The following is a 112,774-nucleotide window of genomic DNA, read 5'->3' on the forward strand; positions in this document are numbered from 1 at the left end:
GTCCGAGTGGGTGGAGCCGTAGCCGTTCAGCCACGCCTTCCAGGAGCCGCTGTGGGCCGCCTGCGAGGCGCTGCTGTCCACCACGCCGCTCGACGCGGTCCACGGCGTGGCCGTGCCCGACTCGAAGCCCTCGTTGCCCAGCAGCTGGGCCGGGGTGCAGCCGCCGCCACCGGTGGAGACGGTCCAGGTGAAGCTGGTCGTACCGGTCTTGCCGGCCGAGTCCTTCGCCGTGACGGTCACGTTGTAGGTGCCCGCGGTGGAGGCGGTGCCGGTGATCGCGCCGGTGGAGGCGTTGATCGACAGGCCGGTGGGCAGGCCGGTGGCCGAGTAGGTCAGCGGGGCGGTGCCACCGGTGGCCTTGATCGCCAGGTTGACCGCGCCGCCGACGGCGGTGGACTGGTTGCCCGGGTTGGTGACGGTGACGCCGCCCGGGTTGGGCGCCGTGCCGACGTTGACGCCCGCCCAGGCGGTGCCGACCGCGGCCAGCTCGGCGCTGCCGGCCCCGTACAGGTCGGTGGCCGCCTTCTCCGTCGCGGTGCGCGCCGCGGCGTAGTTGGTGCTGGAGGTCATGTAGGTGGTCAGCGCGCGGTACCAGACGGCCGCCGCCTTGTCCCGGCCGATGCCGGTGACCGCGATGTTGCCCTGGGTCGGCGAGTCGTAGTTGACGCCGTTGATGGTCTTCGCGCCGCTGCCCTCGGACAGCAGGTAGAAGAAGTGGTTGGCGACACCGGACGAGTAGTGGACGTCCTTGTTGCCGACGGTGGAGGACCAGTAGTCGGCCGAGGCACCGTCCTTGGACGGCTTGTCCATGTAGCGCAGCGGGGTGCCGTCCCCGTTGATGTTGATCAACTCACCGATCAGGTAGTCGGGGTTGTCGGTCGGGATGTTGGCGTAGAACTCGACCATCGTGCCGAAGATGTCCGAGGTGGCCTCGTTGAGGCCGCCGGACTCGCCGGAGTAGGTCAGGTTGGCGGTGGCCGCGGTGACGCCGTGGCTCATCTCGTGGCCCGCGACGTCCAGCTCGGTCAGCGGCGCGGTGTTGTTGCTGCCGTCGCCGTACGTCATGCAGAAGCAGGAGTCGTCCCAGAACGCGTTCACGTAGTTGTTGCCGTAGTGGACGCGGCTGTAGGCGCCGACACCGTCGTTGCGGATGCCGTTGCGGCCGAAGGTGTTCTTGTAGTAGTCCCAGGTGGCCGCGACGCCGTAGTGGGCGTCGACCGCGGCGGACTCGCCGTTGTTGACGGTGCCGTCGCCCCAGGTGTCGGTGGACTTGCTGTACAGCGTGCCGGTGCCCGAGGTCCCGTGGTTCAGGTTGGTGGTGTACATCCCACCGCGGGTGCCGTCCTTCAGCTGGTACGACGAACCCGACTGGGTGGTGCCGATGGTGACGTTGCCGACGAAGACGCCCTTGCCGGAGCCGGTCTCGATGCCGTCCCACTGCTGGATGACCTGGCCGCTGGTGGCGTCGGTGACGACGTGCATCTTGCTCGGGGTGCCGTCGGACTTGGTCGAGGAGACGACGGTCTCCCAGGCCAGCCGGGGGCTGTTGTCCGCGGCCCAGACCACCAGGCGCGGCGCGGTGTCGACCGCGGTGCCCTGCTCGGCGGCGAGCGCGGCGGTCTGCGCGGCCGGGGCGGCCAGCTTCGGCGTGGTGCTGACACCGCTCAGCGGGGCGGTGCTGGCCCGGTCAACGCTCTTGGTCGCACCGGTGGGCGCCTGGTGCACCACCAGGTCCCCACCCAGGACGGGCAGTCCGTTGAGGGTGCGCTCGTACCGCAGGTGGCGGGTGCCGTCCGCGTCCTGGAAGACGTCCTTGGTGACCAGCTTCTCCTCACCGCTCAGCCCGAGGCTCTGGGCGAGGCTGGTGGTCTGCTGGTTCGCGGCGGAGATCAGCTGGGCGCGGTTCGCCTGCTGGGCCGCGACGGCGGCCGGCGCGTCCGGCGTGGCCGCCTGGGCGATCACCGGTATGCCGGTGACCAGCAGCGCGGTGGAGGCGGCCATGACAACCGCCGCCTTCCGTGCGTGAGCGTAACGGGACATGCGGACTCCTTTTCCGACCGGCGCTGGGTCGCGCACGGTGGAGAGAAACCTGAGCCGCGGGGTCGCGGCGCAGTGGGGGCCCCCGCCGGGTGCGACGGGAGTGCGGATGCGGTGCTCACAACTCGTTGCAGGGTCGGACGCGCTGCACCTGAACTGGAACAGCTGCACCGGGGGGTGGGGTCCCCTCGTCTACAGCCGGGGGAATCGTGGCAGCAAACGAGCCGTTAATGACAGATGCATGCCACGGATTGGCCGATTCATTACCGAAACCGTATGGAGGGCGCTCCGTCAGTTGTGTTACCCCACGACGAACTCGTGAACACGGTTTTCATGGCCCCGGACAAAGTTCGATCACCACCGGCAGTCGGTGACCAGCACTCAGGGCCGGTTCCGGCCCCGGCGGGTGGCCGACAGCGCCCGGCAGACCCGGCACGTCACAGTTCCGGCCGTGCCATCAACGGTTTCCGGCCATCGTGCGTCCGGAACGCAACCGTGCCCCCGCCGACCGCGAACGGGCCCCGCACCACCTGAACAGTGGTACGGGGCCCGGGAGTTGTCGGGGTGTACGAATCAGTGTCGGACGGGTCGGCGCCGGAACGAACCGGTGCCGACCGGTCGGCGACGGCGGGTCAGCGCTGGACGAACACCGCCACGGTGCGGCCCGGCACGGTGAAGGTACCGGTCGCGGCGTCGAAGCCGGACCGCTGCACCACCCGGTCCGCCCCGCCCGCCTGGACGGGGTGCAGCGCCTGGCCGGTGCCCTTCAGCGCCGGCACGGTCTGCGCCTGCGCCGTGGGCGTCGCGTTGAAGACCACCGTGACGCCCTTCTCCGCCCCCGGCAGCCCGGTGCCGTCCAGGTGCAGGGTGATCACCCCGGGCGTCTCGCCGGCGGTGCCGGAGAGCGGGTAGGAGAGCCGCTGCTGGACGGCGGCCAGGCTCGGCAGCGAGAACAGCGGCGAGGACTGCTTGATCCGCAGGAACTCCTGGTACTGCGCCGAGGCCGACCGGATGTCGGCCGCGCCGACGGTCAGCTCCGGGTTCGCCAGCAGGGACCGGGCGGCCGGCCACTGCTCCTGGTTGTCCTTCGCCATCGGCAGGCCGCGGCCCCAGCCGTTGCCCTGGGCCGGGTCCCAGTGGATCGCGTTGAACCAGTCCCCCGAGTCGTAGGAGTTGGAGTCGAGCGACTTGGAGCGCAGCAGGTCGCTGCCGGCCTGGGCGAAGCCCGCGCCCTGGGTGAGCGCGGTCAGCGAGAGCCCGAGCGCCTGCATCCGGGCCCGGTCGGCGGGCGCGGTTCCGGTCGGCAGCTTGTACGCGAGCGCGTCGAAGAGGTCGGTGTTGTCGTGGGCGTCCACGTACTCCACCGCCTCGCCGGGCTTGGCCGCGTACCCGGTCGGGGCGCCGTTGTAGTCGACCTGGGCGCCGGTGACGGGCTTTCCGGAGCTGTCGGTGAAGGAGTAGCCGGCCAGGTTGCCGGTCAGCCCGACCTTCAGCTGGTCCATCTGGTGCAGCAGCCGGGCCTTCTGCTCCTCCGGGGTGCCGTTCGCGGCCGAGCCGTTCGGGTCGGTGTACAGGCCCGAGGCGAAGCCCTGCTGCGGGGCGGAGTTCAGCATGAAGTTGCCGCCGCGGGCGGCGTCCCGGATCCGGTCGTCGAAGGTGGCGATGCCGGTGCCGGCCATGTTCTGCTGGGTGGCCTGCTCGAACCGGGCGTTGTTCGCGACGGCGCCGAAGTTCCAGCCCTCGCCGTAGAGGAACACGTTCTTCCCGTCCACGCCGTCCGAGTCCGGCGTCATCTTCCGCAGCGCGGCCTGCACGTCCAGCATGGTGGACTTCGGGTCCAGGCCCATCAGGTCGAAGCGGAAGCCGTCCACCTTGTACTCGCGGGCCCACAGCGTCACCGAGTCGACCACCAGCCGGTTCATCATGGCGTGCTCGGGCGCGGTGTCGGCGCAGCAGCTGTCCGCCGTCACCTTGCCGTCGGCGTCCAGCCGCTGGTAGTAGCCGGGAACCACCTTGTCCAGCACCGAGTGCTCGGCCTGGCCACTGGCGGCGGTGTGGTTGTAGACCACGTCGAGCACCACCCGCAGCCCGGCCGCGTGCATCGCCTGCACCATCTGCCGGAACTGCACCGTGCGGGCGACCCCGTTCGGGTCGGTGGCGTACGAGCCCTCCGGCACGTTGTAGTGCAGCGGGTCGTAGCCCCAGTTGTACGCGTCGTCGGCGGCCACGGCCGCCACGCACTCCTGCTGCTTCGGGCCGTCCGCCGGAAGGGACTCGAGGTCGCAGGCCGGCAGCTTCTGGTCGGCCCGGTTCTCCCGGACGGTGGCGATGTCGAAGGTCGGCAGCAGGTGGACCGTGGTCACCCCGGCCTTGGCCAGGTCCCGCAGGTGCCGCATGCCGGCCGAGTCCGACTCGGTGAACGCCAGGTAGGTGCCGCGCTCGGCGGCCGGGACGGTGGGGTCCTCCACCGAGAAGTCCCGGACGTGCAGTTCCTGGATCTGCTGCTGCGCCGGCGGGACGGCCTGCGGGCGGGCATGGTCGTCCCAGCCCGCGGGCTTGAGCGCCTTGGCGTCGAGGTCGGCGACCAGGCTGCGCCGGGAGTCGGTGGACAGCGCCACCGAGTACGGGTCGGTGACGGTGTTGACCACCAGCTGCTGGGTGGACGGCGCCCAGACCTTCACCTGGTACAGGTAGTACCTGCCGTCCAACTCGCCCTTGTCGCGGACGACTTCCCAGACGCCGGTCTCGTCGTCGAGCTTCAGCGGCAGCGTCCTCGGGGTGCCCCCGGTGGCGCTGTCGAAGACCTGGACGGAGACCTCCTGCGCGGTCGGCGCCCAGAGCGACAGCGCCACCTTGCCGTTGTAGTAGGCCGGGCCGAAGTCGACCTTGCCGGTCCGCGTGGCGTACAGGTCGTCCAGCACGCCCGGGGTCTGCACCCCGGTGCCGGCCAGGACGGCGCCGCTGGGCAGGTGTTCGGTGAACAGCAGCTGGCCGCGGAGCGCGGCCGGGACGCGGGCGGCGTCCCTGGGGTCCACGGTGAAGGCCCGGTAGCCCGCCAGGTGCGGGTACTCGGCCTTCTGCGCGTCGGTCAGCCCGCCCTTGGCCGGGGTGAGCCGCAGCCACTTGCCGGGCTTGGTCAGCGCGCCCTTGTCGGCCCGGATGCCGCCCTCGGGGTCGTAGACCAGCTGGGCGCTGGTGCCGCCGGCCAGGGCCTCGTCGCCCGCGCCGTAGTTCGCCGGGACGACGACCGTCCTCGCGTCGATCCACTGGGCCTTGGCGCCGGCGAGGTCGATCTGCGAGGAGGCGGCCGGGTTCTGCGGCAGCAGGTAGCCCTCGCGGCCGCCGAGCACCCAGACCTCCCTGCCGTTGACGGCGAGGTCCAGCGACTGGTCGGCGGGCAGGTCCTTGTCGTTGCCCTTGTGCAGGATGTAGCTGAGGCTGGTCGCCCCGGGGGCGAGCGGCACCTCGAAGACGGCGCCGAAGGCGTCGCGGCGGGCCGGGGTCAGCGGCTTGCCCCAGTCGGTCGGGGTGGCGGCGCCGGTCCAGTCGTGCAGGCCCCAGCCGTCGTAGTCGCCGTCGGCCCGGTTGTAGTGGATGACGGCGGTGTTCGCCGGCTGGCCAGGACCGGTCGACCCAGCCGGCGGCCCCGGGTCGGCGGTGCGCACCGCCGGGTCGCCCTGCCGGAGCCACACCTCGCCGGTGCTGCCGACGTCGAGGTGCCGGTCGGCGTCGACGTCCTTGACGCCGTCCTTCTCCACGATGAAGCCGACGTCCGAGGCGCCGGGCTTGAGCTTCACGTACGCGAAGGCGCCGTACGCGTCCCGCCCGGTGAAGGCGTGTCCGGCCGGCCACGGGGTGGCCTCGCCGTCGGCGAGGTCGCCCCAGGCGTAGAGGTTCCAGCCGTCGTAGTCGCCGTCCGGCCGGTTGTAGTGGACGACGGCGTACGGGCGGGAGCCGGCGGTGGGCGCGGGCTTGGGCGCGGGGGTGCCGGTGGTGAAGCTCGCGGTGGCGGAGCGCAGGTGGCCGCTGGAGTCCCGGACGACGGCCTTGTAGCGGACCACCGTGCCGGGGGCGACGGCGGCCAGGTCCTGGGTGACCTTGTACCCGCCGTTGTCGGCGGTGCCCAGGGTCTGCCAGGGCCCGTTGCCGATCTGGGCGGCGAAGCTCACCCGGTTGAAGCCGCCGTCCGTGGTGGCGCCGACCGTGACGAGCCCGGTCGAGCCGTCCGCGGGCGGCTGCACCGAGAGCTGCGGCGCGGCGGCCACCGGCGCGAGCCGGCCGCCTGCCTTGAGGACGAGCGAGGACAGCGCGGGCACGGTGACCGTCACCTTGCGGTCGGCGCCGCTGGTGACGCGGGCGCCCGCCGCCGGGTAGACCGGGTCGAAGCCCATCCCCGCCGAGAAGGTGTCCAGGGTGACGGTCTTCGCCTCGGCGGCGTTGTTGACCGCGACCAGGTACTCGACCTGCTGCCCGGCGTCGATCCGGGAGAAGGCGTACACGCCGGCGCCGTCGGCGGCGTACCGCTCGATCTGGGCGCCGTCGGCCAGGGCCGGGTTGTCGCGGCGCAGCTTGGCCAGTCCGGCGATGCCCTGGTAGAGCTCGCCGCCCTGCCCGTACCGGTCGGCCGGGCCGGAGGGGCCGCCGAGCACCCGGTCGCCGTTGTAGGAGGCCGTCTTCGAGGCGAACAGGTCCTGCCGGGCGTCCTTGTCGCCGCCCGCGCCGGTGAAGCCCTGCTCGTCGCCGTAGTAGACGACGGGCTGGCCGCGGGTGAGGAACTGCAGCTCGTTGCCGAGCCGGTCCTTCCTGAGCAGGGTGGCGTCGTCGGCGCCCGGGTTGTCGGCGAGCAGGAAGGAGCCGAAGCGGCCCATGTCGTGGTTGCCGAGGAAGGTGGGCAGCTCGTACGCGTCGGTGTCGGCGCTGGTGTAGCGGTAGTCCTGGGCGTAGACGTCGGCGAGGCCGCGCGCCGAGCCGCCCTGCGAGACGTAGGAGCGGGCCGCGCCCTGGAACGGGAAGTCCAGGGTGGCCTGGAGCCTGCCCTTGGTGACGTACGGCGAGGTGACCGCCGGGTCGCCGGAGTAGACCTCGCCGAACATGAAGAACTTCTTGTTGCCCTGCTTGGCGGCGAAGTCCTTGAGCGCGGGGGCCCACTGCTGCCAGAACGCCATGTTGACGTGCTTGACGGTGTCGATCCGGAAGCCGTCCACGCCGGCGTCCTTGACCCACTGCTGGTAGACCTTCTCGAAGCCCTTCGCCACCTTGGGGTTCTGGGTGTCGAGGTCGTCCAGGCCGCTGAAGTCGCCCTCGGTGGCGGACTCGCCGACGAAGGTCGAGTCGCCCCGGTTGTGGTAGAGCGCCGGGTCGTTGAGCCAGGACGGGGTCTTGGCCGTGGCGTCGGCCGGGGTGCGGAAGACCGGGGTGTAGGGGAAGGAGTCCTTGGTGGTCCGCGGCCAGGGGGCGCCCGCGTCGGCGACGGCGGTCTCGTCCACCGGGTTCCCGTCCGCGTCGAGCGTCGGGTAGGCGCCGGCGGAGCGGTAGCCGTACTGCTTCTCGGCGTAGTCGATGACGTCGGCGGTGTGGTTGGTGATGACGTCGAAGAAGACCTTGATGCCGCGGGCGTGCGCCTTGGCTATCAGCTCCTTGAGCTGCTCGTTGGTGCCGAAGTGCGGGTCGACCTGGGTGAAGTCGGTGATCCAGTAGCCGTGGTAGCCGGCCGAGGCGTCGGCCCCGCTGCCCTGCACCGGCTTGTTCTTGAAGATCGGGGCCAGCCAGATCGCGGTGGTGCCGAGGTCCTGGACGTAGTCGAGCCGCTGGATCAGCCCGGCCAGGTCGCCGCCGTGGTAGAAGCCCTTGTCCGCGGGGTCGAAGCCGTTCTCCAGCCGCCCCCCGGTGATGCCTCCGGTGTCGTTGGCGGTGTCGCCGTTGGCGAAGCGGTCGGGCAGGACGAAGTAGAACTGCTCCCGGGTGAGGTCGTGCCGCCCGGCGGTGGCCGCGAGCGCGGCGTCCGAGGGCGGGGCCGGCGGGGCGGCGGCGAGGGCCGCGGGGGCGCCGCCGAGGGTGGCGGCGGTCAGGGCCGCGGCCAGCAGGACGGCCGTGCGGCCCGGGGGTCTGCGGCGGCCAGGGGTTCGTTCGGCAGTGCTCCGTCGGGGGCGGAGCGGGGCATCGGCCACTGAGGGCTCCCTTAGGGGGAAGGGGCGATCGATTTCCCAGGAAGCTAGCGGCCTGCAATATGTTTCAGCAAGATGCAGAAATCGTTTCGTCGCCGGAAGTTCCAGCTGGAGGACCGTCTCCGACCACCCCGATTACTCCCCTGGAGCGACGCGCGTGACAATGGGACGTATGTCCGTCCCACCGGTATGCACCCAACCCCCGAGCACCCCCTACCCCGGTGGGCGCCGGCCCCTACCCCTCAAGGGGGACAGCCGGTGAAGAATCCACTTCCAGAGGATGAGCAGACGGCTACGAGCGGTCTGGCAGACTTGCCGTCCATGGGGGAACCGACCGAGATCCAGCGAGGCGACGCCCGGCGCGCCGACGCGGCCAGCGGTGGCGGTTCCGAAGCAGCGAAGGCCGTCCCCGGCCGCCTGCCCGATGGAGCCACCCGTGCCGCCCAGTCCCGTACCGCCGCCCTGCGCAGCCGCGTCAGCGCCCAGCGCCGCTCACCGGCCAGGCCGCGGATCTGGTTCGAGCTGGCGCTGATCGGGATCAGCTACTGGGTCTACTCGATCGTGCGCAACGCGGTTCCCGAACAGGAAGCGATAGCCCAGAAGCACGCGAGCTGGATCTGGGACCTGGAGAACCACCTCGGCATCGCCGTCGAGCGCTCGATCAACCACGCCGTGGACAGCGTCGGGTGGCTCATCACGGGGATGAACTACTACTACGCGACCCTGCACTTCGTGATCACGATAGGCGTGCTGGTCTGGCTCTACCGCAGCCACCCCGGGCGCTACGTCGCGGCCCGCACAGTGCTGTTCGTGACCACCGGGATCGCCCTGGTCGGCTTCTACTTCTTCCCGCTGGCCCCGCCCCGGCTGATGACCGACGGCGGCTTCATCGACACCGTGAAGGTCCACGGCACCTGGGGCTCGATGGCCTCCGGGCCCGCCGCGCACGTCTCCAACCAGTACGCGGCCATGCCCTCGATGCACATCGGCTGGTCGATGTGGTGCGGCCTGGCGATCTTCTTCCTGGCCCGCCGCACCTGGGTCAGGGTGCTCGGCCTGATGTACCCGGCCGCCACCCTGGTGGTGATCGTCTCCACCGCCAACCACTTCTGGATGGACGCCGTCGGCGGCGAGCTCTGCCTGATGGTGGGCTTCCTCACCGCCCGCTGGATGTACCACGAGTGGGTCTACCGGCTGCCGAAGGTGCCCGCCCGGGAGACGCCGGCCGACCGGCCGATCACCGTCCCGGAGCAGTGGAGCGAGCCCGCGGTCAGCAGCGCGCGCCGCTAGCGCCCGTCTTCGAAGGGGCCCCGACCGGGGCCCCTTTCGCGTACCCGGGGCGGGCCGTCCCCGTGCGCGGCCCCGGTCAGTCGGCGCCGTAGAACAGCCGGTCCACCACCGCCCGGGCCCGCCGGGTGGTCCGCCGGTAGTCGTCCAGCAGCTCGCCGCTGTGCCCGGAGCCGTACCCGAGGTAGCGGGCCACCCCGGCCAGCTCCCGGGCCTCCCCCGGGAAGCTGTCCCCGGGCCGCCCGCGCACCAGCATCACCGCCGCCCGCACCCGGGAGGCCAGCACCCAGGCCGTGTCCAGCACCTCGGCGTCCTCCGGCTCGACCAGCCCGGCCTCCGCGGCCGCGGCCAGCGCCGCCCTGGTCCGGGTGGTGCGCAGGGCCGGCAGCTCGTACCCGTGCCGGAGCTGCAGCAGCTGCACCGTCCACTCGACGTCCGCCAGCCCGCCCCGGCCGATCTTGGTGTGGGTGGTCGGGTCGGCCCCGCGCGGCAGCCGCTCGGCCTCGATCCGCGCCTTGATCCGGCGGATCTCCACCAGGTCCCGCTCCGGCACCCCGCCGCCGGGGTAGCGCAGCGGGTCGATCAGCTGCCGGAACCGCGCGCCCAGCTCCTCGTCCCCGGCCACCGGTTCGGCCCGCAGCAGCGCCTGGCTCTCCCAGGCGTGCGACCAGCGCCGGTAGTACGCCGCGTACGAGGCCAGGGTGCGCACCAGCGGGCCGCTGCGGCCCTCCGGCCGCAGGTCGGCGTCGACCAGCAGCGGCGGCTCGGTGGACGGCGCGCCCAGCTGGGCGCGCAGCTCGTGGCAGACCGCCTGGGCGGCCCGGGCGGCCGCCTCCTCCAGCGAGCCGAGCAGCGGCTCGTGGACGAAGAGCACGTCCGCGTCCGAGCCGTAGCCCAGTTCGTGGCCACCGAAGCGGCCCATCGCGATCACCGCGATCCGGGTCGGCAGGTCCCCGTGCTCGGCCTCCCAGCCGGCCACGCAGGCGCGCAGCGCGCCGCCCAGGGTGGCGGCGTTGAGCGCGGTGAGCGCCTCCCCGGCGGTGTCCAGCGCCTCGGCCGGGTCCTCCCCGAGCCGCCCGAGCACGTCCGCGGCGGCGGTGCGGAACAGCTCGCGGCGGCGCACCGAGCGGGCGGCGGCCACCGCGGCGTGGGTGGACCCGGCCCGGCCGACGGCGGCCAGTATCTCCGACTGCAGCGCCGCCCGGCCGCGTGGTTCCAGGCCGTGCGGGTCGCCCAGCATGGCCACCGCCTCGGGGGCGCGCAGCAGCAGGTCGGGGGCGAGCCGACCGGCCGACAGCACCCGGGCCAGCTGTTCGGCGGCGGCGCTCTCGTCGCGCAGCAGCCGCAGGTACCAGGGGGTGCGGCCGAGCGCGTCGGAGACCTGGCGGAAATTGAGCAGCCCGGCGTCCGGGTCCGCGGACTCGGCGAACCAGCCGAGCAGCACCGGCAGCAGGGTGCGCTGGATCGCCGCCTTGCGGCTCACCCCGGAGGCGAGCGCGCTGAGGTGCCGCAGCGCGGCGGCCGGGTCCGCGTAGCCCAGCGCCTCCAGCCGGGCCCGGGCCGCCTCCGGGCTGAGCCCGGTGGCGCCCGGCGGCAGTTCGGCGACGGCATCGAGCAGCGGCCGGTAGAACAGCTTCTCGTGCAGCCGCCGGACCTCCATCGCGTGCCGCTTCCACTCGCGCTGCAGCGCGGCCACCGGGTCGGCGCGGGTGTCGTCGTTGATCAGCGCCGCCAGTGAGCGGGCCAGCCGGCGCAGGTCCTCGGCCCCGGTGGGCATCAGGTGGGTGCGGCGCAGCCGGTACAGCTGGATGCGGTGCTCCAGCGAGCGCAGGAAGCGGTACGCGGCGTCCAGCGAGGCGGCGTCCGCCCGGCCGACGTAGCCGCCCCGGGAGAGCGCGGCCAGCGCCTCCAGGGTGTTGCCGCTGCGCAGCGCCGGGTCGGTGCGGCCGTGCACCAGCTGGAGCAGCTGGACGGAGAACTCGACGTCGCGCAGCCCGCCCGGGCCGAGCTTGAGCTGGCGGTCCAGCTCGGTGGCCGGGATGGAGTCGATCACCCGGCGGCGCATCTGCTGCACGTCGGCGACGAAGTTCTCCCGGGCGGCGGCCTGCCAGACCATCGGGGCGAGCGCCGCCACGTACGCGGCGCCGAGCTCCGCGTCCCCGGCGACCGGGCGGGCCTTGAGCAGCGCCTGGAACTCCCAGGTCTTGGCCCAGCGCTGGTAGTAGGCGAGGTGGCTGGCCAGGGTGCGCACCAGCGGGCCGTTGCGGCCCTCGGGGCGCAGGTTGGCGTCCACCGGCCAGATGGTGCCCTCGCCGGTGGTGTCCGCGCACAGCCGGGTGAGGGCGGCGGCCAGCCGGGTGGCGGCCTTGAGCGCCTCGTGCTCGTCCACGCCCTCGCGCGGCTCGGCGACGAAGACCACGTCCACGTCCGAGACGTAGTTGAGCTCGCGGCCGCCGCACTTGCCCATGCCGATCACGGCGAGCCGGCAGGCCGCGGCCGCCTCCGGGTCCTGCTCGGCGGCGAGGTCCAGGGCGGTCTGGAGGGTGGCGCCGGCCAGGTCGGCGAGTTCGGCGGCGGTCTGCGCGAGGTCGGTGGTGCCGGTGAGGTCGCGGGCGGCGATGGCGAGCAGGCAGCGGCGGTAGGCGACGCGCAGCGCGTTCGCGGGGCCGAGGGTGTCGTCCCGGACGCCCTCGGCGAGGGAGCGGCGGAAGTCCTCCGGGCCGGGGTGCATGTCGCGCAGTTCGAAGGTGACCAGCACGTGCCAGTCGTGCGGGTGCCGGGCCAGGTGGTCGCCGAGCGCGGTGGAGACGCCGAGCACGCCGAGCAGCCGGTCGCGCAGCGGCTTGGAGGTGGTGAGGGTGTCGCGCAGGGTGTGCCGGTCGGCCGCGTCGGCGGCCTCCAGCAGCCGGGACAGGCCGAGCAGCGCGAGGTCGGGGTCGGCGGTGGCGCCGAGCGCGTCCAGCAGCACGGGGTCGTCGGCCAGGCCCTCCAGCCCGGGGCCCTCCAACAGCCGCACCGCCCGCGCCGGGTCGGTGAACCCGCGCCGGACCAGCCGGTTCTCCGGCCGGCTGACCCGGCTCCCGGCCCGCTGCTCCTCCACCGCCATCGGCCCCTCCATCCGTCCGCCCAGGGGCCCGTCCGGGCCTGGCAGGTCCGTCCGGGCCCTAGCAGGTTACGCGCCCCGGCACCCGGTCGCCGGACGCGACCGCCCGCCGCCGTCGGCGTGACCTCGGCCCCGCCGTGCTCGTTCACCCGGGCGCCGCCCCCGTCCCCCCGCCCCCGGAGCGCCGATGCCCACGACCGGCCCCAGCCGCCTGCCCTCGCTCACCGGGCTGCGCTTCTGGGCCGCCCTGCTGGTGGTGCTCTACCACCTCTCCCGCAAGGTGGGCGAGCTGCCGCTGCTCAGCCCGCTCGCCTGGTACGGCCGTTCGGGCGTGACGTTCTTCTTCGTGCTCTCCGGTTTCGTGCTGGCCTGGACGTACGGGGCCTCGCCCGCCCGGCCGTGGGTCTTCGCCCGCCGCCGGTTCGCCCGGATCTGGCCGTTGCACGTGCTGACCACCGCGCTGTCCCTGGGCGCGGACGCGGCGATCGGCGCGGTGCTGCCGGTGGCGGCGGCGCTCTGGTCGCTGGCGCTGGTGCACCCGTGGACGCTGCCCACCCTGTACGGCGGCAACCCGGCCTCCTGGTCGCTGGGCGCCGAGGCCTGGTTCTACCTGCTGTTCCCGCCGCTGCTGCGCCTGCTGGCCCCGCGCCGGCGCGCCTGGCTGCCGCTCGCGGCCCTGTGCGCCGTGCTCGGCCCGGTGCTGTGGGCGGCCGGTGCCGTGCTGCCCGCCGACCCGACGGTGCGCGGCTGGCTGCTGGACTACCTGCCGCCGGCCCGGACCCCGCAGTTCGTCCTGGGCGTGGTCACCGGCCTGGCCGTGCGGCACGGCGTGCTCCCCCGGGTGCGCCTCCTGCGGCCGGGGCTCCTCCCGGCGGCCGCCGCCGTGCTGCTCTTCCACGTCCTGCTGGTCCCCTGGCACGCCGCCGTCCCGGACTCCTCCTGGTACGGCCCGTACAGCGCCTCCCAGTTGCTGTCCGCACCGCTGTTCGCCGCCCTGCTGGCGGCCGCCGCCCGGCGGGACGCCTGCGGGGCCCCGCCCCGGCTGCTGGCGGGCCGGACGGCCGTACGGCTCGGCGAGTGGTCGTACGCCTGGTACCTGGTGCACGAGATCGGCGTCCGCTGCTGGCTGGCCGTCCAGGACCGCCCGGCGCCGGGGGCCGCGACGCTCGGCGTCTGGCTGCTGCTGGCGGGCGGCTCGCTGGTGGCCGCGGGGGCCCTGTACCGCTGGGTGGAACGCCCCTGCGAGCGGCTGCTGCGCGGCGCCCCGCGGGGCCGGGACGCGGCGGCGCCGCTGCCGCCCCGCGCGGTGCGGGTGGTGCGGCAGCGGCGCCGTGGCCGGACGGTGGATCAGCCCTCGGCGGATCAGCCCTCGGTGGAGCCGTCCAGGTTGACGTAGGCGTAGAAGACGCCCAGGTCGTAGCCGTCCTTGTCGGTGTCGAACAGCACCTTGATGTCGGTGTCGCCGTTGCGCAGGAACGGCGAGATGTCCCAACGGTTGGAGTCGTAGCCGAAGTTGTTGCGGTTGTACGGGGTGCGGATGAACTGGTCGGCCGGGGTCAGCTCCTCGATGGTGGAGTTGAACGCGTCGTTGGAGGCGTGGTTGAGGTCCGAGAAGAGCGCCTGCGGGCCGTTGGTGGACTTGATGGCGAGGGTGTCGCCGGTCCACTTGAGGTCGCCGTCGTAGACCACGAAGCCGAGCTTGCCCGCGACCGGGCCGGCGGCGGGGGTCTGCAGCCCGGTGAGGTCGAACTCGCGCGGCGGGCTGTCCGGCAGCTCGACCCGGAAGCCGTCCCACAGGTGGATGTGCCGGTACGGCTTGCAGTCGTTCTCGTACGCGACCACGATCGTCCAGCCGCCCCAGCTGTGCGGCTTCACCACCGAGTCCATGTTGGCGACGGTGTAGGTGCCGTTGCCGGCCTGCCGGACCAGGTCGGTGATGTCGGCGGAGGCCTGGTAGCTGCTCTCCACGTCGGTGGTGATGTAGCCGATCGAGGGCTGGTCGTTGGCGATGTTGCGGTACTGGCCCTCGCCCGGGACCTTCAGGTACACCTCGTCGATCTGGTTCTCCGGCAGCACGACGTCGTCGATGCCGCGGGTGCCGCCCCAGTACAGCCGGGCGTACTTGACCCGGGAGCCGTCGATCAGGCCCAGGTCGGCGGAGCTGGCGGAGTAGATCCCGTCGCCGAGCGGGCCGACCGAGCCCGGGTCGATGTTGATGTACTTCATCTCGTACTTGTTGTTGATCGGCCGGGAGCCGAGGCCCTTGCGGGCGTCCTCGCAGGGCGGCTGCTCCGGGTCGAGCGGCGCCTTCGTCTCGTCGCAGGTCATCAGCGAGTTGCTGATCCGGGTGATGGAGCCGTGGAAGTCGCCCTCGAAGCGGGTGGTGAACGGCAGCTGGTTCTCGGCGATCGTGGTGGCCCGCTGCTGCGGGCGGTGCGGCTGCGGCGACTGCAGCGCCTGGAACGACTGGAGCGGGTTCTTCGACTGCAGCGACTGCAGCAGCTCCAGCGGGTTCTTCGGGTGCAGCGGAAGCTGCGGGAGCTGCGAGCTCTGCGGGCTCTGCGAGTTCTGCGGGCTCTGCGAGCTCTGTGGGCTCTGCGGGGCCTGCGAGTTCTGCGAGCTCTGCGGGTACTGCGCACCCGCGTTCGCACCGGTGCCCGTACCCGAACCGCGGGCGTCGGCGACGGTCGGGACGGCCAGCAGCTGGCCCGCGACGGCGGCCACGGCGGCACCCACGACGCAGGTCCGGCGGACGAGCAGTCGGGTGGCGGCGGCGCGACTGACGGAGGAGGTCATGTGATCCTCTTTCAGGATGAAACGGACATTCAGACCCCATCGGACCATGACACCCGGTCATACAAGCTTCACATTCCGCCACCGCGACCGGCGATCCGTCGCAGATCCACTCCATAGGACGGCCCGCCGTCGTCCCTTCGGACGACAGCGGGCCGGAAACGGTTTGAGCGGCCGTCAGCCGCTCACAGCACCTGGAGGTTCTTCCGCAGCTCGAACGGGGTGACCTCGGAGCGGTACTCCTCCCACTCCTTGTGCTTGTTCCTGAGGAAGAAGTCGAAGACGTGCTCGCCGAGGGTCTCGGCGACGAGCTCGCTGCGCTGCATCAGGTCGATGGCCTCGCCGAGGTTCTGCGGCATCGGCTGGATGCCGAGGGCGCGGCGCTCGGAGTCGGTCAGCGCCCACACGTCGTCGTCGGCGCCGGGCGGGAGCTCGTAGCCCTCCTCGATGCCCTTCAGGCCGGCCGCGAGGGTGACGGCGTAGGCGAGGTACGGGTTGCAGCCGGTGTCCAGGGAGCGGACCTCGATCCGGGTGGAGCCCTGCTTGCCCGGCTTGTACATCGGCACCCGGATCAGCGCCGAGCGGTTGTTGTGGCCCCAGCAGATGTACGAGGGCGCCTCGCCGCCGGCCCCGGCGGTGCGCTGGGAGCCGCCCCAGATCCGCTTGTAGGAGTTCACCCACTGGTTGGTGACGGCGGCCGTCTCGGCGGCGTGCTTCAGCAGCCCGGCGATGAAGGACCGGCCGACCTTGGAGAGCTGGTACTCGGCGCCGGACTCGTGGAAGGCGTTGCGGTCGCCCTCGAACAGCGAGACGTGGGTGTGCATGCCGCTGCCGGGGTGCTCGGAGAACGGCTTGGGCATGAAGCTCGCGTGCACGCCCTGCTCCAGCGCGACCTCCTTCATGACCAGCCGGAAGGTCATGATGTTGTCGGCGGTGGAGAGCGCGTCGGCGTAGCGCAGGTCGATCTCCTGCTGGCCGGGGGCGCCCTCGTGGTGCGAGAACTCGACCGAGATGCCCATCGACTCCAGCATGGTGATCGCCTGGCGGCGGAAGTCGTGGCCCACCCCGCGCGGGGTGTGGTCGAAGTAGCCGGACTGGTCGGCGGGGATCGGCGGGGTGCCGTCGCCGGGCAGGTTCTTCAGCAGGAAGAACTCGATCTCCGGGTGTGTGTAGAAGGTGAAGCCCTGCTCGGAGGCCTTCTCCAGGGTGCGCTTGAGCACGAACCGGGGGTCGGCGAAGGAGGGCGAGCCGTCCGGCATCAGGATGTCGCAGAACATCCGGGCGGTGCCCGGGGTCTCCGAGCGCCACGGCAGGATCTGGAAGGTGGTCGGATCCGGCTTGGCGATCATGTCGGACTCGTACACCCGGGCGAACCCCTCGATCGCCGAGCCGTCGAACCCGATGCCCTCCTCGAAGGCCTGCTCCAGCTCGGCCGGCGCCACCGCGACCGACTTCAGGAAGCCGAGCACGTCGGTGAACCACAGCCGGACGAACCGGATGTCACGCTCTTCGAGCGTCCGAAGCACGAACTGCTGCTGCTTGCCCATGGGGACAGTCTCACCTCTGCTCTTTACGCTCGTGTTACGCCCCGGAGGCCGTGGAAAGACCTCGTAAAGCGGTTGCCCCCATCATGGCCGATCCCCGCCCGGCCCGGCAGTGCCGACCCCCGCCGCCGACCCCTGCCCAGGACATTGCGTCAGTTAGACGATTACACTCGGGGCATGCCCAATCTCCGTCTCGCCCTGTGCCAGACCGACCCCTGGGTCGGTGACCTCGCCCGCAACGGCGACGAGGTGGTGCGCCTGACCAAGCAGGCCGCGGAGGCCGGCGCGCAGCTGGTCGCCTTCCCCGAGATGGCCCTCACCGGGTACCCGGTGGAGGACCTCGCCCTGCGCCACTCCTTCGTCGAGGCCTCCCGCGCCGCGCTGGTCGCCCTGGCCGCCCGGCTGGCGGCGGAGGGGCTGGGCGGGGTCCCGGTGGTGGTCGGCTACCTCGGGCGCTCCGAGCACGCCTCGCCGCGCTTCAACCGCCCGGCCGGCTCCCCGCAGAACTGCGCCGCCGTGCTGCACCGGGGCGAGGTGGTGACCCGCTTCGCCAAGCACCACCTGCCCAACTACGGCGTGTTCGACGAGTTCCGCTGGTTCGTCCCGGGCGACCAGCTGCCGGTGCTGCGGCTGCACGGGGTGGACGTCGCGCTGGCGATCTGCGAGGACATCTGGCAGGACGGCGGCCGGGTCACCGCCGCCCGCGAGGCCGGCGCCGGGCTGCTGCTGGTGGTCAACGGCTCCCCGTACGAGCGGAACAAGGACGACCAGCGGCTGGAGCTGGTGCGGCGCCGGGCCGCCGAGGCGGGCTGCGCCCTGGCGTACGTCAACATGGTCGGCGGCCAAGACGAGCTGGTCTTCGACGGCGACTCGATCGTGGTCGGCGCGGACGGTGAAGTCCTGGCCCGCGCCCCGCAGTTCGAGGAGCACCTGCTGGTGCTGGACCTCGACCTGCCGGCCGCCGCCGGCGACGACACCGACGGCCTGCTGCTCAGCGACGGGCTGCACCTGGTCCGTACCGAGCTGGGCGGCGGGCCGCAGGCCGCACCCCCCGAACCGCTCACCGCCGGGGTGGCGCCGCGGCTGTCCGACGAGGCCGAGATCTGGGCCGCGCTGGTCTCCGGCACCCGGGCGTACGTGGCCAAGAACGGCTTCGGCTCCGTGCTGATCGGCCTGTCCGGCGGCATCGACTCGGCGCTGGTGGCCGCGATCGCGGTGGACGCCGTCGGCGCGCCGAACGTGCACTGCGTCTCGATGCCCAGCCGCTACTCCTCCCAGCACTCCCGGGACGACGCGGCCGAACTGGCCCGCCGGACCGGGCTGCGCTTCCGGACCGTCTCCATCGCCCCGATGTTCGACGCCTACCTGGGCGCCGTCGAGCTGACCGGCCTGGCCGAGGAGAACCTCCAGTCCCGGCTGCGCGGCACCCTGCTGATGGCGATCTCCAACCAGGAGGGGCACCTGGTGCTCGCGCCCGGCAACAAGAGCGAGCTGGCGGTCGGCTACTCGACCCTGTACGGCGACTCGGTGGGCGCCTACGGGCCCGTCAAGGACGTCTACAAGTCGCTGGTCTTCCGGCTGGCGCGCTGGCGCAACGAGGAGGCCGGGCGGCGCGGCGAGGTGCCGCCGATCCCGGAGCACACCATCACCAAGCCGCCGTCCGCCGAGCTGCGGCCGGACCAGGTGGACACCGACTCGCTGCCCGACTACGACCTGCTGGACAGCCTGCTGACCCGCTACATCGAGGGCGACGAGGGCCGGGACGCGATCGTGGCGGCCGGCTTCGACCCGGCCCTGGTGGACCGGGTGGTCCGGCTGGTCGACACCGCCGAGTACAAGCGGCGCCAGTACCCGCCGGGCCCGAAGATCTCGGCCAAGAACTTCGGCCGGGACCGCCGGCTGCCGATCACCAACCGCTGGCGCCGCGGCTGATCCTCATGCGGCCGGTCCCCACGCCGCCGGCCCTCAGGAGGAGTACCGGTAGGTGGCGGCCACCGGGAGGTGGTCGCTGCCGTCCCGGGGCAGGGTGCGGGAGTCCACCGGCTTCAGCCCGCCCTTGCTCATGATCTGGTCGATCCGGGCCATCGGGAAGGCGGCCGGCCAGCTGAAGCCGAAGCCGTCCCCGGCGGCGCCCTGGGCCGAGCGCATCTGCGAGGTGACCGGCGCCAGGCTGCGGTCGTTCATGGTGCCGTTGAGGTCGCCGAGCAGCAGGACCTTCTTCAGCGGCTCGGCCTGGATCGCGTCGCCGAGCGCCTGCGCGCTGACGTCCCGCTGGTTGACGGTGAAGCCGCCCTCGGCCTTCAGCCGCACCGAGGGCAGGTGCGCGACGTACACCGCGACCGGGCCCTGCGGGGTGGTGACCTCGGCCCGGAAGGCCCTGGTCCAGCCGATCTTCAGGTCCACCGGGGTGACGTCGCCGATCGGGTACTTCGACCAGAGCCCGACGGTGCCCTCCACCGTGTGGTGCGGGTAGGCGGCGGCGAGCCCGGTCTCGTACGAGCGCAGCTGCTTGCCGGCCAGCTCCTGCAGGGCGACGATCTGGGCGCCGGAGTCCACCAGGGTGCGGACGGTGCCCGGCACGTCGGTGTTGGCGGCGGCGACGTTGTGGCTGACCACCGTCCAGTCGCCCTTGCCGCCGCTCTTGTCGCTCAGCAGGCCGCCGAACAGGTTGGCCCAGAGCACGACGGGCAGCAGCAGGGCGATCAGCGCGGTGGCGGAGCGGCGCAGCAGCGCGGGCACCAGCAGCACCGGGACGGCCAGGCCCAGCCAGGGCAGGAAGGTCTCCAGCAGGCTGCCGAGGTTGCCGGCGCTGTTGGGGACCTCGGCGTGCAGGGCGATCAGCGCGGCGGTGAGCACGGCCAGCACGGCGACCACCAGGCCGCGCCGCCAGGTGGTGCTGCCGCGGGCGTCCCGGCCCCAGTGGCGCAGGCCGAGGAAGCCGCCCCGACGCGACGCGGGGGCCGGGCCGTCGGCGCCGCCCCCTGGGGCCGCGATCCGTTCGGTCCTGTCCGCCTGCGCCATGAAGTGGCTCCCGTTCGCTCGTGCCGCCGCCGTTCCGGTACCCGGACCGTCGAAGGTGCGGGCACGACCGGACCGGTGCCGGTTTGATCGGATACCCGGCTCAGCCTATGCCGGGACAGACGTCGGGCCCGCTGAGCGGGTTCCGGCGTGGCCCGGTTTGGTGAGCGAGGCCACGTCCGGTCCGGCGGGCGCGGCCCCGTCCGGTCCGGCGGGCGCGGCCGCGTCCGGGGCGCCGTCCGGCCGGGTCAGCGGGGTGCGAGGCCTTCGAGCATGGAGTCGACCAGCTTGCGGGCCAGGTCCGGGTCCTCCAGGTCGGAGTCGTCCCACAGGATGCTGCGGTAGAGGATCGGCCCCATCAGCAGGTCGTTGAGCAGTTCCAGGTCGAGGTCGTCGCGGATCACGCCCTCGGCGACGGCCCGGCGGATCAGGCCGAGCCCGACCTCCCGGCGGGGCTTGATCACCCGGTCCCGGTAGGCGGTGTACAGCTCGGGCAGGGTCTGCATCTGGCCGAGGGCGGCCTTGAGCACCCAGCGGGTGCGCTTGGCCAGGCCGCGCCGGCGGACGTGGTCCACCAGGGCGATCAGGTCGGCCCGGGCGCCGGCGCCGGTGGGCTCCGGCAGCGGCTCCTCCAGTCGGCTGACCACGTCGACCAGCAGGGCCTCCTTGTTGGGCCAGCGCCGGTAGATGGTGGCCTTGCCGACGCCGGCGGCGGCGGCGATGCCCTCGATGGTGAGCTCGGACAGCGCGGTGCCGCCGGCCATCAGGTCCTCGACGGCCCCGAAGATGGCCTGCTCGGCGGCCTCGCTGCGGGGCCGGCCACGGCGTACCTCCGCGCAGTGCTGCCCGGTGCCGGCGGTCGGCGTGTCCGTCTTCATCCCCGCTGTCTCTCCCTCGTCCTCCCCGGTCGCCCTGGCGCCGTGGGGTGTCCTCCGGTGGGCCCTCGGCAGGGGGCCTGCCGGGACCGAGGCCCCGCCACCCGGGCGTACCCGGGTGACAGGGCCATTGTCACTCAGTCGCGGTACGGCCGGCCGCCGGTCAGGCGTCCGCGGCCGCGGACTCCCGCTCCTGGCCGCGCTGCTCGGGGGCCGGCCCGGCCGGTCCCGCGGGGGCGGCCGAGCGGCCCGGCAGCAGGAACCAGGCGACGACGGCGCCGATCACCGAGACGCCCACCGAGAGCGAGGCGACCACGTGCATGGCGTGGATGAAGGAGTCGTTCGCCGGGGCGACCAGCGCCTCGCCGCCGGGGATGCGGCCGGCGATGGCCAGGGTGGCCTCCAGCGACTCGCCGGCCTTGTCGCGCAGCCCCTCGGGCAGGTGGGTCAGGGTGTCGGCCATCCCGTCGCGGTAGACGGTGGAGAGCACCGCGCCGAGCACGGCGACGCCGAGCGAGCCGCCGACCTGGCGGAAGGTGTTGTTGACGGCCGAGCCGGCGCCGGCCTTCTCGCGGGGCAGCGAGGCCATGATCGCGACGGTGACCGGCGGCATGACGTGCGCCATGCCGGCGCCCATCACCAGGCCGAGCAGGACCAGCACCCAGATCGGGGTGGTGGCGGTCAGCACGACGTAGCCGACGAAGCCGAGCGCGACCAGCAGCATGCCGCCGGCGGCGGTGGCGGCGACGCCGAGGCGGTCGACCACCAGCCGGGCCCGCGGCGCGAACACCAGCTGGGCGGCGGCCAGCGGCAGCATCAGCACGCCGGCCTGGAGGGCGCTGTAGCCGCGCACGCTCTGGATGTAGAAGACGCCGAAGAAGGAGACGCCCATCAGCGCGAAGAAGATCACGCCGACGACCACCACGGAGGCGCTGAACACCCGGTTGCGGAACCAGGTGACGTCCAGCGCGGGGAACGCGGTGCGGCGCTCGTACCAGACGAAGGCGACCAGCGCGACGACGCCGACCAGGGTCGGCACCCAGGCCCCGGCCGCGGTGAAGTCGGCCAGCTCGCCGCCCTTGATGATGCCGTAGATCAGCGCGACCAGGCCGATGATCGACAGCAGTACGCCGATCGGGTCCATCCGGCCCGGGTTGGGGTCCTTGGACTCGGGGACCAGGATCACCATCGCTATCACCGCGACGACCACGATCGGGACGTTGACCAGGAAGACCGAGCCCCACCAGAAGTGCTCGATCAGCAGGCCGCCGGTGATCGGGCCGATGGCGATGGCCAGGCCGACCGCGCCGGCCCAGATCCCGATCGCCTTGGGCTGCTCGGAGCGCTCGAAGACGTTCATGATGATCGCCAGCGTGGCGGGCATCGCGAGCGCGCCGCCGACGCCCATCAGGGCGCGGTAGCCGATGAGTTCACCGGGCGAGGCGGCCAGCGCGGACAGCAGCGAGGCGATCCCGAAGACCACCATGCCGGCCAGCAGCGCGCGCTTGCGGCCGAACCGGTCGCCGAGCAGGCCGGAGGTGAACAGCAGCCCGGCGAAGACCAGGGTGTAGGAGTTGATCGACCATTCCAGGTCGCTCTGGGTGGCCCCGAGGCCGACCGGCGCGGGGGTCGCGATGGTCTTCATCGCGACGTTGAGGATCGAGTTGTCGAGCACGACGACGAGCAGGGCGAGCAGCAGGGTGCCGAGGATCGCCCAGCGCCGACGGTGGATGGCTTCCGGCACGCGGGGTGGCGCGGCTGCGGTGGTCATGGGTGTTCCCGTCCGTGGTGGTGTGGCACTGGCGGGCAATTCCGAGCCGAATGCGTCTCGTAACCCCCCGCACCAGACTAGCGGCCGATACGATACGAGACGAACCCGTTTCGTAAAGAGCAGGCAAATTCGGGGGCCTCCCGCGCACCCCGGCGCGGGGCGCCCGCGCACCCGGTGCGGCGCGGATCGCACCCGGTGTGGCGTGGATCGCACCGGGACGAACGCACCCCTCTTTGCGCCGGAGCCGGGGCGTGCAAGCATGGAGGTGATCCGGGGACGCCGTACGGCGCCACGAGACGACAACCCTTCAGGAGTCCGTTCGATGAACGCTTCTACGCCTTCGCCTGCCCAGAACCAGGCGTCGACCACCACCCTCTACGGCGGGGTCACCAACCGCCGGGTCACCGTCCGCGACCTCGCCACCGCCAAGCAGCGCGGCGAGAAGTGGTCGATGCTGACCGCCTACGACGCCCTCACCGCGGGCGTGTTCGACGAGGCCGGCATCCCGGTGCTGCTGGTCGGCGACTCGGCGGGCAACTGCCACCTCGGCTACGAGACCACCGTCCCGGTGACCATGGATCAGATGGTGATGCTCTCCGCCGCCGTCGTCCGCGGCACCAAGCGGTCCATGATCGTCGCCGACCTGCCGTTCGGCTCCTACCAGGAGTCCCCCGCCCAGGCCATGCACAACGCGGCCCGGCTGATGAAGGAGGCCGGGGTCGGCGCGGTCAAGCTGGAGGGCGGGGAGCGCAGCGCCCGCTCGATCGAGCTGCTGGTCGAGGCCGGCGTCCCGGTGATGGCCCACATCGGCCTCACCCCGCAGTCCGTGCACGCCCTCGGCGGCTACCCGGTCCAGGGCCGCGGCGACGAGGCGGCCCACCAGCTGCTCCGCGACGCCAAGGCCGTCCAGCAGTCCGGCGCCTTCGCGGTCGTGCTGGAGGCCGTCCCGGCCGAGCTGGCCGCCCAGGTCACCGAGCAGCTGGCGATCCCGACCGTCGGCATCGGCGGCGGCCCGGACACCGACGCCCAGGTGCTGGTCTGGACCGACATGGCCGGCATGACGGCCGGCCGGGTGCCCAAGTTCGTCAAGCAGTACGCCGACCTGCGCACCGTCCTCGGCGACGCCGCCCGCGCCTACGCCCAGGACGTCCGCACCGGCGCCTTCCCCGCGGCCGAGCACAGCTTCACGTAAGGCCCGACGCCGGCGGCCCCGCTCCCCCCGCCGGGAGCGGGGCCGCCGCCGTTCCCGGCCCCGCGGCGGCCGCTGACAGCGGCGTGACAGCGAACCGACAGCGCACCGCACCGGCCGACAGGGAGCTGACAGCCGGGGCGGACAGCCTGGGGGCATGACACGAATCGCGACAGCCCCGAACGACCGGGGAACCACTTCCGGGAACGCCGTGGAGGTGCGGGGCATCGTCAAGCACTACGGCGAGACGAAGGCCCTCGACGGGGTCGACCTGACCGTCCGGGAGGGCACCGTGCTCGCCCTGCTCGGCCCCAACGGCGCGGGCAAGACCACCCTGGTGCGCGTCCTCTCCACCCTGATCAAGCCGGACGCCGGCACCGCGTACGTCGGCGGCTACGACGTGCTGCGCCAGCCCAAGCAGCTGCGCCGCACGATCGGCCTCACCGGCCAGTACGCCTCCGTGGACGAGCTGCTCTCCGGGTACGAGAACCTCTACCTCATCGGCCGGCTGCTCGACCTCCCGCGCCGGGAGGCCAGGGCCCGGGCCGCCGAGCTGCTGGAGCGCTTCTCGCTCACCGAGGCCGCCAAGCGGACCGCCAAGACCTACTCCGGCGGCATGCGCCGCCGCCTCGACCTGGCCGCCAGCATGATGGGCCGCCCCCGGGTGCTCTACCTGGACGAGCCCACCACCGGCCTGGACCCGCGCACCCGCAACGAGGTCTGGGACGAGGTGCAGCGGATGGTCGCCGAGGGCAGCACCGTGCTGCTGACCACCCAGTACATGGAGGAGGCGGAGCAGCTCGCGAACGAGCTGACCGTCATCGACCGCGGCCGGGTGATCGCCAACGGCGCCGTCTCCGAGCTCAAGGCCAAGGTCGGCGGCCAGACCCTCCAGGTCCGCCCGGCCCACCCGGCCGAGCTGCCCGAGATGGCCCGCTGCCTGCACGAGAGCGGCGTCCTCAACGCCACCGTCTCCACCGACACCGGGCTGCTCGCGGTGCCGATCACCGGCGAGGAGCAGCTGACCGCGGTGATCGGCGTACTCGGCACCCGCGGCTTCGCCATCGCCGGCATCGACACCAAGGTGCCCAGCCTGGACGAGGTCTTCCTCGCCATCACCGGCAAGCCCGCGTCCGCCGCCGTGCCCGCCCCCAGCCTCGCCAAGGAGCCCGTCGCATGACCACCGCCACGCTCACCCCCTCCCGGGCCCGGGACACCCGGCCCCCGGCGGAGGACTCCCGGATCGGCCTGACCGGCACCCTGCGCCACGTCGGCGCGCTGACCCGGCGCAACCTGATGCGGATCAAGGCCGACCCGGAGTCGATGTTCGACGCCGTGCTGATGCCCGTCATCTTCACCGTGCTGTTCGTCTACGTCTTCGGCGGCGCGATGGCCGGCGACCAGGACACCTACAAGCAGTACCTGATCCCCGGCCTGCTCGGGCAGACCGGCCTCACCCTCGCGATGGCCGTCGGCACCGGCCTCAACAGCGACTTCCAGAGCGGCGTGATGGACCGCTTCCGCACCCTGCCGATCGGCCGGGCCTCCGTCCTGCTGTCCAAGATCGTCGCCGAGACCCTCCGCGGGCTGCTCTCCTTCGCGATCCTGATCGGCTTCGCGATGTGCATCGGCTTCGAGGTGAAGACCGGACCGCTGGAGGTGCTGGCCACGATCGGCCTGGCCCTGCTGTTCGGCATGTCGATCGTCTGGATCTCGATGCTGCTGGGCATGGCCCTGCGCAGCGCCCAGGCCGTCCAGGGCGTGGCCATGCTGGTCCTGATGCCGATGCAGTTCGGCAGCTCGATCTTCGCCCGGACCGACACCATGCCGGGCTGGCTGCAGTCCTTCACCAAGGTCAACCCGCTCTCGGCGCTGGCCGACGCCTCCCGCTCCCTGCTCAACGGCACGGGTCCGGTGGCCCACCCGGTGATGATCGTGCTGATCTGGTCGGCCGCCGTGACCGCCGTCTTCGCCCCGCTGGCGGTCGCCCGGTTCCGCAAGCGGACCTGACCCCCATGACCACCGTCGGCTCCCCCGGCCCTCGCCGGGGAAGGCCGCCGGGCAGGACGGCCGGCCGCCCCGGACAGGCGCCGGCCGCCGTACGGGCCCGTGCGGCCGGTGACCAGGGGACGGGCACCGGCCGTACGGGATCCGACCGCCCGGGCCCGACCGCGCCGTGGCTAGCCGAGCAGCCCCTCCAGCAGCTCGAAGACCTGCTCCTGGGTCATCCCGACCCCGCCGGCCCGGGCCTCCTCGTACCCCGCGTCCCCCAGCGACTCCCGCAGGGCCGCCTCCGAACGCGCCCGCTCGACCCGGTCCAGGTAGCCGCCCTTCGGGCCGTTCAGCCCGCCGTGGGCGCCGGCCAGCACGGCCGCCGCCCGGGCCCGCCCGAGGTCCCCGTCGCGCTGGGCGAAGCTGCCCAGCACCGCCGTCACCGCGGGCACCACCATGACCGTCATGTGCTCGGCGAAGCCGCTCGCGGCCGTCACCGCCCGCAGCTGCCGCCAGCCGGCGCGCAGCAGGTCGAGCCCCGCCTCCGGGTCCCCGGCCCGGGCGGTGATCCAGCCGCGGGCGCTCATCAGCATCCCGGTCACCAGGCTCGGCGCGAAGCCGCCGACCCGGACTATGTCCAGCTCGTCCAGCTCGGCCAGCGCCTGCGCGAACTCGCCGCGGTGGGCGTGGATGCCGCAGAGCGTCAGGTGGCCGAACATCAGCGCCCCGGTGGTGGCCTGGTTGAGGCCCGGGGTGTCGATGGAGGCCAGCGCCTCGCGGACGACCCGCTCGCCGTGCTCCATGTCCTGCTCCAGCAGGGCGGTGCCCAGGTTCACCCGCAGGATCGGCACCTCCTGCGGCGCCCCCAGCTCCTCGATCAGCTCGATCGCCCGCGCGTACGCCTCGGCGGCGGCCGCGGCCTCGCCCCGGTTGGCCAGCGACTCGCCGTGCGCGGACAGCGCCTGGGAGATCCCCCAGAGGTCGCCCGACTGCTCGTACAGCTCCAGCGAGCGGGCGCCGTCCTCGATGCTCTGCTCGGCGCCGCTCGGCCAGTCGTTCATCATCCTGGCCCGGACCTGCAGGATGAACGCCAGGTCGCTCGGCCCGCCGTACTGCTCGCAGCCCTGGACGGCGTCGTCCATCAGGTCCTTCATCATGTCCAGGCGGCCGGCCAGGAAGGCGCCGAACACCCGCATCAGCGCCGGGAAGCGGTAGGACTGCGGCAGGTCCGGGGTGTAGGCGTCCATCAGCCGCTGGGCGACCTCGATCGCCTCCGGGTCCCCGAGGACGTCCAGGTTGCCCTCGAACAGCCCGATCAGCCGGAACATCGCGAGCAGCCGGCGGGCCTCCTCGACCACCGCCGTCGGCAGCGGCAGGTCGTACGCCAGCACGCCGCGCTCCAGCGGCACCGCCTGCGGGGCGTCCGGGCCGAACGGGTCCGGGCCGAGCGCGGCGATCGCGGTGTACCAGGTGCGCGCCTCCATGCTGTAGCCGCGCAGCGACCAGTACCAGCTCATGCCGATGGCGAGGAGCAGCGCCTGCTCCTCGTCCCGCAGGTCGATCGCGCGGCGCAGCGCCGTCCGGATGTTGTCCTGCTCGCGCTCCAGCACCGTCAGCCAGTGCAGCTGCCGGGGGCCGTGGATCTCCGCGTCGGCGGCGGCGAGCAGGGTGCGGAAGTGCGCCAGGTGGCGGGCCTCGGTGGCGGCGCGCTCGGCGGCGGACCCGGCGAGGCGCTCGGTCGCGTACTCGTGGATGGTCTCCAGCATCCGGTAGCGCGGCAGGCTGGCCCCGTCCAGGTCGGCCACCAGCAGGGACTTGTCGACCAGCGACAGCAGCAGGTCGGCGACCTCGCCGGGGGCCACCTCGACGCCGTCGGCGCAGACCGCCTCGGCGTCCTCCAGCTGCCAGCCGCCCGCGAACACCGAGAGCCGGCGCAGCACCGCCCGCTCCCGCTTGCCCAGCAGGTCCCAGCTCCAGTCGACCACCGCGCGCAGCGTCTGCTGGCGCGGCAGCAGGGTGCGGCTGCCCGCGGTGAGCAGCGCGAACCGGCCGTCCAGCCGGTCGGCTATCTGGCGCGCCGTCATCACCCGCAGCCGGGCCGCGGCCAGTTCGATGGCCAGCGGCAGCCCGTCCAGCCGGCGGCAGATCTCGGCGCAGGCCTCCGGGTCGCCCTGCGGGTCGAAGCCGGGACGGGCGGCGGCCGCGCGCTCGACGAACAGCCGCAGCGCGACCGGGTCGGGCAGCGGCTCGACCGGCAGCACCGTCTCCCCGGGCACGCCCAGCGGCTCGCGGCTGGTGGCGAGCACCGTCAGCCCGGGGCACTCGGCGAGCAGGACGTCGGCGAGGTCGGCGGCGGCCTGGATCAGGTGCTCGCAGTTGTCCAGGACGAGCAGCATCCGGCGGTGGCCGCAGTGCTCGACCAGCCGGCGCACCGGGTCCTCGGCCCGCTTCTCGATCACCTCGGCGACCATGCTGGTGCTGTGCAGCACGATCTCGCGCAGGCCGAGCGCGGAGACCACGGCGGCGGGCACCGCGTCCGGGCTCTCCAGCGGGGCGAGTTCGGCCACCCAGACGCCGCCCGGCCAGCCCCCGGCGGCCTGTTCGGCGCGCCCGGCCTCGGTCGAGAGGCTGGTCTTGCCGGAGCCGCCGGGGCCGGTCAGCGTCACCAGCCGACGGTCCGTCAGCATCCCGCGCAGCGCGGCGAGATCGTCCTCGCGGCCGACGAAGCTGGTCAGCCGGCCGCGCAGGTTGCCGACGGCGCGCGGGAGTTGGGGGGCGGCGGCGGGTACGGACGCGGGCGCGGGCGCGGCGTGGACCGGCTCCGGCGCCTCCGGGGCGAGCAACTCGGCGTACAGGGACTGGAGTCCGCGGCCCGGGTCGGCGCCGAGCTCCTCGGCCAGGGCCCGCCTGGTCCGCTCGTAGTGGCGCAGCGCCTCGGCCGTCCGTCCGCTCTCGTGCAGCGCCCGGATCATCAGCAGCTGCAACGACTCGTCCAGCGGCTGCCGTTCGCACAGCTCGGCCAGCTCGGCGACCAGGTCGGCGGCGCGGCCGAGGCCGAGGTCGGCGGTGATCCGGTGGCGGCGGGCCTCCTCGCGCTGGGCCTCCAGCCGGACGGCCGGGCCGGTGCGGTCCGGCAGGTCGGCCAGCGCGGGGCCGCGCCACAGCGCCAGGGCGGCGCCCAGCCGCTCGGCGGCGAGCGCGTGGTCCCCGGTGTCCAGGGCGCGGCGGCCCTCGCCGGTCAGCCGCTGGAAGTCGGCGAGGTCGGTGGCCGGACCGGTCAGCCAGTACCCGGCCGGGCCGGAGCCGACCTCGTCCCGGCCGATGGTGCGGCGCAGCCGGCCGACCAGGGTCTGGAGCGCGGCGGAGGAGTCCTGGGGCGGCTCGGCCTCCCACACCTCGTCCACCAGCAGGTCGGCCGGCACCGGCCGGCCCTGCCGGAGGGCCAGGGCCGCGAGCAGGGCCCGTAGCCGGGCGCCGCCGATCGGTACCGGGGTGCCGTCGTCGTGGTGGGCCGTCGTGGTTCCGAGGATGCCGTAGTGCACCGGACCATTCTGGTCGATCGGCGGGGGAAGGGCCGCACAATTGTGCAGGGCCCGGCGCCCCGGCGGAACCGACCCCGGGCCCTCGGACGTTCACCGGAGGCGGCTTGTCCGGCCACCGGCCCGCCCGGCATGATCGGTCCCTGCCGGTCCTTCCCGTTCCCTCTGCCCACGGAGCACCCACACCATGACCTTCGCCGCCACGCCGCGCTCCCGCAGCGAGGACCGCCGGATCAGCCCGGTGTTCTGGGTGCTCCTGGCCGTCCTCGGCACCTCCGGCTGGGCGGTGTACCAGGGCTACGGCAACGCCTCGTTCGGGGTGTTCCTGTTCGTGGTCGCGGGCTGGATGGTCTCGCTCTGCCTGCACGAGTACGCCCACGCGCGCACCGCGCTGCACGGCGGCGACATCTCCGTCGGCGCCAAGGGCTACCTCACGCTCAACCCGCTGAAGTACGCCAACGTGCTGCTCAGCTTCGTGCTGCCGATCGTCTTCGTGATCCTCGGCGGCATCGGCCTGCCCGGCGGCTCGGTCTGGATCGAGCGGCACCGCATCCAGGGCCGGCTCAAGCACAGCCTGATCTCGGCGGCCGGCCCGCTGGTCAACCTGCTCATCGCGGCGGCGCTGCTGGTCCCGATCGGCGCGGGCTGGCTGGACGACCCGACCGTGCACGCGTTCTGGGAGGGCCACGAGCTGATCATCTCGCCGTTCTCCGGCGCGCTGGGCTTCCTCGGCTTCCTCCAGCTGAGCGCGGCGGTGCTGAACCTGCTGCCGGTGCCCGGACTGGACGGCTACGGCATCGTCGAGCCCTGGCTGTCGTACCAGACCCGGCGCGCGATCGAGCCGTTCGCGCCGTACGGGATGCTCGCGGTGTTCGCGCTGCTGTGGCAGCCCCAGGTGAACGAGTTCTTCTTCGGGATCGTCCACGGCCTGATGAACCTGTTCGGCGTGGACCAGGACTACGCGACGCTCGGCCGGTACCTGTTCAGCTTCTGGAAGAACTAGCCCTGCTCGGCGGCCGGCGCTACTCGGCGGCGGCCGCGGTCGCGGCGGCGATCCTGGCCCGGCGGCGGTCCATCCACAGCACGTTGCTGGCCACGCCGGCCAGCGGCAGCCAGATCAGGCCCAGCCAGAAGCCCTGGACCAGCGAGACCACCAGGGCCACGAGCGCGAGGACGACGGCGGCCAGGGCGAAGCGGGACGTGCGAGGCATGGCGGAGGGCTCCTAGAACGGGTGCGGGCGGCCGGGTCACGGCCGCCACCCATTGTCGCCGACCTCACCTCCGGACCGGGTCCAGGGGTGAGGTCGACACGCCTCTGCCCGGATCCGCTCAGACGTCGGTGATCCGCAGGCCCGCGTGGGCCTTGTACCGGCGGTTGACCGAGATCAGGTTGGCGACCAGCGCCTCGACCTGGTGGGCGTTGCGCAGCCGGCCCGCGAAGATGCCGCGCATCCCGGGGATGCGGGCGGCCAGGCCCCGGACGACGTCGGTGGCCTCCCGGTCGTCGCCGAGCACCATGACGTCGGTGTCGATGCTCTCCACCGACTCGTCCTGCAGCAGCACCGCCGAGAGGTGGTGGAACGCGGCGGTGACCCGGGAGTCCGGCAGCAGCGCGGCGGCCTGCTCGGCGGCGCTGCCCTCCTCCGGCTTCAGCGCGTACGCGCCCTGCTTGTCGAAGCCCAGCGGGTTGACGCAGTCGACGACGATCTTGCCCGCGAGCTCCTCGCGCAGCGCGGTCAGGGTGGCGGCGTGGCCGTCCCACGGGACCGCGATGATCACCACGTCGCTCTCCCGGGCGACGGTGGCGTTGTCGGCGCCGCGCACGCCGAGGCCCAGCGCGGCCGCCGAGGCCTCGGCCCGGGCGGCGTCGCGGGAGCCGATGATCACCTGCTGGCCGGCCTTGGCCAGCCGCAGGGCGAGTCCTCGCCCCTGGTCGCCGGTGCCACCGAGGACACCGACCACCAGCTGGGAGACGTCCGGGACCTCGTGGGCCGGGTTTGTCGCTGAATCGAGGGAAGTCATGGGCCGATCCTGCCAAATCCCCGGCCCGGCGGGACATCCTGGCCCGCATGGACGCGGTGAGAGTTTCGGCACTCCGGGAACGGCTGACGGGAACGGGCTGGCTGGAGGAGGTCGGCGGCTTCGCCGGCGCGCTGCGCCGCTCCGTGGAACGGCGCAGCGCGAGCGGGCTGCTGCTGGTCGGCACCGAGGCGTACGAACCCTGGCACCTGGCCGCCCACCTGGACGACGAGGCCGCCTGGTCGGACGTCCCCCGGCTGGCGCCCACCCTGCTGCGGCACAGCCCGCCGGCCGACGCCCCGGCCCACCTGACCCACGACCTGCGGCGGCTCACCGAGGCCGGGCGCGGTGACACCGTGCTGGTGGTGGTCCCCCGGGCGGCCGGCGCCGCGCTGCTGGAGCGGGTGCACGACGCCCGGCGGCGCGGCGCGACCGTGCTCGCGCTGGACGGGGGCTCCGCTGACGCCGACGGGTCGGACGGACCGGACGGGCTCACCGCACCCGACGGGACCGGTACGTCCGGCGGGCCCGGTGCGTCCGGCGGCCGCGGCGAACCCCACGGCCTCGACGAACTCCGCCGGCTCGCGCACGAGCGGCTGACCGTCGGCACCGCCGCCGAGGGGCCGTTCGACCTCGCCCAGCACCTGGTCAGCGTCGCCGCCGGGCAGCGGACCGGCCGCCGCTCCGTCCGGGACCGGCTCGCCGACCTCGCCGGGCGGCTGGCCTCGGGGCCCGCGATCACCCGCTGGTGACCCCGTTCACCACCCGGCCGAAAAGTTCACGCCCCGGTCGAAAACCCTTTGCGGAAGCGGTGGCCGCCGCCCGAGGATGACGGTTCGTGAACGTCGACGAACCCCCGCATCCCCCCGTGCCCGGGCGCGCCCGGAGGCTGCTGCGCTCGCTGACACCCGACCTGTCGCCCTGGCGCGCCTCGCGCGACTTCCGCTACCTGTGGACCTCCGGCTGCGTCACCAGTTTCGGCGGCTTCCTGACCCTCGTCGCCGTGCCGATGCAGATCAAGGAACTCACCGGGTCCTCCTTCGCGGTCGGCCTGATCGGCGCCGTCGAACTGGTGCCGCTGATCGTCTTCGGCCTGTGGGGCGGCGCCCTCGCCGACGCCCTGGACCGCCGGAAGCTGGTGCTGCGGGCGGAGGTCGCGCTCGGCCTGCTGGCCGGGCTGCTGCTGGTCAACGCCCTGCTGCCGCACCCGCTGCTCTGGCCGATCTACCTGGTCGCCGCGCTGGTCGCGGCCGCCGACGGCATCCAGCGCCCGGCGCTGGACTCGCTCCTCCCCCGGCTCGTCCCGCACCAGCACCTGACCGCCGCGTTCGCCCTCAGGTCGCTGTACCACAACGCCGCTTCGGTGGCCGGCCCCGCGCTGGCCGGTGTCGTGGTGGCCTTCGCCGGGGTGCAGACCGCGTACGCGCTGGACGTCCTCTCCTTCGCCCTCTCGCTGCTGCTGCTCGTCCGGATCAAGGCGGTGCCGCCGCCCACCGGCGCCGAACGGCCGTCCGTCCGGGCGGTGCTCACCGGGGTCCGCTACGCGTGGAGCCGCAAGGACCTGCTCGGCACCTACGCGATCGACGTCTGCGCCATGCTGTTCGCCTACCCGGTGGCCGTCTTCCCGTTCCTGGCCTCGGAGTTGGGGGCGGACTGGGCGCTCGGCCCGATGTACGCGGCCTCCGCCCTCGGCGCCCTGCTGGTCGGCGCGACCAGCGGCTGGACCTCCCGCGTCCACCGGCACGGGCGGCTGCTGGTGGTCGCCGCCGTCGGCTGGGGCGCGGCGATGGCGCTCGCCGGGCTCACCGCGCACATCGGGCTGGTGCTGCTCGGCCTGGCGCTGGCCGGCGGCGCCGACGAGATCAGCGGGCTCGCCCGCTCGACCATGTGGAACCAGTCCATCCCCGACGAGCTGCGCGGCCGGATGGCCGGCGTGGAACTGCTCAGCTACTCCGTCGGCCCGCAGCTCGGCCAGGTCCGGGCCGGCACCATGGCCGGGCTGGTCGGCGTGCGCGCCGCCGTCTGGGCGGGCGGTGCCGCCTGCGTCGTCGCCGTGCTCGCGGTCGCCGCCGCCCTCCCGAAGCTGCTCGCCTACGACGACCGCACCGACCCGAACGCCGCGGCCGTGCGGGCCGAACACGAACGCGCCGCACGGGAGGCCGCGCCGACCGCCTGACCGGGGTCGGGATCGGGGTCCCGCCGTGGTTACTCGGCCTCGTCCTTGGGCCGGTCGCTCCAGCGCGGGTCGTTCCGCCACTCGCGGTTGCGCTCGTCCGCGATCCGCAGGGCCTGAGCGGCCTCCTCGGGGCTGCCGTACGGGCCCAGGCGGTCCTTCGCCGGGCACTCCGGGCCCTCTTCGACCTTGTTGTGCTTGATGCAGTAGAACCACTCGCCGGGTTTGCCGGTCGGCTTGCGGTTGAATCCGAGGGGCATGGCGCTCTCCCGTTCAGAAGGCCAGAAGGATGGGTCGGTACCGATCATTCCCCGCCCCGGGCCCGGCCGCACACCACCCGGGGTCGGCCGCACACCACCTGGGGCCACGGAGCCCGACGACTAGACTCGCGGCATGGCTCTCGTACCCGGCATCCAGTCCCCCACCCGCAAGGTCCCGGCGCACATCGCGCGCCCCGAGTACGTCGGCAAGCCCGCGCCGACGCCGTACACCGGGCCCGAGGTGCAGACCGCCGAGACGATCGAGAAGATGCGGATCGCGAGCGGGATCGCCGCCCGGGCGATGGCGGAGGCGGCCAAGCTGATCGCCCCCGGCGTCACCACCGACGCGCTGGACGCCGTCGCCCACGCCTACATGTGCGACCACGGCGCCTACCCGTCCGACCTCGGCTACCGGGGCTTCCCCAAGTCCGTCTGCACCTCGATCAACGAGGTGATCTGCCACGGCATCCCGGACTCGACCGTGCTCCAGGACGGCGACATCGTCAACATCGACGCCACCGCCTACATCCACGGGGTGCACGGCGACCTCAACGCCACCTACCTGGTCGGCGACGTGGACGAGGAGTCCCGGCTGCTGGTCGAGCGCACCCGGGAATCCCTCGACCGGGCGATCAAGGCGGTCAAGCCGGGTCGTCAGATCAACGTCATCGGGCGGGTCATCGAGTCCTACGCCAAGCGCTTCGGCTACGGCGTGGTGCGGGACTTCACCGGACACGGCATCAACACGTCGTTCCACTCCGGCCTGATCATCCCGCACTACGACAGCGAGCGGGCCACCGAGGTGATCAAGCCGGGTATGACCTTCACCATCGAGCCGATGCTGACCCTGGGCACCTACGACTACGAGATCTGGCCGGACGGCTGGACGGTCGTCACCAAGGACCGCAAGCGCACCGCCCAGTTCGAGCACACCCTGGTGGTCACGCCGACCGGCGCGGAGGTCCTCACCCTGCCGTGACCGGCGTCGCCCGGTGGGCGCCCTAGCCGATCAGCCACTGCTCCTCGGCGACGGCGCCCACCTCGGTGCAGGCGTCGGTGAGCACGTCCAGGACGCGCAGCGGGTCCGGCAGCGGCTGCTCGGGCCCGCGCAGCCACCGCACGTGGGAGCCGTCCGGCAGCGCGGCCGGCGGCAGCAGGGTGTACGAGCCGCGGCAGTGCCAGCGCAGGCCGGGGTGCTCGGACATGGTGTCCGGGGTGGAGTCGAGCGCGCTCGGCCACCACTCGTCCTCGTCCTGCGGGGTGCCGCGGGTGGCGGTGAAGAAGAGGTAGCGGTCCTCGCCGACGGCGGCGACGGGGCCCTCGACGCCCAGCGCCGTCAGCCGCTCCAGCGCCAGCCGTCCGGCCTCCGCCGGGACGTCCAGCACGTCGTGCACCCGGCCGGTGGCGGTGATGAAGTTCGCCTCCGGATCGCGGGAGAGCCAGCGGGAGAGCTGCTCCGGGTCGGTGGTGGCCTGGGTCTGCCAGGCGAAGGAGACCGGGTGCTGCGCCGGGGCCGGACAGGCCACCCGGTCACAGGAGCACCGGTAGCCGGCCGGGTGGGCGGCGGGCGCGAGCGGGAATCCGGCGCGGACCGCGCCGAGCAGCTGATCGAGGTCGGCGGCCGGCCCGTCCGGGCCCCCCGCCCGCTGACGATCACGCTTCTGCCACCAGGTCGTCCACCTGCTGCCGGCTTCCATCGGGCCCCTTCCGCGCAACTGCCGTGCCTGGTGCGACACAGCGTTCGACGTACCACTCCGACGCAACGCACGGCGCCCCCGTCTGCTTCCCGGGGTGCTCGGCCCTGACGTCGGCGCCCTGCCGGCCGCGGCCCGGGGTCACCGGACGGCCGACGCCCGGGTCACGGTACGCAGTCGCGGCAGCACGCTGTCCGCGCCAAATCGGCCGGAGGGCGCGCGGATTCGCGCCTCGCCCGGCCCGTACGGGCCCGCTGACCCGGGTGGACCCCGAGGGCGTAACAGGAAGGATAAGGGTGCGGAGGGCCTCCGGATGACCGGGGGCGGTGCCTCTCCGGTCACACTCCCGGCGACGGCCGCGGGTGCGGCCCACGGGTGCGCCCCGGGCTCGTCCGCGGAGGTGAGACCCTGGAGGGATGAAGAGCGCGGACACCGCATTCGTCGGCGGCCCCCTGGACGGGAAGATCCTCCCCATCCCGCTGGGGCCGATGCTCGGCGTGCCCAAGAAGTACAAGGTCCCGGTCCCCGCGCACGGCGGGACTCCCGCGCGCACACTGGTGTACGTCCGGAGCAAGCAGGTTCGGGGCCTGAGCTGGTTCTGGCGCTACGAGTACGACGAGGCGGCCTCCGGCTGACGGCCGCCCCCTCCCTCCGCGGTCCCCCCGGAGGTCGGCCGCAGTCTCCCCCGGAGGTCGGCATGGCGAGGACGGTACGGCACCCGCGGGACCACTCCCGGGCGGTCCGGCACCACAACCGGGAGGTCGCCGGCGTCACCGGGGTGCTGCTCCTGGCGGTGTGCCTCTACAGCGTGGTCATCGAGCCGAACGCCTGGCTCTGGTTCGGCTGGGCGGTGCTGCTGCTGGTGTGCGTGGCCCTGTTCACGGTCCGGCCGTGAGGCCCTCCCCCCGGCCGCCCGGACCGCTCGGGCCGACCAGGCCGCCCGGACGGCTCGGGCAGCAGCACCGCCCGTCCCGCTCCCCCCGGTCGGTCAGTCATCCTCGGCGAGGATGAGGTACAGCTTCTTGCGGGCCTCGGTCAGCACCGTCAGGCCCTTGGCGCGCTGCGCCTCGGTGCCCGTGGCCATGACCTGGCGGATCGCCTGGTCGACGGCGGCGAGCGCCTGGCCGACCTCCTGGACGGCCTCCCAGTCGACCTCCCGGCCGGCCTCCGCCCACGGCTCGGCCGGCCCGGCGTCGGCCTCGGCCCGGCCCGCCTCGGTGAGCGAGACCAGCCGCTTGCCGCCGACCTCCTCCGCGGTGATCAGGCCCTCCTCCTCCAGCAGCTGGAGGTTGGGGTAGATCGACCCCGGGCTGGGCCGCCAGGCCCCGCCGGTCCGCTCGGCGATCTCGGCGATCATCTCGTAGCCGTGCATCGGCCGCTCCTTGAGCAGCGCCAGCAGCGAGGCCCGGACGTCACCGCGCCGGGCCCGCCCGCCGCGCCGCCCGTGCGGGCCACCGCGCCGGCCGCCGTGCCCGCCGAAGCCGTGCCCGTACGGGCCGCCCATCGGCCGGCCGGGACCGCCGCCACCGAACGGCGGGCCGAACCCGCCGAACGCCTCCCGGCCCTCGAAGCCCTCCCCGGGCATCCCCCGGAACTCCGGCCCCGGGCCCGGCCCGCGGCGCCGACCGCCGCCGCCGAGGCCACCGGGGCCGCCACCGTCACCGCCGCGCGGGCCCTCCCAGCGGAATCGCCTTCCTTGACGTTCTGAGCGCATCGCGCCCACCTCCTCGAATCTCTGAGGTTCAACGAGGCAGTCGAGTCACTGTCTCGATAGTTCGACGATATATCGGTGACTGTCGCTCGTCAACGGATTCCGACACGCCCACGGAGCACCGCGCAGCCCCCGCCCAGCCGCTACGGTGGCGGGCATGGCCGCAGAACGAGACCTCGCGACGCTGCTGCGCGGCATGAGCCCGCAGCTCAACCCCGGGCGGTACGTCTACTGCACGCTCCCCGCCCGGGTGCCCGCCGGCATGCGGCCGGTGGTGACCGTCGCCGAACCCGAGGGGGTCACGATGGTGATCGCCCAGGAGGAGGCGGACGCGCTCGGGCTGCGCTACGAGTACGTGGCGGCCTGGATCACCCTGCGGATCCACTCGGCGCTGGAGGCCGTCGGACTGACCGCCGCCGTGTCCGGCCGGCTCGCCGAGGAGGGCATCAGCTGCAACGTGGTGGCCGGCTTCCACCACGACCACCTGTTCGTCGCCGCCGCCGACGCCGACCGCGCCGTCCGCGCCCTGGAGGACCTCGCCGCCGGCTCCGCCTGAGCCCCCGCCCGCCCCCTCCGGGTGGCCGCCGCCGACCGGGCCTTCGACACTGGGAGACGAGCCGCCCCGCCGGGGTAGGCCCCACCGGAAGGAGACGGCCGCCATGGCCATCTGCGTCACCTGCGGCAACGACTACTGGCTGGCCTTCGAGATCAGGACGGTCACCGGCGACACCTACACCTTCGACAGCTTCGAGTGCGCGATGGAGAAACTCGCCCCGCGCTGCGAGCAGTGCGACGTCCGCATCGTCGGCCACGGCGTCGAAGTCGCCGGCATGTTCTTCTGCTGCGCCAACTGCGCCCGCGTCAACGGCGGCCTCGGCGACCAGATCCGCGACGCGGTCGGCGCCCGCCCCGCCTGACCGGCGGGCGGGAAAGGGGGCGGAAGAGTCGGCCTGTACGCCGGGTTCTGTCTCCCGGGTTGCTTGCGCGGCCCGGGGAGGCGGCCATCCATCTAGGGCTGCCGTTGCCGACAGCCTCGTGCGGTCCACCCGCGGACTCGGGCGAGCAGCCTTCAATCGTCCGCGCACGGCGCCCGAGGGCGCCGATCTTGACCTTGCTCCAGGTGGGGTTTACCTAGCCGGCCGGGTCACCCCGGTCGCTGGTGGTCTCTTACACCACCGTTTCACCCTTACCCACCACGAAAAGCGGTGGGCGGTCTGTTTTCTGTGGCACTGTCCCGCGGGTCACCCCGGGTGGGCGTTACCCACCACCCTGCTCTGTGGAGCCCGGACGTTCCTCGGCGGGTCTGGGACCCGTCGCGACCGCCCGGCCGGCTCTTCCGCCGTAGTGGTCATCGTAGCCGCTCGGGCGGCGCCTCCCGTACACCGGACCGGACGGCCGGCGCCTCGGCGCCGAGGCGGGCGGCCACCCGGGCCGCCGTCGCGCTCGCCCGGGCGGTGGTGGTGGCCAGGCCGAGGGCGAGGACGGCGCCGCCGAGGCCGACCAGGATCCACCAGCCGGCGTGGCTGGCCGGGGCGAAACCGGTCGCGACCGGTCCGACCACGGCCGCGGTGACGACCGTACCGATCACCGCCACGCCCAGCGACTGGCCGACCTGACGGCTGGTCGAGGCGACCGCCGCCGCCACGCCCGCCTGGGCGCGCGGCATCCCCGCGACGGCGGCGTTGGTGATCGGCGCGTTCACCATGCCGAAGCCGAAGCCGAACAGCGCGTACGCGACCAGCAGCAGGGCCGGCGGGGAGTCGGCGGCGAGCCGGGTGAGCAGCAGCCCGCTCGCGGCGAGGCCGATCCCGGCCGCGACCAGCGGCAGGCGCGGGCCCCGGCCGGCGACGATCCGTCCGGACAGCGGCGCGCAGACCAGCATCATCCCGGCCATCGGCAGCGTCCACAGGCCGGCCTCGACCGGGCTGTAGTGCCGGACGTCCTGGAGGTAGAGGGTGCTGAGGAAGAGGAAGCCGCCGAGCGCGGCGAACGCGCAGACCGCGGTGACGGCGGCGCCGGTGAACGGCACGCTGGCGAAGAACCGGGGGTCCACCAGCGGCTCGGCCACCCGCCGCTCCCAGAGCGGGAAGGCGACCAGCGCGGCCAGCGCGGTCGCGGCCAGGGTGAGGATCAGCGGGGAGGTCCAGCCGTTGGCCGGGCCCTCGATGATCGCGGCGGTGCCGCAGCCGAGCAGCACGATCATCAGCAGCTGCCCCACCGGGTCCAGCCGGCGCGGCCGGGGGGCGCGGGACTCCGGGACGTAGCGGGCGGTCAGCGCGATGGCGGCGAGCGCCACCGGGACGTTGATCAGGAAGATCGACGGCCAGCCCGCGCCGTCCACCAGGAAGCCGCCGAGCAGCGGGCCGAGCGCCATCGAGATGCCGACCACGCCGCCCCAGACGCCGATCGCCCGGGCCCGCTCCTTCGGGTCGGTGAAGGTGTTGGTGATGATCGACATCGCCACCGGGTTGAGCATCGAGCCGCCCACCGCCTGGAGCGCCCGGAACGCCACCAGCCAGGCCAGGCTCGGCGCCTGGCTGCACAGCAGCGAGCCGAGCGCGAAGCAGACCAGGCCGGTCTGGAACACCCGGCGGCGACCGAAGCGGTCGGCCACCGAGCCGAACAGCATCAGCAGCGAGGCCAGCACCAGGGTGTAGGCGTCGATGATCCACTGCAGCCCGGACGCCGGGGCGTCCAGGTCCCGCTGGATCACCGGCAGGGCGATGTTCACCACGGTGTTGTCGAGGCCGACGATGAACAGGCTCAGGCAGCAGATCGCCAGGACGAGCAGACGGCGGCGGCGCCCGAGCGCGGGCCCGGGGGCGGGCGCGGCTGCGGCGGCGCGGGGCTGGGGGGCGGGCACGGGACCGATCCTCCCACCGCGGGGCGGGCCGGGGCGGGTGGGCGGCGCGTCCGGGTGGCGGGTGGCGTAATCCAGGTGGCACGGGGACGCGGCCCGCTAGACCGCCGTGAAGCGGACGGTCCGGGTGGCCGGGTCGGCCGTCGTCAGCCGGACGTCGATCACCCGGCCGAGCGGCAGCCCGTCCGCGGCCGTGTCGCAGCGGGCCCGGACGGCCGGGTCGCGCAGCTGGACGGTGCCGGAGCCGGGCCGCCGCTCGTCCACGTCGATGACCACCGCGGCGAAGTCCTCGCCCTCCCGGCCCGCGAGCAGCTCCGCCTCCACCAGGTCCACGCAGGCCCGTTCGACCTCCGCGGCGCGGCGGTCCCCGCCCGCCATCAGCGCCGGGACGGCCGGCAGCGCCTCGCGCACCCACTCCGGTACGTCCTCGCCCGCCGCCACCGCCGCGCACACCTCCTGGGCGAAGCGGTCGCCGAGGCGGCGCAGCGGCGCGGTGCAGTGCGCGTACGGGGCGGCGAGCGCGGCGTGCTCCGGCTCGGCGGGGGCGGGCAGGCCGCGGGACTCGTCGAAGGCGTGGTAGCCGGCGCCGCGCAGCAGGCCCGTACAGGCGTTGAGGAAGGCGGCGTTGAGCGGGACGTCCGGGTCGAGGGAGCGGATCAGTTCGGGGTACGGGACGGCCTGCGGCCAGTCCACGTCCAGGGCGGCGGCGATCCGGCGCAGCCGCTCGTACCCGGTGGCGGGCGCGGCGGGCAGGGTGCGCAGCAGGCCGACGCCGGCGTCGAGCATCAGGTCGGCCGCGGCCATGCCGGTGAGCAGGGAGATCTGGGCGTTCCAGCCGTCGGCGGGGCCGGGGGCGCGGTAGCCGAGGACGTAGCCGTGCAGGGTCTCCTCGACCTCCTGTTCGGGCACCGGCAGGCTGATCCCGCCGCGGGCGCGCTCCTGCTCCTCGCGCAGCCGCCCGACTGTCGCGAACAGGGCGAGCTGCTCGTCGGCGCCGCCGAGGTCCACCGCGCGCTCGACGGCGGCGTAGTCCAGCCGGCGATGCGAGCGGACCAGGGCGCGGCGCAGGTCGGCGAGGACGACGGCGCCGTCGGCGTCCAGGTCCAGCTGCCAGAGCAGGGCCGGGCGGGGCTCGCCGGGCAGCAGGCTGGCGGCGTCCTCGGAGATCCGGGTGGGGTGCAGCGGGACGCGGTGGTCGGGGAAGTAGAGGGTCTCGACCCGGCGGCGGGCCTCGGTGTCGATCGCGCCGCCGGGGTGGACGAACGCGGCGACGTCGGCGATCGCGTAGTGCACCCGGTAGCCGCCGCCGGGCCGGTGGGCGAGGTGCACGGCCTGGTCGAGGTCGCGGGAGCCGGGCGGGTCGACCGTGAACAGCGGCAGGTCGGTGGCGTCGTACTCCGGCAGCCGGGGGCGCTCGGCCGCCTCCTCCGCCTCGGCGAGCACGGCCCGCGGCCACTCGGTGTGGACCTCCAGGCGGGTGCGGAGCTCGGTCAGCTCGGTGTTGATCCGGGCGGAGTCGGCGGCCTTGACGCGCAGTTTTCGGCGAGGCATGCACGCCAGGGTAGAGCGGGGCCGGGCGGTTCCGGGCCAGGCTCTGCCCGGGGGCGGCGTAAGCACTCGTACGGTGGGGGCAAGTGGCCGTGCACGAAGGGGGTTTGGGCGATGGGTGCGGTGAAGGTGGCCGGGGGTGTGGTGGCTGCGGTGCTGGGGGCGACGGGGGCGCTGCACGCGGTGTGGGCGGTGACGCCGTGGCCGCTGGGGTCGGCGGAGGAGTTCGCGGACGTCGTGGTGGGGCAGGGTGAGGGGGTGCCGCCGGTGGGCGCGTGCCTGGCGGTGGCAGGGGCGCTGGGGGCGGGGGCGTACCTGGTGGGGGCGGAGGCCGGGGTACTGCCGCAGGTAGGGCCGCGGCGGCTGCGACGGGCCGGGGTGCGGGTGGTGGCGGGGGTGCTGCTGGCGCGCGGGGTGGCCGGGCCGGTGGTGTTCGGCCGGGTGAGTGAGCGTTCGGAGCGGTTCCGGCGGCTGAACGTGCGGTACTACTCGCCGCTCTGTGTGGCGCTGGGGGCCGGGGCGGCCGCAGTAGGGTTGCGGGGTTCGTCCGCCACAGATTGTTGAGGAGTCCGCTGTGCTGGTGCTGTTGCCGCCCTCGGAGGGCAAGGCCGGGTCCGGGGACGGCGGGCCGGTGGCGCTGGAGCGGCTGTCGCTGCCGGGGCTGACGGCGGCGCGCGGCGCGGTGCTGGACGCGCTGGTGGGCCTGTGCCGGGGTGACGAGGACGCCGCCTCCGAGGTGCTCGGCCTCTCCCCCGGTCTGCGCGGCGAGGTCGCCAAGAACGCCGGGCTGCCGACGGCGGGTGCCCGCCCGGCGGGCGAGGTGTACACCGGGGTGCTGTTCGACAACCTCGGCCTGGCCACCCTGGACGCCGCCGCGTACGACCGGGCCGAGCGCTCGCTGCTGGTCTTCTCCGGTCTCTGGGGCGCCGTGCGGATCTCCGACCGGATTCCGTCCTACCGCTGCTCGATGGGCGTCAAGCTCCCGCAGCTGGGGGCGCTCGGGGCGTACTGGCGGAGCGCGATGGCCCCCGTGCTCCCCGAGGTCGCGGACGGGCTGGTGCTGGACCTGCGCAGTTCCGCGTACGCGGCGGCCTGGAAGCCGGCCGGCGAGGTGGCCGCCAGGACCGCGACCGTCCGGGTGCTCCAGGAGCGGAACGGCAAGCGCAGCGTGGTCAGCCACTTCAACAAGGCGACCAAGGGGCGGATCGTCCGGGACCTGCTGGCGGCCGGGGCGGAGCCGAAGACGCCCGGCGAGCTGATGGACGCGCTGCTGGAGCTGGGCCACCACGTCGAGCTGGCGGCGGAGGGCACAGCGCGCAAGCCGTGGCAGCTGGACGTGGTGGTCACCGAGGTGCACTGAGCACCCCGGTGACGACGGGCCCTAGCGCAGGTGCGAGGTGTCGTTGAGCAGCCGCACCGAGGCGTTGCCGTCCGCGTAGTACTGGACGGCGCAGATCGAGGCGGCGGACAGCTCCATCCGGTACATCGAGTCCGGCGGGGCGCCGAGCGCCAGCCGGACCAGGGTCTTGATCGGGCTGACGTGCGAGACCACCAGCACGGTCTTCCCCGCGTACCGGGCGAGGATCTTGTCCCGGGCGACGCCGGCCCGGTGGGTGAGCGTGGTGAAGCTCTCGCCGCTGCCGGTCGGCCTGGCCTTGGCGGAGCCGAGCCAGGCGGTCAGGTCGTCGGGGTAGCGCTCCCGCACCTCGGCGAAGGTCAGGCCCTCCCAGGCACCGAAGTCGACCTCGCGCAGCCCGTCCTCGTACCGGACCTCCAGGCCGAGCCGGGCGGCGGCGGTCTCGGCGGTCTGCCGGGTGCGGAGCATCGGGGAGGCGACGACCGCCTGGACGCTGCCGCGCGCGGCCAGTGCCTCGGCGGCCCGCTCGGCCTGCCAGCGGCCCTTGTCGGAGAGCTCCGGGTCGCTGCCGCCGCTGCCGGAGAAACGCTTCTCCGGGGTGAGCGGGGTCTCTCCGTGGCGCAGCAGGACGAAGGTGGTGGGGGTGCCGAGGTCGGCGGGGGCGGCCCAGCCGGCCTTGGGGGCGGCGGTCTCCAGCGGCGGCTCGTCGACGGCCGCGACCGCGGCCTTGGGCTTCGGCTCCCACTGGCGGCCGTCGCGGCCCGCGTCCATCGCCTCGTTGGCCAGCCGGTCGGCGTCCTTGTTCCGCTCGCGCGGGATCCAGGTGTACGTGACCCGGGCGCGCGGGAGGACGGTGCGCGCCTCGGCGGCGAGCGGCTGCATGTCGGGGTGCTTGATCTTCCAGCGCCCGGACATCTGCTCGACGACCAGCTTGGAGTCCATCCGGACGTCCACCGAGGCGTCCGGGTCCAGGTCGCGGGCCGCCCTGAGCCCGGCGATCAGGCCCTTGTACTCGGCCACGTTGTTGGTGGCGTGGCCGATGAACTCGGCGGCTTCGGCGATGATCTGCCCGGTGTCCCCGTCACGGACCACCGCGCCGTAGCCGGCCGGCCCCGGGTTGCCCCGGGACCCGCCGTCGGCCTCGACGATGAAGCGCGCCGCCACCGGATCAGACGCCCGAGTCGGAGGTGCGGACCAGGATCCGCGAGCAGTTCTCGCAGCGGACGACCTTGTCGGCCGGCTCGGCCTTGATGGCGTTCAGCTCGGTGATCGAGAACTCGGTGCGGCAGCCCTCGCAGCGGCGCTGGTAGAGGCGGGCCGCGCCGACGCCGCCCTGGGTCTCGCGCAGCTTGGTGTAGACCTTCAGCAGGTCGGCCGGGATGACGGCGGCGACGGTCTCGCGGTCGCGCTTGACCTTCTCGGCCTCCCCGTCGATCTCGGCGAAGGCGGCGTCGCGGCGGCCCTCGGCCTCGGTGAGGACGACGGTGGAGTGCTCCAGGCGGGCGGACAGCTCCTCGACCCGGCTCTTGGCGCTCTCCTGGCGCTCCATGATCTCCAGCACGACGTCCTCCAGGTCGCCCTGGCGCTTGGCGAGCGAGCCGATCTCGTGCTGGAGGTTCTCCAGGTCCTTCGGCGAGGTGATCGCGCCGGAGTCCAGGCGCTGCTGGTTGCGGGCGGCACGGGAGCGGACCTGCTCGACGTCCTGCTCGGCCTTGGTCAGCTCGCGGGCGGTGTCGCCCTTCTGGGCCTCGGCGGCGACGACGAGGTCCTTGAGCGCGGTGTGGTCGGCGGTGACCTTCTCGATCTCGGCGTGCTCGGGCAGGCTCCGGCGCCGGTGGGCCAGCTGGTCGAGCTTCGAGTCGATGGCCTGGAGGTCGAGCAGGCGGTTCTGGTCGGCGGGCGCGGCGTTCAAGCGGAGAGCTCCTGTGAATCGGGTCAGGCGGTGAAGGACATGGGGGCGTGCGCGGTCCACGGGTCGGTGACCCGGTGGGAGACCTTGGTCTCCACGGCCCAGCCGCGCTTGTCGGCGGCGGCCAGCAGGGCCCGCTCGGCCAGGGTGAGCCAGGGCCACTCGGTGGCCCAGTGGGCGGCGTCGAGCAGCGCGACGGGCGACGCCTCCGCGGCCTCGGAGGCCGGGTGGTGACGCAGGTCGGCGGTCAGGTAGGCGTCCACGCCGGCCGACCGGACGTCGGCGAGGAAGCTGTCGCCCGAGCCGCCGCACACCGCGACCCGGCTGACCAGCCGGTCCGGGTCGCCGGAGACGCGGACGCCGGCGGCGGTGGCGGGCAGGCCCGCCGCCACCTGCGCGGCGAAGGCGGAGAGGGTCAGCGGGGGCTCCAGCAGGCCGATCCGGCCGGTGCCGCGGCGGCCCAGCGGGTCGGTCGGGTCCGGCACCAGCGGGCCGGTCACCCGCAGGCCCACCGCCTCGGCGAGCGCGTCCGAGACGCCGGGGTCGGCGTGGTCGGCGTTGGTGTGGGCGACGTGCAGGGCGATGCCGTTGGTGATCAGCGTGTGCACCACCCGGCCCTTGAAGGTGGTCGCGGCGACGCTGGTGGTGCCGCGCAGGTAGAGGGGGTGGTGGGTGACCACGAGGTCGGCGCCCCACTCCACGGCCTCGTCGACGACCGCCTGGACGGGGTCGACGGCGAAGAGCACGCGGTTGACCTCGGTCTGAGGGTCTCCGCAGACCAGGCCGACGGCGTCCCAGGACTCCGCCCACTGCGGGGGGTAGACCTCTTCGAGCGCGGTGATGACGTCGGACAGTTTCGGCACCTGTCGAGACTACCGTGCGCGCGGGGGCGGTCGGGCCTCGGCCGTACGGCCGGGCGCCGGGGGAACGGTCTCGGCCGGGTCGCGTCGCGCCTGCGGCGCCGGGTCGTCGCCGGTCCGTCCTCGGTCCGTCGCCGGTACGTCGTCGGTCCGTCCTCGACGCGTCGCGGCCGCGTCGGCCGGTGCCTCGTGGCCGTTCGGGCCGGTGCCTCGTGGCCGTTCGGACAGGGGAGCTGGGGGCGTACGGGTGCACGTCAATCTGCGACGAGAGGCGCCCGACGGGCCCCGCGCGCTCCGTACGCGGCCGCGCGCCGGTCGTCCGTTACTCACAGCAGGGTTCCCGTACGGGTTCGAAACCAGGCCTTTGCACCCTTACGAGTGAAGTGACCGGCTCTGCGTTGAGGCTTCGGTTGGCTCGAAAGTAACTTCACTTCTGCGAACGGGAGTTGCCCCGGCGGCAGCCACGACCAGGAGTCGGGCGGTGCCGTGCCGGGCCGGACGGGATCCGGGTGAGCACTCCCGTACCGGGGCGGTACCGCCGCCCCTTCCGGAAGAACCGATCAGGCCGGGCCGTCCCCCGGGTGCCGCGAGCAGTGGGCACCGGGGCGGCGGCCGCGACGAAGGGATGTGGTGGCGAATGGGGGCGGGCACATCGCTGCGTACGGCCGGGGACAGGGGATCGGTGGACCGTGGACCGGGTGCGGCCGGTTCGTGGCCGGAGGCGGAGCGGGCGGCACCGGCCGGTGCCGGAGGCCGGGGAGGCGGCGGTGACCGGGAGGTCACCGTCGGCGGCTTCCGGCACACGGCCCGGCCCGCCGGGCGAGGGCCGGTGCCGCCCGCCGTCGGTCCGATCGGGCAGGAGGACCCCGCCGTCCTGGTGCAGGAACGAATCGCCGGGCCTCCGTCGTGCCGCGGCCGGGTCGCTGCCCGGCCGGGGCAGGCCGGCGGCCCGGCCCGCCCCGGCGCCGGGGACCCGTCCGGCAACGCGGGCCCGTCCGGCACCACAGGCCCCTCCGACCCGGCGGGCCCGTCCAGCACCACCGGGGTGAGCGGAGCATGAACGTGGCCACCCGAACCATGACCCAGACGCTGCGCCGGCTGAGCTTCACCTTCGCCGCCGACGGCAGCCACGCCGCCTGCCTCGCCTCCTCCGCCGACAGCGGCTGGTACGTGGAGAGTTGGCGGCTGCCGCAGGACGGCGGACCGGCCGTGCCGACCGCGCTGCCGCTGCCCGGCAACCGCGCGGAGAGCCTGCGCTCACAGCTGGTCGCACTGCCGGACGGCTCGGTGCTGACCTGCCGGCACGACGGCGAGCGGCACGACCTGGTCCGCCTCTCGTACGGCGGGAACGGCGCCCTGGAACAGCAGTTGGGCTCGTTGCGGATGACCGGCCTGCGGGTGCTGCCGCTCCCCGCCCAGGCCGGCGCCGACCCGCGGACGCCGGTGGCGGTCGCGCTCGGCAGCGACACCCGCCCGGCGACCACCGCCTGGCTGGTGCGCACCGACGGCAGCGAGCCCGAACAGGTCGCCGAGATCCCGGGGTTGCACGGCGGCGGCACCTGGCTGGACCGTACCGGCACGCTGCTCGCGCTGGACCGGGTGAACGCGGGCCTGGTCCGCAGCGTGGTGCTCGACCTGCGCGCCGGCCGCACCTCCCCCCTGCTGGAGATCGGCCCGCGGAGCAACGACCGCCTGGTGCTGTTCGACCCGGACAGCCGTTTCGCGATGGTGCGCAGCGACGCGCCCGGCACCGACCGGCTCGGCTGGGGCGTCCTCGGCGCCGGGGAGCCGCTGCGCTTCCCCGAGCGCCTGCACGTCGCGGGCATGTTCCTGCGGCCGGTCGCCCTGCGGGTCGCGGCGGACGGCCCCCGGGTCGCGGTGCAGATCGACCACGGCGCGGGCTCGGCGCTCGCGCTGTGGCGGCCCTCGGCCGGGCGGCTGGACCCGCTGCCGGTCCCGCCCGGGCGGCTCGGCGCGGTCGGCCACTGGGGCGAGGCGGGGCTGCGCGTGCCGTACTCCTCGCCCGACCACCCGACGGCGCTGGCCACCCTCGACGTCGACACGCTGCTGACGCACGGACCGCTCCCGCCCGTCTCCGGCCCGACGCCGCTCCCGCTCCAACTCGCGCCGCTGGCCTCGGGGTTGCCGGGCCCGTGGCGGGACACCATCCTGCCCTGGCAGCCCGGCGGGGTGCGCCCGGTGCGGACCGAGCCGCCCGGCTGGCGGCTCGACGGCAGCACCCCGCCCGGGGACGGCGGCCGCTGGCATCCCGCGCAGAGCCTCGAACTCGCGGGCCCGGCAGGCCCGTTGGAGGCCGTGGTGTACGGCGGGGACGCCTGGCTGAGCAGCCCGCACCTGGTGCTGGCGCTGCACGGCGGCCCGGCGGACGCCTGGCGGCTGGAGTTCGACCCGACACTGCAGCGGATGGCCGCCGAGGGCCTGGCGGTGGTCGCGCCGAACCAGCGCGGCTCCACCGGCTACGGCGTGGCGCACGCGCTGGCCATCCGGGGCGCCTGGGGCGGTCCCGACCTGGACGACGTCCTGTACCTGCTGGACGGCATCGCGGGCCAGCGTGCCGCCCTCGGCCTGGAGCCGCCGGCCCTCTTCGGGGTCAGCTACGGCGCCTTCCTGGCGCTGCTGGCGGCCTCGCACGCGCCGGCCGAGCAGGTCGCCCGCTGCGCGGTGGTCGCGCCGTTCCTGTCCGGCGCCCGGCTGCTGGCCGAAGCGGCGCCCCCCGTACGGGCGTTGACCACCCGGCTGGGCGGCGGCGAGCAGGTCGCCGACGCCCGCGGACCGCGCGACGTGCTGCAACTGGCGCACCGGCTGAGCGCGCCGCTGCTGGTGGTGCACGGCAACCGGGACGAGGTCGTACCGGTGAGCCAGTCCCGCTCGCTGCGGCACGAGTTGCTGCGGATCGGCCGGGTCGAGGGCGAGGACTTCCGGTACGTCGAGGCGGCCGGCTCCGGGCACGAGGTGCTCGCCGACGAGGGCGCCGCCGTCCTGCACGAGCTGCTGGCCACGTTCCTGCGGACCGGCCGCCCGGGCTGACCCGCCGCCCGGTGCCGTCCCGGACACCAAGCTCGGGCACCGAGCCCAGGCGCCAGGCCCAGACGCCAGCCCCGGGCGGCCTCGACGCCGCGCTAGGCGATCCGAGTGAACTCTCCGCAGGTGGGCGCCACTTGTCGGCCTTGGTACGGACCTGCCCGTCCCCCGCCCCGGCCGTACTGCCGGACCGGGCGGCCCGCCGTCCGGACGCCGACGCCGAGGAGCGGGTCGAACGGGCCTCCGCCGCACACACGGGGACACTGATGATCGCCGATGATCGTTGCGCGCCGCATCAGTTCCGCACCGCGGGCGGACCCGGCTGCCGCCGCCGGACGGCGGGCGCGGGCCGCCGACCCGGCGCGGCGGTCTCTGGGCGCCGTCCCCGCGCCACCGCGAGCCGGTCGGCCGCCGGCCCGCTTCCGGGCCCGGGACCAGCGCGGGACTCGCGTCATGATCTCGATAGGATCTCGTCCGTCCCGGCCGTTATGGTGACCGGGGCACGGGCCGCGATCACCGGCTACGGGCGCGCACCGGGCGCCCGATCGGGGACCAGACCGTGCGCCACCGGCGCCGGCCGGGCGCCGATGACCTGCACCCTCCGCACGGAAAAGACGATTCTCATGTCCGACACCCTCACCGACACCACCGGACCCGCGGTTACCGGGACCGACGCCGACGAGAAGACGGCCAAGGACACCGCGTCGCACGGCCGCCACCGCGGTGGCTCCGCCGCCGACGACAGCCCGGAGTCCGACCCGCACGGCCGCCACCGCGCGGCCGGGGCGCTGGGCTGACCGCACCACCACCAGGGCACCGCGTACGAGGGCCCGCCGGGAGGGCACGGACTCCCCCGGCGGGCCCTCGGCTTTCCCGATGCCCCCGCCCGAAGTCTCCGTGCGAAGCCTCCGCCCGAAGTCTCCGTGCGAAGCCCCGAGCAGCGACCCGGCCGCGGCCCGCCCTCAGCCCAGCGTCACGACCGTCCGCAACGCCTCGCCGCTCCGCATCTGCGCGATCGCCTCGTTGACGTCCGCGAGCCCCACCCGGTGGGTGACCATGCCGTCGAGGTCGATCCGCCCGGCCCGCCAGAGGTCCACGACCAGCCCGATGGTGCGCGCCACCGTCGCCCCGCCGTAGAGCGAGGGCAGCAGGCGCTTCTCGTTGAAGAACAGCTCGCCCATGGTGAACTGCGCGAGGTCGTCCTGCGCGCCCGCGCCGATGACGACCACCGCGCCGCCGCGCCGGGCGGCCTCGTAGCCGGCCCGGACGGTGGCCGCGCGGCCGACCGCCTCGAAGACGTAGTCGAAGCCGCCGCCGGGCAGCTTCTTGGCCGCCGCCTTCAGCTCCTCGGGCGCGATCGCCTCGGTGGCGCCGAACGCCAGGGCGCGCTCGCGGCGCGAGGCCACCGGGTCGACGACGGTGATCCGGCCGGCGCCGCAGACCCGGGCGCCCTGCACGGTGGCCACGCCGACCCCGCCCGCGCCGATCACCGCGACGGAGGCGCCGGGCTCGACCCGGGCGGTGTTCACCGCGGCGCCGATGCCCGTGGTCACGCCGCAGCCGATCAGCGCGGCGGCCTCGTACGGGAGGTCGTCGGGCACCTTGATGACGGCGTTCGCCGCGACCACGACCTCCTCGGCGAAGGCCCCGGTGCCGTAGAAGCCGGAGGCGCTCAGCCCGCCCTCGGCGATCCGGAAGCCGGGGGCGCCGAGGCCGCGCAGGCTGGCGATGCAGAGGTGGCCGCGGTCCCGGCGGCAGTGGTCGCAGCGGCCGCAGGGGGCCATCCAGCAGAGCACCACGCGGTCGCCGGCGGCGAGGCCGGTGACGCCCTCGCCGACCTCCAGCACGTCCCCGGCGCCCTCGTGCCCGGGGACGAACGGCGCGGGCTGCGGCAGGACGCCGCTCATCGCGGAGAGGTCCGAGTGGCAGAGGCTGGCGGCGCGCATCCGGACCCGTACGGTGCCCGGCCCGAAGCCCACGGCCGTCACGTCCTCGCGGACGTCGAGGGTCTCCTGGCCGGTCTTGTGCAGGACGGCTGCGCGCATGGGTGCTGCTCCCGGGGTGCCTGGTGTTCCTCGGATCGGCGGTCGGGCCGATTCTGGCACGGGCGGCGCGACGCGACTAGAACGCGTTCCACAACAACCGGCCGGCGGAACTGTACGAATTCACTGTCCTTCCACCACCGCGACACGCCATGATCACCACCGTGTCGACACCCCTTCCGACGTCCTCACCGACGTCCCCGCCTGCGCCCTCGCAGGCCTCCCCCGAGCAGCCCGCCCACGGCGCGTCCTGCCCCCGCTGCGCCGCCGCGCTGACCGCCGACCCGCGCTTCACCGCCTGGTGCCCGGCCTGCGACTGGAACCTGTCCCCCGGTCAGGACGGCGCTCCCGCGCCCACCCGGCGCGAGCGGGCGGCGGCCGACCGCACCGACCGGCTGTTCGAGGAGCAGGCCGCCGGCGGCGACTCCCCGACCGCCCGCCGCGACTGGCTGCTGGCCTCCGCCGCCGCCGGCCTGGTCCACCTGGTCACCGTCGGCCTGCTCTGCCTGGCGGTCTGGCTGCTCGTCACCGGGAGCACGGTGCAGCGCTGCGCGGGCGTGGTGGCGCTGGTGGTCGCGGTCGCGCTGCGGCCCCGGCTCGGCCGGGTGCCGCGCGACCAGAACGTCCTCGACCGCGCCTCGGCCCCGGCCCTGTACGGGCTGGCGGACCGGGTGGCCGCCGAGCTGGGTGCCGCGCCGGTGGCCGTCATCCGGGTCACCGACGAGTTCAACGCCTCCTACGGGCTGGTCGGGCTGCGCCGCCGTCCCGTCCTCGAACTGGGCCTGCCGTTCTGGGAGGTGCTGGACGACCGGCAGCGGATCGCCCTGCTCGGCCACGAGTTCGGCCACCACGTCAACGGCGACCACCGCCGCTCGCTCTGGCTGCACAGCGCGGTCTCGGCGCTCGCGGCCTGGTACGGCATGGTCCGGCCCGACCGGCCGGGCCGCGCGCACGGCGACGAGCTCTCGCTGCTGATCCGGATCGGCGCGCTGGTCGGCGCGGTCGTCCTGCGGGCCGTCGCCTGGCTGCTGCTCCAGGGCCTCTACCTGTTCGACCGGCTCACCTCCCGCGCCGGGCAGCAGGCCGAGTACCGCGCGGACGCCCTCGCCGTCCGGGTCGGCGGCAGCGAGGCGGCCGGCGGGATGCTCGCGACGCTCCTGCTGTTCGGCCCGGTGTGCACCGCCGTGGGCCGGATCCGCGCCGAGGAGCGCCGGCACCCCCGGACGGTCCGCCGCGGCCGGGGCCGGGGCCCGGAGCGGCCCGAACAGTCCGAGCGGCCGAAGCCGCCCGCCCCGGAACTGCTCTGGGAGCGGCTGCGCGAGCACCTCGGCTCCGTCCCCGCCACCGAGCACGAGCGCCTGCTGCGGCTCAGCGCCCGTGACCACGCCGCCGTGGACTCCACCCACCCTCCGACCCATCTGCGGATCGCCCTGGTCGAGCGCGCCGAGGCCCGGCCGGCGGCCGTCACCGCCACCCCCGCCGAGGTCGGGGCGATCGCCGCCGAGCTGGCCCCGCACCGCGCCCGGATCGCCGCCGACCTGCTCGCGGGCTGACCGCCGCCCGAGCGACGCACGGCACCAGTCGGCACCGGTCGGCGCCGGCCGCCCCGGCGGCGCCGCTACCGCTACCGTCGAGTAGGGTCCGTGCACGTCCGCCTGCGTCCCGACCCCCCCGAGGAGCACCGCATGTCCGACCTGCTGCTGAGCGCCGAGCCGGCGTCCGAGGTGCTGGCGGCGTTCGAGGAGGCCACCGGGTTCATGCCGGTGGACGAGGGGCTCGCGCTGTACGCGGCGGCGGTGGAGGCGGCCCGGACCACCGGGCTGCCGGTGCTGGAGATCGGCACCTACTGCGGCCGCTCGGCGATCCTGCTCGCGGCGGCGGCCCGGGAGGCGGGGACGGTCGCGCTGACCGTCGACCACCACCGCGGCTCGGAGGAGCAGCAGCCCGGCTGGGAGTACCACGACCCGACCCTGGTCGACCCCGAGGTCGGGCTGATGGACACCCTGCCGCGGTTCCGCCGTGCCCTGCACGCCGCCGGGCTGGAGGAGCACGTGGTGGCGCTGGTCGGCCGCTCGCCGCGGATCGCCGCGCTGTGGGGGCGCCCGCTGGGCCTGGTGTTCATCGACGGCGGGCACACTGACGAGCACGCGACCGGCGACTACGAGGGCTGGGTGCCGCACCTGGCGCCGGAGGGCCTGCTGGTGGTGCACGACGTGTTCCCCGACCCGGCGGACGGCGGCCAGGCCCCGTACCGGGTGTACCTGCGGGCGCTGGCCGAGGGCTTCGAGGAGGTCTCGGTGACCGGCTCCCTGCGCGTCCTGCGCCGCGCCGCGCGGTAGGACATCTGTTCGCTCCCGGGGTCCCGCGCCGATGCTCTAACGTCGTGCCGGGGCTGCCGGGCAGGGGTTCGAACGGTACGGTGGCCGCGCAGCACCAGGCAGAGCATCGGCGGACGGTGGGGGCCAGCAGCGACATGACGGACCAGCAGAACAGCGCTCCGGCGGTCTGGGACCCGACCGCGCGCGGCGGCGCCGGCGGCTGGGTGCGCGGCCCGCAGCGCCCGGCCGACGCGCAGCCCGTCCCCGAGGCGCCCGCCACCCCCCAGCCTCCCGCGGCCCCGCAGCCCACAGCCCCGCAGTCCGCCGCCCAGCCCGGCCCGATGGCCCCGCCGCCCTCGCCCGGCGCCGTCGGCGACCAGGGCCCGCCGCTGGGCGCCCGCCCGTACCTGGCCGCCTCGCCCGGCTACGACCCGCCGACCGCCCGGCTGTTCCCCGCCGCCCCGCCGCCCCCGGCCGCCCCGCCGGCGTCCGCGCCGTTCCCCTCCCACCCGGGTCCGCCGTCCCACGCCCCGCAGCAGGAGACGCGGCAGACCCCCGGCTACGACTACCTCCTACAGCCGCCCGCCGCCCCGCCGCAGTCCCCGTACGGCGCGCAGCCCCCGTACGGCAGCCCGCTCCCCTACGGCGCCCAGCCCGACTACCCGACCGGGACCGCCCACGGGGACGACGAGGACCGGCCGACCAACCGCAGGGCCCCGCTGCTGATCGGCTTCGCGCTGCTCCTGGTGCTGGCGGTCGGCGGCGGCCTGCTGTTCGCCCTGCGGGGCGGCGGCGACAAGGACGGCCAGGCCGCGCCCGCCCCGGCCTCGGCCCCGGCGACCGGCGCGGAGAACCCGCCGCCCGCGACCGCGCCCACGGGTGCGGACGGTGCGCCGAGCGCCGCCGCGAGCGCGTCCGGCTCGCCCGCCGGTACGCCGTCGCCGAGCTCGACCGCTCCCGGTCCGGGCGCCAAGGCGCAGGCCCAGGCACTGGACGGCCTGCTCAGCGAGGGCGAGAGCGCCAAGGCCCCGATCGGCAGCGCCGTCGCCAAGGTGACCAGCTGCCCGCCGAAGGCCGACATCGAGAGCGCCGCGCAGGACTTCGACAACGGCGCGAGCCAGCGGACCGCCCTGCTGGCCAAGCTCTCCCAACTGAGCGTCACGGACGTGCCGGGCGGCGCGGACGCGGTGAACTCCCTGAAGTCCGCCTGGCAGTTGTCCGCCGACATAGACAAGGCGTACGCGAGCTGGGCGCGCGCCGTCGCCGCCCAGGGCTGCACCGGCCGGGCCCCGGCCACCGCCGACAAGAAGCACGCGGACGAGCTCAACCCGCAGGCCACGCAGGCGAAGACGGACTTCATGACGAAGTGGAACGCGATCGCGAAGAGCTACGGCCTGACTCCGCGCACCCAGGACAGGATCTGACCGACCAGTGACCGGCACCGCCCCCCGACCGCCCCGCCGCTCCGCCCTGCTGCGCGCCACCACCGCCGCGGCCGTGGCCGTTCCGCTCTGCACGGCGGGCTGGTTCGGCTGGCGGGCCCTCGACCACTCCGGCCCGGCGGGCGCCACGGCGGCCCCGGCCGCGTCGGCCCCCGCCGCCTCGTCCCCGGCTGCCGACCCGGCTTCGGCGCCGCCCGCCCCGACGGCCACGGACCAGCCGGGCGCCGCCGACCCCGGCGCCCCGGCCGACGGCACCGCCGCGCCCCTCACCCCGCCGGTCGCACCGCCGCCGTCCACCACCCCGACGGCCGAGGCCCCGCCCGCGCCCGCCGACGCCGCGGTCCTGACCGGCCGCACCGTCCTGCTCGACCCCGGCCACAACCCCGGGAACTCCGCCCACACCGCCGAGATCAACCGCCAGGTGGACATCGGCAACGCCCGCAAGGAGTGCGACACCACCGGCACCGAGACCAACGCCGGCTACACCGAGGCCGAGTACACCCTGGACATCTCCCGCCGGGCCCGCGCCCTGCTGGCCGCCCGGGGCGCCACGGTGGTCCTGGTGCAGGACGGCGACCGGCCCTGGGGCCCGTGCGTCGACGAGCGGGCCCGCGCGGGCGCCGACGCCCACGCCGACGTCGCGGTCTCGGTGCACGGGGACGGCGGCCCGGCGAGCGGCAGCGGGTTCCACGTGATCATGCCCGCCCGGGTGGTGGCGGGGAAGGCGGACAACGCGGCGATCGTCGCCCCCTCGCGCTGGCTCGGCCTCCTGCTGCGCGACCGGTTCCACGCCGCGACCGGCGAGCCGTACGCGGACTACATCGCCAAGGACGGCCTGGACACCCGCTCCGACCTGGGCGGCCTCAACCTCTCGACGGTCCCCAAGGTGTTCATCGAGTGCGGTAACATGCGCAACTCGACGGACGCGAAGCGGATGACGGACCCTCAGTGGCGCCAGCAGGCGGCCCGGGGGATCGCCGACGCGCTGACCGCTTTCCTGACGACCCAAGAGAAGACCGAAGAGCGGTAAGGGAGTTGGGCCGCGACCGGCGGAGGACGACGCTCCGCCCGGACCGCACGGTTTGCAACGACTTCACCCCATTCCCGGTCCCGCCGTGCACCGGCAGGACGGTTGGGCCTAGGCTTCTGGTCCGTTCGGGAGTTTCGGCCGGTCGGCCCGACCGCGCGAACCACCGTCCACGACACGTCAACGAGGGGAACGTTAGTGAATCTGCGCGCTCTCACCAGGGGAGACGCCGCCGTCGCAGGCGCGGCCGTCCTGCTCTTCATCGCCTCCTTCCTGCCTTACTGGACCGTGGACTGCGGCAACAGCCGGTACTGCCCGCCGTCGCAGAACGCGTGGAGCACGGACCTGTTCCCCATCCTGCCGTCGATCTACCTCCTCGGCATCGCCGCCGCGGTGCTGATCCTGGTGCAGCGCTTCCAGGGCGCGGCCGCAGCCAACCGCCAGGTGCTCGGCCTGCGGCTGGACCAGTGGGGCATCGCCCTCTCCGTCGCGGCGCTGTGGACCTCGGTCTGGGCGCTCGGCGGCGGCACCTCCAGCTCCGTCGTCAGCCACGGCTTCGGCGCCTGGCTCGGCTTCATCGCGCTGCTCGCGCTGGCCGGCGCGGCCGCCGCGGGCCCCCTGGTGCCCGCACTGAAGGCCCCGCTGGCCGCCGACCGCCCGGCGGCCGTCCCCGGCCAGTACGGCTACCCGGGCCAGCCCGGTCAGCCGGGTGCCCCCGTCCAGCCCGGCCAGTACGGCTACCCGGCCCAGGGCCACGACCCGGCGTTCGGCGGCCAGGGCGGCTACGGCTACCCGGGTGCCGGCCAGCCGCAGCCCGGCCAGCCGGTCCAGGCCGCCCAGCCGCACGACGCCGGCGCCCCCGCCCCGCAGCCGGTCCCGGCCGCGCAGCAGGCGCCCGCCCCGGCGGCGGACTTCCAGCCGTTCTGGTTCGCCGTCCCGGCCCCGCGCCAGCTGGCCCCGAAGGACAACCCGGCCGGCGCCCCGGTCGGCGAGGTCGTGCCGGGCACCTGGTACCTGGCCGTCGAGCAGCGCGGCGCCGCGCTGGTCGCGCAGCTGCCGGACGGCAGCCAGGGCGTGCTGGCCGACACCACGGGCATCCAGCGCGGCTGATACAGCACGGCTGACGCCCGCGGACGCACACCGCGAAGGGGCGGGACCGGTTCTCCGGTCCCGCCCCTTCCGCGTGTACGCGCCGTCTCCGCGCCGTGTACGCGCCCTGTGCGCCCGTCCCCCGCGCCCCGTTCCGCGCGCAGTGCGCCGGGCTCAGCAGCAGTCCGCGACCACCAGCCCGGCCGGCAGCTGCTCCCCGCCGAAGACCGCGACCGTCGCCGGGTCCCCGCCGAGCGCGGCGACCGCGAGCAGCAGCGCCCCGGCCGTCCAGGTGGTGCGCTCCTCCGGCCAGATCGCGTCGTCCTCGAAGACGTACCCGGTCCAGTACGAGCCGTCCTCGTGCCGCAGGTGCTTCTGGATCCAGCGCAGGATGTCCACCGCGCGGTCGGACTGGCCGATGGCCCAGAGTGCGAGCGCCAGCTCGGCGCTCTCGCCGCCGGTCACCCACGGGCGGTCGCTGACGCAGCGCACGCCGAGGCCGGGGACGACGAAGCGCTCCCAGTCCCGCTCGATCCGGGCCACCGCCGCCTCGCCGCGCAGGCCGGTGCCGAGCACCGGGTAGTACCAGTCCATCGAGTAGCGGCCCTTGTCCAGGAACCGCTCGGGGTGGTGGGAGACGGCGTGCCCCAGCCGGCCGGCCGCGAGCTCCCAGTCGGGCTGCGGCTCCTCCAGGTACTCGGCGACGGCCAGGCCGCAGCGCAGCGCGTGCAGGATGCTGGACGAGCCGGTGAGCAGCGCCTCGTCGGTGGCGGTGCCGTCCCCGTCGACCCGCCAGGCGATCGGGCCGCCGGGCAGCCGCAGCCCGACGATGAAGTCCAGGGCGCGCCGGACGACCGGCCAGATCCACTCCAGGAAGGCGTCGTCGCCGGTGCTGAGGTGGTGGTGCCAGACCCCGACCGCGATGTACGCGCAGAAGTTGCTCTCCTTGGCCCGGTCGGTGACCGCGCCGTCGGTGTACGCGGCGTACCAGGAGCCGTCCGGGTTCTGGGCGGCGGCGAGCCAGCGGTAGGCGGCCTCGGCGGCGGCGTGCTCGCCGGCCGTGTCGAGGGCCATCGCCGCCTCGGTGTGGTCCCAGGGGTCGAGGTGGTGGCCGGCGAACCAGGGTATGGCGCCGTCGGGGCGCTGCTCGGCCAGGATGCTGCGCACGGTGTCGGCGGCCTGCTCGGCGTCGAGCACCCCGTCGAGCAGCAGCACCTCGGGGACGGCGGCCGTCACGCCGTCCCGCCCGGCGCGCGGTTGGGCTTGGAGGCGTACGCGACGAAGCTCTTGCCGATCACCGGGTTGAGGGCCCGCTCGGCGGCCCTGGTGAGGCTGCTGATCACCGGGGTGCCGACGATGTCCCAGACCAGCAGCTGGTGGTAGGCCTTGACCGGCAGCGCCTTGTCGTTGTCGACGCCGACCGCGCACTTGATCCACCAGTACGGCGAGTGCAGCGCGTGCGCGTGGTGGGTGCCGTACGGCTCCAGGCCGGCGTCCTTGAGCTTCTCGAGCAGCTCGTCGCCCCGGTAGATCCGGATGTGGCCGCCCTCGTTGGCGTGGTACTCGTCGGACAGCGCCCAGCAGATCTTCTCCGGGAGCCAGCGGGGCACGGTGACGGCGAGCAGGCCGCCCGGCTTGAGGACCCGGAACATCTCGTTGAGCACGCCCTTGTCGTCCGGGATGTGCTCCATCACCTCGGAGATGATGATCTTGTCGAAGTACTCGTCCTCGAACGGCAGCGCCAGCGCGTTGCCCTCCATCGCGACCGCCGACGCGCCCTCGGGGGCCTCACCGGCCTGCTCCATCGCCGCGAACCACTTCCTGACCTCGGCGATCTCCTCGGTGTTCTGGTCGAGGGCGATCACGTTGGCGCCACGGCGGTAGCACTCGAACGCGTGCCGGCCCCCGCCGCAGCCCAGGTCGAGCACCCGGTCGCCGGGGGCGAGCGGGAAGCGCGAGAAATCGACGGTCAGCACTGCAGGACTCCCATTCCTATTGCTACCAAGCGTTCTTGACGCTTCGTCACGCCACTCCCGGCACGTCACGCTTCGTCGGGCAGGCTCGCCCTGCCGCCACCGCTCCGCCTCCGCCGACCGGCCGTCACCGACCTGCCGCGGGCGGGCGGCTAGGCCACGTACCGCCAGCCCGGCCCCGAGCGGGCCCGGGCGCCGACGCCGGTGGCGAGCGCCGCGCGGTAGGCCTCGGCGGTCAGCTCGGCGGCCCGCTCCCAGGTGAACCGGGCCAGCACCCGCTCCCGCCCGGCCGCGCCGAGCCCGGCCCGCAGCTCCGGGTCGTCCAGCAGCCGGCCGAGCGCGGCGGCCAGCGCGTCCGCCTCCCCCGGCGGCACCGCCAGGCAGGACTCCCCGTCCGGCCCGGCCACCTCGGGGATCGCCCCGCCGGTGGTCGCGACCAGCGGGGTGCCGGTGGCCATCGCCTCGGCGGCGGGCAGCGAGAAGCCCTCGTAGAGCGAGGGGACGCAGGCCACCTCGGCCGAGCGGTAGAGGTCGACCAGCTCCTGGTCGGTCAGCCCGCTGCGGAACTCGATGTGCCCGGCCAGCCCGAAGCGGCGCACCGCCTCGGCCACCGGCCCGTCCTCCTTCTGCGGCTTGCCGACCACCACCAGGTGGGCGTCCCGCTCGGTGCGGACCTTGGCGAGCGCCTCGACCAGGAAGACCAGGCCCTTCAGCGGGACGTCCGCGCTGGAGGTGGTGACGATCCGGCCGGGGACGCGCTCGATCTCCGCCGAGGGCGACCAGAGCCGGGTGTCGGCGCCGATCGGCACCACCGAGATCGCGCCGGGCGCGACGCCCAGGTGCTCGGCGATCTCGCGCTGCGAGGTGCCGGAGACGGTGATCACGTGGTCCAGCCGGGCGGCGACCCGGCGCTGCATCCGGGTGAAGGCGTACCAGCGGCGCAGCGAGAGCCGCTTGCCGCGGGTGGTGGCGGCGTCCAGTTCCAGCTGCCGGTCCACGGTGATCGGGTGGTGGATCGTGGTGACCAGCGGGAAGCCGTGCCGGGCCAGGCCGAGCAGGCCGTAGCCGAGGGTCTGGTTGTCGTGCACCACGTCGTAGCGGCCCTTGTGGGCGGCGAGGTAGCGGCGGGCGCGCAGCGAGAAGGTGAGCGGCTCGGGGAAGCCGCCGGTGCGCATGGTGGCGAACTCCAGCACGTCCACCGGGCCGCGGAACTCGTCGCGGGCCGGGGTGCGGAAGGGGTCGTCGGCGCGGTAGAGGTCCAGGCTGGGCAGCTCGACCAGGCGCACCGAGCCGGGGCCGTCGACCTCGTCGAGCACCGGGAAGGGCTGGGCGCCGATCACGTCCACGTGGTGGCCGAGCCTGGCCAGCTCCCGGGAGAGGTGCCGTACGTACACGCCCTGACCGCCGCAGAAGGGGTCCCCTCGGTACGACAGCAGGGCAATCCGCAGCGGCTGCGCGGTCATCCTGGGCCCTCTTCTCTAGCTGCTTACGGTGCTGCCGGTCGTGCTTCCGGTCGCTAAAGTAGATCAGGTTTCAGTGGCTGGGGAACTCGTCGTCGACCACGTGAACAATGAGAGACCTCGAAGATACCGGCCCGTAGCTTTCCCTCAGGAGCCAGGGCTGGTGATTCCCGCCACGCCGGATCCTGCCGACCATGTGGAGCACGCCGCCACTCTCGCCCGCCCGGGAGCACCCTTGCCGCCACCCCCTCCTTCCACCTCTCCGCAGCTCTCGCCCCCGGGCGAGCCGCCGCTGACCGCGCGCCAGGCCGAACGGCGCCGGCGCATCCTGCGGGCCGCCACCGCGCTGGCGGTGCGGGGCGGGTACGAGGCGGTGCAGATGCGGGAGGTCGCGGAGGGCGCCCAGGTCGCCCTCGGCACGCTCTACCGGTACTTCCCGTCCAAGGTCCACCTGCTGGTGGCGGTGATGCTGGAGCAGCTCCAGGGCCTCCAGGAGCACATCCGGCGGCACCCGCCGACCGACCGCGAACCGGCGCCGCGGGTCGCCGACGCCCTCACCCGGGCCTTCCACGCGCTGCAGCGCGAGCCGCTGCTGGCCGAGGCGATGGTCCGGGCGCTGTCCTTCGCGGACCGCTCGGTGGGGGCCGAGGTGGACCAGGTCAGCACGGCCACCGGGCAGCTCATCCTGGACGCGATCGGCCAGTCCGGACCGCCCACCGAGAGCCAGCGCGCGGCGGTGCGGGTGATCGAGCACACCTGGCACTCGGCGCTGGTCGCCTGGCTCTCCGGGCGCGCCTCGATCGCCGAGGTCCGGGCCGACCTGCACACCGCGGCCCGGCTGCTCGCCCTGCCGTGAGCGCTCCCTCTTCCTCCGCCGACTGGAACCTGTTCCTGCCCGCTGCGGGGCGCCCGTGGCGCTCCGGCGGCTAGAGTCGACAGTCGGCACAACTCCATCCCGCTCCTCCCCCGGGGAAAGCCGGTGCGAATCCGGCGCTGACCCCGCAGCCGTGAGACCGGCGCCGCCATCGGCCGCCCGGACGAGTCGGAGCACCCGGGGAGGGGCGAGCGGCCAGTCCGGACGCACGCGCCCGGCACCGTCGAGGACTACGGAACGGCCCCGCCCGGGCCACCACCGCTCACCGAAAGGCACACCCGCACCATGCTGACCGCCGCCCGCCTGGGCGCCGCCGCCCTGTCCGCCGCGCTGCTCACCGGCCTCGCCGCAGGACCGGCCCTCGCCGACAGCCCCGCGCCGACCCCCGCCGCCGTCCCCGACGGGCTGTACGGCAAGAGCGACCCGACGTACGACGGCGTCTGGCGGCAGTCGCTGGCGCTCACCGCGCTGACGGCGGCCAAGGTCACCCCGGCCGACTCGGCCGTCGGCTGGCTCACCGGGCAGCAGTGCGAGGACGGCGGCTGGCCCTCCTACCGGGCCGCCGGCGCGGCCTGCGACCCCAAGACCGAGGACAGCAACGCCACCGCCGTCGCCGTCCAGGCCCTGGTCGCCCTCGGCGGGCACCAGGAGGCCGTCGACAAGGGCGTCGGCTGGCTCAAGGCCAACCAGAACGCCGACGGCAGCTGGGCGTACAACCCGGGCAGCCCCGGCGACGCCGACTCCACCGGCCTCGCCGTCAACGCGCTGTTCGCCGCCAAGACCGACCCGGCGGGCGTCGCCAAGGCCGGCAGGTCCGCCTTCGACGGGCTCGCCCTCTTCCAGCTCGGCTGCACCGCCCCCGCCGACCAGCGCGGCGCCTTCGCCTACCAGACCGACCCGGCCGGCGGCGCCCTCACCCCGAACGCCCTCGCCAGCGCCCAGGCCGCGCTCGCCGCGAGCGGCGGCCACCTGCCGGTCGCCGGCACGGTGCACGCCGACGCCGCGCCCAAGGCCCTGGCCTGCGCCGACGCCCCGACCGCCCCGGCCGCACAGGGCTCCTCGGCCTCCTCGGCCCCGGTTTCGCACGCGGAGTCCGGCGAGGCCGTCGGCGCCTACCTCACCGCCCAGCTCGCGGCCGGCGGCGACCACCTCACCCTCACCACCCCGGGCGCCGCCCCCACCCCCGACTACACCGCCACCGCCTGGGCCGCCCTCGCCCTCAGCCAGAGCGGCCACCCCCAGCAGGCCGCCGGCGCCGTCGACTGGCTCGGCAAGGAGGGCGCCACCTGGACCAAGGGCGGCACCGACGCCGGCGCCACCGCCACCCTCCTGCTGGTCGCCCAGGCCGCCCACCGCGACACCGCCGCCCTGACCGGCCAGCTCACCGCCCTCGGCCCGGCGCCCAAGGCCACCGACGCCTCCGCCACGGCGACGGCGACCGCCCCGGCGAAGAAGAAGGACGGCGGCATCGGCCAGTACTGGCTGATCGGCGTCGGCCTGCTCATCGGCGTCGGCGGCGGCCTCCTCCTCAGCCTCCAGCGCAAGCGCAACACCCACCTCTGATGCGTCCCGCCTCCCACGCCGCTCCCGGCGGGCCGGGCCCCGGCCTGCCGGGTGACGGCGCCCGCGCCCGCGCCCGCCGCCGCACCGCGCCCGCCGCGCTGCTCCTCCCCCTCCTCGGGGCGGTGCTGCTGCTCGCCTCCGCCGCTCCGGCGCAGGCCGCCGGGTACCGGTACTGGTCGTTCTGGCGCGGCGCCGAGGGCGGCAGCTGGACGTACCAGCAGCAGGGGCCCTCCGTCGCGGTGCCGCCGGACGGGGCCGTGGACGGGTGGCGGTTCGCGCTGAGCCCGGACGGCGGGCAGGACGCCGCGAAGCCCCGGACGGCCGGGAGCTTCGCCGACATCTGCGCGGACACTCCCGCCCAGGAGGGCCGCAAGCGGGTGGCCGTCGTGCTGGACTTCGGCACCGCCGAGGACGCCGGCTCCGCCGCCGGTTCGTCCGCCTCCGGCTCGTCCGCTTCCGGTTCGTCCGTCTCCGGCTCGTCCACCTCCGGTTCGTCCGCCGCCTCGGTGCCCGAGCAGCGCACGGCCTGCGCCACGGTCGCGCCCCGCGCCACCTCGGCCGAGGTGCTGGCCACCGTCGCCCCGCCGCTGCGCTACGACACCAACGGGCTGCTGTGCGCCATCGCCGGGTACCCGAAGGCGGGCTGCGGCGACCAGGTCGGCGCGGCCGGTGCCGCCCAGCCGGCCGCCGGATCCGCCGACCAGAGCACCGGCAGCGGCCCGGACGTCGGCCTGATCGCCGGTGGCGCGCTGGTGGCCGTCCTCGCCGGTGGCGCCGTCTGGCAGGCGCGCCGCCGCCGTCACCCCTAACGTCCCCCACCCAGGAATCACCGTGAGCAGCACCGCCGTCCGTACCACCCGGCCGCCCACCGGCCCCCGTCAACTGCACCCCGGGGCCTGGTGGTTGTGGGCGCTGGGGCTGGGCGCGGCGGCCACCCGCACCACCAACCCGGCGATCCTGCTGCTGCTCGTCGCCGTCGCCGGGTACGTGGTCGCGGCCCGGCGCGGCGATGCGCCGTGGTCGCGCTCGTACGGGGCGTTCCTGCGGCTGGGCCTGCTGGTGCTGGGCATCCGGCTGGTCTTCGCGGTGTTCCTCGGTTCACCGATCCCGGGCACCCATGTGCTGTTCACGCTGCCCGAACTCCCGCTGCCCGTCTGGGCGCAGGGCGTGCGGATCGGCGGCCGGGTCACCGTCGAGGGGCTGCTCGCGGCGCTGTACGACGGGCTGCGGCTGGCCACCCTGCTGGTCTGCGTCGGCGCCGCCAACTCGCTGGCCAGCCCGGCCCGGCTGCTGCGCGCCCTGCCCGGCGCGCTCTACGAGGCGGGCGTCGCCGTCGTCGTGGCGATGACCTTCGCGCCGAACCTGATCGCGGACGTCCGCCGGCTGCGTGCCGCGCGGCGCCTGCGGGGCCGCTCCGACAAGGGCGTCGCGGCCGTGCTGAGCGTCGGACTCCCGGTGCTGGAGGGCGCGTTGGAGCGGTCCATCGCACTGGCCGCCGCCATGGACACCCGGGGGTTCGGCCGCACCGCCGACGTCCCGCGCCGGCTCGCCCGGGCGACGGCCGCGCTCACCCTGGCCGGACTGCTCGGGATCTGCCTGGCCGCGTACGGGCTGCTGACGGCCGGCGGCGCGGGCTGGGCGCTGCCCGTCCTGCTGCTCGGCCTGGCCGCCGCCTTCGCCGGCCTGCTGCTCGGCGGCCGACGGTCCGTCAGGAGCCGCTACCGGCCCGACCCTTGGGCCGTCCCCGAGTGGCTGACGGCCGGTTCCGGGGCGGCCGTGGCGGCCCTCACCACCTACCTGGCCGCGCGGGACCCGGCCGCCTTCGCCCCCACCGTCGTCCCGCCGACCGTCCCCGCGCTGCCACTGGCCGCCGTGCTGACCGTGCTGCTCGGCCTGGTACCGGCGTTCGCCGCCCCGACCCCGCCCCGGAGGGCATCGTGATCACCTTCGAGCAGGTCTCCGTCCGGTACGCGGACTCGGCCGCACCCGCCCTCGACGGCGTCGACCTGACCGTCCCCGAGGGCGAACTCTGCCTGCTGGTGGGCCCGTCCGGCTCCGGCAAGTCCACCCTGCTGGGAACGGTCAGCGGCCTGGTGCCGCACTTCACCGGCGGGGTGCTGCACGGCCGGGTCACCGTCGGCGGCCGGGACACCCGCGAGCACCGTCCGCGCGAACTCGCCGACCTCGTCGGCACGGTGGGGCAGGACCCGCTGGCGCACTTCGTCACCGACACCGTGGAGGACGAACTCGCCTACGGCATGGAGTCCCTGGGCCTGCCGGGCGACGTGATGCGCCGCCGGGTCGAGGAGACCCTCGACCTGCTCGGCCTCGCCGACCTGCGCGACCGCGCGCTGAACTCCCTCTCCGGCGGCCAGCAGCAGCGCGTCGCGATCGGCTCGGTGCTCACCGTGCACCCGCGCGTGCTGGTCCTGGACGAGCCCACCTCGGCGCTCGACCCGGGCGCGGCCGAGGAGGTGCTGTCCGTCCTCCAGCGGCTGGTACACGACCTCGGCACCACCGTGCTGATGGCCGAGCACCGGCTGGAGCGGGTCGTCCAGTACGCCGACCAGGTGCTGCTGCTCACCCCCGACGCCCCGCCCGTCCTCGGCGAGCCCGCCGAGGTGATGGCGCACTCCCCGGTGCACCCGCCGGTGGTCGGCCTCGGCCGGCTCGCGGGCTGGCGGCCGCTGCCGCTCTCGGTCCGCGACGCGCGCCGCAAGGCCGCGCCGCTGCGCGCCCGGCTGGACGGCCGGACGCCCGCTCCCGCCGACCGCCGTGCCGACGCCGCCCCCCTCGCCGTCACCGACCGCCTCGCCGTCCGGCGCGGCCCCGTCCCGGCCCTGCGCGGCGTGGACCTCTCCCTCCACCCCGGCGAGATCACCGCCCTGATGGGCCGCAACGGCGCCGGCAAGTCCACCCTGCTGGGCAGCCTGGTCGGCCTGCACGCCCCCTCCTCCGGCAGCGTCAGGGTCGGCGGCCGCACCCCGCACCGCACCCGCCCCGCCGAACTGATCCGCGAGGTCGGCCTCGTCCCGCAGGACCCGCGCGACCTGCTGTACGGCGAATCGGTCGCCGCCGAGTGCGCCGCGGCCGACAGCGACGCCGGAGCCGCCGCCGGCACCTGCCGCGCCCTGGTCGAGCGCCTGCTGCCCGGCATCGACGACGACACCCACCCGCGCGACCTCTCCGAGGGCCAGCGGCTCACCCTCGCCCTCGCCGTCGTACTCACCGCCCGGCCCCCGCTGCTGCTCCTCGACGAGCCGACCCGCGGCCTCGACTACGCCGCCAAGGCCCGGCTGGTGGAGATCCTGCGCGGCCTGGCGGCCGAGGGCCACGCCGTGCTCCTCGCCACCCACGACGTCGAGCTGGCCGCCGAACTCGCCCACCGCACGGTGATCCTCGCCGAGGGCGAGATCGTCGCGGACGGCCCGACGGCGGAGGTCGTGGTCTCCTCCCCCGCCTTCGCCCCGCAGGTCGCCAAGGTGCTGGCACCCGGGCCGTGGCTCACCGTGCGGCAGGTCGCGGAGGCGCTGGACGCATGAGCACTCGTCCCGTCCCGCTGGGACGCCGGTCCGTCGCGGCGCTGCTGTCGGTCTCCTTCGTCGGCGTCGCCGCCTTCGGCTGGCCGCTGCTCGCCTCCACCAAGTCGGCGCTGGTCGGCCACTCCACCGACGCACCGTGGCTGTTCGCCCTGCTGCTCCCCCTCCTCCTCGCCGTCGTCATCGCCCAGATCTCCGAGGGCCGCTCGGCGGGCGGCGGCGCCCCCGGCCTGGACGCCAAGTCCGTGGCCCTGCTGGGCGTCCTGGCCGCCGCCGGCGCGGCGCTGCGCCCCCTCGGCGCGGGCACGGCGGGGCTGGAGCCGATGTTCTTCCTGATGGTGCTGTCCGGGCGGGTGCTCGGCCCGGGCTTCGGCTTCGTCCTCGGCTCGCTGTCGATGTTCGCCTCCGCGCTGCTCACCGGCGGGGTCGGGCCGTGGCTGCCGTTCCAGATGCTGGCGATGGGCTGGGTCTGCCTGGGTGCGGGCCTACTCCCGGGGGCCTCCGCGCTGCGCGGCCGCCGCGAACTCGTGGTGCTGGCGTCCTATGGCGCCATCGCGTCCCTGCTGTACGGCACGATCATGAACCTCCAGGGCTGGCCGTACATCGGCGGCCTGGCCGGCTCCATCTCCTTCGTCCCCGGCGACCCGCTGCCCGCCAACCTGGTCCGCTTCGCCGCCTACTGCCTGACCACGTCACTGGGCTGGGACCTGCCGCGTGCCGCACTCACCGTGGTGCTCTGCCTCACCCTCGGCACCCCCGTCCTGCGCGCCCTGCGCCGCACCACCCGCCGCGCCGCCTTCGACGCCCCGGTCACCTTCCGCCCGCCGGAGCGCTAAGCCCGGCACGCCCCGCACACCTGCCCGGGCCCGGCCACGGGCCGCCCGCACATCCCGCCCCGGCCGGGGCACTCGTGCCGGCGGGGCCCTGTACCTCCCGCCGCTTCGGGGACAGCGGGCACCGTCGCCAACCGCCCCGCCAGGACCGCCCCCACGCTGTGGGTGACCTTCTCCGGCAGCGGCGCCGCCAGGATGCCCAGCAAGGCGCTCCGGGACCAGCCCTGTGCCAGCAGCCGCTCCACCCTCGCGGCCTGATCACCGAGCGGCTTCCCCGCCAGGGCCATCTTCGGCTCCCGGCACCCGAGTTCGAGCAGCAGCGCCATGCCCGCCGTCAACTTCTCCGGGGGACGGACGGAAGGTTCTTCCACGTCCTTGGTTTCCCGTTCCTTGGAAGGGCTTCCCGCCTTCCCGACGCCTGGCTTACCTGGAGCTGGACAACCGGCGGCCGGGGGCACGGGAAGCGGCGGCACCATGTGCACCGCCTTGCCCGTCGTCACCGGCACCTCGTGCACCGAGACGACCGTCCGCACCTGCCCGGTCAGCGGGTCCCGCTGGGTGCGCCGGACGTAGTGCCCGGCCGCCTCCAACTCCCTGAGCGCCCGCGCCACGCTCGTCCGACCCTCCACGCTCTTGGCGGCCAGCGTGCGGACGTCTTCGCGCGCCCCGTCCGGCAGGCTGAGCAGGTAGCTGAGGAGCCCCCGCGCGGCCCACGAAAGCGAGTGCTTACGGACGACATGCCCGTTGTCCAGGATCGTGTACCCGGGAGCGTGCTGAGGGATACGATGAATCTGCATCGTGGAGGTCTTCTCTCCTGGTGCCAAACCCCGGGGTGTTGGAGCACCGCCGGGGTTACTTGTGCCCACGCACCGGGCGCTTCTCCGAGCACCCGACACCACAATCTTCACCGCAACGCCGTAACACCCCGTCAAACCCCCACCCACATCACCCTTTCGTGCGGCGCGAGCGCACGCCCCCCAGCGCGCCCGCCAAGCACACAAGCCCCGGGCACACAGGGGCTCTTCCCCTGGTGACGCCTACGCCTTCCTCGCCTTGCGCCGCTTGCCGTACGGCTGCTCCCGGCCCCCGGCCGACATTTCCGCGTCGAACCGGACCTTGCTCATCACCACTCGCGGCTCGGGTACGAGCACGGTCGCGGCCGACCGCCAGGGAACGGCCGGAGCCCAACCGATCAGGGGCATCGTCTCGTCGTAATGCGGAGCGAACCGAGCGACGGAGACGGCGGGCATCCGGTAGTCCAGGCTGCGGACGTGCTCCACGAAGGCCCCGGGGAGCGCCACGTGGTACGTCTCCAGGTAGTGCGGGAAGTCCAGACGCCACAACCACACACCGTCGGTCATCGGGGAGGAGCATCCCGAGGAATGCCGGTGCACGCTGCCGGTGATGACGTCGCGGCCGCCCTCCATGACGTCGATGAGGACATGGCCCGCGTCCAGGTAGGCCACCAGGTCCGCCTCATCCGGCTCCCCCACCGGCCGGACGGCGTCGAGTATCGACCCGTTCGGTGAGCCGGAGCGTTCGTCCAACTCGTCGTAGAAGCCCAGCAGTCCCAACACGGTCTCTCCTTTGCCGCACGGTCCGTCCCACAGACAATGATCCTGGCCGCGCCGCCGGGTCGGCGACGCGGCCAGAAGTCCAGTGGGGCCGTCACCCCTCACCCGACCACGCGATCCGGCTCGTCCAGCCACACCCGGTGCTCGCCCGCGACGGTGACGGTCAGGCCGAACCGGTCGAGGCCGGGCTCGCCCTGGCGCTGCCACCAGGCATGGGCGGCGGTCACCTCGTCCCACAGGTCGCGGGGGCCGGACTGCGAGACGGCGTGCTTCCCGTCCCGGTCGGCGAGGCGGCAGTGGGCGTACGAGACCCCGTCCCACACCTCGAACCGCCCCGTACCGAAACGGTCGTAGCCCGCCCACACCTCCCGCCGGAACAGGCCCGGCAGCCGCAGCCCGATCGCGAACGCGGCGTCGGTGCGCTCGGCCACGGCGGCGGGGTCGAGGGCGGACGGGCCGTGCCGGACGTCCTCGATCTCGAACTCGCCGCTCCCGGGGCGCTGGTCCCGCACCCACATGAACGCCACATCCTCGACGAACGGCCCGCTCGCGGACCGGCCGTCGTCGGCGACGGTGAGCCTCAGCAACCCCCCGTTGCAGAACGCCGTGCCGTACGGGACGACGATCACGCCGCCGGGCACCGTCTGCTCGATCAGCGCCCCGGGGACGCGCTGCACGGCCGCCGTGACATGGACCCGGTCGTACGGCGCGCCCGCCGGATGCCCGAGCATGCCGTCGCCGACAACGGCCCTGACCGGCAGGCCGTTCGCCGCCAGGCGCCGCCGCGCGGCACCGGACAGTTCAGGGTCCAGCTCCACGGTCGTGACGTTCTCCGCCCCGAGCCGGCGCGCCAGCAACCCGGCCGTCCACCCCGCACCGGTGCCGATGTCCAGCACCCGCATGCCGTCGGCGACCCGGAGGTGCCAGAGCATCCGGGCCACGACGGTGGGCATCGAACTGGACGAGGCCGGCATGCGGCCGTCCTCATCCAGCCGGGTCACGAGCGGGACGTCCGAGGCGACCAACTCCCCCCACTCGCCCGGCCGTTCCGCCCGGTCGAGCCACTCACCCCCGTGGTGGACCCGGTCCGGGACGAACAGCCGTCGGGGCACAGCCCTGAACACCGGCTCCCAGTCGACCGACAGCGCCCCGGACTCCCGGAGCGCGTCGGTGAGCGCGTTCCACTTCACGCGGTCATCCCCTTCGCAACGGAACTCGGTCGGTGCGAGTCGAGTACAGCCCAACTCGCCCTCACCGGAAAGCCATTGCCCGTGGTCCCGGGGTTGTCCCGCCCGCACCGGCGGTAGGCTCGCGGTCACTGTCGATGATGGGATTGACCCCGTGGACGACCCGATCCGGCACCCCCTCGCCTACGCGCGCGAACTGCGTCACTGGTCGCAGGGCGACCTCGTCGCGGAGCTGAACAAGGCCGCCCGGCGTCACGGGCTCCGGTCCGGCGCCGACAAGGCGGCCGTCAGTCGGTGGGAGCACTGGCGCAAGACGCCGAACACCGACTCCCAGCTCCTCATCGCCGAGGCCTTCGACGTCCCGCTGTCGGAGTTGGAGGCGTACGGCTGGCCGTACTGGCTGCCCGGGCGGGACGAGCCGCTGCCCCTGGGCGCCGCCCACACCGTCCGAGCACTCCACGACGCCCAGAGAGCCGCCATGGACCGCCGCAGCTTCATGACCTTCAGCGCGATCTCGCTGGGCGGCCTGGCCGCCCAGTGGGCCACGACCGAGCCCGGGCGCCTCGCCTCGGCCCTGGACGGCAAGCACGTGGACGGCGAACTCGTGGACTGGCTGGAGGACACCAGCCGGAAGCTGACGGCCCTGCCCACCGAGCAGCGCCAGCACACCGTCCGCCTGATGGACGCCCACCTGGCCACCGTCACGGAGCTGATCGAGGAGGGCCGCTACGGCGAGGCGACCGGTCGACGCCTCCACCGGCTGGCCGCCTCGCTCGCCACCACCTGCGGCTGGTACCGCTTCGACCAGGGCCGGCACTGGGCGGCCGGAAAGCTGTGGGAGGCCGCGCTGCAGTCCGCGAACGCCGCGGGCGACCGCGACCACGGCGCCGGGGTGCTGTCCGACTTCGCCTACCAGGCCACCTGGCTAGGCGAGGCGGGGGTCTCCGTCGGCCAGCTCGGACACGCCCTGTCCGGCGTCTCGCACCCAACCGCCCGCTCGCTGCTCCTCCTCCGCCGCGCCAGGGCCCACGCGGTGCTCGGCGACCGCGCCGCCTGCTACCGGGACCTGTCCGACGCCGAGTCCGCCCTCGCCGTCGACGCCGCCGACCCCGCACCCGGGTGGTGCGCGTGGATGGGCCCCGCCGACCTGGCCGTGGACTCCGGCCAGTGCCTCCTGGACCTCGGCCGGCCGGACGAGGCCCGGGCCCGGATCGCGGAGGGGATGGCGCTGCTGCCCCGCGCCAGGGACAAGACGCGCGGCGTCTTCCTGACGTACCAGGCCCGGGGCTACCTGGAGGCCAAGGAGGTCGAGCAGGCCGTGTCCGTCACCGGTGAGTCGCTCGACCTGGCCACCCGCATCGGCGCGCCCCGCTGCGTCGGCCTGGTCCGCGAGCTCGCACCGGCCTTCGAGCCGTACCGCCGGGTCGACGGCGTCCCGGAGTTCCTGGAGCGCCTGCGGGCCTGCTGACCAGTAGCCCGTTCCTTCGTCCCCGCACGCCCTGGCGCCGACCCGTCCGATCAAGCGATCATGGTCTTGACGTTCTGTCATATCCCCATGCTGAGAAGGTGTCCACGATGCTGGTCGACTGGCCCACCGAGACGTTCGTCCTACGCCTCCACCGCATTCCCGGCCTGGTGGCCGGAGCCGCGCCGGGAAGCCCCGAGGGAACCCCGGTGGTGCTCGCACCCGAGACCGGTGGCGACGGCGAGCAGTGGGTGGCCGAGCGGTTCCGGGTGCTCAACCACCGGATCCGCCACGTGGCCACCGGCCTCTACCTGACCGCCGAGGAATCGAGCCGGGGCGCCAAGGTCACCCTGCGGCCCAAGTTCTCCGACACCGGCAGCGACTCCTCGTACTGGCGGCAGGCCTGGCGGGCCTTCGTCCAGCGCGACACCGGCCGGCTGATGGCCCTGCACGACTCCTCCAACTGCCTCCTCGGCCTGGCCGAACCGGCGGCCGAGCGGCCGGGCGGGCCCCTGATCCTGGAGAAGGGCGCCGGGGCCCAGGACCTGAACTGCACCGCCTGGGCGCCCGCGCCCTTCCCGGCACCGGAGCCCGCACCCGCCCCGGCGCCGAAGGCCACCGACCTGCCGGTGGGGACGGGACGGGTCCGGGTGCCGGCCCGCCGCTTCGAGAAGCGCGTGCGGACCATCGAGCAGTTTTTCGAGGAGACCAGCTTCCGGGAGGTCCCCGGCGAGTTCCTCACCCCGGGCACCCGCATCGGGGCCTTCGACTTCGACCAGTACTCCCAGGGCGACTGGTACCAGGAGGGGCGGGAGGGAAGTCTCGTGACCTTCACCGACAGCTACGACACGGCGGGCGCCGTGCGCAGGGCCTTCCACCGGCTGCCGGGGGAACCCGCCCGCTACGTGGACTCCGGCGAGGTCGACGTCCACTACGTCCCGCCGAAGCTCGTCGCCCGCACCAACTTCCCCGCCGCGCTGTTCGACGACTACAGCGGCTCCCTCGTCCGGACGCCGTACCGGCTGCCCAACGGGCACGGCTTCTACAACCAGCCCGAACGCCGCGAGGGCCTCTACTTCCCCAAGCGCGACGGCGCCGGCACCGTCATCCAGTGGAACAAGACCTGGATCGCGGACAACGACACCACGTCCAAGGTCTTCCTCCGCTTCGACAACCGCTACTTCATCGACGAGATGGACATCACCTGGGCCGACGACCAGAAGAGCTGACCCCGCTGCCCGCGAAGTCGTCCTGCCCGGCCCCGTAGCGTTGCCCCCCTTACCCAGGAGGCGTGTTGAGCGAGATCATCCTCATGTCCGACCCGAAGGTCGCCGCGGTCCCCGTCCAGGACTGCGGCGAGCGGCTGTCGGACGTACGGCTGTCGGACGTACGGAGCGGCGGCGGGCTGCCCGTCGACGGGCGCAAGCAGGACGGCACCGGGGCCTTCGCGCAGCTGCGGGCCGGCGTGCTCGACCGGCTGCTCGACGCGCAGGCCGCCCTGCCGGACGGCCTGCGGCTGCTGTTCGTCGAGGGCTACCGGCCGCCGGCCCTCCAGAGCCGCTACTTCGACGAGTACGCCGCCGAGTTGCGGGCCGCGAACCCCGACTGGCCGGACGAGCGGATCAGGTCGTCGGCCAGCCGCTACGTCTCCCCGCCGGAGATCGCACCGCACAGTGCCGGGGCCGCCGTCGACCTCACCCTGGTCGACACCGACGGCCGTGAACTCGACCTCGGCACCCGGGTCAACGCCAACCCGGAGGAGAGCGCCGGGGCCTGCTACACCCACGCCGACAACATCGGTGCTCAGGCCCGCGCCAACCGGCGACTGCTCGGCAGCGTCCTGACCGGCGCCGGGCTCGTCAACTACCCCACCGAGTGGTGGCATTGGTCGTACGGGGACCGCTACTGGGCACTGGCCACCGGCGCGCCGTCGGCGCTCTACGGGCCGGCGCACCGGTAGCCGACACTGCGCACAGCCGACACGACACGCGACCCGCTGCCTGCTGTCGGCCGCGCCCGCGGCCCCGGGTCAGGATGGCGTCGACACCGACGCCGTCCTGACCCGAGGAGCAGAGCGATGACCGAGCAGAACCCCGAGCACGCACCCCCCGCCGTCGCCGTCGCGATCGTCGTCGAGGACGGCCGGGTGCTGATGGTGCGGCGGCGGGTCGCCGAGGGCGAACTGTCCTGGCAGTTCCCGGCCGGGGAGGTCGAGGCGGGCGAGTCCGCCGGGGCGGCGGCCGTGCGCGAGACCGCCGAGGAGACCGGCCTGCGCGTCGCCGCCGCCCGGCTGCTCGGCGAGCGGGAGCATCCGCAGAACGGTCGGCGGATGGCGTACACGGCCTGCGAGGTGGTCGGCGGCACCGCCACCGTGGTGGACTCCGACGAGCTGGACCGGGTGGTGTGGGCGACCCGCGCCGAGCTGGCCGAGTACGTGCCGTTCCCGCTGTTCCCGCCGGTGCGGGAGTACCTCGACGGCGCGCTCGCCGAGTAGGGGCACGCGGTCTCCGGAACTCCTCCCCGCCGGAAGGACGTTCGGACGGGAGACCCCTCTCCCCCGCCCCGGAAGGAAACGCGTGACACCCGCGCACGGAGCCCCGTCCGACCACCCCGCACCGCGAGCACGCCGGTCGGGGCGGGAACCCGTCACCGACGAGACGGTCGCCCAGCTCCGGATCCAGGCCCGCACCGACCCCGCCTCGGGCCTGCCCGCGCTGGCCGAGGCGCTGCGGGGCCGGGCCTACCGCCGGCCCAAGGAGGCCGTCCCGCTCTTGGAGGAGTCCGCCGGCATCTACCGCGCCCTGGTCGCCGACGGCGGCACCGAACACCTGTCCGCCGCTGCCCGCGCGCTGGCCTCCCTCGCCCTGCAACTCTCCCTGGCGCACGCCGACGGCCCCGCCCTCGCCGCCCGACGGGAGGCGGCCGACCTGGCCCGGCGAGCCGAAGCGGACCAGCCGGTGGAAGGCCTCGGCCAGGCCGCCGTCCTGCACGCCGACCTCGCCCACGGCCTCGCCGAGGCAGGACGGTTCGACGAGGCCGTGGACGCCGCCCGCACGGTGGCCGACCGCTCCCGGGCGGTGACCGAGCCCGGCGGGAGCGACCTGGCGTGGCGGCTGCTCGACCTCACCGTGCTGCTCCGCCTCGCGGACCGCACCGAGGAGGCCGTCGCCGTCGAACACGAGGCCCTCGCCCGGCTGCGCGAGGGCCGCACGGAACCGGCCCGCAGCCCCGTCCCGGCCCTGCGGACGGCCGGCGCCGCCCTGTGGTTCGCCGATCTGGGCCGCACCGAACAGTCCCACCGGCTGCTCGCGGACGCCGCCCGCTCCTGCGAACTCCTGCCCGCCCGCGGCGACGCCGGCAACTTCGGCTTCAACGAGGGCCTGCGGAGCGCCCTGTTCGCCCGCTCCGGCGTACGGGACGAACAGGCCGCGGCCGACACCCCGGACCCGCTCGCACTCGGCGTCGACCCGGGCCGACCCCTCCAACCGGTGCTGGGCCTGAGCCTCCACCACTGGTCCTTCAGCCTGCGCGAGTCCTTCGAGGACGGACTGGCCACCCTCGCGCGGGCCGTCGAAGCCATCACCGGCAGGCCCGAGCCCACCGACCACCTGCCCGACGAGGACGACCCGTCCGAGCACCCCGACGACCCCCTACCCCTGCCGGAGGACCGCGCCCTGCTCGCCGCCCTCGGCACCCTCACCCGGCGGCTCGACCTGCGCCGGGCGGTCCGCGGAGACCACCCCACCTACTACGCCCACCTCACGCTCCCCCGGCTACGGCGGAGCGTCCGGATCGAACGCCGCCTCCACGCGACCGGCCCCGCCGACGACACCCACCGCCTCGTCCGGGCACTCACCGACCTCGCCATGGCCCAACTCGTCCACGGCGCCCACGCCGAAGCGACCGCCACCCTCCACGAGGCCCACACCCTCGCCGCACGGCCGGAGGCCCCAGGCCGGCGCTGACCTCGGGCACCCCATCCACCCCGTCCACCCCCGTACCCTGTCCCGCAGCACTCGCACAGGCACCGTACGGACCTTCGGGGGAACCGGGGAAACCAGTGGAACTACGTCAGTTGCGCGTCTTCGAGGCCCTCGTCGCCCACCACACCGTCACCGGCGCGGCCATGGCCCTCGGACTCGCCCCGGCCTCCGTCTCCGAACAGGTCCGCACCCTCGAACACAGCCTCGGCACCGACCTGTTCGACCGGGCCGGGCACGACCTGACCCTCACTCCGGCCGGGGAACGCCTCCTGCCCTGGTCCCGCCGACTCCTCGATCAGGCCGACCAGGCCCGCCGCGAAGTCGCCGTCACCCGGACCCGCCTGCGCCTCGGCGTGCTGGCCGCCGTCGCCGCCAACCACCTCCCGGCCGTCCTGGCCCGCCTCACCGACCACCGCCCCGACCTGGACATCTCCCTCCACACCGACGCCACCCGGGACGTCCTGCTCGACGGCGTCGCCTCCGGCGCCCTGGAAGCGGCCCTCGTCCTCGACGCCCCCGGCCCGCTCGGCGCCCTCGGCTTCCCCCTGCCGCCCGCCCCGCTCGACCACCTCGACCTCCTGACCGTCCCCCTCACCCTGGTCGCCGCCCCCACCCACCCGCTCGCCCGCGCCACCGCCCTCACCCCCGAGCTCCTCCGCGGCCACCGCCTCCTCGTCGACACCCCCGCCTGCTCCTACCACCTCGCCGGCGAACGCCTCCTCGGCCACCACGTCCGACGCCTCCACACCGGCACCGTCTCCACCACCCGCGCCTGCGCCGAACAGGGCCTCGGCATCGCCCTCCTCCCCACCCACGCCGTCCACACCCACCTCACCGCCGGCACCCTCACCCGCCTCCCCCTCAACCCCCCACCCCTCCACCTCCGCCTCCTCTGGCCCACCCACCACACCCCCTTCCCCACCTGACCGCCTGAGCCATCGGGGCCACCGAAACACCTCGCAGCAGCTTGCCGTCCCGGCGCGAGAAACCCCGAACCGGACGAGAATCGCCCCCTTCCGGATCATTCACCTCAGGACAGTGCTGGCCCTCCTGTCAGTGCGACATGCGAACCTCTTCCCAGCAGAGGAAGACAAGGGGCAGGCCGTGGGAAATCGCAAGAAGATGAAGACCAAGTCAGCGAGTGACACGGCACCGAAAGGTGTTGCGATCTACCACGACATGAAGGTCTACGAGAACTTCGAGCGAGCAGCAAATAGAATATTTGAGTGCGTGCAGTCGGCACAGAAGACCCGCCCCGGGGCCCCTCGCCACCTGTACCTCGATATCCAAGGGCATCGAAACAGTCAGGGCGGATTCGACCATGACGCCCTGGAGTTGATGCAGGAATTTATTATTGGATACCTCGGAAAATATCTCACCACGATCAATATGCCTCTGCTGCATGGCAGCAATACTGTTCCGCAGAGAAATGACCTCCCCGAGGCCTTGATGATTGGATATCCCGACGACGGCAGCGATTACGGGTACGAGGTTTCCGACCTGTCCCCGAAACCGCGCGAGAAGTTTCCAATCGACCGAAAGTCTCCACCATCCGTGCGAGCAATCGCCGACTACCTGGGTATCGACGATCCGGCATGTCTCGTCTGCTGGCGCACCCCGGTGGAGCGTGCACATGTCGTACCGACATCCCTCGGAGGCTCGATGGACGTACGAAACTTCGCCCTGCTCTGCAAGGGGCACCACTCGGAAGCTCCGGACGTGGCCGATGCGGAGAGCTTCTGGGCATGGGTGGACTACGCCGAACTGCGCGACAGTCCAGACAAATGGCTCGACGCCTCCGATGACCAGAAGGATTGGCTGGCCCGGAACGGTGTCAAAATTGGCATCGGACAGCGCGAGCCCATGTCGTTCTTCTCTGCCGTAAAGGGCGAGCTCAAGTCACTCTACGGGTGGAGCGAGTCAGATTTCCTGAACATTGACTGGCAACACCTCATGGACGAGTTTCACCAGGTTATGGAATCGGCCACCGGGAGGCACTTCTCCATCGAGAAGAAGGCGTCGACCTATGCATGGGCTTACCATATCGCGCGACAAAGGTGCACCGACCGAGACGGGCGAGCTCTTCCGATCCCGCGCCTCGGCAAGGAACTGCAAAGGCATGCCCACAAAGCCCCGACCATCGCGAAAAGCTGAGCAGGCCCTGCCCGAGAAGGGCAGGGCCTGCAACAGAACGGTGCGCGCCGGGTCAGGCCTTGGGGCCGGCCGACTGGACGACCTCGAAGGACCAGAGGGTGGAGCCGGAGGCGGCGGGGCGCTTGGGGGCCTCGCCGGCGGGGCCGTTCTGGTGGGCGGCCTTCATGGGGCCCTCCATCCAGGCCTTGAAGTCCTCCTCGCTGCGCCAGCGGGTGTAGACGAGGTACTGGTCGGTGCCCTCGACGGGGCGGAGGAGCTCGAACCACTCGAAGCCGTCCGAGTTCTCCACCGCGCCGGCCCGGGAGGCGAAGCGCTGCTCCAGCACCTCGCGCTGCTCGGCCGGCACCGTCAGGACGTTGATCTTGACGACGGACATGGCGCACTCCTTCTGCTCCGGTGACTGCTTACGGGGAGCAGTCTGCTACACCTCACGGCCGGACCGTTCGGAGGCACCGGCGGTCACGGCGGGTAGTGGGGCGTCGACATGCAGGGACCGGGCCCGGGTGGAAGCCTGGAGGTAGAGCCCAGAACCCGAGGGACAGGGGAACGGTCATGGGTATCGGCGACAAGTTCCGGGACAAGGCCCAGCAGGCCGAGGAAGAGGCCAAGCAGCGCATCGGAAGCGGGCAACCGCAACAGGACGAGGCCCAGCAGAAGGCCTCGCAGGCCCAGCAGCAAGCCCAGCAGCAGGGTCAGCAGAACGTGGACGACCAGGGGAACGACATCGAGGGCCAGCGGTAGCGGCGGCTGTCGAGCGGGGACGGCCGGGGCGAGTCCTCGGCCGCCCCCGTCCCCGTCCCCGCCCCCGTCCCCGTCGGCATCGGGCTCAGGCGATCCACGGCGGGAGGACGCGCTGGTCGTCGCGCGGGGCGAGGGCGCAGGCGTCGGGTGGGGTGACGGCGTCGGGGTTGTAGGCGTGGGCGGGGGACGGGGAGGCGACGACGGCGGTGAAGCCGGTGTCGGTGGCGATCTGTCGGAGGGTGTCGGCGGGGAGGGCGGCGGTGTCTCCAGCGGCGAGGGTGAAGGCCTCCCCCGCCAGGTCGACCCGGGCGGTGCCGGTGAGGAGTGTCCAGACCTGCTCGGTGTCCATGGCGTGCAGCGGGCCCCGGGCGCCGGCGGTCATGTCGACGTGCCAGACGGCGAGGGAGGTGGCGCCCTGGGTGGGCGAGGCGTAGGTGGTCATGACGGCGTTCGGGGTCTCGGTGCGGCGGGCGTCGGTCCGGCGGATGACGGGCATGGCGAGGGAACCCCCTAAGATGGACAATGAAGTTGTCTATATGGTCAATGAGGTTGTCTATCGTGTCAAGTGAACCGTCTCCGCCCGGCTTTGAGCTGCCGCTGCGCCTGCTGCTCGCCTTCCGGACGATCATCGACGAGCTGCACGAGCGCATCGCCCGCGAAGGCCACCCCGACCTGCGCCCGATGCACGGCTTCGTCTTCCAGGCGATCGGCCCGCACGGCACCACCGCCACCGAGCTCGGCCGCCGCCTCGGCGTCACCAAGCAGGCCGCGGGCAAGACCATCGACGGCCTGGAGCAGCTCGGCTACGTCGAGCGGGCCGCCGACCCGGCCGACACCCGGCGCAAGCTGGTCCGGCTCACCGCACGCGGGGTGGACTGCCTGCTCCGCTCGGCCCGGATCTTCGACGAGCTGCGCGAGGAGTGGTCGGCGGCCCTGGGCGAGGAGCAGCTGCGCCAACTGGAGGACGGCCTGCGCCGGCTCGCCCCCGGCGACCCGTTCCGCCTCGACACCCCGCGCTGGTTCGGGGCACCGTAACCCCGTTACCGGTCTCAGGAGTTGGGCAGACCGCCGGTCGCCAGGGTCTGGTTCTTGTACGCCTTCACGCCGGTGATCTCGGCGCCGAACCACTCCGGCGCCGAGAACGCCGCTGCCTCGGCCTCCGAGCCGAACTCGACCTCGACGGTGCGCAGCCCGGCCAACTCCCCCTGGTAGACGTCCGCGTAGACCGTGACGCCGGACGCGTCGAAGGTGTAGCGCTCCTTGACCAGCCGCGCGCCCTCGGTGGCCGGCCAGAGTTCGGTGAACTCCTGTTCCCCCAGCTCGCGTTCCACCTCGATCCGCACCGGGGAACCGGCACCGGACGCCTTGCGCTTGACGCCGAGGACGCAGCTGCCGCCGATCCGCCGCAGCCGCACCTCCGTCCCGTCGTCCTTGATCGCGATGTACCCCTGCTCGATGTGCTGCCGCACCGCCGTCTCCGGCGGCTCGAAGGCCTCCAGCAGGAACTTGCGCTCGATCTCGAGCGGCACGCCGCACCACCCCTTCCCCGGTCACGCCCCACGGGCCGACGGACGAACGGACGGTCAGAACGACCGTCCCTCCCCACGGTACGGCCCCTGCGGCCCCGACGGGTCCGGACGGTCGCGCCGGTCCGCGCAGAGCGAGGAGCTGAGCCGGTTCAGGACCCCGGCGAGCTCGGCGTACCGCTGTTCGTCCCAGTCCCCCAGCAGTTCGGCGAGCTGGGTGCGCCGGGCGGCGACCAGCCGCAGCGCCGCCTCCTCCCCCGATTCGGTGAGCCGCAGCGGCAGCCCGCCGGCCCTCGCCGCCAGCCCCCGGCCCTCCACCTCCCGGACGGCCTCCTCGATCACCGAGACCGGGACGATCCGCCGCTCGGCCAGTTCGGCCGGCTCGACCGAGCCGTGCTGGTGCATCTGGAGGAGCAGCCAGCTGGAGGCGGGTCGCAGGTCCAGCCCGGCGGTCTCGGTGATCCGCCGGAAGAGGTCGCGCCGGGCCTCGCGGCTGTTCAGCACCGAGAGGGCGCGGGCGATCTCGTCCAGCGAGGTCCGCTCGACCGGGTTGAACCCGATGGACTCGCTGAGGTCCGGAGCGGTGACGGTGGAGCGCAGCTTCTGTTCGCGCAGGAACAGCGACAGCACGAAGGCGACCACCGCGACCGGCACCGCGTACAGGAACACCCGGGTGATCGACTCGGCGTACGCGTGGTAGACGCCCGGCTGGACGGCGGCTGGCAGCCGGGGGATGACGCGCGGGTCGGAGGTGATGACCTCCGGCCGGAAGCCGGGCGGCAGCGGCACCCCCGCCAGGGCGTCGGCGAGCCGGCTGCGCAGTCCGCTCGCGAAGACCGTCCCGAAGATGGAGACGCCGAAGGAGGCCCCGATGGAGCGGAAGAAGGTAGCGCCCGCGGTGGCCACGCCGAGGTCCTCGTAGCCGACCGAGTTCTGCACGATCAGCACCAGCACCTGCATGACCAGTCCCAGCCCGAGGCCGAAGACCAGGAAGTAGAAGCTCATCTCGGCGGTGCTGCTGTGCTCGTCCAGCCGGGAGAGCAGCAGCAGCCCGATGGTCGTCACGGCCGTCCCGGCGATCGGGAAGATCCGGTAGTGGCCGGTACGGGCGACGATCTGGCCGGAGCCGATCGAGGTGAGCAGCATGCCGAGCACCATCGGCAGCATGTGGATGCCGGACATGGTGGGCGAGACCTGCTGGACCACCTGGAGGAAGGTCGGCAGGTAGGTCAGCGCGCCGAACATCGCGAAGCCGACCACGAAGGAGATCACCGCGACCAGGCTGAACGTCCGCGAGCGGAACAGCCGCAGCGGCAGCACCGGCTCCACGGCCGTCCGCTCGACCTGGACGAAGGCGAGCAGCAGCACCAGCCCGAGCACGCCGAGGCCGACGACCTGCCAGGACGTCCAGGCCCAGGTGGTCCCGCCGAGCGAGGTCATCAGCACCAGGCAGGTGGCGACGGCGGCGATCAGGACGGTGCCCAGGTAGTCGATCCGGTGCTCGCGCCGGACCTCCATCCCGTGCAGCACCGCGGCGATCACCACCAGGGCGACGATGCCGATCGGCAGGTTGATGTAGAACACCCAGCGCCAGCTGAGGTGGTCGACGAACACCCCGCCGAGCAGCGGACCGAGCACGCTGGTGACGCCGAAGACGGCGCCGAAGAGGCCCTGGTAGCGGCCGCGGTCCCGGGGCGCGACGAGGTCGCCGACGATCGCCTGGGAGAGCACCATCAGCCCGCCGCCGCCCAGGCCCTGGAGGGCGCGGAAGGCGATCAGCTCGCCCATGTTCTGGGCGATCCCGCACAGCACCGAGCCGAGCAGGAAGATCACGATGGAGGCCTGGAAGAAGCGCTTCCGGCCGTACATGTCGCCGAGCTTGCCCCACAGCGGGGTCGCGGCGGTGGAGGCCAGCAGGTAGGCGGTGACCACCCAGGAGAGGTGGTCGAGGCCGCCGAGGTCGCTGACGATGGTCGGCAGCGCGGTGGAGACGATGGTCTGGTCGAGGGCCGCGAGCAGCATCGCCAGCAGCAGGGCGCCGATCGGCACCCAGAGGTTGGGGACGGTGACCGCCGGCGGGCCGGGCTCGCCCGCCGGGCTCCGGCCGGACGCGGTGCGCGGCTCCGTCATCGGGTCCCCGCGGGCGTCACGGCGTCCGCGCGGGGCGTCACGGCGTCTCCCCGGGCATCACGGCGTCTCCGTGGGCATGGCGTCTCCATGGGGTCCCGGGCCCGTCGGCCGGGCCGTGCGGATGATCACTCCCAGCTCACCGCGCTGGTCGGTTTCGTCCCGGTATGTTCCACCGGGTTGAGCCGAGCGTAAGCGCCGGGGACAACCGCCGCGCTCCGGGCGTTCTCGGAGGAGCCAACCCGCACCAACCGGCACAACACCCCCGCCGGGGGACGGACGCCCCTGTCCCCCCTTCGGACGGTCCTGCATAATCAGGCCCGATCGTGCGCCCGGATCCGCCGGGAACACGCGCCGAACGCGCGCCGGACGATCGACCGACTGAACGAACGAACGACGACTGACCGACGACCGACCGACGACCGACGACCGACGACCGACCGCGAAGTCGACGCGAAACCGAGGAGGACCGGCCGATGCCGGACCAGCACTGCCCGACGTGCGGCACCGCACGCTCCACCGGGTGCGGCTGCGTCCCGGACCCGAGCCTCACCGAGACCGCCGTCCTGCCGCACGTCGAGGGCCCGCCGCTGGTCCGCCCGTACGTTCCGCAGACCGCCGACCAGGTGGCCGACGAGAGCCACCCGAACGCGCCGGTGGTGGACCCGTTCGCGACCACGGTGCTGCCGCCGGTCCCCCCGGGGCAGCCCGCCCCCGGGCAGCCGGCCGCTCCCCCGCTCGGACCGGACGCGGACGCGTACGCCACCACGGTGCTGCCGCCCGTCGCCCCGGGACAGGACCCCTTCGGGTCGGCGCAGGCCCCCTTCGGGTCGGGACAGGCCCCGGCCGGCCCCGGGCAGGACCCGTTCGGCCCGGCCGCCGACGGCTACCCCAGCGCCCACCCCGGCGGCCACGGGGACGCGTACGCCACCACCGTGCTGCCGCCGGTCCCGCCCGCCGGGCCGGGCGGGAACGAGATCGGCCTCTTCGCCTTCGGGCAGGCACCCGGCGCCGGGCAGGGCCCGGACGTCGCGCGGGCCCCGGACGTGCCCGGGCCCGAGGGCGGCGGCCGGGCCGCCAGACGGGCGGCCGAGCAGGCCGAGCGGCGCCCGCTCGCCCAGCGCAAGGGGCTGCTCGCCGGGATCGGCGCCGCCCTGGTCGCGCTCACCATCGGCGTCGCGTACGCGGTGACGCCCTCCGCCGAACCGCCGGCCAAGCAGGCGCAGCCGCTGCCGACGAGCACCCTGGCGCCCGCCCCGGTGGACCCGCCCACCCTGGCGACGCCCGTTCCGACCACGGCGGCGCCGACCAGCGAGGCGCCCAGCCCGACGCCCACCGCCACCCGCAAGCCGAGCCCGACGAAGACGGTCACCCCGCCGCCGACGGCCGCACCGACCACCGAGGCCCCGGCCGCTCCCCCCGCCCCGGCCCCCACGCCGACCGTTCCGCCGGCCCCCTCCCCGACCCCGACGCCCACCACCGCCCCGACCCCGCGCGTGCTGCAGTCCGGGATGAGCGGGCCCGACGTGACCGCCCTCCAGCAGAAGCTCGCCGTCGTCGTCTGCTGGGCGAGCGTGCCGGTGACCGGGGTGTACGACGACACCACCGTGAACACCGTCGGCTACGTCCAGTGGATGTGGGCCGTCAAGGGGGACAAGCGGGGCGTCTTCGGCCCCAACACCCGTGCCGCCCTGGACGCCCACAACAGCTGCTGAGGCCGACAGGCGACACGCGGCGGACGGCGGACGACGGACGACGGACGGATCAGCCGGTGATCGCCCCGAAGATGCTGATGCCCGCCAGCACCACCATGATCGCCGCCGCCACCCGGATGATCAGCTTCATCGGCACGTACTTGAGCAGCTTCTGGCCGCCCACGATGGCGATCCCGCCGACCGCGCACAGCGCCAGCCAGGAGCCGAGGCCGACGGCCAGCGGGTCGGCGTACTTGGCGGCCAGGTTGGCGGTCATGATCTGGGTCAGGTCGCCGAACTCGGCGATCGCGACCACCACGAAGCTGGCCCCGGCCACCTTCCAGAAGCTGTTCGAGGACGGCTCCTTGGCCGCGTGCTCGTCCTCGTCCTCGCCGCCGTGGAACAGCAGCATCGCCGCGCCGACCAGGAACAGCAGGCCGGTGACGCCCTCCACCCAGCGGTGCGGCAGCAGCGAGAGCAGGTGCCCGGCGGCGAGCGCGAGGCCCACCTGGAGGGCGAAGGCGGCGGCGATGCCCGCGAAGACGTAGCTCGCGCGGTACTTGGTGCCGAGCACCAGGCTGGCCAGCGCGGTCTTGTCCGGCAGTTCGGCCAGGAAGATGATGCCGAAGGTCAACGCGGCAACGGTGAGACTCATCAGGGGTTTTCCTCGGTCGGAGGCTGCCCGGCCGCCGCGGCTCCGTCAGGGGACGCTTCGGCCCGACAGCACTGGTCATGGTCACAGCACTGCGGCCGAAGGTCTCGCCGGCACCGTTCATCGAGCGGTGCCCCGGGCGCCGGGCCCCTGGGGGCCAGTATGTCGACGGTCCGGTGGAGGGCTACTCCCCTTCAACGGCCCCAAGCGTACCCGACGGCGTCAACCGACCCCTCTCGGAAGACCGACGAGGGCCGACGGGGACCGCCCCGCCTACCGGCCGCCCCCGTCCGGCTCGACCGCGACCAGCCCGCGCCCGACCAGTTCCAGCACCACCACGATCGCCACCGATTCCACCGCCAGCAACCCGATCAGCACGAACAGCTGCACCGCCCCCGCCTGGACCGGCGAGGACCCGCCCAGCAGCATCCCGACGAACGCCCCGGGCAGGGTGACCAGGCCGACCGTCCGGGTCTGGTCCAGCGCCGGGACGAGCGAGGTCGCCGCCGCCGTCCGGCAGATCTCCAGCCGGGCGTCGCGCTCCTCGAAGCCGAGCGCCAGCGCGGCCTCCACCTCGCCGCGCCGCAGCCGCAGCTCGTCCAGGGCCCGCCGCCCGGCCAGCGAGGTCGCGCTGAGCGCGCCGCCGATCAGGATGCCCGCGACCGGGATGACGGACAGGCCCTCGGCCGGCAGCAGTCCGACGCCCAGCAGCAGGGCGAGCACCGGCAGCACCCCGGCACCGATCGGGGCGGCCGCCCAGACCCAGCCCGGGCCCGGGGTCATCCGCCGGCCGGCGGTGCGCACCGCGACCGAGAACATCACCAGCACGAACAGCGCCGACCACCAGAGCGAACCGACCACCCAGCTGATCACCGCGGCGACGGCCGCCAGCTGCACCACCGCGCGCAGCCCGGCCCGCAGGACGGCGTGCCCGTGGCCGAGCAGGCCCCGCCCGGCCACCGCGACGGCGGCCAGCAGCAGCACGGCGGTGACCACCCCGAGCACCGGGGTGACCGGCAGCAGCTGGCCGCCCGACGCCGCCAGCGGCACCGGCATCAGATCCAGCTGGTGAACCACATCCGGTCCTGCCAGGACGACATCGGGATCACCTCCGCCGTGTACAGCGGGTAGAAGAAGGCGAAGCAGCCGACGATCGCGAGCACGACCGCCCCGGCCCCGATCGCTCCGATCCGGCGGCGCTCGGGGCTGCACCCGGCCGGGCCGAGGATCGCCCCGAGCATCTGGGCGACGGCCAGGCAGAGGAAGGGCACCAGCACGACCATGTAGAAGGAGAAGATCGTCCGCTCCTGGTAGCGGAACCAGGGCAGGTAGACGGCGGCGACCGCGCACAGCACCGCGCCCGAGCGCCAGTCCCGCCGGAAGAACCAGCGCCACAGCAGGTAGACCAGCGCGAAGCAGGCCGCCCACCACAGGAACGGCGTGCCGAGGCCGAGGATCTGCGCCGCGCAGCCGCCCGAGGAGGTGCAGCCGTGCTGCCCGTACGGGATCTGCTCCCAGTACATCGAGACCGGGCGGCCGTCGACCAGCCAGGCGAAGGGGTTGGACTGGTAGGTGTGCGGGGTGCTCAGGCCGGTGTTGAAGTCGTACATCTGCGCGTGGTAGTGCCACAGGCTGCGCAGCGGCGCGGGCACCCAGCCCATCGGGACCTGCGGCAGCGGGATGCCGAGGACGCTGTCCGGGGAGAGCCCGGCGCGCCCGTCGGCCCAGTGCCGGTCGTAGCCGCCCCCGCCGTTGGCGCCGCTGCCTCCGGTGGCCAGCCAGCCGCTCCAGGCGCCGACGTACACCACCACGGCGGAGCCGACCATGGCGAGGAAGGCGGAGACGGCGTCCAGGCGCAGCATGGAGCGCCAGGGGCGGCGGGCGCCGGCCCCGCGGCGGCCGGACTGGTCCCACAGGACGGTCAGGATGCCGAAGGCGGCGAGGATCGGGGCGCCGTTCCACTTGACCGCGCAGGCCGCGCCGACGAACACCCCGGCGGCGATCCGCCAGGGGCGCCAGCCGAGCCGGACGGCGTCGGCGTCGGCCGCCCCGGCGAGCCTGGCGCGGACGTGGTCGCGGTCGACCAGCAGGCTGCCGAAGGACGCGAGCACGAAGAACATCTGGATGCCGTCGAGCAGGCCGACCCGGCTCATCACCAGCTGGAGGCCGTCCACCGCCATCAGCAGCGCGGCGGTGCAGCCGACCAGGGTGGAGCCGAAGAGACGGCGGCCGATCCGGGCGAGCATCAGCACGGCGAGGGTGCCGAGCAGGGCGGTCATGAACCGCCAGCCGAAGGGGTTGAGCCCGAACAGCTGCTCGCCGGTCGCCATCACCCACTTGCCGAGCGGCGGGTGCGCGACGAACTCGGGCGCGGAGCCCAGCGGGATCGACTGCGGGACGGAGAGGATGTCGGCGTTGGCGTGGTCCGGCCAGGTGCCCTCGTAGCCCTGCTGGAGCAGCGACCAGGCGTCCTTGGGGTAGTACGTCTCGTCGAAGACGAAGGCGTTGGGGTGGCCGAGGTTCCAGAACCGCAGCAGGCCGGCGAAGAGCGCGACGGCGATCGGTCCGAGCCAGCCGGAGCGGTCGGCCGCCCAGCGGACCAGGCCCCCGCGCGGGGCCGGGGCCGGGGCGGCGGAGGTCGGGGCCGCCGGTGGGTGCGTGAGCGCCGCTTGCGTCATAGCCTCGCCGATTTCGCCTGTCTGCTCTGCCCGGGGCCTGGCTCCGCCCGGGTCGCGCCGCGCCCGCCGGGGCCGGGCGGTCAACAGCCACTGACACTATGTGGCGGTGCCCGCGAAGCCAAGCGCGACGGGCGCCGACCAGGTGACCTGGTCGGCGCCCGTGACGAACACCCGTGCGGGCCGTTCCGCTACGCGGCGGTCTGCAGTTCCCGGACAGGGACGGCGTGGACCACGGCCGGGGCCGCGTTGTCCTGCTCCGGCGTGAGGTACGGGCGCAGCCTCAGCGCCAGGACGACGATCAGCACCGTGGAGCCCGCCATGGCCGCCAGGTAGAGCGGCCAGGCGCCGGAGCCGACCAGCAGCACGCCGACGGCGGGGCCGACCGCGATCGCGATCTGCTTCACCAGGGAGTACCCGGCGTTGTAGGTGCCGAGCAGCCGGGCCGGGGCGAGGTCCGCGACGATCGGGCCCATGGTGGGCGCGAGCAGCGACTCGCCGACGCCGAAGAGGGCGTAGATCGAGACGATGGCGACCGTGGCGGCCATGGTCTCCGTCCGGATCAGGCCGGCCACCAGGGCCATCGCCCAGGCGCCGAGCCAGACCACGCCGGCCGCGGCCATCGCGGTGGTGCGGCGGCGGCGCGCGGTGATCCGCACCATGAACATCTGCAGCACCACGATGGTCAGCGCGTTGGCGCCGATCGCGAAGCCCAGGGTGGAGGGCGCGGTGCCGACGGTGGAGGTGGCGAAGGCCGCGACACCGGACTCGAACTGGCCGTAGCAGGTGAAGAAGATCAGCCCGGCGAGCAGGCAGAGCCGCAGCATCGCCTTGTCGGCGACCAGGGCGCGCAGGCCGGTCGGGCCGTCTGCCTTCTCGTGGACGGCGGTCAGCTGGACCTTGGATATCCGGGCGGTGCCGGTGACCAGGGCGAGGCCGAGGAACGTCGCCGCCTCGATGGTGAACAGCCGGGTGAGGCTGGCCGGGTCGGACACGTTCACGATCTGCCCGCCGACCAGCGCACCGATGCCCATGCCCAGGTTGACCAGGGTGAACTGGAGCGCGAAGGCACGCGAGCGGGTGGCGGCCGTGGAGCAGCGGACGATCATCGTGGCGAGCGCCGGCTGGCAGGTGGTGACACCCGCGCCGAACAGGAAGGCGGAGACCAGCAGGGCCGGGGTGCCGGTGGCGTGGCCGAAGGCGAACGCGCCGGTGGCGGCGAGCGCCGTACCGGCCAGCAGCACCGGGCGGGGGCCGTACTTGTCGATGCCGCGGCCGATGAACGGGAGGACGGCGAGGGCCGCCAGCGCGAAGAGGGTGAACACCATCCAGGCGACCATCGATCCCAGCCCGCGCACCTGGTCCACGTACACGAACATGTACGGCATCGTGAACCCGCTGCCGAACGCACTGAGTGCGTTGCCGATCTGGACGCGGCGCAGCGGGCCGCCCGCTCCACGCCGCTGCCTCTGCTGCTTCACCGTGCCGGTCACCGTGCACATCCCTTCCTGGTTTCAACTGGATACTCTTAAGTCCAGAAGATTTCAGAGCTAAAGTTTGACGAGATAAAGTCTTAGCACCGGAAGAGTGCGGAGTCAAAGGCTTAAGGAGTGCACGCTCGTGCGACACTGGTCCGCATGACTACGGACAAGCCGCGGCCGGCCGCTGACAAGCCCGCCCCGGCCACCCCCCTGGAGTTCGGCATCGCCGAGCAAGTGGCCCTCTACCAGCGGGAGTTCCCCACGGTCGACCCCCAGGTGGAGACCATCGTGCAGACCCTCAACCGGGTCTCCCGGCGGATGGGCGTGGCGTACGACCGCCAGCTGACTGTGCTCGGAATCACCTCCGCCGAGTGGGAGGTGCTCAAGGCCCTGGTGGTCGCCGGCAGCCCGTACCAGCTGGGGCCGGGCGAGCTGGCCAAGCGGCTCGGGCTCACCCCGGCGGCGATGACGCACCGGATCGACCGGATGGTGGCCGACGGCCTGGTCACCCGGGAGCGGGACGAGAACAACCGGGTGCGGGTGATCATCGAGCTGACCGAGACCGGCCGGGACAAGTGGCTGGAGTCGATGCGGATGGCGGCGGTGTTCGAGGAGGAGCTGCTCCAGGACGTCGCGGGCGAGGACCGCGCCGCGCTCTCCGCGATGCTGGGCCGGATGCTGCGGCGGATCGAGGAGAGCCGGCCGGACGCCCCCGGCCGCACCGCCGGCCAGGCGTAGCCCGGCACTGGGAACACAAAGGAGCCCGGGGCCGGGAACGCGGAGGATCCCGGCCCGCCGGATAGTCGTTAGCTTCCAACCCTTCGATATGAGAATCTGCCTGGCTCTGGAACGATCCTGATGCTCCGTTACCGATTGGGCTCCACCATGCAGATCAAGCGCACCTCCGCCCTGCTCGCCGCCGTCGTCGCGGCCGGACTGGGGCTCACCGCCTGCAACAGCGACGGTTCGCCCACCGCCGCCCCGAGCACCGCCGCGAGCACCCCCGCGGCGGCCGCTCCGACGACCCCGGCCGCCGCATCCTCCGCCCCGGTGTCCGCGCCCTCCGCCCCGGCGACCGGTGCCCCGACCGCCGCTCCGTCCGCTCCGGCGCCGGGCGGGACCGCGCCCGCCACCGCGGTCCAGAACGGCAAGACCAGGCCCGCCGACCTTCCCGCCGACATCCCGCTCCCCACCGGGAAGATCACCACGGTCAACGGCGCTACCGGCGGCTACCTCATCACCTGCGAGGCCACCGACGGCGACCTCGCCGCGTACCAGGCGGCGCTCAAGGCCGCCGGCTTCGAGGTGTCCCCGGTGGGCGACGGTTCGGTCCTCGCCGAGAAGGGCGAGAGCAACCTGCTGATCACCAGCTCGTCGACCACGATCACGGTCACCTACGCCAAGATCTGAGCGGCCCGAAACAGCGGGCGGCCCCGGACGAGGTCATTCCTCGTCCGGGGCCGCCCGCGTTCGGTGCGAGGGTCCGTCAGGCCCCTCGGTCAATCGGTGGTGCGGGTCTCAGCAGGGGCCGTTGTCGGTCCAGACGCCCCACTGGCCGCTCTGGCTCGGGTCGTCGCCCTTGGTCCACCACTTGTTGGTGTAGTAGTGGCCCTTCCACGAGACCTTGGTGCCGCCGGCCGCGTAGGTGGTGTTCGCGTCCCAGCTCGGGGCGGCCGGGCAGGAGGCCGGCGTGGTCGGGGTGCCGGTCGGGGTCCCGGTCGGCGTGCCCGTGGGGGTCCCGGTCGGGGTGCCGGTCGGCGTGCCGGTGGGGGTGCCGGTCGAGGTCGGGGTCGGCGTGCCGGTCGGCGGGGCCGGGCAGGCGGACGCGGAGCCGTTGGTGGCGCTCACCATCTTGTCGAACAGGGCGGTCTTGGTGCCCAGGTCGTACAGCGAGAAGGCGAAGGCGCCGCCGAGGCCGTTGCAGTGCGCGTAGTCGAGCTTGGCCTGGATCGACTTGGCGTCCTCACCGCTCCAGAAGGTGTTGCCGTCGTAGAAGTACGTGGCCTGGGCCGCGTCGTCCCAGAAGGTCTTGGACGGGTTGTCGACGAAGCCCGCGAGCTCCTTGAACATCTGGATGCCGGGGACGTTGCCGGACATCGCCGCGCCGGCCGCCGGCTGGGTGGCGGGCTGGTACAGGCCGTGCTTGCCGTTGTCCTTCACGCCGGTCCAGCCGCGGTAGTAGAACGGCACACCCATGTTGATCTTGTTGGCGGGGAAGCCGCCGGGGATGCCGTACTCCTTGTCGCCGACCGTCCACGCCTTGATGGCGTTGTCGATGGAGTACTTGCCGTTGCCCGGCTTGGCCGGGGTCGACGGGTCGTCCGGGGTCGAGTAGAGCGCGGCCTGGTGGTTGGTCGGCCCCTGGGCGTCCCAGCCGCCGTGCATGTCGTAGGTCATGACGTCGAGGAAGGTCAGGTACTGACCGATCTTGTCGGTCTCGACGTTCATGATCTTGTCCTGGCCGGCGCCGACCGCCGCCGCCAGGGCGTAGGTCTTCTTGTCGGCCGCGCCCTGCGCGTCCAGCTGGGTGCGGAACTCCTTCAGCAGCGCGGTGAAGTTCTGCTTGTCCGCCGGGCTGGAGATGTTGCCGGTGTGGCCGCCGCCGCCCGGGTACTCCCAGTCGATGTCGATGCCGTCGAAGACGCCGGCCGCCGAGCCCGGGCCGCCGAAGCCGGCGTCGGCGGGCAGGTTGCCCTTGATGAACATGTCGATGCAGGACGACACCAGGTGCTTGCGCGAGGCGTCCGTGGCGGAGGCCGGCGAGAAGTACTTGGAGTAGGTCCAACCGCCCAGCGAGAGCAGGACCTTGAGGTTCGGGTTCTTCGCCTTCAGCTTCTTCAGCTGGTTGAAGTTGCCCGCGATCGGCTGGTTCCAGACGTCGCCGACGCCGTCGACCGAGATGTCCGCGCCGAAGCTCTTCTGGTAGTCGGCGAACGCGTCGGCGGCACCGTCACCCGCGTTGGGGTTGTTGTCGTTCGTGTCCGCGGCCTTGGTGGCCTCGAAACACCCCAGGTCGGTCGGGTGGATGTTGGCGAAGTCGTAGATCAGGTAGTCCAGCTTCCCGGCGACGCCGGTGTCCTGGATCGTCTTGGGGTAGTACGCGTTCGCGTAGACCGACCACTGGTCGTAGTAGGCGACCTTGATGCCGCCGCTGGTGGCGGGCGCGCCGGTGGAGTTGGTGGTCGCGGCGTTGGCCGCGGCGCCGCCGGTCAGCGCGAGACCGGCGCCGAGCAGCAGGGAGGCGGTGGTGCCGGCCGCGATGGCGGCCAGGCTCTTGGGGCGGCGTCGGCGGCCGCCCTGCGGAGCCGGGGTCCCGGCCCTTTCAATGCGTGAGCGCAGCATGGGTGCGTGACTCCTGGTTGTGGGGGTACCCGCCGTCCCGGGGGCGCGCGTCCGGGGTGGGGCCGGACGACCGGGACATGACAGGCATGGGTGGGGAATCGAGCGGATCAGACCATGACGGACTACCGGGATGTGCCGAACCGGCGCCGGCAGCACGAGGCCGCCGGCGCCGGTTCAGGGGCTCCCTGCACCTGGGCAATAAAAATGGACTAGACCAACTCGCCCGTCAAGGGGTGCTGTTGGGCCTTGAGCCCCGCTTAAGGTTCCGCACCCGCGCTGAGCTGGGCGGCCGGGTCCAGACTCAATAGCGGACGGCGTTGGCCACCTCGGCCTTGACCGTGCCGGACAGGTCCCGGTTGGCGTGCCCGGTGGCCTGGGCGCTCTGCCCGGCGGCCACGTCCTGGACGGTCACCGCGGTCGCGTCCAGCACCTTGCCGGACTCGTCGGTGAAGTCCAGCTGGATCACGTACCGGTACGACTGCTGCCCGTGGTTGGTGACGGTCAGCGACACCTGCGGCTTGCCGTCCGAACCGGTGCTCACCGCCCCGACCGCGACGTCCCCCTTGGCGTCCAGCCCGCCCTTGATCCCGGCGACGGCCGAGGAGGCCGCCGACACCGCCGCCGAGGCCTGCGCCTCCGCCGAGGCGATCGCCGCACCCGCCCCGCCGGCCACCGAGGCCAGCGCCGAGGCGGCGGAGGCGGCGGCGCTCGCACCCCGCTCCACCGCGGCCGCCGCCCCGGAGGCCACACTGCTCGCACTCTGGCCGGAGGAGCAGCCCGCGAGCACCGCCGCTCCGACCACCGCGGCGACCAACACCCCTGCCACCGCCCGCTGTTGGCGGCGCAGCGGCGGTGCGTCCAGGTCCTGGGCGGTGGCCCTCGGCGGGGTACAGGCCCTCGCGCGGGTGAGCGGCTGGCGGTCCATGCGGTCCCTCGTTTCCGGTCGGCGCCGGGCTGCCCGGCACACCTCCCGGCCCACCCTCCGAGGGCGGGCGGGCCTCCGCCAGCAGGGCTGCTGCCTCCGGGTGAACCGGCCTGCGGGACCCGCCCCCGCGAGGGGCCCTACGAGAGCCCCGAACCCTCCTGCTCGTCCGCCTCCACCGCGGCCCGCTCCTCGCGCAGCCGCACCTGGTGCCGGCGCCGGGCGACCGCGCCGTACGCCCCGGCGGCGCTCGCCACGAAGGCCACCAGCCCGACCCACGGCCGGTCGAAGACGTGGCCGGTCAGGTGGTCCAGCGAGTACCGGCCGGCACCGGCCAGGCCGATCGCCAGCCCGGTCGCGCCGAGGAAGGCCGGGTACTCGTAGCCGCCGGACATCGCGAAGAAGCCGGCCGGGGCGTGCACCGACACCGCGCCCGCCATCGTCCCGGCCACCACCGCGCCGGCCGCCGGGGTGGCCAGCCCGGCCACCAGCAGCGCCCCGCCGCCCGCCTCGCCGAGGCCGGCCGCGAGCGCGCTCTCCCGGGCCGGGTGGAAGCCCATGTGCTCCATGGCCTGGGTGGTGCCCTCCAGGCCGCCGCCCCCGAACCAGCCGAACAGCTTCTGGGTGCCGTGCGCGATCAGCACCCCGCCGACCGCGCCGCGCAGGGCCAGCAGGCCCAGGTCCTTACGGTTCAGGCACATGTCGCATCCTCGCTTCCGCGGCGGGCTGGTCCCGCTCGCTGGCAGTCCTGCCTCCATAGCAACCGAGAGCGCCCGTCCCTTCGAGCCGGGACCGCCATCCGGGCGAATTCGCCCCTGACCAGGAATGGAACGGCCACCGGGGAGATTCACGCCACGCCCGGCCGCGGGGCGTGGCGCCCCGACCGCCCGGGGCCGCGCGGTCATGCTGGGCCCATGTTCGTCTTCAACCTGGGCAGCGCCTTCATCACCTTCTTCGCCGTGGTCGGTCCGCCGAAGACCCTGCTGGCCTTCGCCCGGCTGGCCGGGACCAGGAGCAACCTGGAGCTGCGGCGGCTGGCGGCGCTGTCCACGGCCATCTCGGCGGTGATCGGCCTGGTGCTCGGCTTCGGGGCCGACGAGCTGACCACCCTGTTCCACATCAGCGACCAGTCGCTGCAGCTCGCGGGCGGGGCGATCTTCTTCGTCTACGCCGTCGCGCTGGTCTTCGGCGTCCACCTCGGCTCGGACGGCGAGGAGGACGAGCACCTCGCGAACCCGCTGGTGGACGGCATCCGCGAACTGCTGCTGCCGTACATCGCCAGCCCGCTCGCCATCACGGCCGTCCTGGTCGCCTCGCTCAACCAGGACAACTGGGGCTGGAAGGCCGCCGTCTCCGGGGCGTACGTGGCCGTCGCGGTGATCAACTACCTCTGCGTGGCGGTGCTCGCCCCGCTGATGCGGCGCACCCACCGCACCTCGCTGGAGGTGCTGTCCCGGCTGCTCGGGCTGCTGCTGGCGGCGGTCGGCGTCGAGCTGTTCCTGGAGGGCCTGGCCGGGCTCGGGGTGCACCTGCCGACGGGGCACTGAGCCCGGCCCGCCCTCAACCCCCGCCCGGCCCCCGCTCAGCCCGCCGCGAGCCGGGCCAGCACCCCGCCAATCCGCTCGCGCACCAGCGGGTCGGCGACCAGCCCGTCCGGGCCGACCGCGCCGCGCTCCAGCGGCAGCCGGACGCAGGCCTCGTCCAGCACCGCCGCACCGGTGTAGCCGAGGACGGTGCGCAGGGTGGCCTCGGCCCCCAGGCCGCGGCCCGGGCCGGCGGCGTTGATCCAGCCGGTCGGCTTGTCCGAGATCTCGACCCCGCCGACCGTCCAGTCCAGCAGGTTCTTGAACGCGCCCGGCAGCGTCCCGGCGTACTCGGGGGTGCAGACCAGCAGCGCGTCGGCCGCCCCGATCGCGGCCCGCAGCCCGGCCACCGGCTCCGGCAGCGGGTCGGTGTCGTGGTCCGGGTTGAAGTGCGGCAGCCCGGCCAGGCCCTCGTAGTAGGCGGCCCGCAGGCCCGGGGTGGCGGCCGCCACCGCGGCCGCGGTGCGCAGCACCGTCTCGTTGGTGGAACCGGCCCGCAGGCTCCCGGGCAGCAGCAGGATGTGGCGCTCGTTCGGCATGGCGGGCAACCTACCCCTTGACGTCCGCGTCAGGGCCGGCCGGCCACGGTGCCGCGACCCGACCGCGGCCCGGCGGCAGCCCGGCGGCGCTCAGTGCGGCACCACCGGCCGCCAGGGCACCGGGCTGGAGAGGATCATCGAGCTGGACGGCTGGCCGTAGCCGCCGAGCCGGTCGCACACCGCCTCGAACTCGGCCATCGTCGACACCGCGACCAGCAGCACGCAGCACGCCCCGCCGGTGACCCGGTGCAGCTGGACCACCTCAGGCCAGGTCGGCACCTCCGGGTCGCGCAGCACGCAGCGCGGGCCGTAGCACTGGATCTGGACCAGCGCGGTGATCGGCAGCCCGGCCCGGGTGAGGTCCACGTGGGCGTGGTAGCCGCTGATCACGCCCTCGGACTCCAGCCGGCGGACCCGTTCGGCCACCGCGGGTGCGGACAGGCTCACCCGGCGGGAGAGTTCGTTGTACGAGAGCCGGGCGTCGGCCTGGAGCTCGGCGAGCAGACGGCGGTCGACGGCGTCCAAGGCGGCCTCCCGGGTGGTCGGGATCAAGGGATTTCCATTCGTAAAGCGAATCGGCGGAACGCCTTGCGAACGACAGCTCCGAAGGCGGTTGTGATGCCCGTCGACCATTCAAGCGGGGGGCACCGCCGCCGCACAATGGGCACCCGGTGGAACCCGGCAGTCCGGCCGGTCCACCGGACCGGGCGACGCGGCCCGGAGGATCTGGAGGGATCGGGATGGGGCACGACACGGTGGAGACGCCCAACCTGTCGTTCGGCCGGGGCGGAGCGCCCGGCCGGGGCACCCCGTACGCCGAGTACGTACGCCTGGAGGAACTGCACGGCCTGCAGCACCCGCGCAGCAAGGAGCCGGCCGAGCTGTCGTTCATCGTCACCACCCAGGTGATGGAGCTGCTGTTCGACCTGCTGCGGCACGAGTGGACGCTCGCCCGGCAGGCGCTGCGCGAGGACGACCTGGCCGCCGCCCTGGCCGCGCTGCGCCGGGGCACCCACGTCCAGGACGTGCTGGTGGAGTCCTGGGACCTGCTGGCCACCATGACCCCGCACGAGTTCAACTCCTTCCGCTCGCTGTTCGGCGAGGCCTCCGGCTTCCAGTCCGCCGCCTTCCTGCGGCTGGAGTTCCTGCTCGGCAACAAGAACGCCGCGCTGCTGGCGATGTACGACGGGATGCCCGACACCCGGGCCGAGCTGGCCGAGGCGCTGCGCTCCCCCGGCCTGTACGACGAGGCGCTGGCGCTGCTGGCGCGCCGCGGCCTGGCCCCGAACCCGGCCCCCTCCGAGCAGCGCTACCAGCCGTCCGCGGAGGTCGAGGCGGCCTGGCGGCGGGTGTACACCGAGCCGGAGCTCGCCGCGCTCCGGCCGCTCGGCGAGGCCCTGCTGGACGTGGCCGAGCGGGTCACCCGGTGGCGCCAGCGCCACCTCTCGGCGGTCAAGCGGACCATGGGCGGCAAGCCCGGCTCGGGCGGCTCCAGCGGGCTGACCTGGCTGCGCAAGTCGGCCGAGCAGGACGTCTTCCCGGAGCTGTGGACGATCCGGGACGGGCTGTGACGGGCACAACGGGTACGGAACGGGACGGGCAGAGGATGACGAGGGAGGGACGGGCAATGACCACGCGCGAGGACTGCGCGGCGCTGGACGCCGCCGACCCGCTGGCGGCGTTCCGCAAGGAGTTCGCCCTGCCGGACGGGGTGGTCTACCTGGACGGCAACTCGCTGGGCGCGCTGCCGGCGCGCACGCCCGAGCGGGTGCGCCGGGTGGTCGAGGAGGAGTGGGGCCGGGAGCTGATCCGCAGCTGGAACGACGCCGGCTGGTTCGAGCAGCCGTACCGGCTGGGGCGGCGGATCGCGCCGCTGGTCGGCGCCGCTCCGGCGGAGGTGGTCGTCTGCGACACCACCTCGGTCAACCTGTTCAAGGTGCTGTCGGCCGCGCTGCGGCTGCGCCCGGGCCGGCGCACGGTGCTCGGCGACGCCGAGGCCTTCCCGACCGACCTGTACATCGCCGAGGGCGTGACCGGCCTGGTCGAGGACGCGCGCAGCGCGCTGATCCGCCCCGAGGAGCTGGACCGGCACCTGGACGGGGACGTCGCCGCGGTCGTCCTCTCGCACGTCGACTACCGCACCGGCGAGCTGCTGGACATGCCCGGGATCACCGCCCGGGTGCACGCCGCGGGCGCCCTGATGATCTGGGACGTGTGCCACTCCGTGGGCGCGCTGCCGGTCGGACTCGACGCCGCCGGCGCCGACTTCGCGATCGGCTGCACCTACAAGTACCTGAACGGCGGCCCCGGCTCGCCGGCCTTCCTGTACGTCGCCGAACGGCACCTGGCGGCCGGCCCGCTCCAGCCGCTCAGCGGCTGGTTCGGCCACGCCCGGCCGTTCGCCTTCGAGCCCGGGTACGAGCCGAAGCCGGGCATCGGCCGGTTCCTGACCAGCTCGCCCTCGCTGCTCGGCCAGGCCGCCCTCGGCGCCTCGCTGGACATCTGGGAGCGGGTCGACCTGGCGGAGGTGCGGGCGAAGAGCCTGGCGCTGACCGACCTGTTCGTCTCGCTGACCGAGGGCCTGGACGGCGTCGAGGTGGCGACCCCGCGCGAGCACGCCCGGCGCGGCAGCCAGGTCGCGCTGCGGCACGCCGACGGCTACCCGGTGGTGCAGGCGCTGATCGAGCGCGGGGTGATCGGCGACTTCCGCGCGCCGGACCTGATGCGCTTCGGCTTCACGCCGCTCTACCTGTCGTACACCGAGGTCTGGGACGCGGCCCGGCAGTTGGCCGAGGTGCTGGAGAGCGGCGAGTGGCGGGCGGAGCGCTTCTCCCGCCGGGGCGAGGTGACGTAGCCGGCCGGGAGGGCCGGCCCCCCGGAGCGGCGGCACGACCCGGGGGTCGCCGTGACGCAGCTCATGCCCGGGCCGAGTTCGACCTCCGTCGTCCTTGGGGATGCTCAAGGCTGACGGAACGTCACACCCTGGGGAGGCGTGCGTGAACCTCGAACTCGGCCCGCTCAAGCCCGAACCGGCCCCGCTGCTGCTGGGCCTGGCACTGCTCTTCCTGCTGATGTGGGCGCTCGGCCGCCGTCTGCTCCCGCGGATCGAACGGGTGCAGTCCGAACGCTGGGAGGCCACCGAGGGCCGCGCCGAACGCGCCGAGGCCCTGCTCGCCGAGGCCGAAGCCACTCGGGAGGCCCGGCTGCTGGAGCTGGCCGAGGCACGGCACGAGGCGGCCAGGATCCGGGAGGAGTACGCCGAGCGCGGCGCGGCGGCGATGGTCGCGGCCCGCGCGGAGGGCATCCGCGCCCGGGACGAACTGCTCACCACCGGCCGCGCCCGGATCGCCGCCGACCGGGCCGAGGCGGCCCGCGTGCTGCGGCAGGACGTCGGCGAGCTGGCCGTCGCCCTGGCCGGCCGGGTGATCGGCGAACCGGTGCACGCCGTCGCCGCGCGACGTCGCACGGTGGAGCGCTTCTTCGAGGCGAACTAGCCTCGCCGGAACGTCAGTTCGTCAGCTCATGGACCAGCCCGCGGTAGACCGCGAAGGCCGGCTTGGGCGTGTAGTCGTCGCGCAGCAGGCCGAAGCGCGGGAACAGTCCGGCACCCGCGCTGTCCGCGTCGCGCAGCGCGAAGAACGCGTAACCGGTGACGTGGAGTTCGGCGGCGAGCCCGGCGACCGTCCGGACCACCTCCGCCACCACCTCGGCCTGCCGCGCCTCGCTCCGCCCGGGGCCGGTGGGCCAGCCGTTCTCGCAGATCCGCAGCGGGACGTCCGGCCCGATCCCGGCCCGGGGCAGCGCGTCCCGGCGGAAGCCGGTGAGCACCGCCCGTACCGCGTCGGCGAGTTGGGACGTCGGGACGGGACGGAAGACGTCCGGGAAGAAGTCCAGGCCGACGTAGTCCAGGGCGCGGTGGAAGCGCTCGTCGGCGAGCTCCCCGAGCTCGGTCCAGAAGGTGTCCGCGGGGTCGAAGGAGGGCACCGCGTTGAAGCCGACGGCCAGCCGGTCGAATCCGTGGGCCAGCGCCTCCTCCTTGGCCGCGACCACGCCCTCGACCAGCGCCCGGCGGACGTTCGGGATGCTGCCGTCCACGGGCGGGAGGTCCAGGTTGGGCTCCTCGCAGATCTGGAGCAGGGCGAGGCGGTGCCCCTCGGTCCGGACCGTCCGCCGGACGAAGTCCAGCCAGCCCGCCAACTCCCCGCTCCGCTCCCGGTACTGGACCACCAGGTCGAGCCGGCGGCCCTCGACGGCGTACCGCTCGGGCCGCTCGGGGGTGTGCTCGCCGCCCGGGTACGAGCGGTAGGCGCGGACCAGGAACTCCCCTGCACCGCCCTGGAGTTCGCGCAGGGCGGCGGTGATCAGGGCCGGGTCGTCGGGGCGGGCGGGGGTGATCACGCCGGTGTCGTCGCCCGCCAGCCCGCCGGGATAGATGCCGAAGGTGAAGGTCATGCCGTCACCGTAGCGGATATTTTTGGTGTCACCGCAAGTTTTCAGTGACACCATGATTGGCGGATAGGATCCGGCCATGGGACTTCGCGAACTCAAGAAGCAGCAGACCCGGGAGCTGCTCTCCGACACCGCCATGGGCCTGTTCGCCGAGCGCGGCTTCGACCGGGTCACGGTGGTCGAGGTGGCCCGGGCCGCCGGGGTCTCGCCGAACACGGTCTTCAACTACTTCCCGACCAAGGAGGACCTGTTCTTCGACCGCCAGGAGGAGGTGGTCGCCCACCTGGCCGAGGTGGTCCGGCACCGCCCCCCGGGCAGCTCGGCCGTGGACGCCGTCCGGGCCGACCTGCTGGCGGCCTTCGCGAGCGGCGAGCCGACGGTCGGACTGAACCCGGGGATCGCGGCGTTCTGGCGGATCGTCGAGGACAGCGCCGCCCTGCGGGCCCGACTGCTGGAGCTCGGCGAACGGGCCGAGGCGGCGCTGGCGGCCGCCCTGGCCGAGGAGTCGGGCGCCGCACCGGAGGACCCGCTCCCCCGGGTCGTGGCCGGAGCCGTCGCGGGGGCCCACCGGGCGGTGCTCGGCGAGATCCGGCGGGCCATGGTGGCCGGGGAGCCGGCCGAGGCGGTACGGACCCGGGTCGAGGCGGCGGTGCGGCACGCCTTCGGCCTGCTCGCCTCGGGCCTCACCCGCTACCCGGCCGAGCGGTAGGCGGCCGGACCGGGGGGAAGCCCGCGGCGGCGGGGACGGGAACGGCGCAGGCCGCCCGGTCGGGGTCGACTCGGGCGGCCTGCGCCGCTGTCCGGCTGGTCAGTTCGTCAGCCGTACGGTCCGTCAGCTGTGGCGGCCGCGGCGGCGGGCGGCCAGCACGGCCAGACCGCCGAGGCCGAGCAGGCCGACGCCCGCCAGGCCGAAGACCACCGGGGCGTTGCCCGCACCGGTGGAGGGCAGCTCACCGCCACCGGGGTGCTGGCTGGTCGGCGCCTTGGTCGGGTGGTGACTGGTCGGGCCCGGACCGGCGCTCGACGTCGTCGCACTGGCCGACGGCGAGGTCGGCGCCGGAGAGGTCGGCGCGGGGGACGTCGGGCTCGGCGAGGTCGGGCTCGGCGACGTCGGCGACGGCGACGTGGGAGACGGCGAGGTCGGCGACGGCGACGTCGGACTCGGCGAGGTCGGTGAGGGGGACGTGGGCGAGGGGGACGGCGTCGGCGAGGTCGGCGACGGGCTGGGCGTCACGGCGCAGTCCGGCAGGTCGCCGTCGAACGGGTAGCTGTGGATCTCGTAGCCGCCGGTACCGGTGTGGACCAGGTTGCCCGCCAGGTACACCCGGCCGTTCATGCCCGGCTGGGCGATGGTCGTGGTGCCGCCCGGGTTGCCGGCCATGACCGAGCCCTGGAACTGGGCGCTGCCGAGGATCTGCGCCGAGGTCGCGGTCGGGAAGTTGTACATCAGCTTCGAGCGCATGTCGGTGGTCTGGTCCCCGGCCAGGCCGGTGCCGGTGTAGGTGTTGATGATCGGACTGTCCCCGAGCATGTTCACCACGACGGTGGCGCCGGCCGGGATGTTGTTGAAGACCAGGCCGATCTGCCCGCCGGACGGCGAGGCGAGGTTCTGGGTGACGTTGAAGACCTGCTTCATGCTGGTCCCGTCACCGGTGAAGGTCGCCTGGCTCGGGGAGATGTCGACGGTGCCGGTCGCGGTGGCCCGGCCGACGCAGTCGGAGACCTCCTCGATCTGGGTCAGCACCGACTGGTAGGGCGCGGCCGCGTTCGGGTCCTGGATCGACTCGCCGGTGGGGTCGATGTTCACGGTGCCGGTGACGGAGCCCGCGTGGCGCAGGTTGCCGAAGGCCGGGCCGTGCGAGTCGCTGCCGCCGATCAGGATCGCGTTGCCGGTCAGCACGTCGACGTTGCCGCCGGTGGTCACGAAGTCGCTGCCGTTCGGCGGCACCACGCGCGAGCCGACGCCGACGACGCCCATGTTGTAGATGCCGCCGCCGTTCTTGTCGACGGTCAGGTTCCCCAGCGTGACGATCTTGCCCTCGGCCTCCGCGGCGCGGCCGGTCACCGTGTAGTCGCCGCCGGTGAAGACGTTGATGGTGGCGTCGCGGCCGGGGAAGTCGCCGTTGTTGGGCGGCGGCCAGGTGGCGGGGCAGTCGGGCCCCGAGCAGGCGCCCAGCGGCGGGGCCAGCGGGGCGGCGGAACCGACCGTCAGCACCGCGGCCAGCGGCAGCGCGGTGAGGGCGGTCGCCACCGCCACCCGGACGGCCCGGCGCCGTCGTGTGGCCGGTGTTCTCACGGCGGTCGTTCTGTGATCCGGCGAACCGGTGGCCTGACCCATCGACAATTCCTCCGTGCATGAGAAAAGGACAGGCCTGGACGACCTGCCATGTTCCGTGCCATCTGCTGGTGATCTCACAGATCCGGGACATCCAACCCCAAAACGGACCATCCGCACTTTACAGACCCTCAGATCGGATCCGAAATTCATCCGTACGGAGCAGCGCTTCCTCGGGCGGGCGCCGACGGACGGCAAGGCCCTAGGTTGGAGGCATGACCACCGAGGCCCAGGAACAGAGCGCGCCGCTCGTCGCCGTCGCGTCCGCCGACGCCGTACTGCGGCACCCCGAGGCGGGCGAGCACCTGCTGACCGCCATGGAGCGGGAGCGCGCCGCACGCTTCCGGCACGAGTCCGGGCGGACCGACTTCACCGCCGGCCACGTCCTGGTCCGGCTCTGCGCCGCCCGGCTGCTCGGCGTACCGGTGGCCGGCCTCGTCCTCGCCCAGCAGTGCCCGGACTGCGGGCTCGCCGACCACGGCAAGCCCTACCTGCCGGACCACCCCGGGGTGCACGTGAGCCTGTCGCACACCCGGGGCGTGGTCGCGGCCGGCGCCGGGTTCCAGCCGGTCGGGGTCGACGTCGAGCTGTCCACCCGGGGCGGCTCGCTGCGCTCGGTCGCCCGCCGGGTGCTCGCCCCGGCCGAGCTCGCCCTGGTCGAGGCCGACCCGGAGCCGGAGCGGGCGTTCCTGCGGCTCTGGGTGCGCAAGGAGTCGCTGATCAAGATCGGGCGGGCCACCCTGGACACCCTCGGACGGGTCGACCTCTCCGCCCTGCCGCTGACCGTCCCGCCGGGCGCCCCGCTGCGCAGCCGGTACGAGGACCTGCACCTGCTCGACTGGACCGACCCGGAGCACGCCGCCGCCGTCGCGGCCGTCAGCACCGCCCCGCCCCGGATCGTGGAGCTCACGGCGGCCGGCTGAGCGAAGGGGGCGGGGCGCCGGGCATCGGCGGGCTCCGGCGGCGGGCTCCGGCGCCCACCCGCGCGGTGGGCCGGTGAATAAGCGGTGTTAGCGTGCCTGGTCGTGGGCCCGCCGATCGCGTGCGCCCCGCCCCCAGCCGACCAGCTGCCCACCGGATTCAAGAGGGTGCCCCGCCATGGCCAAGTTCCTGCTGAGCCTGCACGTCCTCGTGTCGGTCCTGTTCATAGGCCCGGTCGCGGTGGCCGTCAGCATGTTCCCGCGCCGGGCGAAGGCCGCGCTGGCGGGCGGACCGGACCGGGCCTCCGACGCCGGCGTGCTGCGGGTGCTGCACCGGATCACCCAGGTCTACGCGCTGCTCGGGGTCGCGGTGCCGGTGCTGGGCATCGGCCTGGCCCAGGTGATGGACGTGCTCGGGCAGTCCTGGGTGATCGTCTCGATGGTGCTGACCGCGATCGCCGCGCTCTCCCTCCTGCTCTTCGTGCTGCCCGGCCAGCAGGCCGCCGTGGACGCGCTCGAACTCGACCCGTCGGACGAGCAGCACGCCAAGGCCGTCGGCGGCCTGAAGCTGCTGCCGATGACCGCCGGGGTGTTCAACCTGCTGTGGGCCGTGGTCGTGGTGCTCATGGTCATCCGCCCGGGGTCCAGCACCGGCGTCTGAGCCCCGGATCCCCCGGGCTCTGATCCCCCAGCCCTGATCCCCCGGGCCCCGGGCTCCTTGTCGCCTGGTCCCCCGCGCCCCCTCCCGCCGACCGGGGTGGTTCGAGTACCGTCCTGGGCCATGACGATCATGGCGGGCATGGGCAGCCCGACGGGAACCGGCGTCGGTCCGCTGCTGCGCGGCTGGCGGGTACGACGGCAGCTCAGCCAGCTGCAACTGGCACTGCGGGCGGACTCCTCGGCCCGCCACCTCAGCTTCGTCGAGAACGGCCGCTCCCGCCCCAGCCGGGAGCTGGTGCTGCGGCTGGCCGAGGAGCTGGACGTCCCGGTGCGCGAGCGCAACGCCCTGCTGCTGGCGGCCGGTTACGCCCCGCACTACCCCGAGACACCGCTGGACGACCCGTCGATGGCCGCGCTGCGCGGCGGGCTGGAGCGGCTGCTGGCCGCCCACGACCCGTACCCGGCGGTCGTGGTCGACGGGTCCTTCCGGGTGCTGGCGGCCAACCGCTCGCTCGGACTGCTCCTGGACGGCGTCGCCCCGCACCTGCTGGAGCCGCCGTTCAACGCGATCCGGATCACCCTGCACCCGGACGGGCTCGCGCCGCGCATCGTCAACCTGCGGCAGTGGCGGCGGCACCTGCTGGAGCGGATGGAGCGGCAGCTGGAGCTGGTCCGCGCCGAGCCGCTGCGCCGACTGTACGAGGAGGTCCGCGGCTACCCCGAACCGGCCGGCGACCCGGCGGACGAGCCGGCCGACGACCGGGTGGACGGGCCGGCCGCGTACGGGTCCCCGTTCGCGCTGCCGCTGCGGATCCGGTACGAGGAGCGGGTGCTCTCCTTCCTCTCCACCATCGCGACCTTCAACACGCCGCTGGACGTCACCGTCTCCGAGCTGGCCATGGAGACCTTCCTGCCGGCCGACGCGGAGACGGTGCGGTTCCTGCAGTCCGTGGTCGGCCCCGAGCGTCAGGTCGTGCCCGACACGCCTTAGCCCTGCTGCCGGGCCCGGCGCCGCAGGGCGGTGAACTGGAGGACGGCGAACAGGGCCACCGCCGCGGCCTGCACCGGGATCCAGACGAACCCGGCGGTGGTCGGCTCCAGCCACGCCTCCATCGCGACCAGGCTGAGCACCACCCAGGCCAGGTTGACGCCGATCACCGCCCGCACCCCCGGCCCCGGCGGCTGCCGCCGGGCGGCCAGCGCGCCGACCGCGAGGGCGTACCCGAGGAGGAGCAGCCCGACCTCGACCAGGGTGGTGCGGCCCGCGCCGAGCAGTTCGCCGAGCGAACCGGAGAAGGCCAGGTAGGCCAGGCCGTTGCCGCCGGTCACCAGGGCGTCCAGGGTCAGGGCGCCGCGCACCGTCCACGGCGACAAGACGGAACCGGGCCGGGCGGGGCTGAGGGTGTTCGCGTGGGCGGACATGGCGGATCGCCTCCTGTCGGGGGTGGGCCCCGGGACCGTGGCGGCCGCACCGGGTGCCCCCACCCTGCCCGGCCCGGCGGCGGGCGTCGATTACCCCGCAGGTAAGGGCGGGCGCCCGCACGGGCACGGGCACCCGGGCTAGGGCCGCCCGGGCGGCTGCCGGAGCAGGACGCCCGCCCGCTTCACCGCGCGGGCGGTGATGGTGGTCTCCGCCCGGGTGACGCCGAGCGGGCCGAGGGTGTCGGTGAGGAAGCGGTACAGCTCGCCGTGGTCCGGGCAGAACACCGTGGCCAGCAGGTTGGCCGGGCCGCTGGTGGCGAACACCCCGTGCACCCGCGGGTGGCGGGCCAGCACCGTGCCGACCTCGGCGATCCGGCCGGGCGGCACGTCCAGCCAGAGGTTGGCGTCCACGGCCAGGCCGAGCAGCCGCGGGTCCACGGTGGCGTGGGTGCGCAGCAGCCCAGCCTCGTCCAGCCGGTGGAGCCGGCGGCGCACCGTGGACTCGGGCGCGCCCACCGCCGCGGCCAGTACGGCGTGGGACTGCCGGGCGTCCTCGCCGAGCCGCTCCAGCAGCGCGCGGTCGAGATCGTCCAGCGGCGGGGGCTCGGCGGGGCGCGGGACGGCGGGCCGGGCGAGCGCGGCGGCCTCCTCCCCGGTCAGGTACCCGGCCCGCCACTGCCCGGCGTCGGCGAAGGCGTGCAGCACCGCGTGGGTGGTGGTCTCGGTGACGGCGCCGGTCGCGGGCAGCTGCCCGTACAGCAGCCGGTCGCGGGAGCCGGCGTCGGTGAGCACCACGGCCCCGACCTCGTGGCCGCCGAGCATCACGTCGACGAACGGCACGTCGGGGCGGTCGGCGAGGGCCCGCGCGATGGCGTCCACCCGGCCGCTCAGCACCCGGACCCGCAGCAGCAGCGCGCCCACGGCGGCGTCCTCGACGTCCGGCAGCCGGACCACCCGCAGCACCCCGGCCTGCCGCATCCGGCCCAGCCGGCGGGTGACCGTCCGGGCGGAGACGCCCAGCACCTCGGCGATCCGGCCGGGCTCGGCCCGTCCGTCCACCTGGAGGGCGCACACCAGGCGGCGGTCGAGGGCGTCCAGCACGCTGTCCGGATCGGCGGTGGAGAGGTCCATGGTGTCCGATCCCCGCCACTTCCGGCGGCTGCTGCGTCCTCTTCGGCAGCCCCGACGGTACTCCTTGTCCCGGGCGGCCGGAGCGGACACCGGCCCGGAGCGAGGAGGAGTCACCGTGACGGACGGGCTGTGGAGGCTGGCGGAGGGCGTGGAGGCCGCAGTGCGCGAGGTCGGTGCGGGGCTGGCGGCACGCCGGTCCGCCGAGCCGGTCACGGCGCGGACCGTCGAGGAGGCGGCGGCCCGCTTCGCCGATCTGGACGGCCCGGCGGCCGCCGCCCTGCGGGAGCGGCTGACGGCGCTGCGCCCCCGGGCCGGCTGGGTGTCCGAGGAACTGGACGGCCCGGTGCCCGCCGAAGGCGAGTGGTGGCTGTGCGACGCGACCGACGGCGCGGTGCAGTACCTGCTCGGGCAGCCGCACTGGGCGGTGACCGCCACGCTGGTGCGGGACGGCGCGGCGGTGCTGGCCGTGGTGCACGCCCCGGAGCAGGACGGCCGCACCTACCGGGCGGTGCTCGGCGGCGGGGCCGAGCTGGACGGGCGGCCGATCGCGCCCCTGGAACGGGAGTTGGCCGTCACCGTCGCCGCCACCAGCCAGCCGCCCCGGGTGGCCGCCGACCCGGTGGCGCTGCGCCGGGCCGGCGAGTCGCTGTCCGCGATGGCGGGCGCCGTCCTGGCGGTGCGCAACCTCGGCCCGACCGCGCTCCAGGTGGCCCAGGTCGGCTCCGGGCACCTGGCGCTGTTCTGGGAGTACGGCCTGGACGCGGGCAACCTGCTGCCCGGCGCCCTGATCGCGCGCGAGGCGGGCGCCACGGTGACGGACGCCGCCGGGGCGGCCTGGACGGCCGGCTCCGACGGCTTCCTCGCCGCCGCGCCCGGGCTGCACGCCCGGGCGCTGGAGGTGCTGCGGACGGTGCGGTGATCAGCCCCTCGGTTCAGGCCCCGGTTCGGGCCCCGCTTCGGGTCGCGGTTCCGGTCGCGGTTCGGGTCGCGGTTCGGGTCGCGGTTCGGGGCCCGGTCCGAGTCCGAAGAGGGCGGCCGCGTTGTCGTGGCAGACCGCCCGCAGCCACTCCTCCCCCAGCCCCAGCCCGGCCAGCGCCTCCAGCTGGTGGACGTACCGGTAGGGGATGTTGGGGAAGTCGCTGCCGAGCAGGACGCGCTCCCGCAGCCCGCGCAGGCGCGGCAGTTCCGCGCGCGGGAACGGGACGTCGGCCTCGGCGAAGTCGGTGAACGCGATGGTGGTGTCCAGCCGGACGGCCGGGTGGCGCTCGGCCAGGTCGAGGAAGTCGCCGTACTCGGGCATCCCGAGGTGGGCGACCACCAGGACCAGGCCGGGGTGCCGCTCCAGCACCGCGCCGATCGGGCCGGGGCCGGTGAACTCGCCCGGCACCGGCCCGGACCCGCAGTGGGTGACCACCGGGGTGCCGGTCTCGGCGAGCAGCCCCCAGACCCCGTCCAGCAGCGGGTCCGCCGGGTCGTAGCCGCCGACCTGGAGGTGCGCCTTGAACACCCGGGCACCGTCCTCGATCGCCCGGGCCACGTAGCCGGGCGCCCCGGGCTCGGGGAAGAAGGTCGCGGTGTGCAGGCACTCCGGGGTGCGGGCGGCGAAGTCGGCGGCCCAGCCGTTCAGCCAGCCGGCCATGCCGGGCTTGTGCGGGTAGAGCATGGACGTGAACGCCCGGACGCCGAAGTCCCGCAGCCGCCGGACCCGTTGCTCCTCGGCCTCGCGGTAGGTGATCGGCCACGGGCGGTTCACCAGCGGGCCGGCCGCGTCGAAGTACGCCCACACCTTGTCGAGGACGTTCTTCGGCATGAAGTGGGTGTGCACGTCGATCAGCCCCGGCAGGCCGAGGCCCTGCCAGAACGCCCGGACGCCCTCCGCCTCCCCGACGCCGTCCGCCTCCCGGTCGCTCACGCGATCACCGGGCGGGCGCGGTCGATGATCGCCCCGGTGTCGACGCCGGACGGCAGGGTGCCGAAGGCCGCGCCGTGGTCGCCGCCGAGCCGGCTCGCGCAGAACGCGTCGGCGACCGCCGGACTGCCGTACCGGACCAGCAGCGAGCCCTGGAGGGCCAGCGCCATCGACTCGACCAGCCGGCGGGTGCGGTACTCCAGGTCCCCCGGGTCGGTCAGCTCCTTGCGCAGCGCGGCGACGGCCGCGTCCAGCCGGCGGTCCGCGCCGGCGGCGGCGTCGAGTTCGCCGAGGAAGGCCTCGACGGTCTCCGGGCGCTTGGCCATGGCGCGCAGCGCGTCCAGGGCGGCGACGTTGCCGGAGCCCTCCCAGATCGACACCAGCGGCGCCTCCCGGTAGAGCCGGGGCATCCCGGACTCCTCCACGTAGCCGTTGCCGCCCAGGCACTCCAGCGCCTCGGCGGCGTGCGCCGGACCGCGCTTGCACACCCAGTACTTGGCCACCGCGAGGCCCAACCGCCGGACCAGCGCGTCGGTTTCGTCGCCGGCCAGGGCGCGGTCGGTGGCCCGGGCGAGCCGCATCGCGACGATCGTGGCCGCCTCGGACTCCACCACCAGGTCGGCGAGCACGTTGCGCATCAGCGGCTGGTCGACCAGCGCCTTGCCGAACGCCCGCCGGTGCAGGGCGTGGTGCACCGCCCGGGTGGCGCCGTAGCGCATGCCCGAGGCCGCGCCGACGGTGCAGTCCAGCCGGGTCATGTTGACCATCTCGATGATGGTCGGGACGCCCCGGCCCTCCTCGCCGACCAGCCAGCCGACCGCGCCGTCGTACTCCAGCTCGGCGGAGGCGTTGGACTTGTTGCCGAGCTTGTCCTTGAGCCGCATCAGCTGCAGGCGGTTGCGGCCGCCGTCCGGCAGGACGCGCGGCAGCACGAAGCAGCTGAGGCCGCCCGGGGCCTGGGCGAGGGTCAGGAAGAGGTCGGACATCGGCGCCGAGGTGAACCACTTGTGACCGGTGAGCCGGTAGGTGCCGTCGGCGTGCGGGGTGGCGGTGGTGGTGTTGGTGCGGACGTCCGAGCCGCCCTGCTTCTCGGTCATCGACATGCCGGCGATCAGCCCCCGCTTGGTACGCGGCTCGCGCAGCCCGTAGTCGTACTCCCGGGCGGCCAGCAGCGGCTCCAACTCGGCGGCCAGGGCCGGGTTGGCGCGCAGGGCCGGGACGGCGGCGTAGGTCATCGAGATCGGGCAGGTGTGGCCGGCCTCGACCTGGCCCCAGACGAAGAACCGGGCGGCGCGGGCGGAGTGGGCGCCGGGGCGCTCGTCGCGCCAGGGGGCGGCATGCAGGCCGTACCCGACGGCGGTGCGCATCAGCTCGTGCCAGGCCGGATGGAACTCGACCTCGTCGATCCGGTGGCCGAAGCGGTCGTGGGTACGCAGCACCGGCGGGTTCTCATTGGCCAGCCGGGCCCACTCGGCGGCCTGCTCGGAGCCGGCCAGCCGGCCCAGCTCGCGCAGCTCGGGCTCGGCCCAGCCGGCGTCGGCCCGCTGGAGGGCGGCGAGCAGGGTGGGGTCGGCGGCGGTGTCGTGTCCGTACGGCAGGGGCACCTGGTTGGTGACCTCATGCGTCGCTGTCATCGCGTCCTCCCAGGGCACGCAGGGTGAAGGAGACCAGGGCGGGGACCACCGTGGTCTTGTCGCTCTGTTCGGGCTCGGCGTCTCCGGTCCCGGCCGCTCCGGTCCCGGCCGCTCCGGGTGTGGCAGCGGCTCCGGACGCGGCTGTTCCGGGTACGGCTGTTCCGGGTGCGGCGGCGAGCGGGCCGGCCAGGGCCTCGCCGACCGCGCCGACCAGGGCGGCGGCGGTCAGCACCGGGTCCTGCTCGGGCAGTTCGCCGCTCGCCACGGCGGCGGCGATCTCGGTGGCGATCACGTCCCGGAACGCCCGCCGGAACACCAGTCGCTCCTCATCCACGACCGCGTCGGCCGGCTCGACCAGCAGCGCGTACGCCAGCCGGGGCGCGCGCAGGGCGCGGGCGGCGAAGGTCTCGACCACGGCGGCGATCCGCCGCCTCGGGGTGTCCTGGCGGGCGACGGCGGCGTTGACCGCGTCGATCTCGTGCGTGACCACCCGGCGGAACAGCTGCACCGACAGCTCGGCCTTGCCGCTGAAGTGCTGGTAGAGGCTGCCGGTGGCGATCCCGGCGCGGTCCGCCACGGCGGCCATCGTGCAGCCGCCGTAGCCGCGCTCGGCGAGCAGACCGACCGCCGACTGGAGCACCGCTTCGCGCTGGGCGTCCAGGCGGGCTTGTACGGCGGGCGTGCGTCGGTAGGCCATGCAAGCATTGAAGCATTGATTCACTGCTTCGGGGAGGGGCTGGGGCGGCCCGACCTTCCCGCCGGCGGGGCGCGGGGGACGCGCGGGCGCGGGGGCGCGGGACGACGCGAGGAGGCCGCCCCGGGTGCCGGGACGGCCTCCTCCTCGTGCGTGGTGGTGCGGCTTGCCGCGCGCGAGCGCTACAGCGGGCGGCGCTCCTGCTCCAGCCGCTGGCCCTCGACGTCCAGCGGGCCGAAGTCCGAGCCCGGCTGCGGCGTCTTGGCGAGCGAGCGGGCGGCGTTCGCGTCGCCCAGACCGGCCCACTCCAGCACCTTGGCGGTGGCCTCCGCCGACTGCGCGGCGGGCAGCTGCTCGATCTTCGAGCCGTGGTTGCCGCCGGGCACGGTGTAGACGTAGCTGTCCTCGCTGCCCCGGCCGAGGTGGAACGGCTTGGCACCCCACGGGTCGTTGCCGCCGTAGACGTACATGATCCGCTCACCCTCGCGCTTCACCCAGCGGTCGATGTCGGGCATCGCGTTCGGGTTGAAGACGGTCGGGATCTCCTTCGGCACGTAGCTGCGGACCGAGTAGAGCTCCTTGTAGTCGTAGTGCAGCACGTCCTTCAGGTGCGAGACGTCGAAGAACGGCGCACCCAGCTCGGTCGCGGCCTGGTAGTAGTACGCGGTGTACTTCGCCAGCGACTGGTCGCTGTTGCCGGTGATGCCGGACTGCGAGTCGAACCAGGCGTACAGCTCGTCGTCGGTCGCGGTCGCGGCGACCGGGACCTTGGCGCAGTCGGCCTCCAGGCTGTACTGCCAGAAGCCCCAGACCACGTCCAGCACCCCGGCCTCGTACGCGCGGTCCGGGGAGCCGAGGGTGTTGAAGGTGGAGCCGGACGCCTTGTTGTCGGCGACGTAGCGGGGCACCAGGCGGTCACGGCGCACCAGCAGCTCGCGCTGGGCCGCGTTCAGCCTCGCCCGGCACTCGGGGGTGCCGACGGTCCGGAAGAAGTCGCTGTACGCCTGGTAGTCGTTGACGTTCGTGTTGTTCGGCGCGACGTAGGCGATCGTGCCGGCCACGTCGTCCGGGTAGAAGCGGCGGAAGTAGGTGGAGGACATGCCGCCCTTGCTGGCGCCGGTGGACAGCCACTCCTCCTGGTAGATCCGCTTGAGCGCGGTCACCAGCCGGTGCGAGTCCGCGGCGCCCTGGCGGATGCCGGCCTTCGACCAGTCCGCCGGCTCCGGGCGGGAGGGGGTGAAGAACCGGTACTCGATGGACACCTGGTTGCCGTCCACCAGCCGGGTCGGCTCGGTGCGGGACGGGTTGGTGCCCAGCGTGTAGCCGTTGGTGTAGAAGACGGTCGGGCGGTCGTAGCCGCGGTGCAGCAGGCTGAAGCGCTGCTGGAAGGTGCCCAGCCAGGGCCGGAAGTGGTCGATCGGCTGGGTGTACGTGGCGACGAAGTAGCGGTGACCGGTGGTGGTCGGCTTCTCCTCGGTGATCGTCACGCCGGGGATCGCCGCCAGGCGGTCCTTGATGTCGGCGGTCGGGTCGTCGGCGGGGCTCCGGCCGTGGCGGTACCCCTTGCCCTGGTCACCCTGCGCCCCCTGGGCACCCTGCGCGCCCTGGCCGTCGGCGGCGGACGCCGGGCTCGCCAGGCCGCCGAGCGCGAGCAGCGGTATCAGCAGGGCGGAAGCCAGCAGCCTTCTCACGGTGGTGGTCATCAACTCTCCATCTGTTCAGCTGACATGATCGCCGCCCGCCGGTACGGCCGCGCGGCGCGGGTGGAGCGGATGGTGCGGGTGGAGCGCGGTGGAACTGGTGGAACTGGTGGAACGGGGTGGAGCGGTGGCCGACTGGTGGACGGCCGGGTGGAGCGGGGTGGAACGGGTGGAGCGGTGGCCGACTGATGGACGGCCGGGTGGAGCGCGGTGGAACGGGTGGAGCGGTGGCCGACCGATGGACGGCCGAATGGGCCACCCGCCGTTCGCGGATGGCCCATCGGGGGAAAAGTGCTGGTCAGCGCGGTTGCCCTGGTGGCTTACGGGCGGGGCAGGGTGCAGCCGGCGAGGGTGAGGTCGAAGCGGTTGCCGGCGGCGAAGCAGGCCGGGATCCCGTAGGTCTCCTGGGCGTAGCCGATGCCCGGACGGACCGTCACCGCGCCGTTCTGGTCCACCTCGCAGGGGTTGTCCAGGGTGCAGGTCTCGCCGCTCTCGTTGATCGTGTTGTTGACGGCGACCACCTGGCCGGTCGAGGCGTCGACCACCGGCGAGCCGGAGGTGCCGCCGATCACGTTGCAGGTGGAGGTGTAGCGGACCGAGTCCTTGAAGGTCCAGTCGGCTTCCTTCAGCCGGTAGGCGAAGCCGTCCACCGAGCAGGAGTAGATCTTCTTCCAGTAGCCGGAGACGACCTTGATCGAGGTGCCCTGGACCGGGTGGGTGGCGGCGATCGTCAACGGGGCTATGCCGTACCGGGACTGGATCGAGGCGTAGGTGGTGTTCAGCTGGTAGATCGACACGTCGGTGTCGGTCATCGCGCCGTAGACGATCTTGTTCGCGCGCAGCGTGGCGACACCGCTGCCGCTCCCGTTGAGCAGGGTGAAGGTCCGACTGGAGGACCGGTTGAGGACCACCTCGCCCGGACCGGGCATGCCGGTCTCCAGGCAGTGGCCGTTGGAGAGTATGAGGGCCGGGTCGTTCGCGGTCGAGCCGGGCATCCGCACCAGCGAGCCGGAGCAGTTGCTGAGGGCGACCGTCCCGGCGAAGTTGACGGCGGTGACGGGCTTGGCTGCGGACTTGTCGGCGGAGGTCGCGGCCTGGGCCGGAGCGGCTCCGCCGAGGGCGGTGGCCCCGGCGACCAGGAACGCGGCGACCGTGCCTATGAGCGGCTTGAGCGGCTTCTTCATGAGAGACCTCTCGGTGTGGGGGGATCCACTGGTGGGGGTGCACCAAAGCTGTCGCGGACATGACCCACTGTCAAGAGTCAAAGCAACACCAAGAACCGCCCAAGCCGCAATGACCGGTTATCGTCGCCACCCGGCCAACGCCCGGACGGTCAACCCGCCTGCCAGTGCTCCCGACCGAGACTGATC

General features: G+C 74.0%; 99 protein-coding genes, 1 other RNA gene and 1 riboswitch (1 of these 101 cut by a window edge). Of the genes, 50 read left to right on the top strand and 50 right to left on the bottom strand.

What is annotated here, in order from left to right; translation table 11 throughout:
* Window positions 1-2,040: M4 family metallopeptidase (locus tag ACWDD9_RS10495; RefSeq protein ID WP_449811373.1), on the bottom strand; the 2,040-nt coding region annotated here is incomplete at its 3' end.
* Window positions 2,041-2,669: 629 nt separating this feature from the next.
* Window positions 2,670-8,204, bottom strand: coding sequence for a pullulanase-type alpha-1,6-glucosidase (pulA, locus tag ACWDD9_RS10500; RefSeq protein WP_449811374.1), 5,535 nt, complete (start codon window positions 8,202-8,204; stop codon window positions 2,670-2,672).
* Between the two features lie 318 nt (window positions 8,205-8,522).
* Here pulA and ACWDD9_RS10505 point away from each other — a divergent pair, with 318 nt between their 5' ends.
* Entirely contained in the window at window positions 8,523-9,491 is a 969-nt protein-coding gene (locus tag ACWDD9_RS10505) for a phosphatase PAP2 family protein (protein WP_387966159.1), read from the top strand.
* Window positions 9,492-9,567: 76 nt separating this feature from the next.
* On the opposite strand, the gene ACWDD9_RS10510 is transcribed toward ACWDD9_RS10505, so the two are convergent.
* Window positions 9,568-12,594 carry a bifunctional [glutamine synthetase] adenylyltransferase/[glutamine synthetase]-adenylyl-L-tyrosine phosphorylase gene (locus tag ACWDD9_RS10510; RefSeq protein ID WP_074000859.1) on the bottom strand — a complete coding sequence of 1,009 codons (3,027 nt, stop codon included), beginning with the start codon at window positions 12,592-12,594 and terminating at the stop codon, window positions 9,568-9,570.
* Window positions 12,595-12,778: 184 nt separating this feature from the next.
* Here ACWDD9_RS10510 and ACWDD9_RS10515 point away from each other — a divergent pair, with 184 nt between their 5' ends.
* Window positions 12,779-13,987, top strand: a complete 1,209-nt coding sequence (locus ACWDD9_RS10515) for an acyltransferase family protein (protein ID WP_449811375.1) — start codon at window positions 12,779-12,781, stop codon at window positions 13,985-13,987.
* On the opposite strand, the gene ACWDD9_RS10520 is transcribed toward ACWDD9_RS10515, so the two are convergent.
* Together ACWDD9_RS10520 and glnA are read right to left on the bottom strand one after the other, a co-directional pair.
* Window positions 13,954-15,387 (bottom strand): hypothetical protein, encoded by a 1,434-nt coding sequence (locus tag ACWDD9_RS10520; RefSeq protein WP_449811376.1) that lies wholly within the window; start codon window positions 15,385-15,387, stop codon window positions 13,954-13,956. The two genes, ACWDD9_RS10515 and ACWDD9_RS10520, sit on opposite strands and share 34 nt — an antisense overlap.
* A 182-nt stretch (window positions 15,388-15,569) precedes the next feature.
* Complete coding sequence (glnA, locus tag ACWDD9_RS10525) at window positions 15,570-16,931, bottom strand: type I glutamate--ammonia ligase (protein ID WP_049652796.1); 1,362 nt, start codon at window positions 16,929-16,931, stop codon at window positions 15,570-15,572.
* A gap of 174 nt (window positions 16,932-17,105) precedes the next feature.
* Between glnA and ACWDD9_RS10530 the strand changes: the two genes are divergently transcribed.
* Window positions 17,106-18,860, top strand: coding sequence for an NAD+ synthase (locus ACWDD9_RS10530; RefSeq protein WP_449811377.1), 1,755 nt, complete (start codon window positions 17,106-17,108; stop codon window positions 18,858-18,860).
* A gap of 33 nt (window positions 18,861-18,893) precedes the next feature.
* Here the strand turns inward: ACWDD9_RS10530 and ACWDD9_RS10535 are convergent, their stop codons facing one another.
* The 3 genes from ACWDD9_RS10535 to ACWDD9_RS10545 all read right to left on the bottom strand — a co-directional run bounded on the left by ACWDD9_RS10535 (window position 18,894) and on the right by ACWDD9_RS10545 (window position 22,592).
* The gene (locus ACWDD9_RS10535) at window positions 18,894-19,949 is read right to left on the bottom strand and encodes an endonuclease/exonuclease/phosphatase family protein (RefSeq protein ID WP_049652793.1); all 1,056 of its coding nucleotides are present in this window, start codon (window positions 19,947-19,949) and stop codon (window positions 18,894-18,896) included.
* Between the two features lie 245 nt (window positions 19,950-20,194).
* A complete protein-coding gene (locus ACWDD9_RS10540) occupies window positions 20,195-20,824 on the bottom strand; it encodes a TetR/AcrR family transcriptional regulator (RefSeq protein ID WP_074000856.1) in 630 nt (209 codons plus the stop codon).
* A 160-nt stretch (window positions 20,825-20,984) separates the two neighbouring features.
* Window positions 20,985-22,592 carry an MFS transporter gene (locus ACWDD9_RS10545; RefSeq protein ID WP_117487485.1) on the bottom strand — a complete coding sequence of 536 codons (1,608 nt, stop codon included), beginning with the start codon at window positions 22,590-22,592 and terminating at the stop codon, window positions 20,985-20,987.
* A gap of 322 nt (window positions 22,593-22,914) precedes the next feature.
* Between ACWDD9_RS10545 and panB the strand changes: the two genes are divergently transcribed.
* The 3 genes from panB to ACWDD9_RS10560 all read left to right on the top strand — a co-directional run bounded on the left by panB (window position 22,915) and on the right by ACWDD9_RS10560 (window position 25,791).
* Window positions 22,915-23,784: a 3-methyl-2-oxobutanoate hydroxymethyltransferase gene (gene panB, locus ACWDD9_RS10550; RefSeq protein ID WP_449811378.1), complete on the top strand. Its 870-nt coding sequence runs from the start codon at window positions 22,915-22,917 to the stop codon at window positions 23,782-23,784.
* Between the two features lie 154 nt (window positions 23,785-23,938).
* The gene (locus ACWDD9_RS10555) at window positions 23,939-24,961 is read left to right on the top strand and encodes an ATP-binding cassette domain-containing protein (protein WP_049652785.1); all 1,023 of its coding nucleotides are present in this window, start codon (window positions 23,939-23,941) and stop codon (window positions 24,959-24,961) included.
* Entirely contained in the window at window positions 24,958-25,791 is an 834-nt protein-coding gene (locus tag ACWDD9_RS10560) for an ABC transporter permease (RefSeq protein WP_074000854.1), read from the top strand. The genes ACWDD9_RS10555 and ACWDD9_RS10560 overlap by 4 nt, the downstream gene beginning before the upstream one ends.
* A gap of 170 nt (window positions 25,792-25,961) precedes the next feature.
* On the opposite strand, the gene ACWDD9_RS10565 is transcribed toward ACWDD9_RS10560, so the two are convergent.
* Complete coding sequence (locus ACWDD9_RS10565; protein ID WP_449811379.1) at window positions 25,962-29,315, bottom strand: ATP-binding protein; 3,354 nt, start codon at window positions 29,313-29,315, stop codon at window positions 25,962-25,964.
* 184 nt (window positions 29,316-29,499) lie between these two features.
* Between ACWDD9_RS10565 and ACWDD9_RS10570 the strand changes: the two genes are divergently transcribed.
* Window positions 29,500-30,315 (top strand): site-2 protease family protein, encoded by an 816-nt coding sequence (locus ACWDD9_RS10570; RefSeq protein ID WP_049660242.1) that lies wholly within the window; start codon window positions 29,500-29,502, stop codon window positions 30,313-30,315.
* A 19-nt stretch (window positions 30,316-30,334) separates the two neighbouring features.
* On the opposite strand, the gene ACWDD9_RS10575 is transcribed toward ACWDD9_RS10570, so the two are convergent.
* Entirely contained in the window at window positions 30,335-30,523 is a 189-nt protein-coding gene (locus tag ACWDD9_RS10575) for a hypothetical protein (RefSeq protein WP_074000852.1), read from the bottom strand.
* A gap of 118 nt (window positions 30,524-30,641) precedes the next feature.
* Window positions 30,642-31,334 carry an NADPH-dependent F420 reductase gene (gene npdG / locus ACWDD9_RS10580; protein ID WP_049660247.1) on the bottom strand — a complete coding sequence of 231 codons (693 nt, stop codon included), beginning with the start codon at window positions 31,332-31,334 and terminating at the stop codon, window positions 30,642-30,644.
* A gap of 47 nt (window positions 31,335-31,381) precedes the next feature.
* On the opposite strand from npdG, the gene ACWDD9_RS10585 reads away from it, so the two are divergent.
* A complete protein-coding gene (locus tag ACWDD9_RS10585) occupies window positions 31,382-32,083 on the top strand; it encodes a hypothetical protein (protein WP_387819742.1) in 702 nt (233 codons plus the stop codon).
* Window positions 32,084-32,169: 86 nt separating this feature from the next.
* Window positions 32,170-33,507 (top strand): MFS transporter, encoded by a 1,338-nt coding sequence (locus ACWDD9_RS10590; RefSeq protein ID WP_074000850.1) that lies wholly within the window; start codon window positions 32,170-32,172, stop codon window positions 33,505-33,507.
* A gap of 29 nt (window positions 33,508-33,536) precedes the next feature.
* Here the strand turns inward: ACWDD9_RS10590 and ACWDD9_RS10595 are convergent, their stop codons facing one another.
* Window positions 33,537-33,764: a hypothetical protein gene (locus tag ACWDD9_RS10595; protein WP_049659898.1), complete on the bottom strand. Its 228-nt coding sequence runs from the start codon at window positions 33,762-33,764 to the stop codon at window positions 33,537-33,539.
* 133 nt (window positions 33,765-33,897) lie between these two features.
* Between ACWDD9_RS10595 and map the strand changes: the two genes are divergently transcribed.
* A complete protein-coding gene (map, locus tag ACWDD9_RS10600; RefSeq protein WP_049659897.1) occupies window positions 33,898-34,743 on the top strand; it encodes a type I methionyl aminopeptidase in 846 nt (281 codons plus the stop codon).
* A gap of 22 nt (window positions 34,744-34,765) precedes the next feature.
* On the opposite strand, the gene ACWDD9_RS10605 is transcribed toward map, so the two are convergent.
* Complete coding sequence (locus ACWDD9_RS10605; protein WP_049659894.1) at window positions 34,766-35,461, bottom strand: bifunctional DNA primase/polymerase; 696 nt, start codon at window positions 35,459-35,461, stop codon at window positions 34,766-34,768.
* Between the two features lie 413 nt (window positions 35,462-35,874).
* On the opposite strand from ACWDD9_RS10605, the gene ACWDD9_RS10610 reads away from it, so the two are divergent.
* Window positions 35,875-36,093 carry a hypothetical protein gene (locus tag ACWDD9_RS10610; RefSeq protein ID WP_053112518.1) on the top strand — a complete coding sequence of 73 codons (219 nt, stop codon included), beginning with the start codon at window positions 35,875-35,877 and terminating at the stop codon, window positions 36,091-36,093.
* 62 nt (window positions 36,094-36,155) lie between these two features.
* Window positions 36,156-36,353, top strand: coding sequence for a hypothetical protein (locus ACWDD9_RS10615; protein ID WP_380776478.1), 198 nt, complete (start codon window positions 36,156-36,158; stop codon window positions 36,351-36,353).
* A gap of 93 nt (window positions 36,354-36,446) precedes the next feature.
* On the opposite strand, the gene ACWDD9_RS10620 is transcribed toward ACWDD9_RS10615, so the two are convergent.
* Complete coding sequence (locus ACWDD9_RS10620; protein ID WP_117487491.1) at window positions 36,447-37,172, bottom strand: PadR family transcriptional regulator; 726 nt, start codon at window positions 37,170-37,172, stop codon at window positions 36,447-36,449.
* Window positions 37,173-37,326: 154 nt separating this feature from the next.
* Between ACWDD9_RS10620 and ACWDD9_RS10625 the strand changes: the two genes are divergently transcribed.
* Window positions 37,327-37,725 (top strand): ACT domain-containing protein, encoded by a 399-nt coding sequence (locus ACWDD9_RS10625; RefSeq protein WP_074000845.1) that lies wholly within the window; start codon window positions 37,327-37,329, stop codon window positions 37,723-37,725.
* A gap of 103 nt (window positions 37,726-37,828) precedes the next feature.
* Complete coding sequence (locus tag ACWDD9_RS10630; protein ID WP_049658025.1) at window positions 37,829-38,086, top strand: hypothetical protein; 258 nt, start codon at window positions 37,829-37,831, stop codon at window positions 38,084-38,086.
* A 20-nt stretch (window positions 38,087-38,106) separates the two neighbouring features.
* Here ACWDD9_RS10630 and rnpB read toward each other — a convergent pair.
* From rnpB to ACWDD9_RS10645, 3 genes are all read right to left on the bottom strand, one after another.
* Window positions 38,107-38,504: RNase P RNA component class A (rnpB, locus tag ACWDD9_RS10635), an RNA gene on the bottom strand.
* 13 nt (window positions 38,505-38,517) lie between these two features.
* A complete protein-coding gene (locus ACWDD9_RS10640) occupies window positions 38,518-40,032 on the bottom strand; it encodes an MFS transporter (RefSeq protein ID WP_449811380.1) in 1,515 nt (504 codons plus the stop codon).
* Window positions 40,033-40,128: 96 nt separating this feature from the next.
* Window positions 40,129-41,580, bottom strand: a complete 1,452-nt coding sequence (locus ACWDD9_RS10645) for an RNB domain-containing ribonuclease (RefSeq protein ID WP_117487492.1) — start codon at window positions 41,578-41,580, stop codon at window positions 40,129-40,131.
* A 111-nt stretch (window positions 41,581-41,691) separates the two neighbouring features.
* Here ACWDD9_RS10645 and ACWDD9_RS10650 point away from each other — a divergent pair, with 111 nt between their 5' ends.
* Together ACWDD9_RS10650 and yaaA are read left to right on the top strand one after the other, a co-directional pair.
* Window positions 41,692-42,141 carry a DUF3995 domain-containing protein gene (locus tag ACWDD9_RS10650; RefSeq protein ID WP_079271747.1) on the top strand — a complete coding sequence of 150 codons (450 nt, stop codon included), beginning with the start codon at window positions 41,692-41,694 and terminating at the stop codon, window positions 42,139-42,141.
* 10 nt (window positions 42,142-42,151) lie between these two features.
* A complete protein-coding gene (yaaA, locus tag ACWDD9_RS10655; protein WP_049659172.1) occupies window positions 42,152-42,937 on the top strand; it encodes a peroxide stress protein YaaA in 786 nt (261 codons plus the stop codon).
* Window positions 42,938-42,958: 21 nt separating this feature from the next.
* Here the strand turns inward: yaaA and ACWDD9_RS10660 are convergent, their stop codons facing one another.
* From ACWDD9_RS10660 to ACWDD9_RS10670, 3 genes are read right to left on the bottom strand one after another with little or no spacing between them, the layout of a single operon-like run.
* Window positions 42,959-44,098: a bifunctional RNase H/acid phosphatase gene (locus ACWDD9_RS10660; protein WP_449811381.1), complete on the bottom strand. Its 1,140-nt coding sequence runs from the start codon at window positions 44,096-44,098 to the stop codon at window positions 42,959-42,961.
* A gap of 4 nt (window positions 44,099-44,102) precedes the next feature.
* Complete coding sequence (locus ACWDD9_RS10665; RefSeq protein WP_049659174.1) at window positions 44,103-44,846, bottom strand: zinc ribbon domain-containing protein; 744 nt, start codon at window positions 44,844-44,846, stop codon at window positions 44,103-44,105.
* A gap of 23 nt (window positions 44,847-44,869) precedes the next feature.
* A complete protein-coding gene (locus ACWDD9_RS10670) occupies window positions 44,870-45,706 on the bottom strand; it encodes a Nif3-like dinuclear metal center hexameric protein (RefSeq protein WP_049659175.1) in 837 nt (278 codons plus the stop codon).
* A 1,059-nt stretch (window positions 45,707-46,765) separates the two neighbouring features.
* On the opposite strand from ACWDD9_RS10670, the gene ACWDD9_RS10675 reads away from it, so the two are divergent.
* A complete protein-coding gene (locus tag ACWDD9_RS10675; protein ID WP_449811382.1) occupies window positions 46,766-48,751 on the top strand; it encodes an alpha/beta hydrolase family protein in 1,986 nt (661 codons plus the stop codon).
* Between the two features lie 617 nt (window positions 48,752-49,368).
* Complete coding sequence (locus ACWDD9_RS10680; RefSeq protein ID WP_158077660.1) at window positions 49,369-49,542, top strand: hypothetical protein; 174 nt, start codon at window positions 49,369-49,371, stop codon at window positions 49,540-49,542.
* Between the two features lie 165 nt (window positions 49,543-49,707).
* On the opposite strand, the gene ACWDD9_RS10685 is transcribed toward ACWDD9_RS10680, so the two are convergent.
* Window positions 49,708-50,790, bottom strand: coding sequence for an alcohol dehydrogenase catalytic domain-containing protein (locus tag ACWDD9_RS10685; RefSeq protein ID WP_375874060.1), 1,083 nt, complete (start codon window positions 50,788-50,790; stop codon window positions 49,708-49,710).
* Window positions 50,791-50,951: 161 nt separating this feature from the next.
* Between ACWDD9_RS10685 and ACWDD9_RS10690 the strand changes: the two genes are divergently transcribed.
* The 5 genes from ACWDD9_RS10690 to ACWDD9_RS10710 all read left to right on the top strand — a co-directional run bounded on the left by ACWDD9_RS10690 (window position 50,952) and on the right by ACWDD9_RS10710 (window position 56,684).
* Window positions 50,952-52,340, top strand: coding sequence for a M48 family metalloprotease (locus ACWDD9_RS10690; protein ID WP_449811383.1), 1,389 nt, complete (start codon window positions 50,952-50,954; stop codon window positions 52,338-52,340).
* Window positions 52,341-52,472: 132 nt separating this feature from the next.
* On the top strand, window positions 52,473-53,126 hold the full coding sequence (locus tag ACWDD9_RS10695) for a class I SAM-dependent methyltransferase (protein ID WP_449811384.1): 654 nt from the start codon (window positions 52,473-52,475) through the stop codon (window positions 53,124-53,126).
* Window positions 53,127-53,260: 134 nt separating this feature from the next.
* Window positions 53,261-54,529 (top strand): hypothetical protein, encoded by a 1,269-nt coding sequence (locus ACWDD9_RS10700; RefSeq protein ID WP_449811385.1) that lies wholly within the window; start codon window positions 53,261-53,263, stop codon window positions 54,527-54,529.
* 7 nt (window positions 54,530-54,536) lie between these two features.
* Window positions 54,537-55,577 carry an N-acetylmuramoyl-L-alanine amidase gene (locus ACWDD9_RS10705; RefSeq protein ID WP_449811386.1) on the top strand — a complete coding sequence of 347 codons (1,041 nt, stop codon included), beginning with the start codon at window positions 54,537-54,539 and terminating at the stop codon, window positions 55,575-55,577.
* A 195-nt stretch (window positions 55,578-55,772) separates the two neighbouring features.
* Window positions 55,773-56,684, top strand: coding sequence for a hypothetical protein (locus ACWDD9_RS10710; protein WP_117487501.1), 912 nt, complete (start codon window positions 55,773-55,775; stop codon window positions 56,682-56,684).
* Between the two features lie 153 nt (window positions 56,685-56,837).
* Here the strand turns inward: ACWDD9_RS10710 and ACWDD9_RS10715 are convergent, their stop codons facing one another.
* The 3 genes from ACWDD9_RS10715 to ACWDD9_RS10725 all read right to left on the bottom strand — a co-directional run bounded on the left by ACWDD9_RS10715 (window position 56,838) and on the right by ACWDD9_RS10725 (window position 60,099).
* Entirely contained in the window at window positions 56,838-57,899 is a 1,062-nt protein-coding gene (locus ACWDD9_RS10715) for a prenyltransferase/squalene oxidase repeat-containing protein (RefSeq protein WP_234348709.1), read from the bottom strand.
* Complete coding sequence (locus ACWDD9_RS10720; RefSeq protein WP_049660417.1) at window positions 57,896-58,639, bottom strand: class I SAM-dependent methyltransferase; 744 nt, start codon at window positions 58,637-58,639, stop codon at window positions 57,896-57,898. Before ACWDD9_RS10720 ends, ACWDD9_RS10715 begins: the two co-directional genes overlap by 4 nt.
* A gap of 149 nt (window positions 58,640-58,788) precedes the next feature.
* Complete coding sequence (locus tag ACWDD9_RS10725) at window positions 58,789-60,099, bottom strand: glycosyltransferase family 4 protein (RefSeq protein WP_074000830.1); 1,311 nt, start codon at window positions 60,097-60,099, stop codon at window positions 58,789-58,791.
* Window positions 60,100-60,331: 232 nt separating this feature from the next.
* On the opposite strand from ACWDD9_RS10725, the gene ACWDD9_RS10730 reads away from it, so the two are divergent.
* The 6 genes from ACWDD9_RS10730 (at window position 60,332) to ACWDD9_RS10755 (ending at window position 66,908) form a co-directional block, all read left to right on the top strand.
* The gene (locus ACWDD9_RS10730) at window positions 60,332-60,952 is read left to right on the top strand and encodes a TetR family transcriptional regulator (RefSeq protein ID WP_049660100.1); all 621 of its coding nucleotides are present in this window, start codon (window positions 60,332-60,334) and stop codon (window positions 60,950-60,952) included.
* A gap of 114 nt (window positions 60,953-61,066) precedes the next feature.
* A riboswitch (cobalamin riboswitch) is annotated at window positions 61,067-61,148 on the top strand.
* A gap of 107 nt (window positions 61,149-61,255) precedes the next feature.
* Window positions 61,256-62,533 (top strand): prenyltransferase/squalene oxidase repeat-containing protein, encoded by a 1,278-nt coding sequence (locus ACWDD9_RS10735; protein WP_449811387.1) that lies wholly within the window; start codon window positions 61,256-61,258, stop codon window positions 62,531-62,533.
* The gene (locus tag ACWDD9_RS10740) at window positions 62,533-63,342 is read left to right on the top strand and encodes an SCO2322 family protein (RefSeq protein ID WP_449811388.1); all 810 of its coding nucleotides are present in this window, start codon (window positions 62,533-62,535) and stop codon (window positions 63,340-63,342) included. Before ACWDD9_RS10735 ends, ACWDD9_RS10740 begins: the two co-directional genes overlap by 1 nt.
* A gap of 16 nt (window positions 63,343-63,358) precedes the next feature.
* Entirely contained in the window at window positions 63,359-64,474 is a 1,116-nt protein-coding gene (locus tag ACWDD9_RS10745) for a CbiQ family ECF transporter T component (RefSeq protein WP_063780412.1), read from the top strand.
* A complete protein-coding gene (locus tag ACWDD9_RS10750) occupies window positions 64,471-66,075 on the top strand; it encodes an ABC transporter ATP-binding protein (protein ID WP_449811389.1) in 1,605 nt (534 codons plus the stop codon). The genes ACWDD9_RS10745 and ACWDD9_RS10750 overlap by 4 nt, the downstream gene beginning before the upstream one ends.
* Window positions 66,072-66,908 carry an ECF transporter S component gene (locus tag ACWDD9_RS10755; protein ID WP_449811390.1) on the top strand — a complete coding sequence of 279 codons (837 nt, stop codon included), beginning with the start codon at window positions 66,072-66,074 and terminating at the stop codon, window positions 66,906-66,908. The genes ACWDD9_RS10750 and ACWDD9_RS10755 overlap by 4 nt, the downstream gene beginning before the upstream one ends.
* On the opposite strand, the gene ACWDD9_RS10760 is transcribed toward ACWDD9_RS10755, so the two are convergent.
* The 3 genes from ACWDD9_RS10760 to ACWDD9_RS10770 form a co-directional block, all read right to left on the bottom strand.
* On the bottom strand, window positions 66,905-67,702 hold the full coding sequence (locus ACWDD9_RS10760; RefSeq protein ID WP_449811391.1) for a helix-turn-helix domain-containing protein: 798 nt from the start codon (window positions 67,700-67,702) through the stop codon (window positions 66,905-66,907). The two genes, ACWDD9_RS10755 and ACWDD9_RS10760, sit on opposite strands and share 4 nt — an antisense overlap.
* Window positions 67,703-67,942: 240 nt before the next feature.
* Window positions 67,943-68,482: a hypothetical protein gene (locus ACWDD9_RS10765; RefSeq protein WP_449811392.1), complete on the bottom strand. Its 540-nt coding sequence runs from the start codon at window positions 68,480-68,482 to the stop codon at window positions 67,943-67,945.
* Window positions 68,483-68,580: 98 nt separating this feature from the next.
* Window positions 68,581-69,669, bottom strand: a complete 1,089-nt coding sequence (locus tag ACWDD9_RS10770; RefSeq protein WP_449811393.1) for a methyltransferase domain-containing protein — start codon at window positions 69,667-69,669, stop codon at window positions 68,581-68,583.
* A gap of 151 nt (window positions 69,670-69,820) precedes the next feature.
* Between ACWDD9_RS10770 and ACWDD9_RS10775 the strand changes: the two genes are divergently transcribed.
* From ACWDD9_RS10775 to ACWDD9_RS10805, 7 genes are all read left to right on the top strand, one after another.
* Window positions 69,821-71,134, top strand: a complete 1,314-nt coding sequence (locus tag ACWDD9_RS10775; protein WP_449811394.1) for an XRE family transcriptional regulator — start codon at window positions 69,821-69,823, stop codon at window positions 71,132-71,134.
* A 98-nt stretch (window positions 71,135-71,232) separates the two neighbouring features.
* Window positions 71,233-72,360, top strand: coding sequence for an RICIN domain-containing protein (locus ACWDD9_RS10780; RefSeq protein WP_449811395.1), 1,128 nt, complete (start codon window positions 71,233-71,235; stop codon window positions 72,358-72,360).
* 65 nt (window positions 72,361-72,425) lie between these two features.
* Window positions 72,426-73,091, top strand: a complete 666-nt coding sequence (locus ACWDD9_RS10785) for a M15 family metallopeptidase (RefSeq protein WP_449811396.1) — start codon at window positions 72,426-72,428, stop codon at window positions 73,089-73,091.
* Window positions 73,092-73,208: 117 nt separating this feature from the next.
* Entirely contained in the window at window positions 73,209-73,625 is a 417-nt protein-coding gene (locus ACWDD9_RS10790) for an NUDIX hydrolase (RefSeq protein ID WP_449811397.1), read from the top strand.
* 82 nt (window positions 73,626-73,707) lie between these two features.
* Complete coding sequence (locus ACWDD9_RS10795) at window positions 73,708-75,096, top strand: hypothetical protein (RefSeq protein WP_449811398.1); 1,389 nt, start codon at window positions 73,708-73,710, stop codon at window positions 75,094-75,096.
* A gap of 110 nt (window positions 75,097-75,206) precedes the next feature.
* Window positions 75,207-76,040, top strand: a complete 834-nt coding sequence (locus tag ACWDD9_RS10800; protein ID WP_449811399.1) for a LysR family transcriptional regulator — start codon at window positions 75,207-75,209, stop codon at window positions 76,038-76,040.
* Window positions 76,041-76,218: 178 nt separating this feature from the next.
* Window positions 76,219-77,268 (top strand): HNH endonuclease, encoded by a 1,050-nt coding sequence (locus ACWDD9_RS10805; RefSeq protein WP_449811400.1) that lies wholly within the window; start codon window positions 76,219-76,221, stop codon window positions 77,266-77,268.
* A gap of 52 nt (window positions 77,269-77,320) precedes the next feature.
* Here ACWDD9_RS10805 and ACWDD9_RS10810 read toward each other — a convergent pair whose 3' ends face one another.
* A complete protein-coding gene (locus ACWDD9_RS10810) occupies window positions 77,321-77,644 on the bottom strand; it encodes an antibiotic biosynthesis monooxygenase family protein (RefSeq protein ID WP_074000815.1) in 324 nt (107 codons plus the stop codon).
* 176 nt (window positions 77,645-77,820) lie between these two features.
* On the opposite strand from ACWDD9_RS10810, the gene ACWDD9_RS10815 reads away from it, so the two are divergent.
* On the top strand, window positions 77,821-78,009 hold the full coding sequence (locus tag ACWDD9_RS10815) for a hypothetical protein (RefSeq protein ID WP_074000814.1): 189 nt from the start codon (window positions 77,821-77,823) through the stop codon (window positions 78,007-78,009).
* A gap of 85 nt (window positions 78,010-78,094) precedes the next feature.
* Here ACWDD9_RS10815 and ACWDD9_RS10820 read toward each other — a convergent pair whose 3' ends face one another.
* Entirely contained in the window at window positions 78,095-78,505 is a 411-nt protein-coding gene (locus ACWDD9_RS10820; protein ID WP_449811401.1) for a cupin domain-containing protein, read from the bottom strand.
* A gap of 47 nt (window positions 78,506-78,552) precedes the next feature.
* Between ACWDD9_RS10820 and ACWDD9_RS10825 the strand changes: the two genes are divergently transcribed.
* Window positions 78,553-79,044, top strand: coding sequence for a MarR family winged helix-turn-helix transcriptional regulator (locus ACWDD9_RS10825; protein ID WP_181970558.1), 492 nt, complete (start codon window positions 78,553-78,555; stop codon window positions 79,042-79,044).
* Between the two features lie 14 nt (window positions 79,045-79,058).
* Here the strand turns inward: ACWDD9_RS10825 and ACWDD9_RS10830 are convergent, their stop codons facing one another.
* Together ACWDD9_RS10830 and ACWDD9_RS10835 are read right to left on the bottom strand one after the other, a co-directional pair.
* Window positions 79,059-79,538, bottom strand: coding sequence for a CYTH domain-containing protein (locus ACWDD9_RS10830; RefSeq protein ID WP_049650521.1), 480 nt, complete (start codon window positions 79,536-79,538; stop codon window positions 79,059-79,061).
* Window positions 79,539-79,592: 54 nt separating this feature from the next.
* On the bottom strand, window positions 79,593-81,665 hold the full coding sequence (locus tag ACWDD9_RS10835) for an MFS transporter (protein WP_449811402.1): 2,073 nt from the start codon (window positions 81,663-81,665) through the stop codon (window positions 79,593-79,595).
* A 473-nt stretch (window positions 81,666-82,138) separates the two neighbouring features.
* Here ACWDD9_RS10835 and ACWDD9_RS10840 point away from each other — a divergent pair, with 473 nt between their 5' ends.
* Complete coding sequence (locus ACWDD9_RS10840; RefSeq protein WP_449811403.1) at window positions 82,139-83,377, top strand: hypothetical protein; 1,239 nt, start codon at window positions 82,139-82,141, stop codon at window positions 83,375-83,377.
* A gap of 49 nt (window positions 83,378-83,426) precedes the next feature.
* On the opposite strand, the gene ACWDD9_RS10845 is transcribed toward ACWDD9_RS10840, so the two are convergent.
* The 4 genes from ACWDD9_RS10845 to ACWDD9_RS10860 all read right to left on the bottom strand — a co-directional run bounded on the left by ACWDD9_RS10845 (window position 83,427) and on the right by ACWDD9_RS10860 (window position 88,176).
* Window positions 83,427-84,014, bottom strand: coding sequence for a TMEM165/GDT1 family protein (locus ACWDD9_RS10845; RefSeq protein WP_049656026.1), 588 nt, complete (start codon window positions 84,012-84,014; stop codon window positions 83,427-83,429).
* Between the two features lie 267 nt (window positions 84,015-84,281).
* The gene (locus ACWDD9_RS10850; RefSeq protein WP_074000810.1) at window positions 84,282-85,064 is read right to left on the bottom strand and encodes an ABC transporter permease; all 783 of its coding nucleotides are present in this window, start codon (window positions 85,062-85,064) and stop codon (window positions 84,282-84,284) included.
* Window positions 85,064-86,686: a dolichyl-phosphate-mannose--protein mannosyltransferase gene (locus ACWDD9_RS10855; RefSeq protein ID WP_449811404.1), complete on the bottom strand. Its 1,623-nt coding sequence runs from the start codon at window positions 86,684-86,686 to the stop codon at window positions 85,064-85,066. The genes ACWDD9_RS10850 and ACWDD9_RS10855 overlap by 1 nt, the downstream gene beginning before the upstream one ends.
* 188 nt (window positions 86,687-86,874) lie before the next feature.
* Window positions 86,875-88,176, bottom strand: coding sequence for an MFS transporter (locus tag ACWDD9_RS10860; RefSeq protein WP_234348552.1), 1,302 nt, complete (start codon window positions 88,174-88,176; stop codon window positions 86,875-86,877).
* 144 nt (window positions 88,177-88,320) lie between these two features.
* Here ACWDD9_RS10860 and ACWDD9_RS10865 point away from each other — a divergent pair, with 144 nt between their 5' ends.
* Together ACWDD9_RS10865 and ACWDD9_RS10870 are read left to right on the top strand one after the other, a co-directional pair.
* Complete coding sequence (locus ACWDD9_RS10865; RefSeq protein ID WP_117487528.1) at window positions 88,321-88,902, top strand: MarR family winged helix-turn-helix transcriptional regulator; 582 nt, start codon at window positions 88,321-88,323, stop codon at window positions 88,900-88,902.
* Window positions 88,903-89,022: 120 nt separating this feature from the next.
* Window positions 89,023-89,574 carry a hypothetical protein gene (locus tag ACWDD9_RS10870; RefSeq protein WP_449811405.1) on the top strand — a complete coding sequence of 184 codons (552 nt, stop codon included), beginning with the start codon at window positions 89,023-89,025 and terminating at the stop codon, window positions 89,572-89,574.
* A gap of 108 nt (window positions 89,575-89,682) precedes the next feature.
* On the opposite strand, the gene ACWDD9_RS10875 is transcribed toward ACWDD9_RS10870, so the two are convergent.
* From ACWDD9_RS10875 to ACWDD9_RS10885, 3 genes are all read right to left on the bottom strand, one after another.
* A complete protein-coding gene (locus ACWDD9_RS10875; RefSeq protein WP_082345988.1) occupies window positions 89,683-91,506 on the bottom strand; it encodes a glycosyl hydrolase family 18 protein in 1,824 nt (607 codons plus the stop codon).
* A 301-nt stretch (window positions 91,507-91,807) separates the two neighbouring features.
* Window positions 91,808-92,431, bottom strand: coding sequence for an FxLYD domain-containing protein (locus ACWDD9_RS10880; protein WP_449811406.1), 624 nt, complete (start codon window positions 92,429-92,431; stop codon window positions 91,808-91,810).
* Window positions 92,432-92,568: 137 nt separating this feature from the next.
* A complete protein-coding gene (locus ACWDD9_RS10885; RefSeq protein WP_049660922.1) occupies window positions 92,569-93,129 on the bottom strand; it encodes a DoxX family protein in 561 nt (186 codons plus the stop codon).
* Window positions 93,130-93,342: 213 nt separating this feature from the next.
* On the opposite strand from ACWDD9_RS10885, the gene ACWDD9_RS10890 reads away from it, so the two are divergent.
* Complete coding sequence (locus tag ACWDD9_RS10890; RefSeq protein WP_049660921.1) at window positions 93,343-93,975, top strand: MarC family protein; 633 nt, start codon at window positions 93,343-93,345, stop codon at window positions 93,973-93,975.
* Window positions 93,976-94,010: 35 nt separating this feature from the next.
* Here the strand turns inward: ACWDD9_RS10890 and ACWDD9_RS10895 are convergent, their stop codons facing one another.
* Entirely contained in the window at window positions 94,011-94,550 is a 540-nt protein-coding gene (locus ACWDD9_RS10895) for an NADPH-dependent FMN reductase (protein WP_074000809.1), read from the bottom strand.
* A 90-nt stretch (window positions 94,551-94,640) separates the two neighbouring features.
* Window positions 94,641-95,102, bottom strand: coding sequence for an Lrp/AsnC family transcriptional regulator (locus ACWDD9_RS10900; RefSeq protein WP_234348510.1), 462 nt, complete (start codon window positions 95,100-95,102; stop codon window positions 94,641-94,643).
* 188 nt (window positions 95,103-95,290) lie between these two features.
* Between ACWDD9_RS10900 and ACWDD9_RS10905 the strand changes: the two genes are divergently transcribed.
* From ACWDD9_RS10905 to ACWDD9_RS10915, 3 genes are all read left to right on the top strand, one after another.
* On the top strand, window positions 95,291-96,121 hold the full coding sequence (locus ACWDD9_RS10905; protein WP_449811407.1) for a tryptophan 2,3-dioxygenase: 831 nt from the start codon (window positions 95,291-95,293) through the stop codon (window positions 96,119-96,121).
* A 56-nt stretch (window positions 96,122-96,177) separates the two neighbouring features.
* A complete protein-coding gene (gene kynU / locus ACWDD9_RS10910) occupies window positions 96,178-97,404 on the top strand; it encodes a kynureninase (protein ID WP_449811408.1) in 1,227 nt (408 codons plus the stop codon).
* 142 nt (window positions 97,405-97,546) lie between these two features.
* Complete coding sequence (locus ACWDD9_RS10915; RefSeq protein ID WP_158077659.1) at window positions 97,547-98,044, top strand: F0F1 ATP synthase subunit B family protein; 498 nt, start codon at window positions 97,547-97,549, stop codon at window positions 98,042-98,044.
* Window positions 98,045-98,057: 13 nt separating this feature from the next.
* On the opposite strand, the gene ACWDD9_RS10920 is transcribed toward ACWDD9_RS10915, so the two are convergent.
* Window positions 98,058-99,002 (bottom strand): hypothetical protein, encoded by a 945-nt coding sequence (locus ACWDD9_RS10920; RefSeq protein ID WP_449811409.1) that lies wholly within the window; start codon window positions 99,000-99,002, stop codon window positions 98,058-98,060.
* A 76-nt stretch (window positions 99,003-99,078) separates the two neighbouring features.
* On the opposite strand from ACWDD9_RS10920, the gene ACWDD9_RS10925 reads away from it, so the two are divergent.
* On the top strand, window positions 99,079-99,708 hold the full coding sequence (locus ACWDD9_RS10925; RefSeq protein ID WP_449811410.1) for a TetR/AcrR family transcriptional regulator: 630 nt from the start codon (window positions 99,079-99,081) through the stop codon (window positions 99,706-99,708).
* 123 nt (window positions 99,709-99,831) lie between these two features.
* Here ACWDD9_RS10925 and ACWDD9_RS10930 read toward each other — a convergent pair whose 3' ends face one another.
* Complete coding sequence (locus ACWDD9_RS10930) at window positions 99,832-101,295, bottom strand: choice-of-anchor A family protein (RefSeq protein ID WP_159028540.1); 1,464 nt, start codon at window positions 101,293-101,295, stop codon at window positions 99,832-99,834.
* 254 nt (window positions 101,296-101,549) lie between these two features.
* Here ACWDD9_RS10930 and ACWDD9_RS10935 point away from each other — a divergent pair, with 254 nt between their 5' ends.
* From ACWDD9_RS10935 to ACWDD9_RS10945, 3 genes are all read left to right on the top strand, one after another.
* Window positions 101,550-102,257, top strand: coding sequence for a 4'-phosphopantetheinyl transferase family protein (locus ACWDD9_RS10935; RefSeq protein WP_049654833.1), 708 nt, complete (start codon window positions 101,550-101,552; stop codon window positions 102,255-102,257).
* A 175-nt stretch (window positions 102,258-102,432) separates the two neighbouring features.
* A complete protein-coding gene (locus tag ACWDD9_RS10940) occupies window positions 102,433-102,915 on the top strand; it encodes a hypothetical protein (RefSeq protein WP_380664762.1) in 483 nt (160 codons plus the stop codon).
* Window positions 102,916-103,035: 120 nt separating this feature from the next.
* Window positions 103,036-103,905, top strand: a complete 870-nt coding sequence (locus ACWDD9_RS10945; protein WP_449811411.1) for a helix-turn-helix domain-containing protein — start codon at window positions 103,036-103,038, stop codon at window positions 103,903-103,905.
* Here ACWDD9_RS10945 and ACWDD9_RS10950 read toward each other — a convergent pair.
* Window positions 103,902-104,336 (bottom strand): hypothetical protein, encoded by a 435-nt coding sequence (locus ACWDD9_RS10950; RefSeq protein ID WP_449811412.1) that lies wholly within the window; start codon window positions 104,334-104,336, stop codon window positions 103,902-103,904. The genes ACWDD9_RS10945 and ACWDD9_RS10950 overlap by 4 nt on opposite strands.
* Before the next feature lie 138 nt (window positions 104,337-104,474).
* The gene (locus tag ACWDD9_RS10955; protein WP_449811413.1) at window positions 104,475-105,467 is read right to left on the bottom strand and encodes an Lrp/AsnC family transcriptional regulator; all 993 of its coding nucleotides are present in this window, start codon (window positions 105,465-105,467) and stop codon (window positions 104,475-104,477) included.
* Between the two features lie 115 nt (window positions 105,468-105,582).
* Between ACWDD9_RS10955 and ACWDD9_RS10960 the strand changes: the two genes are divergently transcribed.
* The gene (locus tag ACWDD9_RS10960) at window positions 105,583-106,386 is read left to right on the top strand and encodes an inositol monophosphatase family protein (RefSeq protein WP_449811414.1); all 804 of its coding nucleotides are present in this window, start codon (window positions 105,583-105,585) and stop codon (window positions 106,384-106,386) included.
* Here the strand turns inward: ACWDD9_RS10960 and ACWDD9_RS10965 are convergent, their stop codons facing one another.
* The 6 genes from ACWDD9_RS10965 to ACWDD9_RS10990 form a co-directional block, all read right to left on the bottom strand.
* Complete coding sequence (locus ACWDD9_RS10965; RefSeq protein ID WP_449811415.1) at window positions 106,387-107,379, bottom strand: amidohydrolase family protein; 993 nt, start codon at window positions 107,377-107,379, stop codon at window positions 106,387-106,389. It abuts the gene before it with no gap.
* Window positions 107,376-109,010 carry an acyl-CoA dehydrogenase family protein gene (locus ACWDD9_RS10970; RefSeq protein WP_449811416.1) on the bottom strand — a complete coding sequence of 545 codons (1,635 nt, stop codon included), beginning with the start codon at window positions 109,008-109,010 and terminating at the stop codon, window positions 107,376-107,378. The genes ACWDD9_RS10965 and ACWDD9_RS10970 overlap by 4 nt, the downstream gene beginning before the upstream one ends.
* The gene (locus tag ACWDD9_RS10975; RefSeq protein ID WP_449811417.1) at window positions 108,994-109,707 is read right to left on the bottom strand and encodes a TetR/AcrR family transcriptional regulator; all 714 of its coding nucleotides are present in this window, start codon (window positions 109,705-109,707) and stop codon (window positions 108,994-108,996) included. Before ACWDD9_RS10975 ends, ACWDD9_RS10970 begins: the two co-directional genes overlap by 17 nt.
* A gap of 179 nt (window positions 109,708-109,886) precedes the next feature.
* Window positions 109,887-111,407 (bottom strand): S28 family serine protease, encoded by a 1,521-nt coding sequence (locus ACWDD9_RS10980; RefSeq protein ID WP_449811418.1) that lies wholly within the window; start codon window positions 111,405-111,407, stop codon window positions 109,887-109,889.
* 317 nt (window positions 111,408-111,724) lie between these two features.
* Window positions 111,725-112,588, bottom strand: a complete 864-nt coding sequence (locus ACWDD9_RS10985; protein WP_449811419.1) for a S1 family peptidase — start codon at window positions 112,586-112,588, stop codon at window positions 111,725-111,727.
* Window positions 112,589-112,737: 149 nt separating this feature from the next.
* Window positions 112,738-112,774, bottom strand: partial view of a TetR family transcriptional regulator gene (locus tag ACWDD9_RS10990; protein WP_049654505.1) — the final stretch only. The gene runs 593 nt beyond the window's last position; 37 of the gene's 630 nt are visible here — the last part of the coding sequence; the start codon falls outside the window, past its right edge; the stop codon is at window positions 112,738-112,740.

The organism is Kitasatospora sp. NPDC001119, assembly GCF_053598475.1.

Bases quoted from the DNA above. Each gene is read 5' to 3' on its own strand.
- ACWDD9_RS10505 (WP_387966159.1), top strand. From the start codon at position 8,523: ATGGGGGAACCGACCGAGATCCAGCGAGGCGACGCCCGGCGCGCCGAC.
- ACWDD9_RS10510 (WP_074000859.1), bottom strand. From the start codon at position 12,594: ATGGCGGTGGAGGAGCAGCGGGCCGGGAGCCGGGTCAGCCGGCCGGAG.
- ACWDD9_RS10515 (WP_449811375.1), top strand. From the start codon at position 12,779: ATGCCCACGACCGGCCCCAGCCGCCTGCCCTCGCTCACCGGGCTGCGC.
- ACWDD9_RS10520 (WP_449811376.1), bottom strand. From the start codon at position 15,387: ATGACCTCCTCCGTCAGTCGCGCCGCCGCCACCCGACTGCTCGTCCGC.
- glnA (WP_049652796.1), bottom strand. From the start codon at position 16,931: ATGGGCAAGCAGCAGCAGTTCGTGCTTCGGACGCTCGAAGAGCGTGAC.
- ACWDD9_RS10530 (WP_449811377.1), top strand. From the start codon at position 17,106: ATGCCCAATCTCCGTCTCGCCCTGTGCCAGACCGACCCCTGGGTCGGT.
- ACWDD9_RS10535 (WP_049652793.1), bottom strand. From the start codon at position 19,949: ATGGCGCAGGCGGACAGGACCGAACGGATCGCGGCCCCAGGGGGCGGC.
- ACWDD9_RS10540 (WP_074000856.1), bottom strand. From the start codon at position 20,824: ATGAAGACGGACACGCCGACCGCCGGCACCGGGCAGCACTGCGCGGAG.
- ACWDD9_RS10545 (WP_117487485.1), bottom strand. From the start codon at position 22,592: ATGACCACCGCAGCCGCGCCACCCCGCGTGCCGGAAGCCATCCACCGT.
- panB (WP_449811378.1), top strand. From the start codon at position 22,915: ATGAACGCTTCTACGCCTTCGCCTGCCCAGAACCAGGCGTCGACCACC.
- ACWDD9_RS10555 (WP_049652785.1), top strand. From the start codon at position 23,939: ATGACACGAATCGCGACAGCCCCGAACGACCGGGGAACCACTTCCGGG.
- ACWDD9_RS10560 (WP_074000854.1), top strand. From the start codon at position 24,958: ATGACCACCGCCACGCTCACCCCCTCCCGGGCCCGGGACACCCGGCCC.
- ACWDD9_RS10570 (WP_049660242.1), top strand. From the start codon at position 29,500: ATGACCTTCGCCGCCACGCCGCGCTCCCGCAGCGAGGACCGCCGGATC.
- ACWDD9_RS10575 (WP_074000852.1), bottom strand. From the start codon at position 30,523: ATGCCTCGCACGTCCCGCTTCGCCCTGGCCGCCGTCGTCCTCGCGCTC.
- npdG (WP_049660247.1), bottom strand. From the start codon at position 31,334: ATGACTTCCCTCGATTCAGCGACAAACCCGGCCCACGAGGTCCCGGAC.
- ACWDD9_RS10585 (WP_387819742.1), top strand. From the start codon at position 31,382: ATGGACGCGGTGAGAGTTTCGGCACTCCGGGAACGGCTGACGGGAACG.
- ACWDD9_RS10595 (WP_049659898.1), bottom strand. From the start codon at position 33,764: ATGCCCCTCGGATTCAACCGCAAGCCGACCGGCAAACCCGGCGAGTGG.
- map (WP_049659897.1), top strand. From the start codon at position 33,898: ATGGCTCTCGTACCCGGCATCCAGTCCCCCACCCGCAAGGTCCCGGCG.
- ACWDD9_RS10605 (WP_049659894.1), bottom strand. From the start codon at position 35,461: ATGGAAGCCGGCAGCAGGTGGACGACCTGGTGGCAGAAGCGTGATCGT.
- ACWDD9_RS10610 (WP_053112518.1), top strand. From the start codon at position 35,875: ATGAAGAGCGCGGACACCGCATTCGTCGGCGGCCCCCTGGACGGGAAG.
- ACWDD9_RS10615 (WP_380776478.1), top strand. From the start codon at position 36,156: ATGGCGAGGACGGTACGGCACCCGCGGGACCACTCCCGGGCGGTCCGG.
- ACWDD9_RS10620 (WP_117487491.1), bottom strand. From the start codon at position 37,172: ATGCGCTCAGAACGTCAAGGAAGGCGATTCCGCTGGGAGGGCCCGCGC.
- ACWDD9_RS10625 (WP_074000845.1), top strand. From the start codon at position 37,327: ATGGCCGCAGAACGAGACCTCGCGACGCTGCTGCGCGGCATGAGCCCG.
- ACWDD9_RS10630 (WP_049658025.1), top strand. From the start codon at position 37,829: ATGGCCATCTGCGTCACCTGCGGCAACGACTACTGGCTGGCCTTCGAG.
- ACWDD9_RS10645 (WP_117487492.1), bottom strand. From the start codon at position 41,580: ATGCCTCGCCGAAAACTGCGCGTCAAGGCCGCCGACTCCGCCCGGATC.
- ACWDD9_RS10650 (WP_079271747.1), top strand. From the start codon at position 41,692: ATGGGTGCGGTGAAGGTGGCCGGGGGTGTGGTGGCTGCGGTGCTGGGG.
- ACWDD9_RS10680 (WP_158077660.1), top strand. From the start codon at position 49,369: ATGTCCGACACCCTCACCGACACCACCGGACCCGCGGTTACCGGGACC.
- ACWDD9_RS10685 (WP_375874060.1), bottom strand. From the start codon at position 50,790: ATGCGCGCAGCCGTCCTGCACAAGACCGGCCAGGAGACCCTCGACGTC.
- ACWDD9_RS10695 (WP_449811384.1), top strand. From the start codon at position 52,473: ATGTCCGACCTGCTGCTGAGCGCCGAGCCGGCGTCCGAGGTGCTGGCG.
- ACWDD9_RS10700 (WP_449811385.1), top strand. From the start codon at position 53,261: ATGACGGACCAGCAGAACAGCGCTCCGGCGGTCTGGGACCCGACCGCG.
- ACWDD9_RS10725 (WP_074000830.1), bottom strand. From the start codon at position 60,099: ATGACCGCGCAGCCGCTGCGGATTGCCCTGCTGTCGTACCGAGGGGAC.
- ACWDD9_RS10735 (WP_449811387.1), top strand. From the start codon at position 61,256: ATGCTGACCGCCGCCCGCCTGGGCGCCGCCGCCCTGTCCGCCGCGCTG.
- ACWDD9_RS10740 (WP_449811388.1), top strand. From the start codon at position 62,533: ATGCGTCCCGCCTCCCACGCCGCTCCCGGCGGGCCGGGCCCCGGCCTG.
- ACWDD9_RS10755 (WP_449811390.1), top strand. From the start codon at position 66,072: ATGAGCACTCGTCCCGTCCCGCTGGGACGCCGGTCCGTCGCGGCGCTG.
- ACWDD9_RS10760 (WP_449811391.1), bottom strand. From the start codon at position 67,702: ATGCAGATTCATCGTATCCCTCAGCACGCTCCCGGGTACACGATCCTG.
- ACWDD9_RS10790 (WP_449811397.1), top strand. From the start codon at position 73,209: ATGACCGAGCAGAACCCCGAGCACGCACCCCCCGCCGTCGCCGTCGCG.
- ACWDD9_RS10810 (WP_074000815.1), bottom strand. From the start codon at position 77,644: ATGTCCGTCGTCAAGATCAACGTCCTGACGGTGCCGGCCGAGCAGCGC.
- ACWDD9_RS10815 (WP_074000814.1), top strand. From the start codon at position 77,821: ATGGGTATCGGCGACAAGTTCCGGGACAAGGCCCAGCAGGCCGAGGAA.
- ACWDD9_RS10820 (WP_449811401.1), bottom strand. From the start codon at position 78,505: ATGCCCGTCATCCGCCGGACCGACGCCCGCCGCACCGAGACCCCGAAC.
- ACWDD9_RS10825 (WP_181970558.1), top strand. From the start codon at position 78,553: ATGAGGTTGTCTATCGTGTCAAGTGAACCGTCTCCGCCCGGCTTTGAG.
- ACWDD9_RS10835 (WP_449811402.1), bottom strand. From the start codon at position 81,665: ATGACGGAGCCGCGCACCGCGTCCGGCCGGAGCCCGGCGGGCGAGCCC.
- ACWDD9_RS10840 (WP_449811403.1), top strand. From the start codon at position 82,139: ATGCCGGACCAGCACTGCCCGACGTGCGGCACCGCACGCTCCACCGGG.
- ACWDD9_RS10850 (WP_074000810.1), bottom strand. From the start codon at position 85,064: ATGCCGGTGCCGCTGGCGGCGTCGGGCGGCCAGCTGCTGCCGGTCACC.
- ACWDD9_RS10855 (WP_449811404.1), bottom strand. From the start codon at position 86,686: ATGACGCAAGCGGCGCTCACGCACCCACCGGCGGCCCCGACCTCCGCC.
- ACWDD9_RS10865 (WP_117487528.1), top strand. From the start codon at position 88,321: ATGACTACGGACAAGCCGCGGCCGGCCGCTGACAAGCCCGCCCCGGCC.
- ACWDD9_RS10870 (WP_449811405.1), top strand. From the start codon at position 89,023: ATGCTCCGTTACCGATTGGGCTCCACCATGCAGATCAAGCGCACCTCC.
- ACWDD9_RS10875 (WP_082345988.1), bottom strand. From the start codon at position 91,506: ATGCTGCGCTCACGCATTGAAAGGGCCGGGACCCCGGCTCCGCAGGGC.
- ACWDD9_RS10880 (WP_449811406.1), bottom strand. From the start codon at position 92,431: ATGGACCGCCAGCCGCTCACCCGCGCGAGGGCCTGTACCCCGCCGAGG.
- ACWDD9_RS10885 (WP_049660922.1), bottom strand. From the start codon at position 93,129: ATGTGCCTGAACCGTAAGGACCTGGGCCTGCTGGCCCTGCGCGGCGCG.
- ACWDD9_RS10890 (WP_049660921.1), top strand. From the start codon at position 93,343: ATGTTCGTCTTCAACCTGGGCAGCGCCTTCATCACCTTCTTCGCCGTG.
- ACWDD9_RS10895 (WP_074000809.1), bottom strand. From the start codon at position 94,550: ATGCCGAACGAGCGCCACATCCTGCTGCTGCCCGGGAGCCTGCGGGCC.
- ACWDD9_RS10905 (WP_449811407.1), top strand. From the start codon at position 95,291: ATGGGGCACGACACGGTGGAGACGCCCAACCTGTCGTTCGGCCGGGGC.
- kynU (WP_449811408.1), top strand. From the start codon at position 96,178: ATGACCACGCGCGAGGACTGCGCGGCGCTGGACGCCGCCGACCCGCTG.
- ACWDD9_RS10920 (WP_449811409.1), bottom strand. From the start codon at position 99,002: ATGACCTTCACCTTCGGCATCTATCCCGGCGGGCTGGCGGGCGACGAC.
- ACWDD9_RS10925 (WP_449811410.1), top strand. From the start codon at position 99,079: ATGGGACTTCGCGAACTCAAGAAGCAGCAGACCCGGGAGCTGCTCTCC.
- ACWDD9_RS10935 (WP_049654833.1), top strand. From the start codon at position 101,550: ATGACCACCGAGGCCCAGGAACAGAGCGCGCCGCTCGTCGCCGTCGCG.
- ACWDD9_RS10940 (WP_380664762.1), top strand. From the start codon at position 102,433: ATGGCCAAGTTCCTGCTGAGCCTGCACGTCCTCGTGTCGGTCCTGTTC.
- ACWDD9_RS10945 (WP_449811411.1), top strand. From the start codon at position 103,036: ATGACGATCATGGCGGGCATGGGCAGCCCGACGGGAACCGGCGTCGGT.
- ACWDD9_RS10950 (WP_449811412.1), bottom strand. From the start codon at position 104,336: ATGTCCGCCCACGCGAACACCCTCAGCCCCGCCCGGCCCGGTTCCGTC.
- ACWDD9_RS10955 (WP_449811413.1), bottom strand. From the start codon at position 105,467: ATGGACCTCTCCACCGCCGATCCGGACAGCGTGCTGGACGCCCTCGAC.
- ACWDD9_RS10970 (WP_449811416.1), bottom strand. From the start codon at position 109,010: ATGACAGCGACGCATGAGGTCACCAACCAGGTGCCCCTGCCGTACGGA.
- ACWDD9_RS10975 (WP_449811417.1), bottom strand. From the start codon at position 109,707: ATGGCCTACCGACGCACGCCCGCCGTACAAGCCCGCCTGGACGCCCAG.
- ACWDD9_RS10980 (WP_449811418.1), bottom strand. From the start codon at position 111,407: ATGACCACCACCGTGAGAAGGCTGCTGGCTTCCGCCCTGCTGATACCG.
- ACWDD9_RS10985 (WP_449811419.1), bottom strand. From the start codon at position 112,588: ATGAAGAAGCCGCTCAAGCCGCTCATAGGCACGGTCGCCGCGTTCCTG.